This window comes from Flavobacteriales bacterium, from assembly GCA_016715895.1.
Taxonomy (GTDB): domain Bacteria; phylum Bacteroidota; class Bacteroidia; order Flavobacteriales_F; family PHOS-HE28; genus PHOS-HE28.
The window spans coordinates 570,360-684,094 of sequence record JADJXH010000003.1; the positions used below are offsets into that span (position 1 = coordinate 570,360).

Consider the following 113,735-nt stretch of genomic DNA (forward strand, 5'->3'; position numbering starts at 1 on the left):
CGCGCCAGTTCGAAATACTGGAGGTACACGGCGTTGTGCACATGCCTGGCCATGTCCACATCGGCGAACCGCACCTGGATGGGGGTGGTGACCACGCGCAGGGCCATCCTCAGGACATGGGGTTCAGGATCACCGAGAAGACCACGATGCTGTTGGGGTCGCGGTCGTAGTAGAGCTTGTCCAGCGCGTCCAGCACGTTCTTGGCCCGGAAGTACGAGGTCTGGAGCAGGTTCTCCCCACGCATCGTCCACTGGATGGTGTAGGAGCTTTCGCGTTCCTTGTAGACACGCACGTAGTCCAGCATGGCCCGGAGGGCATCGAGCCGGTCGCTTCCGTCGGTGCTGTGGAACAGAAAGCTCTGGTTGTGGCGCGGATTGATGGTGATGAGGTAGAGCTTCGTGCGTCCACCGGGCGCCGGCTCGAAGTTGAAGACCAGCCCGTCCGGCCCCACGCCGATGTGCTCGGCGATCTCCTTCTGCACCTTGGCGATGTCCAGGTTCTTGTCTCGGGTCATGGGCGGGTGGTGGATGAGGGCGGCAAAGGTACCCCGCCTAGTGCGGCCGGGCCTCATCGAGCGCCTCGAAGACCGAGTTCCGGCTGCGGTACTCGGGCACCAGGGCCTTCATGCGGGCCACGAGCACCTCGGGCGCGGCCATGTGCGCCATGACGGCGATGGACCGGATCTCCTCCAGGGTTCCGGGCGGCGGAGCGCCCTGATCACGGCCGATGAGGATGCGCGGGTGGTGCGTCGGCTGGGTGTCCTCCCTTGCCGCCAGCAGTTCCTCGTAGAGCTTCTCGCCCGGACGCAGGCCGGTGTGGCGGATGGCGATGTCGCGCCCGGGTTCCTTGCCGCTGAGGCGGATCATGCGCTCGGCCAGGTCCTGGATGCACACGGGCGCCCCCATGTCGAAGACGTACACCTCGCCACCCTGGCCCATGGTCCCGGCCTCCAACACCAGCCGGCAGGCCTCGGGGATGGTCATGAAGTAGCGCGTCACCTCGGGATGGGTCACCGTCACCGGTCCACCGGCGGCGATCTGCCTGCGGAACAGGGGGATCACCGATCCGCTGGAACCGAGCACGTTGCCGAAGCGCGTGGTGATGAACCGCGTGGACGTGCCTTGCGCGTGCAGGGCGCGGAGGCAGAGCTCGGCCACGCGTTTGGTGGCGCCCATCACGCTGGTGGGGTTCACGGCCTTGTCGGTGCTCACCAGCACGAGGTCGCGCACCCCGTGCCGAACACAGGCTTCGGCAACATTCAGCGTTCCGCCCACATTGGTGCGCACCGCCTCGGCGGGTTGCAGCTCCATCAGCGGAACGTGCTTGTAGGCCGCTGCATGGAAGACCACCGTGGGACGGTGCAGCGCGATGAGCCGGTCCACGGCTTCCGCCTCGCGCACATCACCCACCACCGCGGCGAGCTCGAGATCCGGCCCGGTGCGGTCCAGTTCCACGGAGAGATCGTGCAGCGGACTCTCCGCCTGGTCCAGCAGCACCAGTCGCGACACCCCGAGGGCCGCCAGCTGGCGGCACAGTTCACTGCCGATGCTGCCTGCGGCCCCGGTGACCAGGACGCGTTCGCCCGCGAACCGCGAGCGCACCACCGAATCGTCCAGCCGGATGATGGGGCGCCCCAGCAGGTCCTCGATGTGCACCTCACGGATCTGGCCGGCGCTGAGCTGCCCGTTGATCCAGGCGTTCACCGGAGGGATGCTGCGCACCTGCACCCTGGCGGCCATGCAGGCGTCCACCACCTTCCGCCGGTGCTCCGGATCGGGGTTCATGATGGCGATGATCACCTGTTGCACCTCGCCACCGGCGAGCAGGCCGGGCAGCCGGTCGGTGTGCCATACCTCCACGCCTTCGAGCCTCCGCCCGGTCTTGCGCGGATCATCGTCCACGAAGGCCGCCACGGCATAGCGCACCGAGCCTTCCCGCTCGAGGGTGCGCTTGGTGATCAACCCGGCCTCGCCCGCCCCATGGATCACCACGTTCACGCGTTCCTTTCCACTGCCGCGGGCCTTCAGGTAGAGCAGCTTCACGGCGATGCGCGAGGCGATCATGGCGATGAGGGCGCCCATCGTCTCGATGATGAGCACCGAGAAGGGGAGGAGGTAGCGGCCGTCCACCGCGGCTTCCCGGACCAGGTTGAGCAGGGCCAGCACCACCGATCCGGCCACCACGGTGAAGAAAATGCGGCGTGCGTCCTCCGTGCCCGTATGGCGCACCATGCCCCGCTGGATGCCGGCCAGCAGGAAGGAGCCCGACCGTACGGCCAGATAGATGGGGAGCACGGGGCCCAGCAGCCGCCACTCGAGCGGCGGCACCTGGAAGTTGAAGCGAAGCTGGTAGGCGGCCACCAGCGCCGTCAGGCAGAGGCCGAGGTCCAGCAACAGGACCGCCCAGCGGGGAAAGGCCTTCGCGCGTTCCATGCAGCGTGCCGGGCCAAGGTACGGGACGCCTGCGCGTCGCGGCCGTGGGTTTTCTTTGCGGTCCCCGATGCCCCGCATCCTGTTCATCGGCGCGCACCGACGCGACCGCTCCCCGAGCCAGCGCTACCGGTTCGACCAGTTCATCCCTTACTGGGAGGAGCACGGCTTCTCCGTCCACTACGCCTCGCTGATCGACGAGGCCGATGATGCGGTCTTCTACACCCCCGGCAACCTGGCGGCCAAGGCGCGCATCTTCCTCAAGAGCTACCGCCTGCGCCGGCAGCACGTGGCCATGGCCGCGCACTTCGACCTGGTCTTCATCCAGCGCGAGGCCTTCATGACCGGGAGCACGCGCTTCGAAAGGGCCCTCGCGCGGAGCGGACCGCCGGTGATCTACGACTTCGACGATGCCATCTGGCACATGGACGTCAGTGACGGCAACCGGCGGCTGCGCTGGTTGAAGGATCCCGGAAAGACGGCCACCCTGATCCGGCTCGCCCACCATGTGATCGCAGGAAATGCCTACCTGGCGGATTACGCCCTGAAGCACAATCCGCAGGTGGAGGTGATCCCCACGGTGATCGACACGGAGCGCTACCGGCCACGGGTGCATGGGCCATCCGCCGGGCCTGTCGTGATCGGCTGGACCGGCAGCCAGACCAGCATGGCCCACCTGCGGAAGGTGACGCCCATGCTGCAGGATCTTGGGCGGCGCTGGGGCGACCGCATCCACCTGCGGGTGGTGAGCGACCGCCCCTTCACGCTGCCGGGGCTGCACGTGGAGAACGTGCCCTGGCGAAGCAGCACCGAGCCGGAGGACCTGGCCCCGATGGACATCGGCATCATGCCCCTGCGCGACGACCCGTGGAGCCGGGGCAAATGCGGGCTCAAGGGCCTTCAGTACATGGCCATGGGCGTGCCCCCCGTGATGTCGCCCGTGGGCGTCAACACCGGCATCGTGCGCGACGGGGAGAACGGCTTCCTGGCCGCGGACCAGGCGGAATGGCTGGAGAAGCTCGGCCTGCTGATCCAGGATGCCGACCTTCGTGGCCGGCTGGGCCGCGCCGCGCGCCGGACCGTGGAGGAGGGCTTTTCCACCGTGGCCTGGCGCGACCATTACATCGACCTGTTCAACCACCTCATCAGAACCCATGGGAACCCACACCGAACTGAAGACCACCGCGCTGCGGCACGTGCATGAAGCCCTCGGCGCCAAGATGGTGCCCTTCGCCGGCTTCCTGATGCCCGTGCAGTACAGCGGCGTCACCGACGAGCACCTCGCCGTGCGCAACGGGGTGGGCCTGTTCGATGTGAGCCACATGGGCGAGTTCCTCGTCCGCGGCCCCGGTGCGCTCGACCTCATCCAGCGCGTCACCAGCAACGACGCCTCCAAGCTCACCGTGGGCAAGGTGCAGTACAGCTGCCTGCCCAACGACACCGGCGGCATCGTGGATGACCTGCTCGTGTACCGGATGCAGCACCAGGACGACCACCACTACGTGTTGGTGGTGAACGCCGGCAACATCGCCAAGGACTGGAACTGGATCAACGCGCACAACACGTTCGACGCCGCACTGGAGGACATCAGCGACCACATGGGCCTGCTCGCCGTGCAGGGTCCCAAGGCCACGGCCACCCTTCAGGGCCTCTTCGAGGTGGACCTGTCGGCGATGGCCTACTACACGGCCCAGTACGCCGAGATGAAGGGCGTGGGCCTGGTGCTCATCAGCGCCACGGGCTACACCGGTGCGGGCGGCTTCGAGGTGTACGTGCCCAACCCCCTGGCCGAAAAGGCCTGGAACGCGATCATGGCGGCGGGCGCGGCCCACGGGATCAAGCCGTGCGGACTGGCCGCGCGCGACACCCTGCGGCTGGAGATGGGCTTCTGCCTGTACGGCAACGACATCGATGACAGCACGTCGCCCATCGAGGCCGGCCTGGGCTGGATCACCAAGTTCACCAAGGACTTCATACATTCTGCGGCCTTGAAAGCACAGAAGGACAGCGGTACGGCGCGGCGGCTGGTGGGCTTCGAGCTCGTGGACCGCGGCATCCCGCGCCACGGACACAGCGTGGTGGACGCCGCCGGGGCCGTGATCGGCACGGTGACCAGCGGCACCCACAGCCCGTCCCTGCAGAAGGCCATCGGACTGGCGTACGTGCCCACGGCCCTGGCCGCACCAGGGTCGGAGCTGTTCATCGATGTGCGCGGCAAGGCCCTTCGCGCCAAGGTGGTGGCGCTGCCCTTCTACAAGGCCCCCGCATGAGCACACGCGAGATCAACCCCGACTACCGCTACCGGGTGGAGGTCTGCTTCCTGCCCGACCAGTACCCGCTGTACGCGCAGGACATGGACATCGTGGTGGTGATCGATGTGCTGCGCGCCACCAGTGCCATGGTGACGGCGTTCGCCCACGGGGTTGAGCGGATCATCCCGGTGAGCACCGTGGAGGAGGCCCGGCAGTATCTGGGGCGGGAGGGACACATCGTGGCCGCCGAGCGCAACGGCGAGGTGGTGGAGGGCTTCAGCTATGGCAACTCACCGCTGGCCTTCCGGGGCCCGGAGGTGGCGGGCAAGACGCTGGTGATGACCACCACCAACGGCACCCGCACGATCGCGCTGGCCCAGGGAGCGAAGCGGATGGTGATCGGCGCCTTTCTCAACCTCACCGCCCTCAGCGACTGGCTGGTGCGGCAGGACGGCAACGTGCTGCTGCTCTGCGCCGGCTGGAAGGGCAAGTTCAACCTGGAGGACAGCACCTTCGCCGGCGCCGTGATGGACCGCCTGCTGGAGAGCGGCCGGTTCGGTCTGGAGGAGGACAGCAGCATCGCGGCCCAGTACCTCTACCACGCGGCCCGCGACAACTTCATGAGCATCCTGAAGGCCGCGCCACGCCGCCGCCGGATCGAGCAGTTGCAGATGCTGCCCGATGTGAAGTTCTGCCTCACCGCCGACACCAGCACGGTGATCCCTATGCTTCAGGACGGTGCACTGGTGCCCATGAAGCCCGAACGCGTGGCCTGATCATGCCCGGCAGCCGTTCCATCCTCCCCTTGGTGCTGGTGGCCACGCTGCTGGCCTGGCCCGTGCTGCTCGCCGAGGAGGCCGGCTCCTGGGGCTTCTACGGCCACAAGCGCATCAACCGCATGGCCTGCTTCACCCTACCGCCGGCCATGTTCCCCTTCTTCAAACGCCACATCGACTTCATCAGCGACCACGCGGTGGACCCCGACCGTCGCCGCTACGCCGACCCCGAGGAGGCGCCCCGCCACTACATCGACATCGACCACTACGCCCACGGCGGGCAGGATCCCTTCGCCGTGATGCCCGAGCGCTGGAACGACGCGGTGGCCAAGTTCACCGAGGACACCCTGAAGGCGTACGGCATCGTGCCCTGGCATGTGAACGTGATGTACGGACGGCTGGTGAACGCCTTTCAGCGCGGGGATGTGGACCGCATCCTGCGCTACGCGGCGGACCTCGGCCACTACGTGGGCGATGCGCATGTGCCGCTGCACACCACCGAGAACTACAACGGCCAGCTCACCGGTCAACACGGCATCCACGCCTTCTGGGAAAGCCGCATCCCCGAGCTCAGCGCCGAAGGCTACGACCACCTCGTGGGTCGTGCGCAATACCTGGACGCACCCTTGCGCACCGCATGGGACGCCGTGCGCGACAGCCACGCCGCGGTGGACAGCGTGCTGGCCATCGAGCGCAGCGTGGATGAGGCGTGGTCGGACGACCGGCAGTACATGATGGAGGAGCGCGGACGCACCGGCATGCGCACCTACAGCCGCGAATACACGGCCGCCTACGAGGCCGCCATGGAAGGCATGGTGGAGCGAAGGATGAACGCCAGCATCATCGTTCTGGGCAGCTTCTGGTACTCCGCCTGGGTGGACGCCGGCCAGCCCGACCTCGATCGCCTGGAACAGAAGGACGTCAGCGACAGCCTCAAGCGCGTGATCGCCGCCGAGGAGGAGCAGTTCCGCATCGCCCGGCAGGCCTTCGGCCGGGACCATCCCGAATAGGCTCCTAGTACCGCGGTGCCTGGAAAAGCGCCGCCACGCGATCGTCGCTTAGGGACACCAGGGTGAACACACCCAGTATCAGGCCCAGCGGCACGTTCAGGAGGTCGAAGGCGGCCACCACCATGCACGCGGTGCGGTTGGTGCGCTTGGCCAGCCAGCTGCCGCACAGCAGGTTCAGGATGCCCACGATCTCCACCAGCGCGAAGAGCACCCAGCCCAACGCACTGAGGAAGGTGCCGACCCAGGCGGGCACATCGCTGTTCGCCTGCCCGGCCAGCCAGTCGCTGCCCATGAAGCTGCCGACGAACACGAGCGCGAGCAGCGCCAGACCGGAGAAACACACGAAGGCACCATAGGCGTAGTGCAGGGCGGAAAGGGTGCGGAGCCGGGCATGGGGGTCCATGGACGTGGAGGTTGTGGACGTGAAGGTGATCGTACGGTTCGGACCTGCTCGCGCACTTCGGATGAACGGGACGCGATCCGCATGAGCGGAGGTCGTGCGTGACGGATCAGCGGGTGACGACGAATCGTTCGGTGGCCACCACGCGCCCATCGATGACCAGGGAAGCGGTGTGCACCCCCGCCGCGCCGGCGTGATGGTAGTGCACATCGGTGCGCCCCGGCGCGAGCCGCAGCGGCCTGCGGCCCAGGGAGCGCCCGTCCGCGGTACGGAACAGCAGGTAGGCCTCCGCGCGCGGTGCAAGGCCGGGTGGCGCGTTCACGGTGAAGAGGGCCTCCTTCGTGAAGGGGTCCGGTGTGGGCGGGCTCAACCAGGTCCACGACGCGGCCGCATCGGCCTCCGGCACCCCGATGCCCCAGCAGGAAAGGCCGTAGGGCAGGTCGTCCACAGGCTGCGGTGGCGTGTCCGCATCGTTGCCCTTCACCTGTTCGCGGGAGAAGGGGCTCATCACCCCGCTGCTGTCCACCACGGCCGCACTGATGGCGTACCCCAGCCCCGCCGTCAGCCCCGGCACCAGGAAGCTGGTGTCGGCCGTGCGGTACACCGCGTCGAAGTCGGGACCACTGTTGGTGCGTCGCACGCCGACGCGGTAGGCCATGTGACCGGGGGCGGGCGTGAAGCTCACCCGGAGGCCGGTGGGCTCGTCGTGCACCACGAACTGCGGCTCGGCAGGACCGAGCGCCATCAGGGCGGCCGCCATGCCATTGATCAGCGTGTTGCGCTGCAGGTAGTTGAAGTCCACGAAGAAGCTGTCCACCGCCAGGTCGCCGTCGGTGTCCAGGCCCAGCACGTCATCGCTGGTGTGCTGGTGATCGGTGTACCACGCACTGTCCACCTCGGCGCTTCCGTGCTCGTTGGCGCTGGTGAAGCGCACGTTGCGGTAGCCCTGGGCCCGGAAGGGGATGTGGTCGCCGCCGCGGCCGTCGCGGTCCTCGCGGTCCATCACTTCCACCGCCATGGGCACGGCCATCTGGTCCTGCAGCTTTTCCTGGTACATCAGCCGCACGGTGCGGGCGAAGGTGCGGTGCGGGGCGGCCACGGTGCCGGCCGCGAAGAGCCGCACCCGCAGGCTGTCCACCGAGCCGGGTGGCGCACAGGACGGAGCGCTGGAGGTCTGCCCGCAGAGCACACCGCCCACGATGTCGTTGTTCTGTACGGCCTTGATGGCGATGCCTTCCTGCGCGCACCACTGGGCCATGGCCTCCGCGCCCACCAGGCCCTGCTCCTCGCCGGTGGTGAGCATGAACACGAGCGTGTGCCGGAAGGTATAGCGGCTCATCACGCGGGCCAGCTCAAGCACCAGGGCCGAGCCGCTGCCGTTGTCCTCCATCCCCGGCGCCGGACAGTCCACGTCACAGTCGCCCGCGCACCGGCTGTCCAGGTGGGCTTCGATCAGCACCAGCTGGTGGTCGCTCGTGTCGCTACCGGGAAGCACGGCCAGCACGTTGCGCCAGCCGAACGCATCGCCGCACGAGCCGTTGGGCCAGTCGAACTGGAGGTAGCCGGTCAGCAGCCGCCCCTCGTTCGCCTGGGCGGAGCGGGCGAAGTGAGACAGGGCCCAGCGCCGTGCGGCACCGATGCCGTGCACATCGCTGATCGTATCGCTGTACGAGTGCCGTGTGTGGAAGCTCTCCAGGACCTCCAGAGAGGCGCGCAAGGAGTCGGCCTCCAGCGCATGCCGCATCTCGCAGAGCATGGTGCCATGGTCCGTGATGGGCGAGGACGAGGCATACAGGGCCGGATCGTACTGGCCGCGGAGCACCTGCTCCACGAGGACATCGGTCACCTGGATGTTGGTCACCGGCTGGGCCGCGGCGGGCAGGACGGCGAGAAGGAGAGGGGCGAGGGAGGAACGCATGGGCGGGATGTGCCGAAAAGGTACACCCCGCCCGGTCATGCGTGCTCCTCAGCGCCCGCGTGAACGGCTGCCGCCACCACCGGAGGGCGCCCGACCGCCACCTCCTCCGCCGGACCGCGAGGGGCTTGGAGCGGAAGGCCGGGCCGATCCACCGGGGCGCGCCGGACTGTAGTTCCGCTGCGGCGCGCTGGGCCGGGTCGTGGGCGCGCTGCGCTGGGGCGGCGCCACATCACGCCGCGGGATCGAGGGCTGCGTGCGGTATTGCTGATAGGTGCGGTCCCGCTCCACCGCACGCTGGCGGTCCTGCTGGATCCGGTACGGGTCCTGCGCATCGGGCCGTGCCTGGGGCCTCGCCTCGGGTGCGGGTCGTGTGCCCGGCGCGGGCTGCGGGGCAGGCCGGGTCTCCGGCTGGGTGGCAGGTCGTGCACGATCGGCAGCGCCGGATGGAGCAGGACGCGGAGCGGGCACCTTCTCCCAGGTGTTGCCGGTGTATCGCTCGGCCGTGCCGTTGCTGCGGCGGTACACGTTGCCGGCCGCATCGGTGAAGTGGTCCGGCGCAGGTTGCTTGCTCACGTTCTGCGTCGGTGTCGCGCGGGTCACCTGGCTGGCCGTCACACCCGGTCGCTGCCGCGAGGCGTACAGGCTGTTCGCGGGCGCGGCCGTGCCGGGCGTGCTGCGCGAGGCGCTCAGCGTGCCGCGATGGCCGTAGTAGCTGTTCACCGTGCCGTGGCAGCAGGGCGGCACGTACTGGCAGGGACCCCACCAGCCCCAGCCACCGGTGCCCCAACCACCCCAGCCCCAGCCGCCCCAGCCCCAGTTCCAGCCACCCCAGCCCCAGCCCCAACCGGGGCCGTACCAGTTGTAGCCCCAGCCGCCGCCGAAGCCCCAGCCGCCCCACGGGTCGTAGAACATGCCGAAGCCCCAGGTGAAGGGACGCGGTCGCCAGAAGCGCGGCCATGGGGCGTAGTAGAACCCCGTGCCGTACACGACCACGCCGCCCTGCACGTACGCGCCCATGTAGCCCGGGGTGTAGCCCATGTACACCCAGTCCGGTGTGTGGTCGTAGATGTACACGTAGCGCAGGTTGTAGGCCTCGCTGCTGGGCGGGATGTCGTTCACCGCGTCAGGCACTGCGGTGCTCACCATCCACGGTCCGTCCGGCGTTGCGCTCTCGAACCAGATGCCGTTGTCGCAGGCGTGATAGCGTCCATTGATCCGCAGCACGCTGGTGCTGGCGTTGCGCGCAAGCTCGACCGATGTGCCCGGTATGAGCTCGAACTCCGGCGCACCGGCGTAGGTCACCGTGAGGCTCGCGCTGCGCCGGTCCACCTTGGCGGTCTGCGGGATGCGGGTATCGCGCACGGCCTCGCGGGCAGCAGGTGTGCCCGCCACATGCGCCAGCACCGCGTCCTTCTTGCTTCCTTCCGGGATCGCCTGGAAATCGCGGGGCAGGTCCGCGGAGGGGACGAAGCTCCACGCCCCGCTGCGCAGGTCGCTCGTGCGGTACCAACGGCCGCTCAACAGCGCGTAGTGCTGCTGTGTGGCGATCTCCAGGAACAGATTGCGGTCGGTGTTCATCACGGCCAGCAGGCCGGTGTTCTCCACGGGCTCGTACTGCGGCGGGCCATCCAGGTCCAGCAGCTCGGCCGGTGTGGTGCGCATCACGATCACCGGCACCTGGCCGTCGGCGCCGGCCGTGGAGGTGAGGGCCGCGCTGTCACCGGCCTTCGCCGCCAGTTCGCGCAGCACCTGCGGCACATCGCGCTGCACGCCCCAAGGGCCTTCCAGCGCCGTGCTGCGGTACCACAGGCCCGACCCGTACAGGTAGTGCTGGCCGTTGTGCCGCAGCACCAGGAAGGGCGTGTTGGACACGCGCTCCACCCGGGCGCTTTTGGCCGACCGGTACACCGGATCGTCGGTGTCGGGCACATCGTCCAGCGTTTCATAGCGCGGCGCCCCGTCGATGAAGAGCAGCGCGCTCGGCGATTCGGTGTAGATGATCTCGGGCGCATCGTTGTTCAGCCCGTCCTCGCGGGAGCGCTCATCCTCCAGGGCGGCCACCAGCAGGTCCATGCTCAGCTGGGGCGTGCGCTTGGGGATCTCGGCGCTCAGGGTGGTGCGCAGGCGCAGCAGCTCGCCCTCGTCGGTGATGCCGGGGAAGCGGGCGTCGGTGACGCTGAAGGCCATCAGACGGCCCATGCGGTTGCCGCGGTCCATCTCCAGCATGCCATCGCCCCACACCGCACCGAACACCGCCGCCTTGTCGGCGGGGCGCTTCACGGCCACGGCCATGCGCGCGGCGAAGTGGTTGCCCGAAAGGCGCTCGGGCTGCGGGGCGAACACCTGATATTCGGTGCCTTCCGCCGTGAAGCGGAGCGGCCATTCCTCCTGTGCGATCAGCGGGGCGGCGGCCATCAGGCCGGCGATCCCCAGGGAACGGAGCATGTTCATCACTAGCTGGACCATTGGACGGGTCCTCCGAAGGAATGTCAAATACCCTGCCGGAACGATGCGCCAGGTCATGGAACGAAGAACCCCGCGCCAACAGGAGGCGCAGGGTTCTTCGTTCAACGCTTGGCGTCGCTCAGTCGTTCTTGTCGTCGTCGCCGAAGTTCAGGCCCACCGTCAACCCGTAGGTGAGGTAGCGCGAGCCGATGTCCTTCACGCGGATGTTGTCGCTGAACACCCGGCTCAGGCCGAAGCTCACGCTGGGCTCCAGGGTGAAGAGCCCCATGTCGAAGCCCAGGCCCGCATCCACGTTGAAGGAACCGCTGTTGAAGTCGCCCTTGTTCCAGCCGATATCGTCGTCGCGGTCATCCACGCTCAGGAGCACATCGTAGGTGGGGCCGGCGAAGAAGCGCAGGTCGAACTGGTAGCTGTCCACGATGCGGTAGCCACCGAGCAGCTTGAAGCGCAGGTTGGTGCGGATGATGTCGCCCTCGGCCACCACCGAGTCGTTCAGGCTGGTCTTGACGGCCGTGACGTTGCGGCCGAAGAACACGCCGGGCTGCACGTAGGCGCGGTTGCCGATGCGGAAGTCGGTGCCGACCTGCCAGCCGACCGTGCCGCGGAACTCCACGTTCGGGTCGTCGTCGGTGAGGTGTTGATAGGTGAGGCCCAGCTGCGGGTTCACTTGGAACTGGGCGGTGGCCGCGCCGGCCAGGGGCACGAGGGCGGCGATGAGCAGGAGCTTTTTCATGGCGTTGGCTGTTGCCGCCGCCGCCTTTTCAAGCCGCGTGCCAAAGGCCGGTCATCCCTGGCCGTCAGCGCGTTCCACGGCGATGCCCACCTCGTTGCGGCGCCCCAGCAGCTGCCACGGCGGATCATAGCCCATCACCACCGGGCGCCCCACCATCCGCCAGGGCGAACCCGCCAATGCGCGATGCAGCCGCTCCAGCTCCGCCGCGATCTGTGCATCCGTGGCGCGTCCGCCGAAGCGCACGCAGGCCATCCGCACCGAAGGGCGCTCCACCACCAGCACCGTGGGGTCGTCCGGCACGGGCAGATCATGGTCCGTGCGACCGCCCGGCATGCCGAAGAACACCGTGTAGCCGCCATCGCCCTGCTCCAGGGTCACCGGGGCCGTCATGGCGATGCGCTCCTCCAGGTCGTTACCGCCGAAGATGTAGCGCGCCAGCCGTCGGAAGCCCATCGTGCCGGCCTCGCCGAGGCGGGCGTTCCGGGTGCTATGCCCCGCGGCCCAATGCGCCGGGTAGGAGCGTACCTCCGCATCGCGCAGGCGTTCCACGACCTGGTAGGGCACCTGCTCCACCCGGCGCACGGCCCACAGGCTCACGAGCTGCGCCACCAGGAAGAGCACGATCGTCGCGGCCGTGATGAACAGCGTCCACTTCATGGCAGGGGAACACCACAACGGTGCGCAACGTTCGCCCGGCCGAACTTCGCGGCATGGCCAGGGCGGAGGATCGGACCGTGGTGGTGATCGGCGGCGGCGCGGCCGGCCACATGGCCGCCATCGCCGCATCCTCCCAGGGGGCGCGCGTGCTGGTGCTCGAGGGCAGTGACAAGCTGCTGGCCAAGGTGCGCATCAGCGGAGGCGGTCGCTGCAACGTGACGCACGCCTGCGTGGAACCGGCGCGGTTGGCGCGGCATTACCCGCGCGGAGGACCGTTCGTGCGCAAGGTGTTCGAGGCCTTCGGCCAGCCGGACACGGTGGCCTGGTTCGCCGCCCATGGCGTGCGGCTGCATACCGAGGGCGACGGACGCATGTTCCCCAGCACCAATGATTCGCGCACCGTGATCGATGCCCTGACCGAGGCCGCCCGACGTGCCGGTGTGGTCACCCGCCTGCAGCATCCGGTGCGCGCCCTTGAGCCTGCGGGCGACGGATGGCGGGTCAGCGGTCCCTTCGGCAGCGTGGACGCTTCGGCCGTGGTGGTGGCCACCGGAGGAAGCCCCAAGGCCGAGGGCCTGGCCTGGCTTCAGCACCTGGGGCACCGCATCGTGCCGCCCGTGCCTTCGCTCTTCACCTTCAACATCCCCGACCCGGCTCTGCGCGCCTTGATGGGCGTCTCCGCCGACCCCGTGCGGGTCCGCCTCGCGGGCCTGGGCCTGGAGGCCACCGGGCCGGTGCTCATCACCCATTGGGGCCTCAGCGGTCCGGCGGTGCTTCGCCTCAGCGCGTTCGGTGCGCGGGTGCTGCACGAGCGCGGGTACCGCTACACGGTGCTCGTGGACTGGACGGGAGGCGTGGGGGAGGCCGCCGTGGTGAAGACCCTCGAGCACGCCATCGCCGACCATCCGCGCAAGCGCGTGGCCAACACGCCGTTGTTCGGGCTGGCCACCCGCCTGTGGACGTCCCTGTGCCTGGCCGCGGAACTGCCGGAGGCCAAGCCCTGGGACGAGCTGGGGCGCCGCGGCCGCGACAAGCTCATGGCCGTGCTCACCAACCAGATCTTTCCGGCCCAAGGCAAGACCACCTTCAAGGAGGAGTTCGTCACCGCCGGCGGCATCGACCTGGCCCAGGTGGACCCGCGCACCCTGGAAAGCCGCGTGGCGCCGGGGCTCTTCTTCGCCGGCGAAGTGCTCGACATCGACGGCATCACCGGCGGCTTTAACTTTCAATCGGCGTGGAGCACGGGGCACGTCGCCGGTGTGCATGCCGCGCACCGGGCCCGTTGAACCGATCCAGCACGCCACACGTTCACTCCATGATGAGGACGCACCGCACGGCAGCCATCGTGACCAGCATCGCCCTGGCCTTCACCACTGTGGTGAACGCGCAGAGCACCTACCGCATGGACGCCGCGCAGCTGCTGCAGCAGGGCGACATCGAGCTGCGCCTGGGCAACAGCGAGCGGGCGCTGCAGCACTACACCAACGCCATCCAGACCGACCCGGGCTATGGCGATGCGTACATGAAGCGGGCGAGCCTCTACCAGCGGCTGGGCATGTACACCGGGGCCTTGCAGGATATGGACAGGGCGCTGGAGCTGAACCCGTACTCGGAGCACATCCTGGACCGGCGGGCGCGGCTGAAGGTGCTGATGACGGACTACAAGGGAGCGGAGGAGGACCGCGACCGGGCGGTGTCCCTGGCGCCGTACGACTCGTTGATGTTGGAGCACCGGGCCGATGAACAGCTGCTGATGCAGGAACCGCTGAAGGCCATCCGCAGCCTGTCCGTGATGCTGGGGCGCACCCCGAACGACCCCTGGCTGCACCTCAAGAAAGCACTGGCCCACCTGCAGGCCGAACAACCGGTGCAGGCGCTGGATGAAGCGGCCGTGGCCCTCACGCTGGACAGCACGCTGGCCATCGCGCACGACCTGCGGGGGCTGGCCTATGAGCGTCTGGGCCGCACCGAGGAGGCCTTCGCGGCTTACGACCATGCGGTGCGCCTGGACCCGGGCTTCGCCATGGCCTGGTTCAACCGGGGCCGCGCCCACCGCGCCGCAGGTCGCGCCGAGGCCGCCAAGGCCGACCTGGACACCGCGCTCGTTTTGGCCTCGGATCTGCCCCAGCTGTGGTTCGAGCGCGCCCTCGCCCGCAAGGAACTGGGCGACATGGAAGGCGCCTTGCAGGACCAGAGCCGCGTGATCGGCCTGTCCCCCGGCACCATGGAGGCCCTGTTCAACCGCAGCTTCGCCCGCAAGCAGCTCGGCGACCACGTGGGTGCGTTGTATGACGCGGAGCGCGCCATCGCCCTGCGGCCCGACGACCCCGACGCGTGGGACCTCAAGGGCAGCATCCACCTGCTGCTGGGCGAGCACAGCGAGGCCATCGCCCACTACGACCGCGCCATCCAGCTCGACCCCGAAGCCGCGCAGCCGCATTACAACAAGGGCATCGCCCTGGTGATGGCCTACCAGATCTACGAGGGCTGTCGGGAACTGCAGCGCAGCCAGGAGCTCGGCGCGGCCAAGGCGGCCGAGGCCATCCGCTATTTCTGCAACTACTGAGCGGTCCGTCTATCTTGAGCGGCCAAACCCCGCTCATGCGCCTCACCGTACTCCTGTTCTCCGCCATCCTGCCGGCCGCGCTGGCCGCCCAGAACGAATGCGGCACCGGCCGCTACAGCGACCCGGCCCTGTTCGACAGCCTCATCGTCACCACCGCCGTTCCCTTCGGCGCCAACACCGGCGTGGGGGGCACGCTGCAGACGCTCTACATGGACGTCTACGAGCCCGCCGGCGACACCCTGGCTGAGCGGCCGGTGGTGCTGGTGGCCTTCGGCGGAAGCTTCGTGGCCGGTTCTCGGGCCGACGTGGCGGAGCTCTGCGAAGCCTTCGCGCACCGCGGCTACGTGGCCGTGGCGCCGGACTACCGCGTGGGCTTCTTCTTCCCCAACGCCACCACCACCCAGCAGGCCGTGATGCGCGGCGCCCACGACATGCGCGCCTGCGTGCGCCACCTGCGCAAGACCGTCGCCGAGGACGGCAACCCCTACGGCATCGATGTGGACCGCATCATCGTGGGCGGCGTCTCCGCCGGGGCCATCGCCGCCATCCACGCCACCTACCTGGACCAGCCGGCCGAACTGCCTGCGGTGCTGGTGCCCGACTCGGCCGCGCTCGGTGGCATCGAAGGCAACTCGGGCACGCCCAACTACTCCAGCGAGGTGCTGGCCTGCTACAGCTACAGCGGCGCCATCGGCGACACCAGCTGGATCGTGCCCGGCGACCAGCCCCTGGTCAGCGTGCATGAATCGGGCGATGCCATCGTGCCGTGCTACACCCAGGAGGTCAGCGTCTTTGGCATCCCCACGGGCCTCATCGCCAGCGGCAGCGCGCACATCCACCAGCACGCCGAGGCCATCGGCCTGGAGCATTGCTTCCTGTTGTACCCGGGCACCGGCCACGTGGGCTACTTCAACTCCGACCCCCAGGGGTCCGAGGCCATCGTGGTCGACTTCCTCTCCAACGTGGTGTGCGGCCTTCCGGCGGCGTGCGGCCTGCAGGCGGCCTCGGTGCCCGAAACAACGACCGCCGCACCGCTGGTCGTCTTCCCCAACCCGAGCACTGGCCGCATCACGGTCTCCCTCGCCCGTCCCACCACACTGGACCTGTTCGACGCCACCGGCCGCCTGGTGCTCAGCACCACCGAACCCGCTGGCGACCGCACGCTCGATCTCGACGTGAGGCCGGGCACCTACCTGCTGTGCGATCGCGAGCTGCCGGGCCGCTTCACCCGCATCCTGGTCCACGAACGCTGAGGGTGGCCGCAACGCCGAAGGCCTCCCGCTCGCGGCAGGAAGCTTACGGCTTGAAGCTTGAAGCTTGCGGCTTGAGGCTTGCGGCTTGCATCCTTACCGCGTCGCCGCGCTCGCCCCATCCACCATCGCGGCCCGGCTGGCCCAGCCGTGGGCTTCCAGCATGGCCTCCGGTTCGGTGACACCGTAGCAGCGCTCGGCCAGGGCCCGGCCCGTCGCGTCGAACCGCAGCCACACCCCATGCTTGCGGCCGTCCACGTAAGTCCCCGTGCTCTCCAGGCGACCGTTGGGGTGGTGGTACGCGAAGGCGCCGTGGGCCACACGAAGATCCGCGTCCCGGTAGGTGCCCGTCATGCGCAGGCTGCCCGCAGGGCCGGTGATGCGCACGCTGTATCCGCCATCGGCCGGGGTGACCACCCGCAGAAGCTCGCCGGTCGGGGAGGGGTGGAACGAGGCGTCCACACGCTCATAGCGTACCTGCGCCTCCACCTGGCTCGTGCGGCCGCTGGCGCGCAGCAGCGCCATCCGTTCCACATCGGCGGGCACCGTGCTCAGTTGGGCGTGGGCGAAGGAGGACAGCAGGAAGGCGAGGGGGAGGAGGCTGCGGGTCATGGGGGTCGTTGTTGGTGAGGCAAAACTGCCCCCCGCCACCCCCAGGCGGTTGCCGCCCTGAGCAGGTGGAGGACGTGATCGAGCAGGTGGCGGAAGTGCGGGCTGTTCCCCACGGTCGCCCTCGCTCGGCTCAGCCCGGGGGAAGGCCGTGCGCGCCGAGTGAGGGGATCCATAGGGCCTCCGACCCGCCTTCCACCCGGATGTTCTCGCTCGGCTCAGCTTGCGGGCAGGCGGTGCGTGCCGAGTGAGGGGATCCATAGGGCCTCCGGCCCGTCTTCCACCCGGTCGCCCTCGCTCGGCTCAGCCCGGGGGAAGGCCGTGCGTGCCGAGTGAGGGGATCCATAGGGCCTCCGGCCCTCCTTCCACCCGGTTGTTCTCGCTCGGCTCAGCCCGTGGGAAGGCTGTGCGTGCCGAGTGAGGGCCTTCGTAGGGCCTCCGGGCCCGCCTTCCGCCGAAATGCTCTCGCTCGGCTCAGCTTGAGGGCAGGCGGGGCGCCCGTCCCAGCCCCCCCGTCCCATCTTCGGCACGCCTGGGGTGCATGGATGAGTGGGATCGTGCGGGGCAGTGAAATGCCGCGAGATGGCCTTGCCGGCGACAGCGACGCGCATCGGCCCTCATGTCCCGCAGCAACGGGCTTCTCCTCGTCAGGCACGCCGCGCACTCGCCGGGCCAACGCGGGTGATCACTCACTTCCATCCTGCTCCTCGACCCAAAGGGGATGCTCAACCGTCATTTCCCCACGAACACCCCCCTGTCCCATCTTCGGCACGCCAGGGGTGCATGGATGAGTGGGATCGTGCGGGGCAGCCCGCCGTTCTGCTCGCTCACGCTGAAGTCGGCCGGGTCGTGGAGGGAGGAGCTGCGGGGGATGATGTGGGTGCTTCTTTGGCCGCCTGTCGGGCTCTCCGCTGTGGCCGTCTGGCTGCGGGCCGCGGCGCATCGCCCTGCGGGGGCTCCCGGTGGTCGCCTCCTCGTGGCGTGCGCCGCTGGCCCTGCGCTGCGCCGGGCCGCCGCTGCGATCCCGGGCGGGGTATCCGTCGCGGGGTGGACCACTGTCCCATCTTCGGCACGCCTGGGGTGCAGGGGGGAATGGGATTGTGCGGCGCACGAGCGAAGGACGCTCGCGCGAGTCAGGGGGAGAAGTCAATCAAACTCAGCAAGCACATCAGGGTGGTCCACCTTCCACCAGTCCTCAGTATCACTTGTTGGCTTCAGTTCATCATAAATGCCAACGAGTCCTAGAAGTTCAATCGGATTATCAGCACAGAAGACGAAGCCTGAGTACTCGGCATACCACAACTCCTTGTCTGCTTCATGTCGTATGTAAAAGCCACGCTTCCGAAGAATCACCAGACATGTGTTGTAGACATTTATGTAACTGCTGAGCATGTCTCTAAGTGATTATCAGTCCATCAATCGGTATGAATTCGGGGCAATGCTTCCATCAAACAAAACCTCCGATGCTTGCCCAACTTTCATTCCCTGTTTCGGCAGATGCTTGACAGCCTGCATGACGTTGCCGTGAGGAATGAATCTCGCCCCACCAGCTACGGCTTTGTTCACGTTGATTGCGACTACCCCGTTGCCACTATTGAATCTGGCAGTACCCGCAAGAGTTTCGGATGCCGAAATGTGACCAGTTGGCTTGCCTCTGACGTGATCTAGAACAGAGCCTCCGGTTCCTTTCGGAACAAGAGATTTTCCTGCATCAACTGCGGCGCGATCCGTGGTACTGAGAGCCCGATAGACAACTTGTTCAGTTGCAGAAACCGTTGAACCCTCAGTAGCTACGGAAAGCTTCGACCCTCCCGCTAGTTTGCCAAGGGCACCGCCAACCGCCAGGGACCCGGCTGCGTTGGTGTATGTATGCGGATTCGAGAAGGTCGTTGCAAGGTCTTCTCGCTTTTGCGCACCTGAAGTATTGACCGTCCAGTCATAAGCGCCAGTTGCAGCGGACGCGAACCCCTTGCCTACCTTCTCATACCCTGCTCCCTCGTTGAACGCATTGTAGGGCGGCAGGATATTGACCACGAGTTCGGACAGATCCACCAGTGTGTTCCAAGCAGCACCCGCCGTGTTGATCGCTGCCGTGGCGTGTATCCACTGCGGGTTAGTGTACTCCAAGGGAGCGACCTTCCCGGCTGAAAAATCAGCTTCCAACCCATCGAGATCGGTTGCTTGGATCGGAGTATTGCTAGCAAACTGATAGGGCGTGAGTTCTGGATACTGTGCTGCGATTGGGTCCACGCTGGGGAAGCGACCAATGCGCGGGTCGTACATTCTCATGCCATAGTCCTGGATCGCTCCTGGTTCATCGAAGAACTCGTTGTCGTTCTCCTTGCCATTGAACCCGAACCGGTACGCCAACGCATGCCGCTCATCGAGCAAGCTCCCGAAGGGATCATAATCCGCGTAGGACAGCACATCTGCCTTGAAGCTGGTGGGTACCAGGACCGGCGTGTTGATGTCGAGGCTGAAGTCGCTGAGCTTGCGGTCGCCCACCACGGCGCGCACGTTGCCCAGGTGGTCGGTGAGCTCGTAGCGGCGGCGGCCCAGGTGGCGGGTGCTGGTGCTGCGGTCCGGGCCGATGAGCACCGGTTGCAGGGCCAGGGCGGGCTGGATGCCGGGCAGGGCATGGGTGGTCTGCGTGGGGCTGGCATCGTCCGGCTGGGCGATGCGGCGCAGGCCGGTGGTGGTGGTGCACAGCATGTGGGTGCCGCCCTGCTGGGCGTTGCGCCGCACATCGGTCACGTGCCAGGCCATTGGGGCGATGGCGCCGCCGGCCAGGGGCAGGCGGTAGAGGCGCTGGGTGGTGGGGTAGCTCAACCCGCTCACGGTGAAGTAAAGGTAGTCCGCCGCCGGGCTGAAGTCCAAGCCGGTGATGCGGCCCGTGGGGCCGGTGACCGTGAGGGGCGCCCCGCTGAGGGCCAGGCGACCGGGGTCCAGCGACACCACGCGCAGCTCGTTGCCGCCCCACTGCAGCAGGCCCATGCCGGTGCCGGTGGTGCGGGCGTAGGCCAGGCGCTGTCCATCGGGGCTGGGCTGCAGGCGCCCCTTGAGGATGGCGGGGGTGGCCGTCACGGTCTCCAGGGTGTGCCAGTCGGGGGTGTTGTTGTCGGCATGGAAGGCGGCCACCGACAGGGCGCGCAGCTGGGCCTGGGTGCCGCTGTGGCCCAGCAAAAAGAGGGTGGTGGGGCCGTAGCCGCTGCGGTCGTCCACCACGGCCATGCCGCGCTGGTAGGTGAGGGGGCCGCCGCCGTCCAGGGGATGTTGGCTTTCACCACCTCGCCCTGCGAGCCGTGGCCCGTGCTGGAGAGGTCGATGAGGTGCGCGTAGGGCTTGCCGTCCTGGGCGATGGTGAACAGGTAGTGGAGGTGCGGTTCACCGGGCACCTGGGCGCTCAAGGTGGCCCCGTTCCACAGGGCGCCCACCAGCTGGCCGCCCGAGGGTCGTCGCCGACCGCGGCCGCAGCCCCTACCTTGTCCCCATGCTCGACCAACTCCTCTCCACCCTGCAGGGCCAGGTGGGCCCGCAGCTGGTGAACCAGCTCGGCCTCAACGAGGGCCAGGCGCAGGGCTCCATCGCCGCGGCCGGCGACAGCGTGAAACAGGTGCTCGGCGGCGCGGACGGCTTCGGGATGGACGACGTGCTGAACCTGTTCAGCAGCGCCCAGAACACCGCCGGCGCAAACGGCCTCCTGGACCAGATCGGCAGTGTCTTCAACCAGAAGCTCACCGGCCAGGTGGGGCTTAACGGCCAGCAGGCCGGCGGCGTGATGGCCTTGGTGCTGCCGCTGCTCACCCAATTGCTCAGCGACAAGATCGGCGGCAACGCCGGCAACCTGCAGGGGCTGCTGGGCGAACTGGGCAAGGGCGGCGACCTGGCCGGCATGGCCAAGGGCCTGCTGGGCGGCCTGTTCAAGTAAGGGGCGCAGCGCGCCTGTACTTTCGTCGCCATGCGAACGACCGAGGAGTTCACCCAGGCGATGCAGGCGGGCTACGCCGTGCAGGGCGGTTCCATCGTGCTGGGCGCCCCGCTGTACCAGGGCACCTGCGTGGCGGCCGCGCCGGTGCGCATCCCCCTGCGCACCCTCAACCGGCACGGCCTCATCGCCGGGGCCACGGGCACCGGCAAGACGAAAAGCCTGCAGACGCTGGCCGAGCAGCTGAGCCTGCACGGCGTTCCCAGCCTGCTGATGGACATCAAGGGCGACCTGAGCGGCATCGCGGCGCCGGGCACGCCGAACCCGAAGATCGACGAGCGCCACACCCGCCTGGGGCTGCCCTACGAGCCCGCCGCCCTGCCGGTGGAGCTGCTGAGCCTGAGCGATGAGAAGGGCGCGCGCCTCCGCGCCACGGTGAGCGAGTTCGGTCCCGTGCTGCTGGGCCGCATCCTGGAGCTCAACGACACCCAGCAGAGCGTGCTGGCCCTGGTGTTCAAGTATTGCGACGACAACGGCCTGCCGCTGCTGGACCTGAAGGACCTGCGGCGCGTGCTGCAGTTCACCACGCAGGAGGGCAAGGCCGAGGTGCAGAAGCAGTACGGCGCCGTGAGCCCGGCCACGGTGAACACCATCCTGCGCAAGCTGATCGAGATCGAGCAGCAGGGCGCCGAACGCTTCTTCGGGGAGCGCAGCTTCGACGTGAACGACCTGCTGACGCAGCGCGATGGCAAGGGCGTGGTGCACATCGTGCGCCTCACCGACATCCAGGACAAGCCGCGGCTCTTCAGCACCTTCATGCTGTGCCTGCTGGCGGAGGTGTACGCCACCTTCCCCGAGGTGGGCGACCCGGAGAAACCGAAGCTCTGCCTCTTCATCGACGAGGCCCACCTGATCTTCGACACGGCCACCCGGCCGCTGCTGGAGCAGATCGGCACCATCATCAAGCTGATCCGCTCCAAGGGGGTGGGGGTCTTCTTCTGCACGCAAACGCCCACCGATGTGCCGGACGAGGTGCTGGGCCAGCTGGGGCTGAAGGTGCAGCACGCGCTGCGCGCCTTCACCGCCAAGGACCGCACGGCGATAAAGCGCACGGCCGAGAACTACCCGCTCACCGACTTCTACGACACGGAGACGTTGCTGACCTCGCTCGGCATCGGCGAGGCGCTGGTGACGGCCCTGAGCGAGAAGGGCACGCCGACCCCGCTGGCGCACACGCTGATGCGCGCGCCGGCCACCCGCATGGATGTGCTGTCACCGGTGGAAGTGGACGGGCTGGTGGCGCGCAGCGCGCTGGCGGCCAGGTACAACGAGGTGATCGACCGCGACAGCGCTTTCGAGCTGCTGGAGAAACGGCTGAAGGCGGAGGACGACGGCGGGGGAGAGGCGCGCAAAAAGGCCGACCCCGCGCCGAAGCCCGCCAAGCCGGAGCGGTCCATCGTGGAGGACCTGAGCCGCAACACCATGGTGCGGCAGGTGGGCAATACGCTGGTGCGCGAGCTCACCCGCGGGCTGCTGGGGGTGCTGGGCGTGCGCTCGCGTCGCCGCTGAGCCGGAAAACGAAAGGCCACCGCCGAAGCAGTGGCCCTTCCCGCACGGGTGAGGGGGATCAGTTCCGGCGGTTCATGAAGATGGACACGTAGTAGAGCAGCGTGGCCAGCGAGCCGATGGCGGCCACCACGTAGGTGCGGGCGGCCCACTTCAGGGCGTCGGCGCTCATGGCGTACTCGCCGGCGGTGACGATGCCGTTGCGCTTGATCCAGGCCAGGGCCCGGTTGCTGGCGTCGTACTCCACCGGCAGGGTGATGAAGGCGAACAGGGTGGTCATGGCGAACAGGATGATGCCGATGAGCAGCAGCTGCGGGAAGCTGTTGATCAGCAGGATGCCGCCCAGGATCACCCACTGCATGAAGCTGCTGGCCACCTGCACCACGGGCACCAGCTTGCTGCGCATGGTGAGCCACTGGTAGGCGGTGGCGTGCTGCACGGCGTGCCCGCACTCGTGGGCGGCCACGGCCGCAGCGGCGGCGTTGCGGGCATGGTACACGGCCTCGCTGAGGTTCACCGTGCGGTTGGCCGGGTTGTAATGGTCGGTGAGCTGGCCGGGCACGCTCACCACCTTCACGTTGGTGATGCCGTGGTCGTGCAGCATTTGCTGGGCGATCTCCGCCCCGCTCATGCCATTGGCCAGCGGGGTGGCGCTGTACTTCTGGAATCGGCTCTTCAGCTGGTGGCTCACCAGCATGCTCACGAGCATCACCACGATGCCGATGAGGTAGGCTCCCATCATGGGTCGTTCAGGTTTTGGTGCGGACCCTGCAATTCCGGTTCCGTTCAAGGAACAGCGCGGAGTACGGGTCGGTTCGGCAGGTCGGTCGGCAAAGATGGCAGGTCACTCGCCCTCGGCTTCGGCCGCCTTGATCTGCTGATCGAGGATCTCGTCCATCACCTTCAGCTCCTGCTCGCTCACCTTGGCGTTGGTGCGGGCCTGCTTCTTCATGAAGCGCCACATGGCCGCCTTGCGGATCTCGTAGGCCACGTACACCGTGTAGTCCTGGGTCTCGGGGGTGTGGTAGGTCTCCTCACCGATCTTGCGCAGGTCGGCCAGTTCGGTGTTCATCACCTCGCGCACCAGGGTCTGGAACTTGTCGGCCACGTCCGCGGCGCCGGCGTTCTCGGTCTGGCCCAAGTACTGGTCGGTCACCGCCCGCATGTTGGTGCCCACCTGGGCCGCCAGCTGGTTCTTGGCGTCGAGGTCGGCCTTGCTGCGGGCGATGTTCTGCTTGGCGCTCACGCCCTGGCCCGTGCCGCGGAAGAAGCGGTTGTTGCTCTCGTAGGCGCTGCCGCTGAAGGGCTGCTTCACCTTGTTGCCCGCAGGCGAGGTGTTCTTGCTGCAGGCGGAGAGCAGGGCGACGGCGGCCAGGAGGAGGAAGGGGAGGCGGAACGCGTGGAGCATGGGATGGGGTGTGGGCCCGGCAAAGAAAAGAGCGTGCCAACCGTCCGACCCACGGCCAATGCCATTTCGGGGCAAGGCGCATCTTTGACCTCCCAAACCCAACGTGGCCATGAGAGCCCTCAAGACCATCCTCATCATCCTGCTGGCCCTGGCGGGCCTGTTCGTGATCCTGGGCCTCATGGGCCCCAAGACCTTCCGCGTGGAGCGCAGCGCGGTGATCGCCGCCCCGGCCGAGGTGGTCTTCAACCGGGTGGGCAAGCTCGCCGAGATGAAGAACTGGGGGCCCTGGCAGGAGATGGACAAGGACCAGGTGCAGACCATCGAAGGCACGGACGGTACGGTGGGCGCCGTGTGGAAGTGGGAAGGCGACACCGTGGGCAAGGGCATGCAGGAGATCGTGGCCATCGAGGCCAACAAGAGCGTGCGCACCAAGCTCACCTTCCTGGAGCCGATGGAGGCCGTGAACGAGGGCACCTACGACCTGGAGGCGATGGGCGACAGCACCCGCATCACCTGGGGCCTGCAGGGCGAGAACGGCTTCGTGGGCCGAGTGATGGGCGTGTTCATGGACATGGACAAGATGCTGGGGCCCGACTTCGAGAAAGGCCTGTCCAACCTCAAGGGCCTGGCCGAGGCGGACGCCAAGGCCATCGCCGAGCAGAAGGCCAGGATGGTCGACGGCTTCGAGGTGAACATCGTGGACCGTCCGGCGATGTGGTACGTCGGCGAGCGCAAGCGCGTGAAATGGAGCAACATGGAGGCCTTCTTCGGCAGCACCTTCGGCAAGGCCATGGGCATCATGCAGGGTGCGGGCGTGGAACCGGCCGGCGCGCCAAGCGGGTTGTTCTACGAGTGGAACGAGGCCAAGCAGGAGGCGGACATGCTGGCGGGCATCCCCGTTTCGGCCAGCACCAAGGACAAGCTGAAGGGCATGACCCTCGTGGAGGTCCCGGCCGGCAAGGCCTACACCATCGACCACTACGGGCCCTACGCCAACACGGAGAAGGCCCACATGGCCATCGACAGGAAGATCAAGGCCGACGGCGCCACGATGAGCGATGTGGTGCTCGAGGAGTACATCACCGACCCCGGCACGGAACCCGACACGGCCAAGTGGCTCACCCGGGTGGTGTATCCCATCAAGTAGGACCGCTCAAGCGGGTCCGACGCAAGCCCCGGGGTCCGGCTCCGGGGCTTGTTCGTTCCCGGCTGTTCGGAACTCGGGGGCCGCAGGACGCTGACCGGCGGGTGCCTCGAACGACCTTGGTGCCGTGAAGCTGGACATCCGGCCGTATCGCCTGCGGTTCAAGCGCCCCTTCGGCACAGCGCATGGACTGCGGGACGGCACCGACAGCGTGCTGATCCGCCTGAGCGACGGTGGCCCTTGCGGGTACGGCGAGGCCACCACGCCACCGTACGTCAGCGAGGACCAAGCCAGCATCATCGGACTCTTTCGAAGCGTTGATGTTCAGGTCATTGACGCATCCGACCTGAAGTCGCTTGCAAGGTCCATTGACCAGGTGCTGGACAGCCGAACGCATCCAGCCGCGCGCGCAGGCCTTCACATGGCCTTCATGGACCTGATCCTAAGGAGAAAAGGTATCCATGCTTCACCTCGTGGTCCGATCGGACCCCATGCGCCGGGCAAGGCGATCTATACGTTGGGGACCAGTGCCTTGGACGAGCTGGACGAGAAATTGAACGAAGCGAACGACGCACCTGTACTGAAGGTCAAGCTGAACGGAACGCCTGACGACCCCAAGGTGCTGCGCTGGCTCGCCCAACGGTCCAAGCGGCCCTTGTTGTTGGACGCGAACCAGGGATTGACCGCGGTGGAACAGGCCTTGGGTCTTGTGGAGGCGGCCGGCGGGCCGGACCGGGTGGTGGGCCTCGAACAACCGTTCCACAAGGATGACCTGGACCGGCATGCCGACCTGTGCCGACAGACCGCGGTACCGGTCATCGCGGACGAGTCTGTGCAGGGTCCGGAGGACCTGGAGGCGCGCGGATGGGCGTTCACCGGGGTGAACGTGAAGTTGATGAAGTGCGGCGGGCTCGACCATGCGGAACGCATGATCGCCTGCGCGCGTGAACGGAGCATGCTGGTGATGCTCGGGAGCATGAGCGAAAGCAGCCTGGGCTGTGCGGCGATGGCGTCGCTTGGCGGACTGGCCGACCTGTGCGACCTGGACGGTCCTTGGTTGATCGCCAACGACCCGTTCCGGGGCTTCGGCCTGGTGAGCGGTGCCTACAGAAGCCTGGGGCCGACCGGCTTGGGCGTGGAACCGATCGAAGGCCTGTTCGACACCCAGATTGGCACATAATTTATATTATGTTAAGTTGTAGATTTCTGATGCTCAGGCCCGTAGCCCGCTGATCGTGATCCCCGCCCACCCGACCGGCTGGACTACCTTCGCCGGCCATGTGGCGCGCTCCGCTCCGCTCCATCACCCGCCAGCTCACCCGGCTTCCCGTCCGGGGCCGTCATCGCCTGGCCGACCTGGTCGGCGAATGGACGAACACCGGTGATCCGGTCGAACTGCTCCTGAACGGCGTCCGGCTTTCGCTGGACCTCGGCATCCGGCAGCACCGCATGATGTACTTCGGCCTTTACGAGGTCAACATCATGAACTACCTCTCCCGCACCCTGCGTCCGGGCATGATCGTGTTCGACCCGGGTGCCAACATGGGCTATTTCGCGGCGCATTGCCTGGGCCTGGTGGGCGCTGCGGGCCATGTGCACTCCTTCGAGCCCTCGCGCACGGCCAATGCCCAGATCCGCCGCATGAACGACCTCGGCGCCTTCCGCACGTGGTCGTTGTGGGACCTGGCGCTCACCGACCACACCGGCACGCACACCTTTTACGACACCCCCCGGGTGATGGTGCGGGGCTTTGCCTGCCTGGAGGGCACCTTTGACCCCACGGACAAGATCCCGTATCCGGTGCAGGTGACCACGGTGGACGCGTTCTGCGGCGAGCAGGGCGTCGAACGCATCGACTTCCTGAAGCTGGACATCGAGGGTTCGGAGCTGCCGGCCCTGCGGGGCGCCCAACGGATGCTGGCCGAAGGGCGCATCACCCGTATCATGGTGGAGACCACCCTGCTGGACCGGTCGCGGGCCGAGGTGCAGGCGATCGACGACCTGCTGCGCGCGGCGGGCTTCCGCTCCTTCCGGGCGCGGATGGACGGGCGCACCGAAGCGGTGGACGTGATGGCCCACCGGGACCTGCGCGAGGACATCCTCTGGCTGCGCGAACGCTGACCGCCGGAAGCGCAGAGAGCCCCGGCCATGACCGGAGCTCTCACCCTTAACGCGCCAACGGCCTTATTGTCCGAGCTTCGCCTTCATGGCGGCATACTTGGCCTGGTCGTCGGTCTTGGCATACAGCTTCATCAGCTGTTGGATCGTCTGCACGTCGTCCGGACGGAGCTCGTGCGCCTTTTCGAAGTACGGTACGGCCTTCACGAAGACCCCATCGCAGGCGGTCTTGGCCTTCTCGTAGGCGGCGTTGTCCTTGATGCCGTTGGCCTTGCTGTAGCAGGTGGCCGCGCGGTTGTTGTACAGCACACCGATGTTGAAATAGGCGTCGAAGAACTTGGGGTCGCGCTCCAGGCTCTTTTTGTAGTTCTCCTCGGCCAGGTCCGTCCACTTGGCCACATCGGCCTCGGCAGGCGCGGGGCCTTCCTTGGGGTTGGCCTTGGCATCGTACAGGCTGCCCAGGATGCTGTAGAGCACGGCGTTCTCCGGGTCGGCGGCGATGGCCTCGTTCACGCTCTTCTCGGCCTCCTCGGTACGGCCGGCCTCCAGCTGGTAGCTCATCTCGTCCAGGATCAGGTCCTTGTTGCCCACATGCTTGGTGCGCCCCTGGCGCACGGTGGCGATCGCACCGTCCACATCGCCGGCCTTCTTCTGCAGGTTGGCCTTGTAGCGGTAGATCTCCGGCTTGTCGTAGCCCAGGCTGAGGCACTCCCCGTAGCGCTGGATGGCCATGGCGGCGTCACCCTTGGTCTCGTAAGCCAGGGCGCTGTTGAAGATGGCGTTGGTGTCCACCGCGCCGAAGGCCTTGGCGATGCGCTCGCTGTTGCCGTAGAGGGCGATGGCCTTGTCGTACTCCTTGGCGCTGAAGGCATCGTTGCCTTTGTTGAGCGACGCGGCCTGCAGGGCGAGCAGGTTCTGCTGGATCTCGTTCTTGTAGCTCCCCTTGGTGTCCAGCTCCTGCGCCTTGATGTAGCTGTCGATGGCGCGCTGCATGGCCTCGGGGAACTGGGCCTTGAGGGTCTCGTCCTGCCCCAGGGCGATCAGGCGGTAGATGTCGCCCCGGTAGCGCCAGGTCTTGTCCTTGCCCATGGTGGCCTCGTTGGTGACGGCGGGCTCGATGAACTCGGCCGCCTTGGCCAGATCGCCGTCCTGGAGGTAGTTGTAGGCGTTCACCACGTTGCTGTTCTGGGCGTGGAGGCCCAGGGTGCCGGCGGCGAACAGGAGGATGAGGGTACGCTTCATGAGGGGGTCGGTCGTGTCTTCGGTTCAGGCTTCGGGGGCCGGGGTATCAACTTCGGTGCCATTCGCAGCGCCGTCCGCACCCTCGCCGTTCAGGTCCTCGTCCTCGTGCAGGTCGCTGTCCACCTTGGCCACAGCGGCGATACGGTCGTTGGCGCGCAGTTCGATCAGGCGCACGCCCTGGGTGGCCCGGCCCAGCTGGCGCAGCTCGTTCACCCGGGTGCGGATGGTGATGCCGCTGCGGTTGATGATCATCAGATGATCCTCCTCGGTGACGTCCTTGATGGCCACCACTTTTCCGGTCTTCTCGGTCACCTGCAGGGTCTTCACCCCTTTGCCGCCGCGGTTGGTGATGCGGTACTCGTACTCCCCTTCCTTGTCCATCAGGGGGGTGCGTTTGCCGTAGCCGTTCTCGCTCACCACCAGCACCTGGCGGGTGCCGGTCTCGGCCTTGTCGATGGTGATCATGCCCACCACCTCGTCGCCGTCCTCCAGCAGCATGCCCCGCACCCCGCTGGCCCCGCGGCCCATGGGGCGCACCCGGTTCTCCTCGAAGTGGTTGGCCTTGCCCTCGCGGCTGGCCATGATGATGTGGCAGTTGCCGTTGGTGAGGCGGGCCTCCAGCAGCTCGTCGCCCTCGCGGATGCCCACGGCGATGATGCCGTTGGCGCGGGGACGGCTGTAGGCCTCCAGCGTGGTCTTCTTGATGACCCCGTTCTTGGTGCACAGCACCACGAAGTGGTTGTTCAGGTAGTCCTCGCTCTTGAGGTCCTTCACATTGATGTAGGCCAGCACCTTGTCATCGGCCTCGATCTGGATGAGGTTCTGGATGGCGCGGCCCTTGCTCTGGCGCGTGCCTTCGGGGATGTCGAACACCCGCATCCAGTAGCAGCGGCCCTTCTGGGTGAAGATGAGCAGGTAGTTGTGGTTGGTGGCCACGAACAGGTGCTCCAGGAAGTCCTCGTCGCGGGTGGTGCTGCCACGGCTGCCCACCCCACCCCGGCTCTGGGTGCGGAACTCGGCCAGGGGCGTGCGCTTGATGTAGCCCATGTGGCTGATGGTGACCACCACCGCATCGTCGGCGATGAGGTCCTCCATGTTGAGGTCGGCCCCGCTGGCCACGATCTCCGTGCGGCGCTTGTCGCCGTACTTCTCCTTCACCTCGCGCAGCTCGTCCTTGATGATGCCCATACGCAGCCCCTCGTCGGCCAGCACGGCCTTCAAGTGGGCGATGAGGGTCATGAGCTCGGCGTGTTCCTCGCGGATCTTGTCGCGCTCCAGTCCGGTGAGGCGCTGCAGGCGCATGTCGAGGATGGCGCGGGCCTGGATCTCGGTGAGGCCGAACTCCTTCATCAGGCCATCGCGGGCCTCGTCGGGTGTCTGGCTGGCGCGGATCAGGGCGATCACGGCATCCAGGTGGTCGAGGGCGATCAGCAGGCCCTCCAGGATGTGGGCGCGCTCCTCGGCCTTGCGCAGGTCGTACTTCGTGCGGCGCACCACCACGTCGTGGCGATGGTCCACGAAGCGCGCGATCATGTCCTTGAGGTTCAGGAGCATGGGCCGCCCGCCCACCAGCGCGATGTTGTTCACGCTGAAGCTGCTCTGCAGCGCGCTGTACTTGTACAGCTGGTTGAGCACCACGGTGCCCATGGCCTCGCGCTTCACCTCGTAGGCCAGGCGGATGCCGGTGCGGTCGCTGTAGTCGTTGACGTCGCTGAGGCCCTCGATCTTCTTGTCGTTCACCAGGTCGGCCACGCCCTTGTAGAGCTGCACGGCCTTGTTCGTCTGGTAGGGGATCTCCGTGCAGATGATGGTCTCGCGGCCGGTGCGCTGGTCCTCCTCGATGTGGCACTTGCCGCGGAGCACGATGCGGCCGCGACCGGTGTGGTAGGCCTCGCGGATGCCATCGGTGCCGTAGATCACCCCGCCGGTGGGGAAGTCCGGACCCTTGATGTGCTGCATCAGCCCATCGATGTCGATGTCGCGGTCGTCGATGTACGCGATGGTGGCATCGCAGACCTCGGTGAGGTTGTGCGGTGGCATGTTGGTGGCCATGCCCACGGCGATGCCGGCCGCCCCGTTCACGAGCAGCTGGGGGATGCGGGTGGGCATCACGCTGGGCTCCTCCAAGGTGTCGTCGAAGTTGGGCCGCATGTCCACCGTCTCCTTGTCCAGGTCGGCCAGCACCTCCTCGGCGATCTTCTTCAGGCGGGCCTCGGTGTAGCGCATGGCCGCCGGGCTGTCCCCATCGATGCTGCCGAAGTTGCCCTGACCATCGACCAGCGGGTAGCGCAGGCTCCAGTCCTGGGCCATGCGCACCATGGCGTCGTACACGCTGCCGTCGCCGTGCGGGTGGTACTTCCCGAGCACCTCCCCGACGATACGGGCGCTTTTCTTGTAGGGTCGGTTGCTGAGCACGCCCAGTTCCTGCATGCCGAAGAGCACGCGGCGGTGCACGGGCTTGAGGCCATCGCGCACATCAGGCAGTGCCCGGCTCACGATCACCGACATCGAGTAATCGATGTAGGCGGTCTTCATCTCGTTCTCGATGTTGATCGGGACGATCTTCTCTCCGTCGGTCATGGGCTGTCAATTCGTCATTGGCACGGTCCGTGATATCTGGGGTGCCGAAAAGGGAGCCCGAAAGTACTTCGTTGAGGGGTTCGAGGCCCCCGTATTTTTCCACAGACCGCACAGTTCCTTGTGGATAAAAGCACGATGGTCGGACCGGGAGGCACGAAGCCCGATTGGATAGCTTGCCCCCGGTGTTCGTAACCGTACCTTCATCCCACGGACGCACCACCGCCGAACCACCGCATGGACGCCAAATTCTCCCCCCGGGTCCGGGACGTCATCACCTTCAGCCGCGAGGAGGCCCTCCGGCTCGGGCACAACTACATCGGCATCGAGCACATCCTGCTCGGCCTCATCCGCGAGGGCGAGGGCAACGCCGTGAAGATCCTCCACCACCTGGACGTGGACCTGGAGGAGCTCCGCCGTTCGGTGGAGGGCAGCATGGAGCCCGCCAGCGCGATGCGCCCGCCGGACAAGGACAAGATCACCCTGATCAAGCAGGCCGAGAAGATGCTGAAGATCACCTTCCTGGAGGCCAAGCTGTTCAAGAGCCCGCACATCGACACCGAGCACCTGCTGCTCAGCATCCTGAAGGACGAGGACAACCTGGCCACCCGCACCCTGCACAAGTTCAACGTGGATTACGAGAGCGTGAAGAACGAAGTGGACGCCATCCTCGCCGGGGGTGGCCCCGCCCCCACGGCCGGCACCGCCAAAGGACCGAAGGCCCAGGGCCCGCAGAGCGCGGACGACGACGACGAGGAGAGCGGCGGCGGATACTCCGGCGGCCAGCGCAAGCCCTCCGACAGCAAGAGCAAGACGCCGGTGCTGGACAACTTCGGCCGCGACCTGACCAAGCTGGCCGAGGACGGCAAGCTGGACCCCATCGTGGGCCGCGAGAAGGAGATCGAGCGCGTGAGCCAGGTGCTGAGCCGACGCAAGAAGAACAACCCCGTGCTGATCGGCGAGCCCGGCGTGGGCAAAAGCGCCATCGCCGAAGGCCTGGCCCTGCGCATCATCCAGCGCAAGGTGAGCCGCGTGCTCTTCGGCAAACGCATCGTGGCCCTCGACATCGCCAGCCTGGTGGCCGGCACCAAGTACCGCGGCCAGTTCGAGGAGCGCATGAAGGCGGTGATGAACGAGCTGGAGAACAGCCCGGACGTGATCCTCTTCATCGACGAGATCCACACCATCGTGGGCGCCGGCGGTGCCAGCGGAAGCCTCGACGCCAGCAACATGTTCAAGCCCGCCCTGGCGCGCGGCGAGATCCAGTGCATCGGCGCCACCACCCTCGACGAGTACCGCCAGTACATCGAGAAGGACGGGGCCCTGGAGCGCCGCTTCCAAAAGGTGCTGGTGGAGCCCACGAGCGTGGACGAGACCATCCAGATCCTCAACAACATCAAGGAGAAGTACGAGGATCACCACAACGTGAACTACACGCCGGAGGCCATCGAGGCCTGCGTGAAGCTCACCAACCGGTACATCACCGACCGGCACCTGCCGGACAAGGCCATCGACGCGCTGGACGAGGCGGGCAGCCGGGTGCACATCAGCAACATCGTGGTGCCCAAGAACATCCTGGATGTGGAGGGCAAGATCGAGGAGGTGAAGGAGGAGAAGAACAAGGTGGTGCGCAGCCAGCGCTACGAGGAGGCCGCCAAGCTGCGGGACCGCGAGCGGCAGTTGCAGGAGGAGCTGGAGCGCGCCAAGAAGCAGTGGGAGGAGGAGAGCCGCACCCACCGCACCACCGTGAACGAGGAGAACGTGGCCGAGGTGGTGGCCATGATGAGCGGCATCCCCGTGACGCGGATCGCCGAGAAGGAGAGCGGCAAGCTGCGCCGCATGAAGGAGGAGATGCAGGGCAAGGTGATCGGCCAGGACGAGGCGGTGGGCAAGGTGGTGAAGGCCATCCAGCGCAACCGTGCCGGCCTGAAGGACCCCAACCGCCCCATCGGCTCGTTCATCTTCCTGGGCCCCACGGGCGTGGGCAAGACGCAGCTGGCCAAGGAGCTCGCCCGCTACCTCTTCGACACCGAGGAGGCGCTGGTGCGGATCGACATGAGCGAGTACATGGAGAAGTTCTCCGTGAGCCGCCTGATCGGCGCGCCGCCGGGCTATGTGGGCTACGAGGAGGGCGGCCAGCTCACCGAGAAGGTGCGCCGCCGGCCCTACGCCATCATCCTGCTCGACGAGATCGAGAAGGCGCACCCCGACGTGTTCAACCTGCTGCTGCAGGCGCTCGATGACGGCAAGATGACCGACAGCCTCGGCCGCCACATCGACTTCAAGAACACGATCATCATCATGACCTCAAACATCGGGGCGCGCGACCTGGCCGACTACGGCAAGGGCGTGGGCTTCGGCACCACGGCGCGCAGCGAGGCGCAGGAGGAGACCAACCGCGGCATCATCGAGAAGGCGCTCAAGAAGGCCTTCGCCCCGGAGTTCCTCAACCGCATCGACGACATCATCATGTTCAACTCGCTGAAGCGGGAGGACATCCACAAGATCATCGACATCGAGCTGGGGCACCTGTACAAGCGCATCGGCGAGCTGGGCTACGAACTGAAGCTCACCGACGAGGCCAAGGACTTCCTGGTGGAGAAGGGCTACGACGAGAAGTTCGGTGCCCGTCCGCTGAAGCGGGCCATCCAGAAGTTCATCGAGGACCCCATGGCCGAGGAGATCATCAACCAGGCCATCGAGGAGGGCGACAAGATCGTCGTGGGCCTCAACAAGGAGAAGACCGACGTGGCCATCAAGGTCACCAAGGGCAAGAAGAAGATCGGCAAGGCCGAAGGCGGCGAGCCCAAGGAGCTGCCCCCGGCGCCGGGCGAATAAGGGTTCTCATTCTTCATGCAGAACGGCCCGCGACGAGCGGGCCGTTCTACGTGGGGCGCTACCACTCCCCCCGGTCCGCGCTTTTCCTGAACCGCGTGCTGAAGCCCAGCCCCACCGTGAGGTAGCTGTACGGCGGGCCTTCCGCCTGCACCGTGCGACCGGGCGGGCATTCTCCTGCTCTCCGTCCTTCCGATGGTTCGTCCCTATGACCTATGTGGTGTGCAGGACCGACACCACCTGGCCGGTCGACGGACTGATCAGAACACAAGCACGCGCTCAGCCCGACCAACCGTGTAGATCACGTACACTCCCAATGGCAACGAGGCAACATTGAGCCGCACCATACGTCCTGTCTCGGCGGCTACCAAACGCCCGGTAGCGTCGAAAAGACCCACCGGGCCCGCATCGTTGGACCAAACGGTAATGACCCCCCCGGCACGGTCATACTGGATGGTACTACCTGTAGCAGCCCCATCTGGTAGCACGGTGGTGAAGTCACCAACGCAAGCGCAATTCACATCGATCGCATCGTTGAAAGTGAGCGCGTTGCCGTCGTCGCAGGGAGTTCCAATTGTGCCGAACACGGAGGGGCAGTCATCGTTCGCATTTGCTACGTGACCATATGGTTGCGCGCATGCCAAGCTGTCGACGCCACCGTCGCCGAGCCCATCGCCATCTCCATCGGCATACCAAAGAGCGAGGGCGCCAAGGGTGATATCGCCGCCGTTATCAATACCGATCACAACCGGGTCGCTGCTCACCACGCGAATACGATAACTCGAGCCAACGGGCACCCCTGGAGGTATCGAGCAGGCTATGCTGCCACTGCTCGTTCCGTTCAGACTTCCGATGTCGACCGGTGAACTAAAGCCCCCAGTATCATCGCTCAATTGAGCAGTGAACGTATTATTGATGCCGTAGGTCCCTGACGCCGTGAAGGAGACGGTCAGCGATCCACCCCCACAGAAAACGGAACCACAGACCAAGCTTGTGGTAACAGGGGCCGACTCAAACCGTTGAGCGAATAGATGGCCGCTCACATAGGCCACGATTGGCCTTCCTTGCGAATCCACCTTGAGAGCGTGACAGTTATCTCCAGTAATCGATACCGTGAAGCCTACCGGCCCGACCGTGCTCCAACTGGTGCCATCCCAGCGCACAACAGTGACCCTACTTTGGTCATCAACGTCCACATAAGCCACAATAGGGTTGTCATCACTATCTAAATCCAACATAGGGCGCCAATGCCATCCTGGTGATATCCCTGGGTTTCCCACGGAACTCCACGCATTACCGTCCCAACGCATAACGGTGGTACTTCCATTGGCGCCATCCGAGCATGCCACGATCGGATTACCGAGAGAATCGAGCGCCATGCTAACGTCCTGGGTAGATGCCGGTGAAAAGCCGGGAGGGCCGACCGTACTCCAGGTGTTGCCGTTCCAGCGTATCACCGTAGCCTTGTAAGCGTTGGCCCAATCACAGTAGGCCACGACCGGATGGCCGCTCGCGTCCAACTTGAGGCTTGGGGATAGGACTACGCCAGCAGAGATCCCTGCCGGGCCGACGGTGCTCCAGTTGTTGCCGTTCCAGCGCATCACCGTGATCTTGCCGCCAGTGGCATCATCACGGTAGGCCACGACCGGAGCACCGCTCGCCTCCAGGGCCAAGCTGAGTTGAGTGATAGCCCCCCCTGAGAATCCCGGAGGGCCAATGGTGCTCCATTGGCTCCCATTCCAGCGCATCACTGTGCACTTCTGGCCATTGGCAAAGTCCCGGTAGGCCACTACAGGAGATCCGCTGGAGTCCAGGGTCAAGCTCAGTTCAGTGGCCCCCCCCGCCGAGAACCCCGAGGGGCCGACCGTGTTCCAATGGCTGCCATCCCAGCGCACCACCGTACTCTTCCACCCGTTATTGATATCCATATAGGCCACGACAGGGTTGTCGCTGGTATCCAAGGCCAAACTGATGAAATCTGCGCCAATTTCGGAGACTCCAGGTATACCCACCGTGATCCAGCTACCACCGTCCCAGCGGCTAACACAGGCCTTGGGGGACCGAAAAGCCACAACAGGGTTTCCACTTGCGTCCAAGGCCAGGCTTTGACCAACGGCCGTCACCGAAACACCAGCCGGCTGGCCTATTGAATACCAAACACCACCGTCGCAGCGCATGACACTGGTCCTTCCTTGGATCCCATCATCGGAAAATGCCAATATCGGGTTATCGCTGGCATCTATGGCCAGACTTAGGTAGGCTGCCGTTCCCACCGAAATGGCGGTAGTGCCCACGGTGCTCCAACTGCTTCCGTTCCATCGTTTCACCTGGGCGCCACCACCGCCGTTGAAATCCCGATAGGCTACTACAGGGTTGCCGCCAGCGTCCAGGGCCAGGCTGTGGAAACTCGAGGTCCATGATATGTGCTGGGAACCCACCGTGCTCCAACTGTTCCCGTCCCACCGCATAACCGTGGTCTTGTTCGCGTCAGACCCATCAGGATAGGCTACGACTGGATAGCCGCTAGCGTCCAAGGCCAAGCTCAGGTAATTGGCACTTCCGGGAGATATCCCAGGCTGACCCACTGCATTCCATGAAACACCGTCCCAGCGCATCACAGTGACTTTACCGCCGATCGGCGTATCGGCGTAAGCGACCACGGGGTTTCCGTTGGCATCCACGGCCAGAGTCGGTTCACCGAGGGTTCCCGTGGAAAATCCAGGCGGGCCTACCGTGCTCCAACTGATGCCATCCCAGCGTGTGACGGTGGCCCTGTATCCATTGTTAGAGTCCCGAAAAGCGACCAGAATGTTACCACTGGGATCGATCGCCAGGCAAGGGAACGATCCAGAGGCGAAACCTGGCGTGCCCACCGTGTTCCAATCGCATCCATCCCAACGCACAACGGTGATACCACCGTTTGCCGCCGACTCGTAGACCATCACTGGGTTACCTGTGGCGTCCAGTTGCATCGAACGTTCGGTAGAATTGATTTCTTCGGAGGAAGGCCAGACGTGATCAACCGGCCCGATCGGGGTCCATAACTGAGATGCCAATGGAGTCCCTGTTATGGCGAAGAAGGCGAGTAGGAACAGAAAGGGTGTGCAGGACAGAGGCTTGTCCCTGGGACGAGGTTTCAATTGGTGCTCCAAATTAGAAACGCTTTGTGCAACATGAATGCTTGGGGTGTTGGCAAAGCGATGCCAACGCACATGTGGAACACGGTCGCTTTCGCGGCTTCACTAACCATCACGCCGAATGAGCTGGCGACAAGATCGTCGTGGGCCTCAACAAGGAGAAGACGGACGTGGCCATCAAGGTCACCAAGGGCAAGAAGAAGATCGGCAAGGCCGAAGGCGGCGAACCCAAGGAGCTGCCCCCGGCGCCGGGCGAATAAGGGTTCTCATCCTCCATGCAGAACGGCCCGCGACGAGCGGGCTGTTCTACGTGGGGCGCTACCACTCCCCCCGGTCCGCGCTTTTCCTGAACCGCGTGCTGAAGCCCAGCCCCACCGTGAGGAACCCGAAGGGCGGGCCTTCGGACTGCACCGTGCGGCCGGGGAAGCTCTCCAGACCGAACTTGTCGGGGCTCAAGGTCTGGGCATCCTGCTCATAGCCCACCTGCACGCCGAAGGCCAGGTTGTCCGTGGCGTGCAGGTAGAAGGTGAACTGGCCGCCCCAGTGCAGGCCCGAGGCCTTCACGGTGCGCCGCTCCCCCACCCCGCTGCTGGTGTAGTGGTAATCGGAGACCCCGGCCTTGCCCGCGAGTTCGATGAAGGTGCGCCCGCCGGTGTACTTCTCCCATTGCAGCTTGCCGAACCAGGTGGCCCGCACGATCTCGCCGCTGATGTTCTGCGGGGAGAAGGAGCGCTCCTCCAGACCGAACCAGGTGGCCCGGCCACCCACGCCCACGCCCAGCCCCTTCCAGAACGGGTATTGGGCGCAGAGGTCGAAGCCGCCCACGCTCTCGGTGAGGTCGTTGAAGAGCGGGATCCCGACGGGCACGGGCAGCACGAGGGTGCCTTTCAGCGTGAAGGACGGCTCGGGCAGGGGCTGGCGCTTCTGCGCGTCGACGCGGAGGGCCAGCAGGGCGGCCGCGGCCAGGGGCAGGAGGCGAAGCGTGCGGATCATGCCTGGGCGAGCCGGAACCGGCGGATGGTGCGTTGGCTGTCCGAGGCCATCTGCAGGTGGTAGATGCCGTCGGCGCGGGCATCGAGCGCCAGTTCCACCGCCTGCTCTCCGGCGTGGAGGGGCTGGTCCGGCCAGCGGTGCAGTTCACGGTGGGCCTCGTCGAGCAGGGTCCACGACAGCGAGCGGGCCTGGGGCATGCGCACCCGCACCAACAGCCGCGCGGGATGGTAGGCCACCTGCAGGCCGAGCAGCTCGGCATGCCCGGCCACGGGCAGATCGTGCCGCATCACCCGGTCGCGGAAACGCCGGAACAGCACCAGCACCAGCAGGATGCTGAGCGTGATGGTGAGGGCGATCCGCAGGTTCTCCATGGCCCCGGTTCAGAGCACGATGAGGCCGTCGATGGCGGACGCGCGGTCGTACCGGTCCACCACATCCTCGGCGCTCATCATCACCTCGGTGACGGTGAGGCTGAGGTAGCGGCCGCCGGTGGAGTACTTGCGGAGCATCTCGGCCTCGGGCGGGAAGAGCGCGGTGACGGCGGCCAGCCGCTGGTCGTCGGGCTCGAAGATGAACTTGTACATGTACACCGAGGGCCACTCGTACACCTGGTCCAGCCGTTGCCGGAGCCGCTCTTTCACCTCTTCGCTCAGCATGCGCGTACCTTGCAAAGGTAGCCCCGGCCCGGCGATCGAACCGATCGGCACGTGGCGTGTACAGGGCTTCGGAACCCATGCGTGCCCTTCTCCTTCTCGCGCTGCTGGCCGTGTGCGGTCGGTCCTTCGGCCAGGCCGCGCCCAGCCTGCCCGCCCCGGCCAACAACCTGCAGGGGCCCTGGAACGAGCGCGACCTGCTGCGCAACAGCAACGCGTGGAACACTGCGGTGAACGCCCATCCGGACGACGCCGCGGCCCGCTACCAGTGGTACAGCAACGAACGCCAGGCCGCGCTGGCCCGTGGCAACGGCCGCATCACCTCCGCCGACGCCGCGCGCCTGGAGGAGGCGGCGCACGACCTGGAGCGCATCGCGCCGGGCAGCGTGAACGCCCACCTGGCCACCTACTACCAGCACTTCCCGGAAGCCACGGCCTTTTCATCGCTGGACGCCGCGCTGGCACTGGACCGCAATGCGGCGGACCTGGTGGTGCCGCGGATGACGCTGGCGCTCCGGCAGGGTGATCAGGCAGGCTTGAAGCAGGCCGCCATGGAACTGCACGACCGCGGGCTGGTGGCCAGGGGCCTTCAACTGATGGCGGAGGACCTGCTGGCCTCGGTGGACCGGGGAGGCGTGCTGCTGCTGGGCGGTGAACTAGACACCTACCCCGCCATCGCCGCCCAGCAGCGCGATGGCCGGCGCACCGATGTGCTGGTGGTGGACGCACGCCTGCTGGCGGACGCCGCGTACCGCGAGCGCGTCTGGCGCGAGGCAGGCGCGACGGGTACACCACCGGGTACCGCACAGGGCGTGGTGACCGCCCTGCCGCAGGCCACCGCAAGGCCGGTCCATCTGGGGCTGAGCCTGCCGGGCGAATTGCTGGCCCCGTGGCACGACCGGTCGGCGCTCACCGGCCTCACCCTGCGGGCCGGGGGCAACGGCGAACCCATCGCCGAGCTGGCCACCCGCTGGCAGCGCATGCACCGCACCGCCGAGGCGGGCCCGCTCTCCTGGAACTACCTGGTGGCCGGCAGCGTGCTGCTGCGCCACTACCGCGCCGTGAACGACGAAGCGGGCATGGCCCGCACCGAGCAGGAACTGCGCCGGCTGGCCGACCGCATCGGCGCCACCAACGAACTGTACCGCCTCGGCGTGCTGCCGCATTGACCATGGGATCCCTGTTCGGCACCGACCGGCGGAACGCCAGCGACGAGCGCCTCATGGAGCTCGTGGTGCGCGGGGACGAACGCGCGTTCGCCGAGCTGTACGACCGCTACCACGGGCGCGTGCTGAACTACTTCCACCGCATGCTGTGGAGCGATCGGGAACGGGCGCAGGACATGCTGCAGGACCTGTTCGCCAAGCTGGCGCAGCGGCCGGACCAGTACGATCCGTCGAGGCCCTTCCGCACCTGGCTCTTCAGCGTGGCCAACAACATGTGCAAGAACGAGTACCGCCGTGAGGAGGTGCGGCGCGCCGCCGTGCCCGAGCTGCGGCACAACGGCCGCGCGGTGCAGGAACCACAGGCCGGCGAGGCGGTGGACCGGGCGAGCTTCCGCCGGCGGCTGGACCAGGAGCTCGACAAACTGGACCCCGACCAGAAGGCCACCTTCGTGATGCGGTACGAGGAGGACCTGGCCATCAAGGAGATCGCGCTGGCCTTCGGCATTTCGGAAGGCACCGTGAAAAGCCGCCTGTTCTACACCCTGAAGAAACTGGCCGAGCGCCTCAAGGAGTTCGGCCCGATGCCCCTACCCCACCATGGACGCGCGTGAGCGATACGACCCCGAGGACCTGGAGGCGCTGTTGAGCGAACGCGCCTTCGATGAGCTGCTGGCCGAGGAGCGGGCCTTCGTGCTGCGGCATGTGGCCGACCGCGCCGAGTACGAAGCGCTGCGGGCCACCCTGGCGCAGGTGCGGGCGCACGGCCGCCCAGGGCCCCTGGTGACGGCCGATCCGGAGGTGCGCGACCGGGTGCTGGCCGCCTTCCGCGAAGCCCGTCGCCCCGCATGGCGCATCTGGCTCAACACCGTGGGCACCTGGTTGGCCCCGCCCAGCCCGGCGCAATACTGGCGGCCGGCGCTGGCCTTCGGCACCCTGGCCCTGCTGATCGCCGTGGGCGTGGCCCTGTGGATGCCCGGACCCGGGCTGGAGCAGGAAGGCCTCGCCGAACTGAAGCCGGTGGTCCTGCAGGACAAGACCACCGCTGCAGCCAAAGAGGAGAGCGCGACCGAAGCCCCACGGCCGACCGTTGGTGATCAGGCGGAGGCGGATCGGGAGACCACGGCGAACGTCGAGGTCACCGAACCTTCGCTCGCCGCGCCCCCCGCGGCCGGCCTCAGCAGTGCGGCCCTGGCCGAAGTGCCGGCCTCGGCGGATGACGCCGTCGCCCTGGAAGCGGAAATGAAAGACGCAGAGCCCAGGGAGGACCTGGCCTCCACCCGGGAAGCTGCTGCGGCACCCGCATCCACAACCCTCACCCAGCACTACGAGACCCTGAGTGACGAACAGGTCAGCGTGGCCGAGGTGACCGCCACTGGCCGATCGCGGCGGAAAGCATCCGCCTCGGATGGGGAGGCGTCAGCCTCGCTGGGAGGCAGCAACGCCGACCTGCGCAGCTTGATGCGGGCCGCCTGGTGAGCGGGCCTACTCGATGGTGAAGTGCTGCGTCAGGTCCAGGTCGCGCGCCTTAACGGTGAGCACCATGTCGCCTTTCGGGAACAGGCCCTTGTCCAGGACGCGCACGAGCTCATCGCGCAGGGCACGGCCCTCCTCCCGATAGAGCAGCCGTCCGTTGGCATCGGCGATCTGGAGCACCACGCGGCCGATGCGCCGCTCGGCGTCGAGGTGGAGCCGGATGAGGCCGGAGGCCCGGCTGCATTCCACGCGGGCCGAACCCGTGTGATCACCACCGCCGACGTGGGCGGTGAAGGAGGTCCCCAGCACCAGCGAAGCGAAGAGGATCGGACGCATGCGGCAAAGGTAGGCGGAAGGGGTGCGGGATCCAAATCCCGACCCTCAGGGTTCCCAGCGCCGCGCGAAGCCCGACTCCAGCAGGCGATGGCCGGAGGCATCGCTCACCGCGTAGGTGAAGCCGTTGTAGATGCTGAAGGCCCCGAAGGCGCCATCGGCCCGCAGGGCCAGGAAGCCGACCTGGTGGCCGTCGATGTTCCACGAACGGCGCACGATGCGGTCCACGGCCTGGCGGCAGGCCTCGGTGGGATCCACCCCCTGGCGCATGAGCTCCACCACGGTATGGCTGCCGGCGATGCGGATGACGAGCTCACCGGTGCCGGTGGCGCAGGCCGCGCCCACCTCGCCGTCCACGAAGAGGCCCGCGCCGATGATGGGGCTGTCGCCCACGCGGCCGTGCACCTTGTAGGCCACGCCGCTGGTGGTGCAGCTTCCGGCCAGCCGACCCTGGGCGTCAACGGCCAGCTGACCGATGGTATCGTGGTTCTCGATGTTCACCACGGGCTTGTAGTCGCTCTTCACGGCCCACTCCTTCCATTCGGCCTGCACGCCCGGCAGGGTGATGCGGCGTTCGGCGAAGCCGTTCTCCCGGGCCCATTGTTCCGCGCCCTCGCCCACCAGCATCACGTGCGGCGTCCGCTCCATCACCGCACGGGCAATGCGCACGGGATTGGGGAAGTGCTCCACGAAGGCGACGCTTCCCGCGCGGCCGTCGTGGTCCTGCACGCAGGCATCGAGCGTCACATGCCCATCGCGATCGGGCCGTCCGCCCTGGCCCACGCTGCGGTTGCCAAGGTCGTTCTCCACCGCGGCCACCCCTTCCACGACCGCATCCAGTGTGGAGCCCCCGTCCTCGAGCACCTGCCACGCCTTGGTGTTGGCATCGAGGCCGTGGTCCCAGGTGCTGATGATGACGGGCGAGGCGGGTGGCGCCAGCAGGTCAGCCGCTCGTGCCCATGGCACCGCGGACGCCAGGGCACCGGTGGAGCTGAGGCGCAGGAAGCGGCGGCGGTCCAAAGGCATCGGGGACAAGGTTAATGACAAAGAGGAGGTTCGAAGAACGGGTCGCGGACCAAGCATGCATGTTCAACTGCCGCGGTACGGGTCGCCCCGTCCGCCCCGGCTGAATTCCCCGACCCCTTGTTCATCAATGCTGATCCCTTGGGGGAGGTGGATCGGGAAAGACCGTTAAGTTTGAAGCGCTTAAACCACACGAACATGAAGCACCTGTACACCATCATCAACAACCTCCCGAAGCTGGCCATGGCGGCTCTGCTGGCTGCTCCGACGATGAGCAACGCCCAATGCCTCACCTGGGTGAACCCGACCGATTCCAGCGGATGGAGCGATTTCGTGACCACCTTCAACGGTGCGCCCTGCGCGACCAGCGGCGTGTGCCCCGTGAACGAGATCACCGCCTTCCAGGTGTGGGCCGATGAGGCCTATGCCATGACGAACGTGCAAGCTGGTGGCAGCTATACGTTCAGCGCGTGCAATGGCGTTGGCGGAAGCGCGTGGCCCCTGTCGTTCACGATCATCAATCCTTCGGGCACGCCCGATGCGTTCGGCCTCGACGCAGGTTCGAACTGCGCGCTGACCTGGACCGCGACCGAGACCGGGACCTACCTGATCGTGGTCTCTGAGCAAGGCGCATGCGGCACGTCCTCGAACCAGGCCGTCGACAATGGCTTTCCTTCCATCACCTGCACCGCCAGTGCAGCCACCGACTGTGCCACGATCGGCATCGAGGAGGTCGCCGCCCAAGGTCCGGTGCTGATCAGCCCGAACCCGACCACGGGTCTCTTCACCGTCACGGTGAGCGCTGAAGCTCGCCGCATCGAGGTGCTCGACCTGAACGGCCGCCTGCTCCAAGGCGTGACCACCACCCGCACCCTGGGCGGTACCTACCACATGGACCTCTCCGGCCTTGCCGCAGGGACCTACATGGTGCGTACGGACCTGGGTAACACCGTGAACACCCAGCGCATCACGCTGGTCGACTGATCGCAGGCACTTCGCGAAGGCCCGCTGTGCGCTGCACAGCGGGCCTTCTGCATTCAGGGTCCTACCTTTCCCGCCACCCTTCGCCCATGCGCGCTCCGATCCGCCCCATGGTGGTGCTCACCACCCTGTTCTTCATGTGGGGCTTCATGACGGTGATGAACGATGTGCTGGTGCCGCACCTGAAGGCGGTGTTCACCCTCACCTACGCGCAGAGCCTGCTGGTGCAGTTCAGCTTCTTCGGGGCCTACTTCCTGGGCTCGCTGGCGTACTACGCCGTTTCGCGCAGCAGCGGCGACCCCATCGCGCGGCTGGGCTACAAGCGCGCCGTGGTGGCCGGCCTGGTGGTGAGCGCCGCGGGCAGCCTGCTGTTCGTGCCGGCCACCTACCTGGACACCTACGGCATGTACCTGCTGGCCTTGTTCGTGCTGGGCCTGGGCTTCACCCTGCTGCAGATCGCCGCCAACCCCTTCGTGGCCATCATCGGCGCGCCCGAAGGGGCCAGCAGCCGGTTGAACCTGGCGCAGGCCTTCAACTCGCTCGGCACCACCCTGGCGCCGCTGATCGGTGGCACGCTCATCTTCGAGCTGTTCCGGGGCGATGCCGCCGTGCGGTGGCCCTACGCCGCGTTCGGCGCGCTGTTGCTGCTGCAAGCCCTGTGGGTGCGGCTGACGCCCCTGCCGGAACCCGGCGGGGAGGCGAGCTTCTCCGGCGATGCCCTTCAGCACCGGCCGCTGCGCTGGGGCATGCTGGCCATCTTCTGTTACGTGGGCGCCGAGGTGGCCGTGGGCAGCCTCATCATCAACCTGCTGAAGCTGGACAGCGTGCTCGGGCTTCCGGAGACCGACGGCAAGAACTTCCTGGGCCTCTATTGGGGCGGCGCCATGGTGGGCCGCTTCCTGGGCGCGGTGGCGCTGTCCGGCCGCATGAGCGTGCGGCGCCGCCAGCTCCTGCTTCCGGCCCTGGCGCTGGTGATGTTCGCGTTGCTGTGGGGCATCAACCGGCTCTCCGGCGCCCTTGCGGTGGAGCACCTGTGGCCCATGCTGGTGCTGATCCTGGCCAACATGGTCGTGTTCATGGTCGCCGGCCGGCGGCCCGGGCAGGTGCTGGGCTTCTTCGCCGCCGCCGCCCTGGCGCTGTGCCTGGCGGTGATGGCCACGGGCGGAGCATGGACCTTGTGGGCCGTGGTGGCCATCGGCCTGTTCAACTCCATCCAGTGGAGCAACATCTTCACCCTGGCCATCGACGGACTGGGGCCGGCCACCGGGCAGGGCAGCAGCCTGCTGGTGATGATGATCGTGGGCGGAGCTCTGGTGCCCCCGCTCCAGGGCCTCTTCATCGACCTGTTCCAAGGCAGCGATGACGCCGACGTGGGCTTCCACCTGAGCTTCCTGCTGCCAGCACTGTGCTACGGGTTCCTGGTCTGGTACGGCTTCCGAGGCTCGCAGCGGGCATGATCGCGGGCATCGACATCGGGGGTACGAGCACCAAGCTGGGCCTGGTGGCGGGCGACCGCATCGTGGCGCGCACGCGCATTCCCACGGAGGGCCATGCCGATCCCGATGCCTTCGCCGATGCGCTGGCTGAGGCGGTTCGGCGCCTGGCCGGAGCGACCGCGCTCACCGGCGTGGGCATCGGTGCCCCCAACGGGAACCAGCACAGCGGCACCATCGTGCAGGCGCCCAACCTGCCCTGGCGCACGGATGTGCCGCTGGCGGCGATGCTGCAGGAACGGCTGGGCGTACCGTGCACCCTGGGCAACGACGCCAACGCGGCCGCCCTGGGCGAATGGCGCTGCGGCGCCGGGCGGGGCATCGACGACCTGCTGGTGGTGACCCTCGGCACCGGCCTGGGCAGCGGGCTGATCGTGGACGGACGCCTGTTGCTGGGCCCGCACGGCAACGCCGGCGAGCTGGGCCACACCATCGTGGTGATCGACGGTCGCGCCTGCACCTGCGGGCGCAGCGGCTGCCTGGAGGCGTACGTGAGCATCCGTGGGATGCGCGAGACCTTCCGTGAGCTCGGCGGCGATGCGGCCGTGCTGCGGAACGAGGGCGTGCTGCCCATCGCCGAGGCGGCGCGGGCCGGGGTGGACGAGGCGGTGCAGACCTTCCGCAGCACGGCCCGCTGGTTGTCCGTGGGCCTCAGCAATGCCGTGGCGCTGACCACGCCCCGGCGCATCGTGCTCTTCGGCGGCATCGCCCGCAACGGTGACCTGCTCCTGGGCCCGCTGCGCGAACGGTTCGCGCACGACCTGCTCTCCATCCACCACGGCCAGGTGGACCTGGTGCTCAGCGCGCTGCCCGAGGATGATGCGGGGATCCTGGGGGCGGCGGCGTTGGTTTCCTTTTGACCATGACCATGACCGGTACGCTTCATCGCATCCAGCACGGTCGACCCGGTGGGTCGACGCTACAGGGCCTTTGCCTGGTGCTCGCCGCCGCTGTTGGAATGACGGCCTATGCCCAGAACCCCGCGCGCGACCTTGTGAACCCCTTCGTCGGCACCGGGGGCCATGGGCACACCTTCCCCGGCGCCTGCGTGCCGCACGGACTGGTGCAGCTGAGCCCGGACACCCGGCCTGATGGGGTCAACGACTGGGACGGATGCGGGGGCTACCACCACAGCGACAGCGTGATCTACGGCTTCAGCCACACGCACCTGAGCGGCACCGGTGTGGCGGACCTCTGCGATGTGCTGGTGATGCCGATGAGCGGCCGATGGTCCCTGGACCCCAAGGAATACCGGTCGTCGTTCAACCATGCGAACGAGGCGGCCCATGCGGGCTATTACCGCGTGCACCTGAACGACGAGGGCGTTGATGCCGAGCTGACGGCCACGGCGCGCGTGGGGGTGCATCGCTACACGTTCCCAAAGGATCGGGGGGCTTACCTCCTGCTTGATCTTGAACACAGAGATAAGATCCTAGTTTCCTCGATGAACCAGACTGGTCCGCTTGAGCTAGTCGGTGAACGACGAAGCTCATCTTGGGCTAACGACCAGCGTTTGTTCTTCTGTGCGCAATTCAGCCAAGAGATCTTGGCTTGCAGTATTTCGCCAGGCTTTATCGCAGGTGATCGAGAAAAGGTGAACCAAGAAAAAGCTCTTTTGTCCTTTGAAGCCTCCGACAAGCCCCTCATCGTCAAGGTCGGCATCAGCGCCGTGAGCATCGAAGGTGCGCGGAGGAACCTGGAGGCCGAAGTGCCGCATTGGGACTTCGACCGGGTGCGGGCGGAGGCCGAGGCCGCCTGGAACGCCGAGCTGAACAAGGTGCAGGTGAAGGGCGGCACGCCCGAGCAGCAGCGCATCTTCGCCACCGCGCTCTACCACAGCCTCATCGCGCCCTGCGTGTTCAACGATGTGGACGGGCAGTACCGCGGCATGGACGGCGAGGTGCACCGGGCGGACCACAACGTCTACACCATCTTCAGCCTGTGGGACACCTTCCGCGCCACGCACCCGCTGTTCACGCTGCTGGAGCCCGACCGGGTGAACGACTACATCCGCACCTTCCTGTTGCACTACCAGCAGGGCGGCCGGCTGCCGGTGTGGGAGCTCTGGGGCAACGAGACCGACTGCATGATCGGCTACCACAGCGCGAGCGTGATCGCCGATGCGCACAGCAAGGGGATCCGGGGCTACGACGCCCGGCTGGCGTTGGAGGCGCTGGTGGCCGGGGCCATGCGCGACGAGCCGGGCCTCAACGCCTACCGCACCCGCGGCTACATCAGCAGCGAGGACCAGGCCGAGAGCGTGAGCCGCACGCTGGAATATGCCTACGACGACTGGTGCATCGCGCAGTTGGCGGAAGCCCTGGGCGAGGACAGCCTGACGCAGGTGTTCACCCAGCGCGCATACGCCTGGCAGCACCTGTTGGACCCGGACACCCGCTTCTTTCGCGCCCGGCGCAACGGCGGCATGATCGAGCCCTTCGACCCCTACGAGGTGAACTACCACTTCACGGAGGCCAACGCCTGGCAGTACGGGCTCTTCGTGCCGCACCACCTTGACGAGCTGCTGCGCGACGCGGGCGGCAGCAGCGCCTTGCGGGCCCGGCTGGATGAGCTCTTCGATGCCGACACGCGCACGACGGGACGCGAGCAGGCGGACATTTCGGGACTGATCGGGCAGTACGCGCATGGCAACGAACCCAGCCACCACATGGCCTACCTGTATGCCCGTACGGATGCGCCGGCCTGGATGGACGGACTGGTGGGCCGCATCCGCGATGAGTTCTATCGCGATGCGCCGGACGGCCTGATCGGCAACGAGGACTGCGGCCAGATGAGCAGCTGGTACGTGCTGAGCGCCCTGGGGATCTATCCCATCTGCCCCGGCTCGCCGCAGTACACGCTGGGGGTGCCGCTCTTCGACGAGGCCACTGTGCAGCTGGCCCATGGACGCAGCCTGCGCATCACGGCCGAGCGCACGCATGCCGACGCGCGCTACGTGGAGGAGGTCACCTGGAACGGGCGCGAACCGGAGGTCTTCCGGCAGCTGAGCCACGACCGGCTGATGGACGGCGGCACCCTGGCCTTCCGCCTCGGCCCCCGTCCGGGGAGCGCCCCCTCCTACCCAGACCTGGGAGAGCCGGAACTGTCGCTCGAACGGCCACTGCCCGCGCCCTGGGTGAACGCCCCCTCACGGACCTTCACGGACACCCTGGCCGTGCATTTCGTGCGCCCCATCCCCTACGGCCAGGTGGAGTACCGGATGAAGGAGGGCGGCGTGAAGCAATGGCGTGCAGCGCCGGAGCTGCTGACGCTGCGGCAGACGGGCACGGTGCAGGCGCGCCTCGCCCTGGGCGGGCGTACGGGTCCGGTGGTGGAGGCGCGGTTCGAGCGGCTGGACGTGCGGCATACGGTGAGCCTCCAGAGCACCTACGCCAACCAATATGCGGCCGGTGGTGATCAGGCCTTGGTGGACGGGCTGCGCGGCAGCACCGAGTTCCGGTCGGGCGAATGGCAGGGCTTCCAGGGACAGGATGTGCTGGCCACGATCGACCTGGGCGGCGAACGCCGGCTGGATGCCGTGAGCGTCGGCATGCTGCAGGACCAGCGCTCGTGGATCTGGTACCCGGAATACGTGGATGTGGCGTGGAGCATCAATGGACGGCAGTGGAGCAGCACGGTGCTGACGCACACCGTGGCCCGCGATGCGGACGGCACCCAGCGGATGGAGCTGCGCACCGGTCCCATCGGCAAGCGGGCCCGCTACGTGAAGGTGATGGCGAAGAACGCGGGGCCCTGCCCGGACTGGCATCCGAGCAAAGGCGGATCGAGCTGGATCTTCCTGGACGAGATCGGCATCGAGGCCGGACCGGCCCGCTGAGCACCCGCCGGAAACGCAGAAGCCCGGCTCACGGCCGGGCTTCCGGAAGAACATCGTCGGTCAGCGCGCCACCTGCACGGCCTTCGTGCGCACGAACTCGTCCGCGTGCACCTGCAGCAGGTAGTTGCCGTTCTGCAGGCCGGACAGGTCCACCAGCACGGAACGGTCGTTCACCGTGCGCACCGGCAGATCGAGCACCTGCCGGCCCGTGAGGTCGAACACCCGCACCACCGCGTTGGTCAGCTGGTCGAGGCCGAGCTGGATCGTCACCGCACCCGTGGTGGGGTTCGGGTAGAGCACGAAGCCCGTCGCATCGGTCTCATCAATGCCGACCAAGCCACAGCCCACGTCCCACACCAGCGGGATCGTCGCCTGCCCATCGTCGCAGGAGCCCGTCGCGTTCGACTGCACGCGCAGGGTCAGCAGGTTGTCCGGGTTCTGCGAGCTGATGGAGAGTCCGGAGAGGTTTCCGCCCAAGTTCCCGTTGAAGAGCACGCCGGAGAGGTCATAGGCCCCATTGTAGATCACCACCTTGTCGTCCACCAGCAGTTCGCCCTGCAGGAAGGTCATCGTGATGGGCAGGTTGGGGTCACTGGACTGGTAGACGAACCAGGCGTCGTCCGTGTTCTCGTAGCAGTAGGACGTGTTCACGTTGAGGCAGGCCGGGATGACGCAGCTGTCCTCGTAGGCCACCACCGGGCCGCTGAAGATCCGGCACAGGCTGTTGTCGCCATTGAACACGGCCATGTTCACCACGGTGTCCATGCCGATGGGGCCGAAGTTCTGGATGCCTGTGCCGATGCCGAAGAGGGTGTCCCCGGGGATCACCAGGTCCACCGTGGCCGCGTCACCCGTGGAGGTCACGTTCACCTCGATGCTATACTCGCGGTGGATGCAATCGGGCACCACGGTGAAGGTGGCGGCGGGCACATCGCAGTCCAGGCAGCCCACGGTCCAGTTCCACTCCCAGCTGGGGTTGGTGGAGCACTGCACCGAGCCGTCGGAGGTCAGGGCCATGAAGAGGTTGGGGCCGGTGGATACGATCGGGGGCAGCGTGCTCAGGTCGAGCGTGGGGCCGTTGTGCTGCCAGAGGATGGGACTTCCGTTGTTCGGCCCGTCGTAAATGGTGAGCACATCCCAGGTGGACGACTCGATCGTACCCGTGGAGAAGAGCAGCGCCAAGGGGTCGTTGGTGGAGCTCTGATACCACCAGGTCTTGGTGTCGTTCGGCTGATAACAGTACGTGTCATTGAACTCCACCCCGCCACAGGTCAGGATGATGGGGCAGTTCCCGGTGCTCTGCACGTTGAAGAAGCTCACGCTGCAGGCCGCTTCGAACTCGTGGCCCACCACGATGTCCACCAAGGCACCGACCGTGAACGGCCCGAGGGTGATGACCCCGACGCCCTGCCCGGGGATCTGCGCCTGCGGCGTGCCGTTGACGCTGTGGTCGATGTTCACGAAGGAACCGTCCCCGGTGCTCGCCACGTTCACGTCGATGGTGAAACTGTTGTTGTTGCAATCATCCAGCACGCTGTAGCTGGCCACCACGGGGGTGCAGTTCAGGAACAGCTGCACGGTGGTGACGACGCAGTTGGACTGCTGATTGCAGAGGTCGTCCACGTTCCAGTGGGGGTACAGGTCACCACCCGTGACCGCCGTGACGGTGACGGGGCTGTAGCCCTGACCGATCACAGTGCCCCCGGGGAAGTCCTCACGGACCGTGATATATCCCCCAGAGCTCAGGGTGAACTGATAGGTGGCTCCAGCGATGATGCCCGTGACGACGGAGTATTCGGACTCAAAGCTGCAGGTGCTGATGGTGGTCACCGCACCGAAGGGATCGGGCGTGGCCTGTCCGAACTGACTAGCGTTCTGGCAGTTCCCTTGTGCCAGCAGGGATGCGCCGGGCATCAAGGCGAGGGCTGCGACAAGAACGTGGGTGATGGGTCGAGATGCGCTCATGCGTGGGGTCGTGTTGACCGGTTGGATGGTTGCCGAAGGTAGGGGTTGTCCTGCGGAACGGCCAAGCCGGATGCAGGACGTTCGCACAGGGTCTGTTGAAAACCCGTGCGCGGATCACCAAGGCCAGGTCTCGATCGACGGACGGTCCGTCCCTCCCACCTGGATCCATCGGTCGGCTCCAGGCAGGAGCGGAAGATCATTGTCGCTCAGGCTGGCATTGCCCGCCCGCAGATGCACCGCAGGCACGGGTTTGTCCGTGCTCAACCGGTAACGTCCGGCCCGTGCCGGGTCGGCCATCAGTTCGACCCGGGGTCGTTGCCACTCCATCCGGCCCCAGGGGGCCATGGAGAGCAGGCGATCGGCCAGCAGCCCGCCCTGGTGGTCCAGGACACGAACATGCACGAGGGTCCGCTCCGGAGGGGATCCGGCCAGCACTCGGGGCACCGACAGCCGCATCAGCTCATTCACGCCAACAGTGGGCTGGATCCATAGACTGTCGTAACGGATCAGGTGTCCCTCGGTGTTCAGCACGTGGGTGACGGCCAGCAGCATCTGCCGGTCGGTGTCCTCGTTCCAAAGGCGCGCCACCACCTCGCCTCCCTCCTGCCGCAGGTCCAGCACCACGGACCGGTAGCTCCGTGCCACCTCGTACATCGCCGCCTTCCAGGTGCCCGTGTGATCCACGGTGCTCCAGCTGGGGCCGGCCCACACGTCGTTGAGCTGCCAGAACAGGGTGCCCATGCAGTGCGGCTGCGCGGTGATGTGGGCCCAGATGGCCTGCCGGTAGGCCTCGGCCTGCGCCAGCTGACTGAAGCGGATGAGCTCACCGAGCGTTCGCGGCTGAACGCCGAACTCCCGATCAATGGCGTCCAGGATGGGCCGGTCGGTCTTGTAGCTGCGCTGCCGCGCGGCGAGGACCGGGTCCCCGAGATGCAGGTGCTCCGCGTCGAGTTGGGTGGCGAGCGTAACGCTGTCCGGATAGCTCTGGAAACCGTATTCGCTCACGAATCGGCCCACGTTGCGGCCGAACGAAGCGAAGGTGCTGTCGCCGTGCCACACCCCCCAATAGTGCAGGTCGCCGTTCCGCAGGCCTGTGGCGTTGCCCCAATTGCTCAGGGGCGAGGTGGACGTGTAGCGCTGGCGCTGATCGTCCGGAAGGGCCTCTACGAGGGTCTGACTGAAGAACCGGTGCATGGCGTCCCGAACGCGCACGGAATCCGGTCCGTGGATGCGATAGCGGTCCTGCCAGCCCCAATTGTGCCAGGCCACCTCCAATTCGTTGTTGCCGCACCACAGCGCCAGCCCGGGCCATCGGCCCAGGCGCCCGGCCTGGTCGGCGACCTCGGCGCGCACGTTGTCCACGAAGGCGCCTTCGGCGGGTGGGATGGTCGCGAACATGAGGTCCTGCCACACCAGGATGCCGGCCGTGTCGCAGGCGGCGTAGAACGCGTCAGGCGGATACACACCGCCGGCCCACACACGCACCATGTTCATGCCCACCCGCTGCATGTCGCGCACCCGCGCCACCCACAGGCTGTCCGCGCCCGGGAACATGGACGGCGGCACCAGGTTGCAGCCTTTCATGAAGAGCAGGCGGCCGTTGCGCAGGAACCGGAACGCACGGCCGATGCTGTCCGCGGGCTGATCCAGGAGCACCGACGGCTGCGCGGGTGGCACCGGCTCCGCCGGCAGTTCCAACGCCACCTCCTTCCAGATGCCCATGGTGACCAGACGTGGGGCGAAGTCCCAGCCGAACTGGTAGGCGGCCTTGCGCACATAGGGGCTCGTGCCGCCCGGATCGCTGTCGTGCGGAAGCTGCACCCCGTATTCGGCGCGGAGCTGGGCCCCTTCGCGGACAGGGCTTCGGAGCACCACCCGCAGGTCGTTGGTCCCTTCACGCAACACGCCATGCACGGGCCAGCTCCAAGTGCGGAACATGTTGTCCGCACCGCCGAGCCGCACGCCGTTGAGGCGGACGTCGGCGAAGGTGTCGATGCCTTTGAACACCAGATGAGCGTTCGGGTGATCGACCCAGGCGGCATCGGCCTCGAAGCGCACCGTGTACTCCCAATCCCGGAGCTCGATCCAGCGCACACTGTCGCTGTTCGCGTTGCGGAGCGGGTCGGGGATGCGGCCGTTGCGCAGGAGGTCCTGTTGGACGGTCCCCGGTACCTGGGCGGGCCACCCCTGTTCAGTGCCGAGTTCGCGGAACCGCCAGCCTTCGCGGATGGCCTGTCGAAGCGGCTGGGCGACGGTCGACAAGGCACAGAGGCCCGCCATGGGCAGCAGGGCCAGCCTCATCGCAAGTGGGCTTTCGCCAGCGCGTTGAGCACCCCGTCGATCTTGGCCTCATCGGGCACGCTGTCGAAGCTCAAGCCGCGATGGGCGGAGCTCATGCTCACCTCGTGGGGTTCGGGCGGCAGCTTGCGTTGAGCGGCGAAGTGCACCTCCGTAACGCCCGTGCGCTCCACCAGTTCCACCACGTTCTGCGGGGAGATGCCTCCGGCGGCGGCCACGAGCAAGCGGCCCTGTGCGCCCTCCACCATGGCCTTGATGGTGAGGGCACCGTCGATCGCCAGGGTGCGGCCACCGCTGGTGAGCACGCGCTGGACCCCTTCGGCGAGGCAGGTGGCGAAGGCCATGCCGGGGTCGGGACTGCGGTCGATGGCCCGATGGAAGGTGATCTCCGCCTCCGGAGCGGCCATGCGCACGGCCCGGATGAAGGGGATATCGGGTGCGCCCGCCTCATCCAGGGCTCCGATCACCAGGCCCGGGGTGCTCATGCCGATGAGCAGGGCGTCGCGAAGCATGGCCTGTCGCTCGCTCATGGTGTACGAGAAGCCGCCCGGGGTGGCCCGGATGAGCACGCGCAGCGGGACCCCGAGCTCCTCCTTCACCGCGTTCACCAACCCGTAGCTCGGGGTCACCCCGCCGCAGTCCAGCCAGGTGCACAGTTCCACGCTGTCCGCTCCGGCCCGTGCGGCCGCATGAGCCTCGGCGATACCGGTCACACAGACCTCCACCCGCACCTTCATGGGCCAAACGTAGCACGGGCGTGGTGCAACCGCCCCACCCGCGGCGGCGTACAAGGGCCGATGCGTACCGCGCTGGTCATCCTCCTGCTCCTCTCCGGGCCCTGGTCCCCGGTGTCCGCTTCGCGCCTTGAGCATGGTCGCGCCGAACGCGCCACCGGGATGTCCGGCGCGCGCGACCGCGCCCGTGTGCTGTTGGAGCTGGCGAGGACGCTGGATCCCGAACGGCCCGTGGAAGCCCTGGCGCACCGCCGCACCGCCCTTCATTTCGCCGAGCAATCGAAGGACCTCGAACTGGTGCATCGGGTGCTGGTGGAACTGCGCCAGAACGAGTTGAACGCCGGTGGCCTGGACGGCCTCCTCAAGGCCTCATTGCGCGCGCTGGAAGTGTCTCAAGCGCTGGAACGCCCGGCCGTGGTGGCGAACGACCTGGCCTGGTTGAGCCGGACGTACGCCGAGATGGGGCAGCCCATCCGGGCGATGGAGGAGAGCCAGCGGGCCCTGCTGGCGGTGCGCGACCTGGGTGACAGCCTGCGGCTGGCCCACGCGCACCTGGACGTCATGGAGCGCATGATCGCGGCCGGACGTTATCGCGAAGCACAGGAGCAGGGCCACCTGGCCGATGCCGTCCTCGTGCGCCGTGCGGATGTGCAGGAACAAGCCCGTCGGTGGGTGCTGAGCGCCACCGCGCTCCTCGATCAATGGAAGCCGGCGGACGCCCTGCCCTGCCTGGGCAAGGCCGCCTCCCTCCTGGGGCGTTCCGGTCCACCGGTGCTGTGGACCGCACTGTGGAAGGAACAGGCCCGTGCCGCGCTCGCCCTGGGTGACATGCGCGGCGCCGACCGGCATCTTGACTCGTTGGAGGTGCTGCTCACCCGCACAGGCGACCGGTCCGAACGCCTTCACTATCTCGACCTGCGCCAGCAACAGGCGCGCGCGCTCGGCTCGGAACGCGAGGCCCTCGCCTTCCTCGACCAGCAGATGAAGCTGAAGGACTCCCTGCTGAACGCGCAGATGGCCCGCCAGCTGGCAGGACTGGAGGCGCTCTATCAGGTGTCCAACAAGGACCGTGACAACGCGATGCTCCGCGAACGGAGCGCCATGAACGAAGCGATCGCCGGATCGGCGCAACGGCGCAGCCGACTGCTGCTCATCCTGTTGGGCCTGGTGTCCGCCGTGGTGGTCCTGTTCGGCACCACCCTGTTCCACGTCCGTCGCGTGATCGGCCGGGTGCGGCACAAGAACCAGTTGATCCGCGAGCAGGGCGACCAACTTCAGGCACAGAACCTGGAACTGCAGCGACAGAACGCCCGGCTGGCCCGTTCGTTGATGGCCGAGAGCGAGAAGGACCTGATGCTGCGCGAGATCCACCACCGGGTGAAGAACGATCTGCAGGTGGTGAGCACACTGGTGCGCCTGCGCGCCCTGCACGAGTCCTCCGATGGGTCGCGGGAGGCCCTGGAGGACCTGGAGCGCCGCGTGCAGGCCATGGCCCTGGTGCACGACCGCCTTTACCGCTCGAACGACCTGCGCCACATCGGCCTGGGCGAGCACCTGCAGGAACTGGTCACCGGCGTGGTGCGCAGTTTCGCCGCGGAGCAGCGGGTCGCCGTCACCGTAACCTGCTCGGTGGAAGCGGTCCCCACGACGATGCTGATCCCCTTGGGGCTGCTGGTGAACGAGCTTGTGATGAACTCGCTGAAACACGGGTTCCCGGAAGGGCGCACCGGATCGATCCGCCTGGAGCTTGAGGCATGGAACGGCCACGGTCTGCGCCTCTCCTACCAGGATGATGGAGTGGGCCTGGACACGGCGAGCGGGCTTTGCGCCGGCAGCTTCGGCCATGATCTGGTCCACGCGCTGAGCGAGCAGCTGGAAGGTGAACTGCGCGTGTGTGACGGCCAAGGTCACCGGGTGGAACTGCTGGCCTGCTGGGGCGAGGCTCCCCTGCGCGCCGTTGGATGAAGGGCTCCCCCCCCGTGGACCTATCTTCGCGCCGCTTCGCGCACCGACCGACCGGTGCACGGGCACAGCACCTGAACATGGGGTTCGATGAACTGGGGCTCAGCCCCGACCTGCTCGAGGGCATTTCCGCCATGGGCATCCGCACGCCCACGCCCATCCAGCAGCAGGCCATCCCGGCCGCGCTCGACGGCCGTGACCTGATCGCCTGCGCACAGACCGGGACGGGCAAGACCGCGGCCTTCCTGCTGCCCATCATGGACGTGGTGCACAGCTACCGGCCAAAGGTGGAGGGCAGCATCCGGGCCCTGGTGGTCGTGCCCACACGCGAGCTCGCTCTGCAGATCGACCAGCAGCTGCAGGCCATCGCATACTTCACCCCCATCACCTCGATCCCGGTGTACGGCGGCAGCGATGCCGCGTCGTTCGACCAGCAGAAATCGGCCCTGACCGGTGGCACCGAAGTGATCATCGCGACCCCGGGCAAACTGTTGAGCCACCTCAACCTGGGCTATGTACCGGTGAAGGGCCTGGAGTTCCTGGTGCTCGACGAGGCCGACCGCATGATGGACATGGGCTTCATCGACGACATCATGCGCATCATCAGCTTCCTGCCCGAGGAGCGGCAGACCCTGCTGTTCAGCGCGACGATGCCCCCGGCGATCCGTGAGCTCACCAAACGCATCCTGAAGGACCCGGTGGAGATCACCATCGCGCTGAGCAAACCGGCCGAGGGCGTTGATCAACAGGCCTTCGTGGTGCACGAGATGCAGAAGGCGCCCGTGCTCGAGCACCTGTTGCGCACCACCGAGGCCAGCTGCATCGTGCTGTTCGCCGGCCGGAAGAGCGAGGTGCGCAACCTGGCCCGCCACCTCAAGCGCAAGGGCTTCGACGCCGAAGCGATGCACAGCGACCTGGAGCAGAGCGAGCGCGAGGAGGTGCTGCTGCGCTTCCGGAACCGCCGCTTGCGGATCCTGGTGGCCACCAACGTGGTGAGCCGGGGGATCGACATCGACGACATCGACATGGTGATCAACTACGACGTGCCGCAGGACCCCGAGGACTACGTGCATCGCGTGGGCCGCACGGCGCGCGCCGCCCGCAAGGGGCAGGCGGTCACCTTCATCAACGACAAGGAGATGCGCGAGTTCGGGCGCATCGAGAAGCTCATCGGTTACGCCGTGCGCAAAGTGCCCCTGCCCGCGGAGTTCGGTCCCGGACCGGAATACCGGCCCGATGCGCCGAAACGCAGGGACGGAGGCGGCGGTGCACGCAGCGGCGCACGCAGCGGCAGTGCCGGACGCAGCGGCGGTGGCCGAAGCGGAGGAGGTCGAAGCGGAGGAGGTCGCGGCCGGCGTTAGATCAGCGCGCCTTGAACATGCCGGCATTGGCGGCCAGCACCTGGGTAGCGTCAAAGGCCTTGGCCTTCTCCCCCACCCGCTCGATGCGCACGCTTTCGATGCGGTCGCCTTGGGCGATGGCGTTCACCACGTCCTGACCGGAGGTCACATAGCCGAACACGGCATGGCGGCCGTCCAGCCACGGGGTCTCCTTGTGCGTGATGAAGAACTGGCTGCCGTTGGTGGCCGGACCGGCATTGGCCATGCTCAGCGTGCCCGCGCGGTCGTGCTTCAGGCTGGGATGGATCTCGTCCTGGAAGGCATAGCCCGGACCGCCGGACCCCGTCCCGGTGGGGTCGCCCCCCTGGATCATGAAGTCCGCGATCACACGGTGGAACGTGAGCCCATCGTAGTACGGTTGCCCCTGGGCACGGGCGGTGTTCTTCACGGAGCCTTCAGCCAGTCCGACGAAGTTGGCCACGGTCACCGGGGCCTTCTCATGTTCCAGGCGGATGGTGATGACGCCCTTGTTGGTGGTGATCCTGGCGAATACGCCCTCGTTCGGGTCGGTGCTCATGGGTGCTTGTTCAGTGGTGGTGGTAAGGGGGTCGGTGGCCGGCGCGGAAGGCTGCCCACCACTGTCGCCGGACGGGGCGCAGGAGGCCAGGAGCAGGGTCCAGAACGCGGAGAGGGGGAGTGCGCTGCGCATGGGTTGACAGGAAGTGGGCGCGAAAATACGCGGCGGCTCACTCCATGAGCCGTTCCTCGATGGCATCCAGCTTCTCCAGGGAGAACGCGCCCTCGGTCCGGTGGACCACACGGCCCTCGCGGTCGAGCACGAAGAAGTACGGGATGTCCTTGCTGTGCAGGCCAAGCGCCTGCTCGAAGACCTCGATCTCGCCCTGATAGAACAGGACGTGATCGGCCACCTCGGGATCGGCGCTCTTGCGGAAGCGCTTCATGCTCGGCTCGTAGGCCGCCTTGTTGCCCCCGATGAACATGGGGATGAACCACACGTCGGCCTCGTAGGTGCCGGCGAAGAGGCCATGCTTGGCCACCAGCCGGAGGAACGCCGGTTCGGCCCACTCCTCCAGCATCGGTGAAGCCTTCTGGCTGTAGGCGAGCCCGACCACGGTGAAGCCCTTGGCCGCCGGGACGGGCAACCGCACACGGCTTCCGTCGGCCTTCTCTCCGTCCAGTGGTGGAAAGGTGGCCGTTTGGGCGATGGCAGGCGCAGCGAGATGGGCGGCCAGAAGCACGACAACGAGGCGGAGAGTGCGCATGGTGGTGGTGTGTTGCAGGAATGATGCCATCAGTGCACGCCCTGTTCGGGGTTGCGTCCGCGCACGGGGCGGAAATGGGCCTTCATGGCCTCCACATCAGCGTCCACATCGCCGGTGGGCCAGAAGGGCGCGGAGAACGAGACGCACTTGCGGCCGTAGTCCATCGCCGCCAGGATGATGGGCACCTTCGCCTTCACGGCGATGTGGTAGAAGCCGGTCTTCCAGGTGTCCACGCGCCTGCGGGTGCCCTCCGGCGTGATGGCGATCTTGAAGCCCGGTTCGGTGCGGAAGAGGTCGGCCACCTGGTCCACGAGCTGGTTCTTCTGGCCGCGGTCCACCGGATAGCCGCCCAACCAGCGGAACACCGCGCCGAAAGGCGGGCGGAACAGTTCGCGCTTGGCGAGGTACCGCACATCGCCCATGCGGGCGATGCTGCGGGTGAAGAGCCCGATGAGGAAGTCCCAATTGCTGGTGTGCGGCGCCACCACCACGATGTAGCGGTCAAGGTCCCGGGGACGATGGTCCTCGATCCGCCAGCCCAGCAGGCGGAACATCAGGAGGGAGAACAGCCTGAACATGCGGTCAAGTCTGGTGCAGCAACCACTCCACCGCACTCTCCTCCGAGCCGTGCACACTGGTGGGGTACGGATGGTGGATGTAGCGGTAGTACATGGAGGCGACCTTGTTGTTGAGGGTGGTGGTGGCCACGGTGGCCTCGGCCACGGTGCGGTCGGCCACCTGCGGTGCGTTGTCCGTGGTGGTCACCTCCAGCTCGAAGTCCACATCCTCGGCCAGCACGACCATCACCCGTCGGGGTGCGCCTTCGCAGAGCCGGCGACGCCCCTCCACCACCTCCTGTACTCCAGCGGCATCGGTGAGCAGACCGGGCTTGAAGCGGATCTCCAGGATGCCGTCCGCACGCACGCAGAGCACGGCCAGTCGCAGGTCCATCACGTCCATGGGCGGGCAAGGTATCAAAGGCCATGCTCGCAGGAACCCGGGCGCCCCGCCCGCCGTATGAGCGCCCCATGGAGCAGATGGGCTACGCCGTGGTGGATGTGGAGACGACCCTGGGCGACCCGCTGCGGGGCCGGATCATGGAGCTGGCCCTGGTGCTGCCGGATGCCGACGGGCACGTCGCCTGGAGCGCCTTGGTGGACCCGGGCGTGCCCGTGCCGGCCTTCGCGCGGATGTTGACGGGCATCGCACCGGACGAGCTGCGCCACGCACCGCGGTTCCATCGGATCGTTCCCCGCCTGCTGCTGCTCACCGACACCCGGGTGATCGTGGCGCACAATGCGCGCTACGATATGGCGGCCTTGACGGCGGAATGCGGTCGGGCGGGCGTGGCGTTCGACCGGTCGACCTTGTGCACGGAGCGGCTCAGCCGCCAGCTGGTGCCGCGGCTCAGCCATCACAACCTGGGCAGCCTGTGCCGCCACTTCGGCATCCCCTTCACCGGTCGCCACCGCGCCTTGAACGATGCCCGCGCCACCGCCGCGTTGCTGGGGCGCTTTATCGATGGGTTCGGTTCGGAACGGGTGGCACGGGCCATCCACCATCCGGCCCGGGAGGCCAGGGCCTGATCCGGGGCTTCTACGGAAGCACCGCGGCGGCGTACAACGCCCACAGCACCAACGACAGCGCAGCACCCAGGACCGCCAGGCGGACGGTGATGCGTGCATGGCGCTCGCCGGCCGGACCGAACCGGTGTGGCAGGCTCGCGGCCCGCGCACGCCCGCGAAGGGCCAGCACCAGCGCACACACGGCCATCAACAGGGCGGGCACCACCAATTGCGCAAGCAGGGCCGCCGGCAGACTGAGCACCGCCAGCGACCGCGCCGTCCTTGACCAGGGCACTCGTTCCAGGTCGCTCATGCGACAGACCGTTGCATCAGGCCGCAATGCACATCGAGCACCTGCGGGATCACCAGATGGTGATCATCGTTGAGGATCACAAACCCTGCGGCCGCCCTCATGTCCTCCTCGGTGTCCTGCGCGGCCATGCGATCGCGTACCGCCTGTTCGTCAGCACCGTCCCGCAGCATGGTGCGGAGCATCCGAAGGTCCGCGGGGGCGGTCACCAGCACCAGGCCGTCCAGCGCACGGGCGCCACCGCTGCCCACCAGGATCGCCGACTCCATCAACACGTAAGGGGCATCCTGCTCGCCCGCCCACTGGGCGAAGGTGGCACGGACCGCAGGGTGCACGATGCCGTTCAACCGGCTGCGCGCGTTGACGTCGGAGAAGATCGCCCTTGCCAGGAACCCGCGATCCAAGGCTCCGGCCGGATAAGCGTCCGTACCGAACGCTTCGATCACCGCCTTCCTCACCGTGGGATCCTCCACGAGAAGGCGCTTGCCTGCGGCATCCGCATCGAACACAGGAACACCCAGCACCGCGAACACGCGGCACACGGTGGATTTCCCACTTCCGATGCCGCCGGTGATGCCGATCCTCCGCATGGGCTCAACGGTCGTTGCGCGAACGCCACATCCTCATGGGTGCCCCTGCGCCCATGTGGTCATGCGCCCATGCGCACAGGTGCCCACATGTCCGAGCCTGGTTCCGTTCGGGTGGCAGGTTCGCATCCGGCGGGGTCGCATGGATGGATCAGCTGGCCTTCACGGCCTCTTCGTTCAGCTGCTGCGAGCTGTCCAGGGCGAGGGCGCTCTTCTCGAAGCGGATCTTCACGTTGGCGTCCACCTCCAGCAGCACGGTCTTGTCGTTCACTTCGGCCACCTTGCCGTGCACACCGCCGATGGTGACCACCTTCATGCCCTTCTGGATGGACTCGCGGAACTTGCGGGCATCCTTGGCCTTCTTCTGCTGCGGGCGGATCATGAAGAAGTAGAAGACGACCATGAGCAGGCCCATCATGATCCAGAAACTGTACGGGCTTTGCTGGCCGGCGGCCTGCAGGGGGAAGGAGAGCGGGAACATCATGCGGTTGGTCGGGTTCAGGGGTTGGAGAGCGGAGTGAGCACTTCGCCCTTGATGGTGAGGATGGTGGTGGGCGGACGCGTGTTGGCGACGACCGAGACGGTCTTCTCCTGGATGCCTTCCCGCCCTTCACTGTCGAAGGAAACGGTGATGGCGCCGGTGCCGCCGGGTGAGATGGGCTGCCGGGGCCAGTCCTTGCCCACGGTGCACCCACAGCTGCCGCGCACATCGGCGATCACCAGATCGCCCTCGCCGGTGTTGCGGAACCGGAAGCGGCGTTCCACCACGGTGCCCTGCGAAATGCGGCCCATGTGGATCAGGGTGCTGTCGAAGGTCATCACCGGCAGCTCACCGGAGGCGTCGGTGTAGCCGGAGGCCCGGCCGTCGAGGGCCGTGGGGTCCACATCGTCCGAAGCGTGCTCGCTGTGATCGGTGATCCGGCAAGCGCCGAGGAGAAGAACGAGAAGGACAAGGGCTGCGGAACGCACCGGCCGCAAGGGGTTCGTGCAGAATCGGAAGGTGGCGGTCGGATGCACCATCATGGTCACGTTCAGCCCTCCAGCAACCCGCGGCCCACCTTGCGGATGGCGCCCTGCTCCTTGAGCTCCTGGAACAGTTTGTCGAGGATGCCGTTGATGAAGTTCTTGCTCTTGGGGGTGCTGTAGGCCTTGGCCACCTCGATGTACTCATTGAGGGTCACCTTCACGGGGATGTCCTCGAAGGTGCGGGCCTCGGTGAGGGCCATGCGCATGAGGATCATGTCACTGAGGGCGATGCGGTCAGCCTCCCAGTTGGCGGCCTTCTCGGCGATGAGGCGACCGTGCTCATCGCCCTGCTCGATGCTCTTCCGGAAGAGGGTGCTGACGAAATGCTGTTCAGCGGACGGAGCGGCCAGCACGTCCACCACGGCCGGGTCGAACGCGGCCGGAGCGCGAAGGCCTTCGAGCACGCGCTTCACCAGCGCGCAGGCCAGGTCGAGGTCCTCGAGCCAGTAGATGCTGCGCGCCTCGAAATGGTCGTGCAGTTCCTCCGCGTTGGCGACAAGCTCGACGAACAGATGGAGCAGGAACTGCTGCTCGCTGCGCAGGTCGTCGGCCGGGGTGGCGACGAAGGCCTTGTAGCGCTCATCCTGATCCATCTGTTTGAGGATCCGCTGGAACAGGTCGCCCTGCCCCATCCACCCCACCTTTCGTTTGCCGGCCTCGGCCTCCAGCACGGACGAGCCGGCGATGGCGTTCAGCAGGGTACCGTCCACGAAACGCCGGTTGGGGTTGAGGTCCTCGGCGGTGGGCAGGCGCTTCAACCGTCGTTCCTCGATGCGGAGCTCGCTGGTGCGGCGCAGCTCGCCGAAGGTGAGCAACAGCGACACGAACAGGTCGAAGGTGCGTTCGATGCTCAGGAACAGCTCCTTCTCGATGCGCGCGGCGCTGGAGGAATCGCTCTGCCAGTAGGCATAGAGCGACTGGTAGACCTTGATGCGCAGGTAGCGCCGGTTGAGCATGCGGGCGGGTGGGCTGTTGCGGGCGACGGACGTTCAGAAGCGCAGTCCGGCCTGCCGGATGCTGCGGACGCGCTGTTCGGCGGCCTGGTTGGCGGCCAGATAGGTGGGGATGCCTTCGTCGGCGCTGCGCTTGAAGATGGCCAGGGCGGTGCTGTAGATGGCTTCGGTCTGCATCAATGCCGCCTTGCGGTCATAGCCCTTCCGCTCCCAGGCGCAGTTGATGATGCCTCCCGCATTGATCAGGAAATCCGGCGCGTACAGGATGCCGCGCTTCATCACCTCCGGGCCGTGCACGCTCTCGTTCGCGAGCTGGTTGTTGGCGGCCCCGGCGATGACACTGCACTTGAGCCTGGGCAGCGTGTCATCGTTCACCGTGGCGCCCAGCGCACAGGGTGAATAGATGTCCATGTCCAGGTCGTAGATCTCCGTGGGTTTCACCAGGGTGATGGCGGGCAGTTCGGCCTTGATGGCCGCCAGTTTCTCCTCATGGATGTCCGTGAGGAACACCTGCGCCCCGGCCTTCACCAGGTGGGTGGCCAGGTGGCGGCCCACGTTGCCCGCGCCCTGGATGGCCACCTTGCGGCCGCTGAGGTTCTCGCTGCCGTAGGCGGTCTTCGCCGCGGCCTTCATGCCGCAGAACACGCCGTAGGCGGTGACCGGGCTGGGATCTCCACTGCCACCGATCTCCTCGGGCAGGCCGGCCACATGCGGGGTCTCCTTGCGGATGTTCACCATCTCGGCGGTGCTCATGCCCACATCCTCGGCGGTGATGTAGCGGCCGTTGAGGCTGTGCACGAAGCGGCCGAAGCGGCGGAACATGGCCTCGGTCTTGTCCACGCGGGCGTCGCCGATGATGACGGCCTTGCCGCCGCCCAGGTCGAGCCCGGCGAGGGCGCTCTTGTACGTCATGCCCCGGCTCAGGCGCAGCACATCGCTGACGGCCTCGGCCTCGCTGGTGTAGGGCCACATGCGGGTGCCGCCCAGCGCAGGCCCCAGGGTGGTGTCGTGGATGGCGATGATGGCCCGCAGACCGGTGGGGCGATCGAAGCAGAACAGCACTTCCTCGTGATCGTGCTGCTCCATGCGGCCGATGATGGCGGCGGCCTCGGTGGCCTTGGCGGTGGTGGTGGCCATGGATGTGCGTGCTTGCGGGTGAGGGACCACCGGAGGCATGCGGTGCGGCTACCTTTGACGGGCCGGTCCTCTGGGGCGGCGCAAAACTAGCACGTTCGCCGGTCACCCATGCGCCCGCTCCTCGCGCTGAACCCCTACTTCCGACGCTATCGGGGCCGGTTGCTGCTCGGCTTCCTGTTCATCGTGCTCAGCAACCTGTTCGCGGTGTACAGCCCGCAGGTGGTGCGCGAGGCGGTGGACCTCATCGCTGCCGGGATCGCCCAGGCCGACCGGCCTGCCGGGGAACGGGCCCTCAGCGTGCCGGCCACCCTGCAGCTCTGGGTGGGCTGGACCGGCCTCGACCTGCCCGGCATGCTGGACGACCTCGCCGACCGCGACATGATCGCCGCCACCGTGACCCGGTGCGCCCTCCTGCTCGCCGCGCTCTACCTGGTGTTCGCCCTGCTGAAAGGCCTGTTCATGTTCTTCATGCGGCAGACCATCATCGTGATGAGCCGCCTGATCGAGTACGACCTGAAGAACGTGATCTTCGATCACTACCAGTCGCTTGACCGCGCGTTCTACAAACGCCACAGCACCGGCGACCTCATGAACCGCATCAGCGAGGACGTGGGCAAGGTGCGCATGTACCTGGGCCCGGCGGTGATGTACACGGTGAACCTGGTGGTGCTCTTCATCATGTGCATCGGATTCATGCTTTCGGTGAACCCCACCTTGACGTTGTGGACCCTGCTGCCCCTGCCGCTGATGAGCCTGGTGATCTACCGCGTCAGCGACCTCATCAACCGCCGCAGCCTCGATGTGCAACGACAGCAGAGCGTGCTGAGCACCCTGGCCCAGGAGTCCTTCAGCGGCATCCGGGTGCTCAAGGCCTATTCCCGCGAGGACCATGCGGCGGACAGGTTCCGGGCGAGCAGCGCCCGCTACCGCACCCTCAGCCTGGCCCAGGCCCGCGTGGATGCCCTGTTCATGCCGGCCATCGGACTGCTCATCGGCATCAGCTCCGTCCTCACGGTCTTCATCGGCGGCCGCATGCTCATCGCCGGCGATCCCACGGTGACCGTGGGGAACATCGCGGAGTTCATCATCTACGTGAACATGCTCACCTGGCCTTTCGCCTCGGTGGGGTGGGTGGTGTCGTTGGTGCAGCAGGCGTCGGCCAGCATGGAGCGCATCAACGAGTTCCTGGACGCGCGCCCCAACGTGCGGCCCGGTCATCGGGTGCCGGCCGACCTGAAGGGCGACCTGCGGTTCGAGCGCGTGAGCTTCACCTACCCCGACACGGGCATCGAGGCGCTGCGCGAGGTGAGCTTCCATGTGCCTCCCGGCGGCACGCTGGCCATCGTGGGCCACACCGGATCGGGCAAGAGCACCGTGGCCGACCTGCTGGTGCGGCACTACGACCCCACGGCGGGCGCCGTGATGATCGACGATGTACCGCTGCCGGAGTACGACCTCGCCGGGCTGCGCCGCCACATCGGGCATGTGCCGCAGGACGTGTTCCTGTTCAGCGAGCGCATCGCGGACAACATCGCCTTCGGGGCCGACGGCGCGGATGAGGCGCTCATCACCACGGCCGCGCGGCAGGCCCAGGTGCACGAGAACATCACGGGCTTCCCGAAGGGGTACGACACCTTGCTGGGCGAGCGCGGCGTGACGCTGAGCGGTGGCCAGAAGCAGCGGGTGAGCATCGCCAGGGCCCTGGCCACGCGGCCCCGCATCCTGATCCTGGACGACCCGTTGAGCGCCGTGGACACCGCCACGGAGGCGGCCTTCCTGCGCGACCTCCGCGCGCAACGCGACGCCGGTCGCACCACGGTCCTGATCAGCCACCGCATCAGCGCCGTGCAGGATGCGGACCACATCCTGGTGCTCGACCACGGCCGGGTGACCGAGGAGGGCGACCACGCGACCCTGCTGGCGAAGGGCGGCATCTATGCCCGCCTGCATCAGGAGCAGCTGCTGGAGGAGGCGCGCGAGGCGTGAGGCGCCCCCTTGCCCGGTACGGATGTCCTTCTATCTTTGGTTGACCGAAACCGGACCCAGCGATGGCGGACGACCGTGAGGATGTGTACTCCAAGGCCGTGAGGGCCGGCAAGCGCACGTATTTCTTCGATGTGAAGAGCACCCGCGGCCGCGATCTCTTCCTCACCATCACCGAGAGCAAGAAGCACAGCAACCCGGACGGCACGGCGACCTACGAGAAGCACAAGATCTTCCTGTACAAGGAGGACTTCGACAAGTTCCTCGATGGCCTGCACGACGCCTTCGACGAGATCGACCGGCTGCGGGCCACGGGCCAGTACCAGGCCGACCAACCGCCGCGTGACCCCGAGGCCACGCCGCCGGCGGAAGGCGGCGACCGGTTCACGGACGTGGACTTCGACGACCTGGAGCGGAAGGACGGCTGAAGGGCACGCCCCGCCACGCCGACAGCAGGTTGTTCAAAAATCGCCTTGTTATCAACACCGACGGGGGCCCTCCCCTGCCCTTCTTTGCGCCGGCCATAACCGTTGACCCAACGCTTTCTTGAAGGGCACTGAACCAGGCCGACCGACAGCCATGTCCAAGATCATCGCCATCGTGAACCAGAAAGGCGGCGTGGGCAAGACCACCACCGCCATCAACCTGGCCGCCTGCTTCGGGGTGCTGGAGCGCCGCACCCTGCTGGTGGACGCCGACCCGCAGGCCAACGCCACCAGCGGCGTGGGCTTCGACCCGCGCAACGTGAAGGCCAGCATCTACGAGTGCATCATCAACGGCACGCCCGCCAGCGAGGTGGTGCTGGGCACCGACAACCCGAACCTCGACCTGCTGCCGGGCCACATCGACCTGGTGGGCGCCGAGATCGAAATGATCGACATGAGCGAGCGGGAGCGCCAGATGAAGAAGGTGCTCGACCCGCTGCGCGACCAGTACGACCTGATCATCATCGACTGCAGCCCCAGCCTGGGCCTGGTGACCGTGAACGCGCTGACCGCGGCGGACAGCGTGATCGTGCCGGTACAGTGCGAGTATTTCGCGCTGGAAGGCCTTGGCAAGCTGCTGAACACCATCAAGATCGTGCAGCAGCGCCTGAACCCGGAGCTCGTGATCGAAGGCATGCTGCTGACCATGTACGACAGCCGCCTGCGGCTGGCCAACCAGGTGGTGGAGGAAGTGAAGACACACTTCCAGCAGCTGGTGTTCGACACGGTGGTGCACCGCAACGTGGCCCTGGGTGAAGCGCCCAGCCATGGACAGACCATCATCATGCACGACGCGAGCAGCAAGGGCGCGGTGAACTACCTGAACCTGGCGCGCGAGATCCTGCAGAAGAACGACATGACACGCATCCCCGGTTCGGAGCGCGTGATCGCCATCCCCGAGGAGCAATGACCAAGAAACGCGGCCTGGGGCGCGGCCTGAGCGCCCTTCTGGAGGACAGCGGCGCGGACCTCACCGAGCGGCCCACGGGCGGCGACATCGGTGTGGCGGCGGGTGCACCGGTGCGCACCACGGGCCATGTGGCCACGATCCCTGTGGCGCACATCGAGCCCAACCCCTTCCAACCCCGCACGCACTTCAGCCCCGAGGCGCTCACCGAGCTCAGCCTCAGCATCCGCCAGCTGGGCGTCATCCAGCCGGTGACCGTGCGCAAGGTGGGCTACGACAAATACCAGCTCATCAGCGGCGAACGCCGCTTCCGCGCCAGCCAGGCCGCCGGCCTCACGGAGATCCCCGCCTACATCCGCATCGCCAACGACGAGGCCATGCTGGAGATGGCCTTGGTGGAGAACATCCAGCGCGAGGACCTGGACGCCATCGAGGTGGCCATCAGCTTCGAGCGGCTCATCGACGAGGTGAAGCTCACCCAGGAGCAGCTCAGCGAAAAGGTGGGCAAGGACCGCACGACGGTGACCAACTACCTGCGGCTGCTGAAGCTGCCGCCCGAGGTGCAGCTGGGCATCCGCCAGCGGCAGATCGGCATGGGCCACGCCCGCGCCCTGCTGGCCCTCAGCGACCCGGACCAGCAGGTGGACCTGTACCGCCGCATCGTGGAGAGCCAGTTGAGCGTGCGCGAGGTGGAGGACCTGGCCCGCACCGCCAAGCGGGGGCCCGTGCCCAGCGGCGCCTCCAAGTTGAGCGGTGCCCTGCACAAGCAGACCGCGAAGCAGCTGAGCCAGCGGTTCGGCACCAAGGTTGCCGTGAAGCAGAACGCCCAGGGCAAGGGCCGCATCGAGATCGTCTTCCGCAACGGCGACGAACTGGCGGCCCTGCTGGCCAAGCTGGGCAGTTGAGCCCCGCCATGCGCCGCTGCCTGCTGCTGCTGCTCCTGCTCCCCCTCGCTGCGGCGCTGCACGCGCAGCGCAATGACGCACCATCCAACAGCGTGCCCTCCTGGCGCCTGCGCCACAAGCCCGGCCGTGCGGCCCTCTACAGCGCGCTGCTGCCCGGGGCCGGTCAGGTGTACAACCGCAAGTACTGGAAGGTGCCCATCGTGGCCGCGGGGCTTGGCGTGTCGACCTACTTCATCGTCAACAACACCCGCGAGTATGACCGCTACAAGGAGGCCTACATCGCCCTGGTGGACGGGGACCCGGGCACGGTGGACGAGTTCAACGGGGAGTTCTCCGCCGGGGCCGTACGCGACGTGGCCGACACGTACCGCCGCTGGATGGACCTGAGCTACGTGGGCCTCACCCTGGTGTACGTGCTCACCATCGTGGACGCCACGGTGGACGCGCACTTCGTGCGGTTCGACGTGGGCGACGACCTGAGCCTGCAGCTGCGGCCCGGGCTCGACCTGGCGGCCCAGCGGGCCGTGGGGCTGACGGTGAGCGTGGGGTGGTGAAGCGCTACCGGTCCACGACCACCAATGGGGAGTGCATCAGCACGCTCCCCTGAGCGTTGACCGCGGCCACGGTGTAGAGCCCAGGAGCCTGCGCGCCAAGGTCCAAATGCCGCATCCCGGGTGCGCCCCAGGCCACCACACGCCCCAAGGCATCGATCAGGCGCAGGCTGCTGCTGCCATCGAAGCCGGCGCAAGCGATCCGGACCCGGTCCGTGGCCGGGTTGGGCCAGACCAGGAACGCGTTGGTGGCGGACCCGGGCCCGCTCAGGCCGGTGTTCTGGGCGTACTTCAGCAACAGGATCTCCGATAAGACCACCGTATCGCGCATGACACCATGCACCAGGATGTCACCGACGGGATCGAGCACCACATCGTTCGCACCGTTCATCCAGGTGTTCGGCACTGCGTAAAGGTCGGACCAAAGCGGCTGCCCGGCGGCATCGAGGCGCTGGGTGAAGACCGCGGACCGCCCCCCTTGCAACGGATCCGCGCGGGTGCCGACAAGCACACAGGATCCACCTGCCTCACTCACGATGCCGCTGCCCAGCACGTGGAGCGGGCCATCGTCCAGGATGTACGACCAGGTGGGCAAACCCGTGGGATCGAAGGAAAAGGCGCCCAGGTCCCTGGAGCCGTCCGGCGCGGTACCCGTGCCGATGCAATACACCGAACCATCCGGACCGATGGAAAGATCCATAGAAACATCCACGCCACCGATGGACACTTGTTGGTTCCACATCAAGGTTCCAGTCGTGTCGTACACGAGCACCGCCAAATCCGTTTCTCCGATCAGCTGTGCGGCCTTCATGCCCAGGACCACAATGCGACCGTCCTCTGTCGGTAGAATATCCGTTCCATACGCAACAATGCTGGGGAAGGCCCTGGCTTCCCATCGTACGGATCCGTCCGTATCCAAGGCAAGGGTGACCCAACTGCCGGCAAGCGTGTCGAAACTGTAGCCCGTGACGTAAGGCCTTCCTGAGCTGTCGACACATAGTCCTCCCATGAACTCGTTCGAAAGGAATGCACTCCACGGGACCCTGATCTCCCAAATGGGAACCCCAGCGTCCGTAAGGCCATGGACCAGGAATTCCCTACCCAGGCTATCTCCCATGCATGTGGTGGCGACGAACACGTAACCCTCCCCTTCATCGATGAAGAGAGGCAGGTCTTGCAACCCGGTGTGCGGGATATCTGAGGTCCAGAGGACGGCGCCGTTGGGCTCGTACTTCCGCACCCGGATCGAACCCGGCCCCATTGCGCAGGCATAGACCCGGTTATTCTCATCGATCACCAGATCGGCATGGGGCATGCCAAGGTGATCCAGAAGTGTATCGGACCAAACCTCTTGGCCCTGCGGGTCCACCGAAGTGATCAACACGCTCCATCCACTTGGGGATGCGCCGAGGACAAGTACATCGAGGAACACGGAACACCCCTGACCATCGACCTCCACCGTCCGCGGAATGGAACCATTGAATGGTGCAACCTCTTTGTGGTACACCCAGATCGGATCCGTCATTTGGGCCATGGCCTCAGGCGTCGGAAGGAGCGCGGGTAGAGCGAAGAGAACCAACAGCGCTTCGCATCTCATGGGTCTGCAATTGGTGCGATAACGGTTCAGTGGAGCGATCCGTGCATCGTGTCCGGGATACCGGTGAAGATAGCCGGATGCCGTATCGATCCCGACCTTCACCGCATGAAGATCGCACTCTACGGCACCGGCCGCATGGGCCGCGCCATCGAAGAGGCCGCCCTGCGCCGCGGCCACGGCATCGCCCTGAAGGTGGGCTCGGCCAACGCGGGCACCCCGCCCACCGCCTGCGATGTGGCCATCGAATTCAGCCGGCCGGCGCACGCCGTGGACAACATCCGGCTGTGCGTGGAGGCCGGTGTGCCGGTGGTGGTGGGCACCACGGGCTGGTACGACCGCCTGTCGGAGGTGCGGGAACTGGTGGCCACCAAAGGCGGCGCAGTGCTGTGGGCGAGCAACTTCAGCATCGGGGTCAACCTCTTCTTCCGCATCAACCGCCTGCTGGCCGGGCTGATGGACGGCCGCGACGACTACCGGGTGCGGCTGGACGAGGTGCACCACGTGCACAAGCTGGACGCGCCGAGCGGCACGGCCATCACCCTGGCCCGCGACATCGACCTGCAGCACGCCGGCTACACGGGCTGGTCCCTCGCCCCTGCGCCTGCCTCTGCCCCTGCTCCTGCTCCTGCTGCTTCTCCTGACCCTGCCACCGTCCCCATCCACAGCGAACGCACCGGCGAGGTGCCCGGCAAGCACAGCGTGCAATGGACCAGCGCGGACGACCGGATCATCATCACGCATGAGGCCTTTGGACGCGGCGGCTTCGCAAGTGGTGCGGTGCTCGCTGCGGAATGGCTGGCGGACCCGGTCCAGGCCCGGCGGGGCCTGTTCACCATGGACGACGTCCTGGGCCGGCCCTGAGCCTCCGTCCGTCCCCTTCCCCACCCCGCTCATCCGCCGCTGCATGGCCGCTGGCCGTTCGTTGCGCACCTTCGCAGCCTGATGATCCCCTACCTCGTCCTCCTCGCCTACTTCGCCGTCCTGTTCGGCTGCCTGTGGAAGTACTTCCTGAAAGCCGGCCGCAAGGCTTGGGAAGGCTTCGTACCCGGCTACAACATCCTCATCTGGCTGAAGCTGAGCGGCAAGCCCTGGTGGTGGATCTTCCTCTTCCTGGTACCTGGGGTGAACCTGCTGATGTTCATGATCCTGAACGTGAACCTGAGCATCACGCTGGGCGAGCGCAACTTCAAGGACCATGTGGTGATGACCCTGCTGCCGTGGGTGAAGATCCCGCAACTGGCCTTCTCGCCCAAGCACGCCTACGTGGGCCCCATCCCGGTGGCGCAGCGCAAACGCGGGCTGCTGGGCCAGTGGGGCGATGCCATCCTGTTCGCCGTCATCGTGGCCACGGTCTTCCGCACCTTCACCTTTGAGGCCTTCACCATTCCCACGCCCAGCATGGAGAAGAGCCTGCTGGTGGGCGACTACCTGTTCGTGAGCAAGCTGAGCTACGGCCCGCGCATGCCGATGACCCCGCTCACCTTCCCCTTCACGCACCACACCATGCCGCTCACGGCCAGCACACCCAGCTTCGTCACCTGGTTCAGCCAGCCCTACCGCCGGCTGCCCGGCTTCGGCAGGCCCGAACGGGGTGATGCGGTGGTGTTCAACTTCCCGGAGGGCGACACGGTGGTGGCGAACTTCCAGAACCAGAGCTACTACCAGCTGGTGCGCGACCACGGCCGCGAGAAGATCCACGACCCCAACTACCGCATGCTGAACATGGTGGACGGCCAGGTGCGGCAGATGCCCACCGGTGGCATCCTGGTGCGGCCGCTGGACAAGAAGGAGAACTACATCAAGCGCTGCGTGGCCGTGGCCGGGGACACCGTGGAGGTGCGCGGCGGCCTGGTATACATCGATGGCGTGAAGCAGCACGTGCCGGAGATGGCGCAGTACGCCTACGAGTTCGTGCTGAAGGACCGCTTCAACGAGCGCATGCTGAAGGAGCAGTACGACATCAGCCCGGACGACCTGTCGCCCGGCGAGAACGGCGGGGTGAGCATCCCGCTCACCGAGGCCAACGCGGCCAAGCTGGGCGGCTTCAGCAACGTGGCCAGCATGACCCGGCAGGACCATCCGAAGGGCTACAGCTCGCCCTACCACAAGCTGCCCTACTTCCCCAACCACCCGGCGTACGACTGGACGGAGGACAACTTCGGCCCGCTGTGGATCCCGAAGGCCGGGGCCACCATCGCGCTCACCACCGCGAACCTGCCGTTGTACGAGCGGGCCATCCGCGTGTACGAGCACAACGACCTGCGCGTGGAGGGCGACCGGATCCTGATCAACGGTGCACCGGCCACCAGCTACACCTTTCAGCAGGACTACTACTGGCTGATGGGCGACAACCGCCACCGCTCGCAGGACGCGCGGTTCTGGGGCTTCGTGCCGCATGACCACGTGGTGGGCAAGGCGGTGCTGGTGTGGTTCACCAAGGACCCGTACACCGGCATCCGGTGGAAGCGCCTCTTCACGGTGGTGCGCAACGGGCTGGAGTGAGCCGCGACCGATCGCCGAGCTTTGGGCGATGCGCGCACTGTGGAACCGCTGGACGGGCCTGAGCCCCTGGACGCGGGCCTTCGTGCAGGCCCTGCTGCTGCTGGCCGTGGTGCATGTGTTCGTGCTGCGCTGGGTGATCGTGCAGAGCACGAGCATGTTCGCCACCCTGCTTCCCGGCGATGTGCTCGTGGTGCAACGCTGGCCGGTGTGGACCGGCGTGGACCGCGGGGATGTGCTGGTGTTCCGCGACCCCACCCAGGACGATCGACCGGTTCGCCGGCGGCAGCTGCTGGTGAAGCGCGTGGTGGGCCTGCCCGGCGACACCGTGGAGATCCGTGCCGGCTTGGTGCTGGTGAACGGCCGGCCGCTGCCGCCCTGGCCCGGTGAGACCCGCCGCTATCTGGTGCGCATCGCACCGGAGACCTCGCTGGACAGCATCGCGGCGGCCATCGGCCTGCCCCGCACCTTCATCGCCGCCGGCGAGCGGCACCTCGAGCTTCCGCTGAATCCGGCCCTTGCGGCGCGGCTGGAGCGCGTGCGCGGCGTCCGTGACGTCGGGCCGATGGGCCTCAGCCAGCGCCCCGCACGCCACCTCTTCCCCTTCAGCCCCTTCCACCCGTGGAGCAGCGATGCCTACGGGCCCTTGCGCGTGCCCGCCGCCGGTGACAGCGTGCCCTTGGAGCCTGCCCAGCTGCCGCTCTATGACCGCATCCTCACCCGGCATGAAGGGCACGTGCTGGAGGTGGGCCGGGACGGACTCCTGCTCGATGGCACCCCGGCGGCGAAAGCGGTGATCGCCCGCGACCACTACTTCGTGCTGGGCGACAGCCGGCACAACAGCGCCGATTCGCGGCACTGGGGCTTCGTACCGGCCGACCACCTGGTGGGCCGGGCGGTACGCGTGCTGCTGTCGTGGGATGCGCAGCCGCGCCGGCTGCGCGGGGACCGGTGGTGGAGGACCCTGGGCCGGTAGGGCCAGGCCTGCCCGGCGAGGTACCTTCGCGCCATGCGTTCCCTCGCCCTGCCGCTGCTGCTGCTGCTGGCGGGCTGCACCGGACCCGAGGACCTGTGCACCCGCCACTACGAGCCCTTCCCCGACCTGATCGGCGGACGGGCGCGCACCGACGCCAACGCCGCGCTGCTCGACGCCATGGCGCGCTACAACGCGGGTGACCATGCGGCGGCCATTCCCGTGCTGGAGGCCGAACTGCGGGACACCCCCAACGAGGAGCAGATCCGCATGCTGCTGGCCAGCGCGCTGCTGGGCGCGGGAAAGCCCTACGACGCGGAGCTGCAACTGGACTTCATCGAGACCTCGGCGCGCAACGACTACGATGAGGCGGCGGCGTGGTACACGGTGCTGTGCTGGCTCTGCAGCGGGCAGCACGACCGGGCATTGGAGGGCGCGCGTGCCATCGCCGCCCGACCCCGCCACAGCTACAAGCGGCAGGCGGATGCGCTGGTGAAGGACCTGATGCGATGACGCTGGAGGTGGTGCACGAGCGCCTGGCCGCGGCCCTTCATGGACCGCTTCCGGGGCATGCGACCTTCCTGTCGCGCAGCGGATACTCCCGCGCGGACCTGGACCATGCGCAACGTGCGGACGCCGCACCACGGGAGAGCGCCGTGCTGGCCCTGCTCTATCCCGCCTTGGGTGCGCCGCATCTGCTGCTGATGCGCAGGCCCGAATATGCCGGGGTGCACAGCGGGCAGGTGAGCTTCCCGGGCGGACGCCGCGAAGCGGAGGACATCGATCTGCAGGCCACGGCGCTGCGCGAGTTCCATGAGGAGACCGGGGCCACGCCACGGGAACTGCGGGTCCTGGGTACACTGTCGCAGGTGTACATCCCGCCGAGCCGGTCGCTGGTGACGCCCTTCGTCGGCCTGGCCGAGGAGTTGGGGCCCACCCGCCCCGATCCGCGCGAAGTGCAGGCGCTGCTGGAGGTACCGTTGGCCGAACTGCTGCGGCCTGACGTGATCCGGGAACGGCGCCAGCACATCCAGGTGCTCGGCCGCGAGGCCATCGTGCCCTACTTCGACCTGGGCGGCCAGGTGGTGTGGGGGGCCACGGCGATGATGCTGGCCGAACTACGCGAGCTGCTCCACGGCTGAGGCCACGCCGAGCTCCTTCAGGAAACGCTCGTTGGGGCGGGTGCCGTCCTTGTCCGCACTGTGCTCGGCCTTGATGCGCCGCACGAAGTACATGTCGATGGCGCCCTTGTTCTTGGCCTCGACCTGCCCGCGGTGCACGCACTCGAAGCGGTCCTTGATCAGCGCGTACGTGGAGCCGCTGACGTTCACCTCGCCCGGTTCGCCGCTGCTCTCCATGCGGCTGGCGGTGTTCACCGTGTCGCCCCAGATGTCGTAGGCGAACTTGCGCTTGCCCACCACGCCGGCCACCACGGGGCCTGTATGCACACCGATGCGGAGGATCCAGGGCACCTTGCCCCTGGCCTCGCGCTGGCGGCGCCATTCGTCCATCAGGTCGCGCACCTCCAGGGCGGCCAGCACGCATTTCACCGCGTGGTGCGGGTCGGCCACGGGCACGCCGGAGGCGCACATGTAGCTGTCGCCGATGGTCTTGATCTTCTCGATGCCGTAGCGGCCCACGATCTCGTCGAAGTGGATGAAGCACTCGTCCAGCTCGGTGACGAGCTCCTCGGGGCTCATCTTCTCGGCCGCCTTGGTGAAGCCCTTCATGTCGGTGAAGAGCACGGTGACGGCGTCGTGTCGACGGGCGGTGGCCTTGCCCTTGTCCTTGAGCTCCTCGCTGATCTCCTTGGGCAGGATGTTGAGCAGCAGGTCCTCGATGCGGCCCTTCTGGTGTTCGATCTCACGGCTTTGGGCGCGCACCTCCTCGGTGCGTTCCTCCACGCGGCGCTCCAGGATCTGGTTGCGCATGCGCAGCTGCCGTTCGCGCACCTTCACCCAGCTGAACAGCACCAGGGCGATGAAGGCGGTGAGCGCGGTGTAGAACCACCAGGAGCGGTACCATGGGGGCAGCACGGTGAAGGTGAGGCTGGCGGGGGCGCTCCACAGGCCCGCGCGGTTGATGCTCTTCACCCGGAAGGTGTAGTTGCCCGGAGGCAGGGCCGGGAAGAAGGCCTCGGTGGCCACCGTCAGGGGCTGCCAATCCCGGTCCAGGCCTTCCAGCAGGGTGCTGTAGCGCACGGCGCCGGGGTCGCTGAGGCTCACCGTTCCATAGTGGATGCGGATGGAGCGCTCGCTGTGGCCGAGGCTGAGGTCCTGCTCCAAGGGGCGGTCCTCCAGGTTGACGCTGAGGCCGCGCAGGGCCACGATGGGCGGTGTCGGTGCTCCATCGCCCTGATCGGGCACCACACGGGTGGCCCCGCGCGCCGTACCGAACCACAGGTCGCCGGCGCGTGTGAGGCAGGCCGCGCCGGGTTTGGCCTCCACGCCGATGAAGCCGGAGCGTTCGGTGTAGGAGAGGAAGCCTTCCTGGTCCGGGCGCCAGCTGTTGAGCCCGCCCACCGTGCCGATCCACAGGTGGCCCTTGGCATCGCGCAGCAGGGAGCGCACCGTGTTGTCCAGCAAGCCGTCCACCTGGGTGTAGGCCCGCTCCTCCTTGCCGTTGGACAACAGCATGAGGCCCTGGCTTCTTGTACCGACCCAAAGGCGGCCGGTGGCGTCCTGTACGAAGGCGGTGGGCGAGAATGCCCTCCCCAGGTCGACGCGCTGCGCGCGACCGTTGTCGATGCGGGTGATCCCCTTGTCCTTGCTGCCCACCCAGATGCTGCCCTTGTCATCGCGGTACAACGCGGTGACGGGGGTGGTGGGCACGCCATCCTCCTCGGTGTACACCATGGGCGGCGCCCCGGCGGCATAGCGGCGCAGGCCGGTGATGGTGCCGATGTAGAGCTCGCCCGGCTGGCCCACGGCGAGGGCCGTCACCTTGCCACGCGGGATCAGCACGTCCAGGTCGGGGTGCGGCACGGGCTGGAAGGCCACGGGGTCCAGTTCCACCAGGCCGTTGGTCTCGGATCCGACCCACACGTTGCCGCTGGCGTCCTCGGCCAGCACCCGCACGCGGGAGGTGCGCACCGTCTGGAGGTTCTTGATCATGCCCGTGCCCTGCACCCGCGGATCGAGGATGCTCACCCCGCCATCGGTGCCGAACCAGATGCGGCCGCTGCGGTCCTCCAGCACGGCCCACACCTGCTGGTCCAGCAGGCCGTCCTGCTCCAGCAGGTTGAGGAAGCGCTCGCCCTTGAAGATGTTGAGGCCGTAGTCGTTCGTGGCCAGCAGCATGTTGCCTTCGCGGTCGCGGGTGATGCGGCGGATCAGCAGGCTCTCCAGTCCGTTGCCGGGATGGTAGTGGCGACGCACGCCGTTGAGGCCGATCACGGCGGCACCGCCGCCCCAGGTGCCCACCCACACCTGTCCGGTGGCATCCTCCCCGAAGCACATCACGAAGTCGCTGGGCAGGCCATTGGCCGTGCTGTAGTTCACCACCTGTCCGGTGCGGGGATCGAGCACGAAGGCCCCGCTGCCCTGCGTGCCCAGCCAGCGCCTGCCGTCGGAATCCTCATACAGGGCACTGATGCCGAGCACGTCCTCCAGGCCGTTCCACTCCAGCGAAGCGAACCGCTTGGTGGCGGGGTCCCAGCGCTTCAACGTTCCACCGTCCTCCAGGAAGGCCAGGGTGCCATCGCGGAAGTGCACCGCATCCACGACATGGTCCAGCAGGCCTTGATCGCTGCCGAAGCGGTCCACCGTGGGCGCACCCTCCGCGCTGATGGCGCTGATGCGCAGGGCCCCCTGCCCCATCGTGGTGACCCACACGGCACCATCGCCGTCCTGCACCAGGGCGGTGACATCGGAAGTGAGGGCCTCGCCGGGCAGGGTCAAGGTGGAGAACGTGCGGCCGGAACGAACGGTGAGGCCGCCGCCGGTGTGGCCGGCCCAGAAGCGGCCGTCGCGGTCGATCAACAGGCAGCGCACGCCTTTGGGGGCCGTGCCATCCTCGGTGCCGTAGGCGCGGATGCCCACGCGGTCGCGACCATCGAAGCTCACCAGCCCGTCCTCAGTGCCGAGCCACACCAGCCCCGAGCTGTCCTGCACCACGCAGTACACGTTGCTGGAGGGCAGGCCGTTCTGCACGTCGAGGCGCTCGAAGTAGAAGCGCTGCGCCACCAGGGGCGCGGTGAGCAGGAGCAGCGGGGCGATCAGGAACCGGCGCATCGGCTATCGGGTGAGGTCGTAGAAACTGGCCTCCGAACCAGCGGCATCGCTCACCACCAGGGTGTTGGTCACCGACTCGCTGTAGTTCTGGATCAGGTTCTTCAGCGGGCCGTAGTTGTAGAAGGTGTAGATGTCATCCTTCTTGGCGTCCACCGGGATCCAGTAGCTCTTGCCACCCACGGTGCGGCCGTGCCCGGCGTACCACACCAGCACGGTGTTCACCTTGTTGCTGCGCACCAGGTCGCGCAGTTCGGTGCTGAAGAAGCGTTCGAGCTGCTGCTTGGAGAGGTTCTTCTTGGTGATGGTCCTCTGCACGTTGTACTTGGCGAAGGCCTTCTGCATCTTGGCCGCATCGCCGCCCTGGCCTTGGAGCGCGGGGAAGCTGCGGTACTCGCTGTTCTCGATGTACACCACCCAGGTGGTGCCGGAGGACACCGCGGTGCCGCCGGCAGGCTTGTCGGCCGGGCGTTCGGCAGGCTTGTCGGCGGGCCGGTCGGCCACCACCGCAGGCTCCACGGGGCGCGGTGCCGGTGCGGCCTTGCGCTGCAGTTGCACCAGCACCTCGCTGGCGTTGCCGAAGCGGTCCTCGGCCCGCACGGTGAACCGGTCCTTGCCGGCGATCACCAGCTTGATGCTGAACTCCGTGCGGTTGGTGTCCGGCACATAGCTGGCCACGATGCCGTCCACCGTCACGCTGCGGATGATGCTCGCATCGCTGGCCACGCCCTCGATGAAGAGGTCCTCGCGGTCGGCGGGCACGGTGATGATGCGGTCCGGACCCGGGTCCGGTGAGGTCACGGCGAGGTCGGGGGCCACGCCTTCGGTGCGCTCCACCTTCAAGGTGACCGTGGCCAGGTTGCCGTACACGTCCTCGGCCTCCACGGTGAGGCGCTCCTCGGTGACGGCCAACGGGATGCTGGTGAAGAACTCCGGATCCTTCTCGTCCCTGGCGAAGTCGGCCTCCGTGCCGTTGACGCGGATGGCCTTCAACAGGTTGCGGTCGCGCACGTGGCCGGTCACCTTCACCTGCCGCAGGGCGTTGCTCACCTGCACCACCTCGCCGGTCCGGCTGGGCTCCACCAGGGTGATCACCGGCGGATCCTCCTCGCGGTTGAGCTCGAAGAGCGCATCGGCCACCCGCTTGCGCCGCTCCTGGATGTCCAGTGCTGTAACACCTTCGGCGTTGATGCTTTCGGGAAGGGCCTTGGCGGCCAGGTCCAGGTCGCGTTGCGCACCCTCCAGGTCCACGTTGGCCTCCTTGCACTCGGCGCGCAGCAGCAGGGCCTGCACGTCCTTGGGCTGTTCCTGCAGCACCCGGTTGAGGTCGTTCACGGCGTTCTGCTGCTGGCCGTAGCCCTTGTAGTAGCGGGCGCGCTGGCGGTACACCTCGGCATCGGTGCGGCCGTTGGCGATCACCTTGCTGATGTCGTCGATGGCCTTGGCGTACTCCTTCTGCAGGGCGAAGGCCTTGCTGCGGGTGAACAGGGCGGCGGTGCTGCGCGGGTTCAGCTCCAACGCGGTGGTGGTGCGCTCCACGGCCTTGTCCAGGGTGCGCAGCTGCATGGTGGGCCCGGTGTACTGCTCGTAGAGCTTCAGCTGCACCTCGGCCAGGGCCACGTAGGCGTCCTCGTACAGGTAGTTCCACTCGATCACGCGCTCCAGATCGGTCTCGGCGGTGCGGTAGTCGCGCTGGGCCATGCGCACCAGGCCGTGCAGGTAGTAGGTGTCCGTGGTGCCCTTCTGCGCCAGGGCGGCATCGCTGGCGGCGGCGGCGCCGTCCAGGTCGTTCAGTGCCAGGCACACGCGCACCTTGGCCTGCAGGGCCTCCATGCTCTTTGGGTCGATGGCCAGGGCCTTGTTGCACAGCTCCAGGGCCTCCTGCGAGCGGCCCAGGTCCAGGTAGGCCTTGGCGGCGCGGGCGGCATGGCCGGCATCACCGGGTTGCAGCTCGTGCACCTTCCGCAGGTCGGCAGCGGCTTCCTCGGGCTTGTCCAGCAGGACGTACACCTCGGCCCGGGCCTGGTAGGCCTTGATCATGCCGGGATCCACCTGGATGGCCAGCCCGTATTTCTCCACGGCCTCGCTGAGCTGCTGGGCCTCGCGCAAGGCCTCGGCCTCCTTGAAGAAGGCCTTGCCGCTTTGGGCGGAGGCGGTTACGGAGAGAACCAGGAAGGCGCCCGGGAGCAGGAACAACAGGATGCGGCGAAGCATGGCGCACGAAAATAGGCGGTGGCGCCCCGCCGTCGATCCCCGTGAGGTTCTTTGTGGCGTCCGTCAGATGCGGAAGCGCAGGATGCCCATGGCCAGGGAGACCGTGGGCGTGTCCTGGCTGAAGAAGGAGAGCATGTCGCGGCTGGCGAAGCCGCCCTCCCACTGGCCCGAGGGCAGGCGGAAGAGCAGGCCCATGGGCAGGCGGGTGTCGTAGTTACCACCCGTGACCACCCCGGCCTGCAGGGTGAGGAATTTCACCGGGCTGTACTCCCCGCCCACGCTGAACTGCGGCCTGGCGATGTTGCCGGGCACGTCGTTCAGCGGCAGCACCACGTCGATGCCCACCTCGGCCTTGTCGGGCACCACGTAGCTGGCGCCCACACGCAGCATGCCCGGGGTGGCCACCCGCTTCTGGGCCAGACCCTCCCAGTTGAGGATGCCCAGCTCGGAGGTGATCACCTCGGCCTGGTCGAAGAAGTTGTAGCTGGTGAAGCCGGGGCTGTCGAGCGTGTAGAGCGTGTCGTCCTTGGCGCTGTACGCGTTGCCATCCCACGTCATGGAGCCCAGGCCCGTGGCGGCCACGCCCACCTTCAGGCGGTCCTTGTACACCGCGCTGATGCCGACATCGCCGCTGAAGCCGCGCCCCACGCTGCGCAGCCCGCTGCCGCCCACCGTGCTGGGGTTGCTGGCGGCGGCCGTGCCGTAGTCCACGTCGAACACGGGGCTCAGGGCGCTGAAGGCCTGCCAGCGGCCGTCCTTCTCACCGATGTCGATGTGCGCGAAGCCCTGCAGGTAGCGGAAGCCGATGCCACCGTGCCACTCCACCGTGCCGGTGGTGAACAGGCGGCGGCCCCACGAGAAGGCGTACTCGCGCGTCCAGCTCAACGTCATGCGGGTGTCGTCCATCAGCTGGCTGATGCGCCGGCCCTCACCGGGCTCCACGAAGCCGCGGCGCACCAGCGCCAGCGTGTCCGCGCCCAGGTCGGGGCGGTTGGCGATCACCGTGCCGTCGGCCAGCTCCAGGTGCGTGAAGTAGGGCGCGCGGCGGCCCAGGAAGAGGAGGTCGCTGGTGGTGCCATTGTAGTAGCTGTCCCACTGGAACCGGTCACCGATGCTGATGGCGAAGCCGCCGGCGTCGTCGTTCAGGAAGCTGAAGCCCAGCAGGCGCATGTCGGCGTTCAGCGCCAGGTCGGCCCCGCCGAAGTTGTCCGCGGCGGCGGCCTGCTCGTTGCCGGTGAAGGTGCGGTCGAAGTCGCGGAGCATGTCCTTCCGCAGCACCTTGCGCGAAACGCCCGTGGTGTGGATGGAATAGGCGCCCTCCAGCAGGCCGAAGACGAAGCGCGGGTCCTCGTACTTCAGGTCCCAGCCCAGGTTGGCCGGGTTGATGCCGATGCTCTGGTAGTCGGCGGCCAGCGTGGTGGCGATGCCGGTGCCGGTGACGGTGAAGGAGGGCCCTTCGGTCTGGGCCGTGGCGGCCAGGGCCAGCGAAAGGCCGGCCAGCGCGGAAAGGAGGCGGACGGGAAGGCGCATGGGGTGTTGGTTGGGTGACCCCGCGAGGCGCACGGGCGCTACTCGCCGGTGAACTTGGCCATCACCTCGGGGGTGACGCCGGTGGTGCTGAACCCGCCGTCGTGGTAGAGGTTCTGCATGGTGACGTAGCGGGTGAGGTCGCTGAAGAGGGTGAGGCAGAAGCGGGCGCAGTCCTCGGCCGGGGCGTTGCCCAGCGGGCTCATGGCCTGGGCGAAGCCGAAGAAGCCGTCGAAGCCCTTGATGCCGCTGCCGGCGGTGGTCATGGTGGGGCTCTGGCTCACGGTGTTCACGCGGATGCGCTTCTCGCGGCCCAGGCGGTAGCCCCAGCTGCGCGTGATGCTCTCCAGCAGGGCCTTGGCATCGGCCATGTCGCCGTAGTCGGGGAACACGCGCTGGGCGGCGATGTAGGTGAGGGCCACCACGCTGCCTCCATCGGCCAGGGCCCCGGCCTTCTCGGCGGCGGCCAGCATGCGGTGCAGGCTCATGGCGCTCACGTCCAGGGTCTGCTTGTACCAGTCGTAGTTGAGGTCGTTGTAGGGCCGGCCCTTGCGCACGTTGGGGCTCATGCCGATGCTGTGGAGCACGAAGTCGGCCGGGCCGCCGAGCTGCTGGGCGCTCTCGGTGAAGAGCTTCTCCAGGTCGGCGTCGTTGGTGGCATCGGCGGGGATCACCGGGGCACCGGTGGCGTCGGCCAGCTTCTTGATCTCGCCCATGCGCATGGCCACGGGCGCGTTGGTGAGCACGAAGCGCGCGCCTTCGGCGTGGGCCAGCTCGGCCACCTTCCACGCGATGCTCTGGTCGTTGAGGGCGCCGGTGATGATGCCGCGCTTGCCGCTGAGGAGTCCGTAGGCCATGAGTGCAGGTTGAGGGGTCGAAAATAGCCGTTCGGGCGGGAGTGGGTGGATGGCGGGCCGGGCAGGAGCGTGTGCGGACCGAGCGCATCCACCGGGAATGGTGGGACCGCCCACCTGCGCCCGGATCCTGGTGTGACTATCTTCAACTCCCAGAACGGTCAACATGGCTTGTGCACATCTTCCTGGGCGGAACCCGTACGACCGCACCGATGCCGAACTGGACAGCGCGGAGGTGCCCCCCAGGGTATACATCGTGGAACTCCTGAGCACTTCGGGTTCCCTTGTGCGTGATCGTTTCGTCGTGCAACCATGAGGATCCCACAGGCCTTTGTGTCGGCTTGCATTGCGCTGTTCTGTAGCGCGCAGCAGCCGTTCGACCTGGACACCTCGTTCCGCACCCCGATCATTCAACGCAATGTCAACTCCATCCTGCCCCAACAGGACGGTAAGCTGGTCCTTTCAGGCCGTATGCTCTTCCCGGGTGCATTGAACGAGCACCTCCTTGTCCGTATCGATCAAGATGGTCTTCTGGACCCCACCTTTTACGCCAGCAGTTTGGGAGGTGGCAAACTGACCTCCTGGAGCGGACAGTTCTATGTGGCGGCCAACAGTACGGTCCGCCGGATCCTACCTGATGGTCATCAGGACCCCTCCTTCATCGGAATGAACACGGGACCTTATTTCACTTCCGGCCAAGGCGGCGACTACCACGTGTACCCCGACGGCCGGGTGCTGATGACCGGGGTGCATGTGCTCAGCGACAGCATCCGCGGCTTCGAGGGCTTCTACAGCCTGGTGTGGTTCTCCAACACCGGATACCTGGATACCACGGCCATCCACCGCAAGTGCGACAATACGATCGACCTGATCCATCCGTTGCCCAACGGTGAATTCCTGCTGAGCGGCTGGCTCAACACCTACGAGGGCCAGCCCGTCGGTCGCATTTTTCGCGTACATCCCGATGGAGCCTTGGACAGTTCTTTCCACACGAGCATCTACTGGGGCATGGCCACCGATCTGCTTGTGCAACCGGATAACAAGATCGTCGCGACAGGCCGATTTCTCATGAACGGCGACCCGGATACGCTGCATTTGATCCGGTTGTTCCCCGATGGCGCCTTGGACTCCACTTTCAACAACCACCTTCGTTCAAGCTATCATCAATTCGGAGGCTTCTTCTCTTGGAGCGGGATCACATCCGTATCGCCCCTTGGTCACATCGTGTACGGCGCATTCACCAGCATTGACGAACAACCGCGTAGGGGTATCGCCTTGGTGGATACCTCCGGGGTTCTGTTGAATACATACTTCTCAGGGACAGGTTGCGGCGTGTACGAGTACATGGGCTTCCCGTACAGCTCGGTGGAGTCCCTGATACCGGATCCGGTCGGCGGTGGTTATTACATCTGCGGTGCTTATACAGGCTACGACGACGGCACGGTGGACGACACCACACAGCGCTTCGTGAGCCGGTTGTACGGGTTGGATGTGGGGGTGCGGGAGGAGCCGGTCAAGGAGCCTGGTGCTTCGCTGCTGATCCATCCCAACCCGGCCAGCACATGGGTTGCTGTTAGTTATGGTCTGGATCCGCAACCTGCGAACGCGTCCATCTCGATCCGTGATCTGATGGGCCGGGAAGTGCATCGAGCCCCGATCAGCGCAGCGACTGGCCAACTCCTTTGGGACACCCGACAGGTCCCGGCCGGTAGCTACGCCGTGGTGCTGCTGGGCGCAGCCAACGGACCTGTCACGCAACAGCTCATTGTGCAGCCATGAAGTACAGCCGCATTTTGCGGCTGTACTTCATGCTGATGGCCACTTCGACCATCCTTGGAGCACAGGCGCAACAACCCTTCGATCTTGATAGCACGTTCCGCACCTCGTTGGGATCGCGGAATGTCAATTCCATGGCCATCATGCCAGATGGAAGACTATTGATATCTGGTCGCCTGAAGTTCAATGGGGTGGTCGATGAATGGCCCTTAGCCCGATTGTTGTCGAATGGTTCCCTTGATCCAAGTTGGAACTTTGGTGCACCCGGTGGCAGCAAGATCACACCCTGGTCGTCGGGCTACTATGTTGGTACGACCTCTCTCGTTCGCAGATTGGATGCGGCTGGTCAGCTCGACCCCAGCTTCATACTGATGACGAACAGCCCCTATTTCAGTCCTGGCCAAGGCGGCGACTACCACGTGTACCCCGACGGCCGGGTGCTGATGACCGGGGTGCATGTGCTCAGCGACAGCATCCGCGGCTTCGAGGGCTTCTACAGCCTGGTGTGGTTCTCCAACACCGGATACCTGGACACCACGGCCACGCACCGCAAATGCGATGGCAGCATCGACTTCATCCATCCCCTGCCCGATGGCAAGTTCCTGCTCAGCGGCATCTTTACCACTTACGAAGGCCAGCCTGCCGGTCGCATTTTTCGCGTCCATCCCGATGGCGGCTTGGACACAAGTTTCAGTACCACCATTTTTTGGGGTCAAGCGTATGGATGTCACCTACTGGATGATGGCCGGATCTTGGCTGCAGGTCGATTTCAGATCAGCGGAGATCCCGATACGCTCCATTTGATCCGGTTGATGCCCAACGGCACCCTCGATCCCACCTTCAACAATCACCTCTCCTTCGAGATCGACACCCTCGACGGAGTGAGCGCCACGGTAACGGCGGTGCACCCCTTGGGCGATGGGCGAATAGCGCTGCTCGGCGGTTTCGATCGCGTGGGTGGCTTGGTCCGGCGGGGCTTCGTGCTCACCGATACTACGGGGCAGCTCCTGTCCACTGCGCTCGGAGGCAACGGTGGTGGCCCCTACACGTACATGAACTTCACCTACGGGAGCATTCGCGATATGGTGCCTGCACCGGATGGGGGCTACTACATCCACGGCTCGTTCGTAGGCTACGACGACGGCACGGTCAACGATACCACACAGCGCTTCGTGAGCCGGTTGTACGGCTTGGATGTGGGGGTGCGGGAGGTGGAGCAGCCGCTGGCGGTACAGGTGGTGCCCAACCCCAGCACCGGTCCGGTGCGGGTGGAGCTGCCGGAGGCGATCGGTCCGGCCACGTTGCAGGTGGTGGATGCGCAGGGCCGGGTGGTGCGGGTGCAGCGGGTTGCCAGTGGCCCCGCCGTGCTGGACCTCACCGGCCAGGCCGCCGGGGTCTATGCCGTACGGGTGCGCAATGAGGCCGGCCGCAGCGGACATGCGCGGATCGTGCTGCACCCGTGAGGTCGATGAAGGACATGGTCATGACCGTGTTCCCCCAAGTGTACAAGGAGAACGCGCTGGTGAGTGATGCGTAGCTCGGCCGCCGCCGACCCATCACTGAGCCCCCTCACCTCCCCTTCAGCAGTTCCCGCGCGTTCTCCAGGGCGGCCTTAGTGGTCTTGCGGCCGCTGAGCATGCGGGCAAGCACCTCCACGCGTTCGTCGGCGAGCACGGGGCGGATGTGGGTGGTGACGGCCTCGGCCTCGTGGTCCTTGTGCACCAGCAGATGCACATCGGCCTTGCTGGCGATCTGGGGCAGGTGGGTGATGGCGATCACCTGGCGGCGGCGGGCCATGGCGGCCATCAGCTCGCCCACGCGGTCGGCCACCTCGCCGCTCACGCCCGTGTCGATCTCGTCGAAGACCAGGCAGTCCAGGCCGAGCCCTTCGGCGCTGCGCTCCAGCAGGGCCAGCATCACGCGGCCCAGTTCGCCGCCGCTGGCCACCTTCTCCAGCGGCTCGGGCGCGCGGTCCTTGTTGGCGCTGAAGCGGGCGTGCACGGCGTCCATGCCGTCGGGGCCGGGATCCGTCAGGTGGTGCTCGAAGGCGAAGCGGGCGTGGGGCATGCCGAGCTTCTTCAGGGCGGCCACCACCTCCACGGCGAGCTGCGGCATGGCCTTGCGACGGGCGGCGCTGAGGCGTTCGGCGGTCTCCCGCACGTGCTGCCGCATGGCGGCCGCCTGGCGTTCCAGCGCGGCGATGCGCTCCCCCAGGGTGCCGATGCGGCCGTGGCGGTCGCGCAGGTCCTCGCGCACGGCGATCAGCTCTTCGGTGCCTTTCACCCGGTGCTTCACCTGCAGGCGCAGCAGCAGGTCCAGCCGTTCGCGCAGGCGCGTGGCGTGGGCGGGGTCCAGCACCACGGCGGTGGCCATGCGCTCGGCCTCGCCGGCGATGTCATCCAGTTCGATGCCCACGCTGTGCAGTCGGTCCACCAGGGTGGCCAGCCCCGCGTCGTGGCGGGCGGCCTTGGCCAGGTGCTGGCGAAGCGCGGCCAGGGCGGGCACCACGCCGCCCTCGCCGGAGAGCGCGCGTTCGGCGTGCTGCAGTGCACCGAGGAGCTCGCCCGCATGCTCGGCGCGGTCCAGTTCGGCCTCCAGGGCCTCCTGCTCGTCCACCTTCAGCTGCGCCTGGTCCAGTTCGTCCAGCTGAAAGGCCAGGTAGTCCAGCTCGGCGCGCGAGCGCTCCTCCTCGGCGCGGGCGCGGGCCAGCTCCTCCTCCACCGCTCGCCAGGCCCGGTGGTCGGCGCGGTAGGCGGTGACGGCCTTGGCGTGGCCGGCCACCTGGTCCACCAGACCGAGCTGGAAACGCGGGTCGTTGAGCAGCAGCGTGTGGTGCTGGCTGTGCACATGGATGAGGCGTTCGCCCAGCTCGCGCAGCTGTTCGAGCCGCACGGGCGTGTCGTTCACGAAGGCGCGGCTGCGGCCACCCGGCTCCAGCTGGCGGCGGATGATCAGCGGCGTCTCCACGGGCACACCGGCCTGCTGGCACCAGGCGGAGAGCCAGGCCGCGGCGCTGTCCACCTCCAGTTCGATCACGCAGCGCTGCCGGGGGTCCCGCGCCAGGCCGGCATCCGCGCGTTCGCCCATGGCCAGGCCCAGCGCACCGATCAGGATGCTCTTGCCGCTGCCCGTTTCACCCGTGATGATGGTGAGCCCCGGCGATAGCTCCAGCTCCAGCCGGTCGATCAGCAGGTAGTTGGTGATGCGCAGGCGGTGCAGCATGACGGGAACTTCAGCGATCCGAGGCCGGCCAAGATAGCCGTGGCCACCAACCGGTCCATCGGCACATGCGCACATGGCCACATGGCCACGACCTGTCCCGCCTCAGCGGGATGAACACATGGGCACATGCGCACATGGCCACATGGAACGCCCGCTCTAACTCCCCTTCATCATGTTCTGGTACCGGCTGATGTTCCCGGGGTCCACGATCTGCAGGGTGGTGAAGAGCTTGGTCTTCTCCTGGGCGGGCACGGGCTTGAAGAGCTCCACGAGCTCGTTGCCCTTGGCGTTGAAGAACACCTGCAGGTTGTAGCTGGCGGGCTTGGCCTGGTGCACGGTGCGCAGGCTCTCGATGGAGGAGGCCACCACCTTGCGCGCGGCATCCATCTCGGTGCTCATGCGATCGAAGCCTTCGCGGTGGTAGTCGTAGAGGCACTGGCGGAAGGGCCGGAACACGGCCTGTTGCTGATTGTCCAGCAGCCAGTAGCGGTTCTTGGTGCCCTCGAAGGCCTTCCAGCCGGGTTCGGACACGTTCTGTGCGTTGTTCACGATCACCTGCGCCACGTTGTAGTACTCGCTGCCGCCCATGGGGCTGAAGGTGTCGGCGTCCACCCCGAGGATGAAGTAGGCATAGAAGCCCAGGATGCTGGCCAGGTTGTTCGTGTACCGATCGGGGCTGAAGTCGATCTGGGTGTTCTCCAGGAAGTTGAAGGCCACGTCGTTGTCCAGCAGGTCGATCACCGGGCTGTTGTAGTCGGTGCCGTAGACCGGCCGGGCGTAGATCACCTGCAGGGTGCCTTGAAAGCGGTCCAGGCCCTCCTGCTGGTTGATGGTGAGCAGCATGTTCACCTCGATGCGCTCCTGCTGGGTGAAGTTGCGGTTGGTCCAGCGCCGCGTGTTCATCAGCTCGCGGATGGCGGTCTCCATGCTCTGCCAGATGCGCTTGGGCGTGCTCTGGATCTGCGGGGCGATGACGCTCACCGAGCAGTTGAACTCCTGGGCGGCGGAGGCCCGGGGCAGGAGCAGCAGCAAGGGCAGGAGCAGGAGGCAGGCGGTCCTTCGCATGGTCAGAGGAGGGCTTCGAGGCGGTCGAACAAGGCGCGGGCCACGTCGGACTTGCTCATCAACGGCAGGGCTTCCGGATCGGTATCCGGGGCGATGAAGGTAACGCGGTTGGTGGGGTGGCCGAAACCGGCGCCGGCATCCTCCAGGGTGTTCATCACCACCAGATCGAGGCCCTTGCGCTGGAGCTTGCCGCGGGCGTGCTCCACCCCATCGTTGGTCTCCAGGGCGAAGCCGACGATGAGCTGCCCGGGCCTGCGGTGCGCACCGATCCAGGCCAGGATGTCCTCGGTGGGCTCGAGCGCGAGCGTGTCCAGCGGCTCGCCCTTCTTCACCTTGCGGGCTGCGGGGGCGGCCGGGCGGAAGTCGGCCACGGCGGCGCTCATCACCACCACATCGGCCTGCGCGGCGATGGCCTTGCAGGCCTCGGCCATCTCGGCGGCGGTGCCCACATCGGTGCGGGTGATGCCGGCCGCGGTGGTGGTGAGCTGCACGGGTCCGGTCACCAGGCGCACCCGGGCCCCACGGCGCGCGGCCTCCTCGGCGATGGCGAAGCCCATGCGGCCGCTGCTGCGGTTGCCGATGTAGCGCACCGGGTCGATGGGCTCCTGGGTGGGCCCGGCGGTGACGAGCACGGTGCGTCCGGCCCAGGGCGACACGCCGATCAGGGCCTCCTGCAGGGCCTGCACCAGCTCATCCGGCTCGGTCATGCGCCCCTCGCCCACCAGCCCGCTGGCCAGTTCGCCGTGCTCCGGACCGATGGCGCGCACGCCGCGTTCCTTCAGCAGGGCCAGGTTGTGGGCGGTGGCCGGGTCGCGCCACATCTCCAGGTCCATGGCGGGGGCCACGAACACCGGGCAGGTGGCGCTCAGGAAACAGGCCAGCAGCAGGTTGTCGCACTGCCCGTGGGCCATTTTGGCCAGGGTGTTGGCGCTGGCGGGGGCCACCAGCAGGGCGTCGGCCCAGCGGGCCAGGTGCACGTGGTCGTTCCAGCGGCCGCTGCCATCGCGCACGAACAGGTCGGTGAGCACCGGCCGGCCGCTGAGGGTGCTGAGCGTGAGCGGGGTCACGAAGTCGTGCGCCGCAGGCGTCATCACCACCTGCACCTCGGCGCCGGCCTTCACCATGGCGCGGACGAGCAGGGCGGATTTGTAGGCGGCGATGCCACCGGTGACGCCCAGCAGGATGCGACGGGGCAGCGCGGCGGACATGGCGGGCCGGCGGGGCCGGACGGCTTAGGCGTTGGCGGGTGCCGGCGCCACATCACCATCCTCGGGACGGCGGATGTGAAGGCGGCCTTCGACCAGTTCCTGCACGGCGATGGCCGAGGGCTTCGGCATCTTCTCGTAGTGCTTGCTCACCTCGATCTGCTCGCGGTTCTCATACACCTCCTCGAGGTTCTCGCCGTTGCTGGCGAACTCCTCCAGCTTGGCGCCCAGCTCCTCCTTGATGCCGAGGGCCACCTGGTTGGCACGCTTGCCCAGGATCACCACCGTCTGGTAGACATTGCCGATCTCCTTGTCGAGCTGGTCCATGTCGCGGGTCACGGTGGTCTTGGCGGCGTTCTGGTGCTTGGGGGTCATGGGGTCGGTGCGGATTGCGGAGGAACGTTCAGCTTCGAGCGGCAGGTGTCGGCCATCCGTTTCACCAGGGCGGTGCGGCTGGCCTCGGGAAAAGCGTCCGCGAAGGTATCACAACTCTTGATCGCTGCGCGCAACCGCTCCTCCCGCTTGCTCTCGATGCTGTTCTCGGCCAGGAGCACGGCGCTCTCGGCCGCCAGGTAAAGGGCCTCCTCGCGGAAGCGGCTGTTGGGCCACGCGCGCAGGAACTGTTCGGCGACCACCCCGGCGGCCTGGTAGTTGCGCAGCTTGTGGTACTGCTTCAGGCCCTCGAAGTCCTTCACCTCCAGCTTGTTCCTCAGCACATCGATCAGCGTGTTGCAGCTGTCCTTCAAGCCCGATGCGGGATAGCGGATCAGGAACAGCTGCAGCGCATCGATCGCCGAGCGGGTATCGGTCTGGTCCAGCTCGTAGCTGGGCGAGTTCTTGTAGTAGCAGTAGGCCGTCAGGAAGGCGCACTCCTCCGCGTATTGGCTGGTGGGGAACGTGCGGGTGAAGTTGTTCAGGTAATAGCCGGACATGGTGTAGTCCTTCAGCCCGAAGTAGCTCTTGGCGTGCAGATAGTTCACGCGCTCGCTCATGGACGAGCCGCGCGTGAGCGACACCAGTTCCTCCAGCAGCGGGAGCGCCTTCTCGAACTGTCCCTTGTCGTGGAACTCCTGCGCGGTGCGCAGCTTCAGGTCCAGGTCGGTGCTCTTGAGGGCCTTGTTGAACTTGCCACAGCCCGCCAGCACGGCCACCACCGCCAGGGCGGCGCACAGGGGGGTGAGAACGGACCGTGGGCTGGACAAAGCGTACGGAAAAGGCGGCAAAGATAGTCGGCCGCGCACCGGCCTGGCCCGAACCCCTTCCGCCCACGCCCGGCGGGGCATCCCCAGGCATGCAGGGGGCATTGATACTTTTGGCCCGGCGAACAGCCGCCCACCCATGAACGACATCTTCGACAAGATCCGCAAGGACCTCGGCCCCATCGGCCGCCATGCCAAGGACAGCCACGGTTACTTCAGCTTTCCGAAGCTGGAAGGCGACCTGGGCGCGCACATGACCTTCCGGGGCAAGCCCGTGCTCGTGTGGAGCCTGAACAACTACCTGGGCCTGGCCAACCACCCGGACGTGCGCAAGGTGGACGCGGAGGCGGCCGCGCAATGGGGCATGGCCTACCCGATGGGCGCCCGCATGATGAGCGGACAGACCCGGTACCATGAGCAGCTGGAGGATGAGCTGAGCGCCTTCATGGACAAGGAGGACACCTTCCTGCTCAACTACGGCTACCAGGGTTGCATGAGCGCCATCGAGGCCCTCCTCTCCCGCCACGATGTGCTGGTGTACGACAGCGAGTGCCACGCCTGCATGATCGACGGCGCCCGCCTGCACATGGGCAAGCGCTTCGTGTTCCAGCACAACGACATGGCCAGCCTGGACAACATGCTGGAGAAGGCCGCCAAGGTGACCCGCGAGACCGGCGGCGGCATCCTGGTGATGACCGAGGGCGTGTTCGGCATGGCCGGCGACCAGGGCAAGCTGAAGGAGATCGTGGCGCGCAAGGCGAAATACAACTTCCGCCTCTTCGTGGACGACGCCCATGGCTTCGGCATGATGGGCCGCGACGGGCGCGGCACGGCCGATGCCCAGGGGGTGCAGGACGGCGTGGACGTGTACTTCGGCACCTTCGCCAAGGCCATGGCCACCATCGGCGCCTTCGTGAGCGGGCCCGAGGACGTGATCATGTACCTGCGCTACAACATGCGCAGCCAGACCTTTGCCAAGAGCCTGCCCATGCCCATCGTCATCGGGGCACTGAAGCGGCTGGAGATGATCCGCACGCGGCCCGAGTTCGCCGAGAAGCTCTGGACCATCACCAGGGCCCTGCAGAGCGGCCTCAAGGAGGCCGGCCTGGACATCGGCGTCACCAACAGCTGCGTGACCCCCGTGATGATGAAGGGCAGCATCCCCGAGGCCACCAACGTGGTGCTCGACCTGCGCGAGAACCACGGCATCTTCTGCAGCATCGTGGTGTACCCCGTGGTGCCGAAGGATGTGATCCTGCTGCGCCTGATCCCCACCGCCGTGCACAGCATGGAGGACGTGGAGCGCACCATCAACAGCTTCCGCGAGGTGAAGAAGAAGCTGGAAGTGGGCGCGTACCGCAGCGAGAAGGTGGCCGACATGAAGGCCTGAGCGAAGGCGATCCCCGAGACCAGCTTGCATGCATGGGAACGGCTGACGGCGGGTTGAGGAACTGGCCCGTGTGGGCCGTGGCGCTCTTGCTCCTGCTGGCGTGGGGCGCGCCGGTGCTCATCCCCCTCCTCTATGCCCTGCTGCTGGCCCTGGTGCTGCACCCGATGGTGGCCGGCCTGGAGCGGAAAGGCTGGCCCCGGAGCCTCGCCATCGGCACCGCGCTGCTGCTCGTGCTGGCGCTGGTGGGCGCTCTCCTCGGCCTGCTCGCCTGGCAGGTGGGGCTGTTCCTCGACCAGTTGCCGGCCTCGGAAGGCAGCCTCTGGGAGCGGCTGGACCGCTGGGTGCACGACGTGATGGACCGTCACCACGAGGCGTGGTGGTATTCGTTCACCACCGCGCTGCCGGGCCGCATCCCGGCCGTCCTCGGCAGCCTCCTCAACGGCCTGTTCGGCATGGCCTTCAACGCGTTCATCATCCCGGTGTACACCGCCCTGCTGCTCTACAACCGCCGTCATTTCGTGGCCGCGCTGGCCGCCTCCGTGCCCGCCGACCTGGCGCCCCGCGTACCGGCCATCCTGGCCAAGGCGGTCACCACCTATGCCCGCTTCATCGGCGGCATGGTGCGGGTCTACCTCATCGTGGGGTTGCTCAATAGCGTCGGCTTCCTGGCGCTCGGCGTGCCTTACGCCGTTCTCTTCGGGCTGCTCACCGCCATCATGACCATGATCCCCTACGTGGGCATCCTGTTCAGCTCGCTGCTGCCCATCGCGCTGGCCTACACGTCCAGCGGGTCGATGTGGATGCCGCTGGGTGTCATCGCGGTGCTGGGCGCGGTGCAATACCTGGAGGCCAACCTCATCTTCCCCAAGGTGGTGGGCGAACGCCTGGGCCTGAGCACGCTGGCGAGCCTGGTGGTGATCTTCGCCGGTGGGGCGCTCTGGGGCGTGGCCGGCATGATCCTGCTGCTGCCCTTGGTATCGCTGGGGGTGCTTGTGGCCGAGGATGTCCCCGCCCTGCTCCCTTTGCGCCGGTGGTTCGGGGGCGTGCCGAACGGACGTGCCGCGGCTGCCGACCGCGCTACTGGAACTTGATGCGGTCGATGCTGAAGCGCCCGCTGCCGGTGAACAGGAGGGTGGCGAACGACAGGAGGTAGAAGAGCGCCAGCTCGCGCTCCTTCAGCGGTTCGCCGGCGTCGATCATGAACACCACCACCCCCATGGCGATCAGCAGGGGGATCAGGGCGGCGCGGGTCCAAAGGCCCAGCACCACCAGGACCGAGCACAGCGCCTCGGCGAACACGATGAGCACCAGGGAAGCGGCCGAACCGATCCCGAAGGGGTCGGCGAAGCTGTCCATGCGCTCGCTGAAGTGCATCAGCTTGGGCCAGCCGTGCAACCAGAACATGCCGCCGCCAGCGGTGACGCGCAACAGAAGCACGCCGAAGTCCTCTCCCAGGGGTTCACTGTTCAGCAGCATGGAGGTGAATGTGGGGGCGAACATAGCGGCACGACCACCAGCGGGGACCGGCCTTGGGTCCGATCTATCCACGGCCCTGCGTGAACGGCATGAACCCCGGCCCTGCGGATCCCGTTCAAGGGGGCCATGCGCACCACCCTGTTCGCCATCGCCGTCGTGGTCTCCACGACCATCACCGGCCAGGACGCCGCGGACCCGTTCATGGAGGGGCTCGCCGCCGTGCGGCACCAGGAGCACCGCGCCGCCGTGGACATCTTCACCGGGGTGATCGCCCAGCGGCCGGAGCATGCCCGCGCGTGGTACTACCGCGGGCTGAGCCGCGAGGCCCTGGGCGACCGGACGGGCGCCCTGCACGACCTGGACCGGGCGCTGCTGTTGGAACCGAACGACCTGAACATCCGCTTGCGACGCGCCGAAGCCTATGTGCAGGCCGAACGCTTCGACCTGGCCGAAGCCGACCTGCGCGCCATTCTCGAGGCCGCTCCGGACCATGCCATCGGCCTGCACGCGCGCTACACGTGGGGGCAGGTGCTGGTGGCCCGGGGCGAACGTGAGGCGGCCCTGGTCCACTATGACGAACTGGTCCGACTGGCCCCGACCGACGCCAAGGCCTGGTGCAATCGCGGGCTGGTGCGCAACAACCTGGGCGAGCACGAGGCGGCCGTGGCCGACCTCGCCCACGCCCTGTCGCTCGACCCCACGCTCGTGAAGGCTTATGGCGGCCGGGCCCATGCGCTGATCGCCTTGGGGCGCAACGAGGAGGCCTGCATGGACATCGTCAAGGCCCGTGAACTGGGCGACGCCTCGCTGGACGAGCTGCTGATCATCCATTGCCTGTGAGCGCGTCGGCGGCGCGTGCGCGTCCGTTATCTTCGCGCCCCTTTCGCGACCACCGCTCGTAGGGTGGCCGGAACGCCGCCATGAGCATCAACGTCACCCTTCCGGACGGTTCGGTCCGGAGCTACGACCACGGCGTCAGCGCCATGGACGTGGCCAAGAGCATCAGTGAAGGCCTCGCGCGCAATGTGCTGGCCGCGAAAGTGAACGGCGAGGTGCGCGACGCGAACCGGCCGCTGCCGGGAGACTGCACCCTGCAGCTGCTCACCTGGAACGACCCCGATGGCAAGGCCACGATGTGGCACAGCAGCGCCCACCTGATGGCCGAAGCCATCGAGGCGTTGTACCCCGGCACCAAGTTCGGCATCGGCCCGCCCATCGAGCAGGGCTTCTACTACGACATCGACCTGGGCGAGCGCGTCATCGGCGAGGGCGACTTCGCGGCCATCGAGGCCAGGATGAAGGAGCTCGCCGCGAAGAAGAGCGTGTACCAACGCAAGGAAGTGGGCAAGGCCGACGCCATCGCCTACTTCAAGGAGAAGGACGACGAATACAAGCTGGAGCTGCTCGAGGGCCTCAACGACGGCGAGATCACCTTTTACACACAGGGCGGCTTCACCGACCTGTGCCGCGGGCCGCACATCCCGGACACCTCGTTCATCAAGGCGGCCAAGGTGATGAGCGTGGCGGGCGCCTACTGGCGCGGCGACGAGAAGCGCAAGCAGCTCACCCGCGTGTATGCCATCACCTTCCCCAAGCAGAAGGAGCTCGACGAGCACCTGGCGCTGCTGGAGGAGGCGAAGAAGCGCGACCACCGCAAGCTCGGCAAGGAGCTGGACCTCTTCACCTTCAGCGAGAAGGTGGGGCCCGGCCTGCCCCTGTGGCTGCCCAAGGGCGCCGCCCTGCGCGAGCGGCTGGTCAACTTCATGAAGGCGGCCCAGGAGAAGAGCGGTTACGAGCAGGTGGCCACCCCGCACATCGCGCACAAGGACCTCTACGTCACCAGCGGCCACTACGAGAAGTACGGCAAGGACAGCTTCAAGCCGATCCAGACCCCGCACGAGGGCGAGGAGTTCTTCCTGAAGCCGATGAACTGCCCGCACCACTGCGAGATCTACAAGAGCCGCCCACGCAGCTACAAGGACCTGCCGATCCGCTACGCCGAGTTCGGCACGGTGTACCGCTACGAGCAGAGCGGCGAACTGCACGGCCTCACGCGCGTGCGCGGCTTCACGCAGGACGACGCCCACCTCTTCTGTCGGCCGGACCAGGTGAAGGAGGAGTTCATGAAGGTGATCGACCTGGTGCTGAAGGTGTTCAAAGCGTTGGACCTGACGGACTACGAGGCACAGGTCAGTCTGCGCGACAAGGAGGACCGCAGCAAGTACATCGGTTCGGACGAGAACTGGACCAAGGCCGAGCAGGCCATCATCGATGCGGCCGCCGAGCGGGGGCTGAGGACGGTGGTGGAGTACGGCGAGGCGGCCTTCTACGGCCCCAAGCTGGACTTCATGGTGAAGGACGCCCTGGGCCGCAAATGGCAGCTGGGCACCATCCAGGTGGACTACAACCTGCCGGAGCGCTTCGAGCTGGAATACGTGGGGGCCGACAACCAGCGCCACCGGCCGGTGATGATCCACCGGGCGCCCTTCGGCAGCCTGGAGCGCTTTGTGGCCGTGGTGATCGAGCACACCGCCGGCCGCTTCCCGCTCTGGCTCACCCCCGAACAGGCCATCGTGCTGCCCATCAGCGACAAGTACCTCGACCTGGCGCGGCAAGTCGCTGGGGATCTGAAAGATTCCGATATTCGCGCCGCCGTTGACGAGCGCAGCGAGAAGATCGGCCGCAAGATCCGCGATGCGGAACTGGCCAAATTCCCGTTCATGCTCATCCTCGGTGAAAAGGAAGCCGCCGAAGGCACCGTGTCCGTAAGGGAACAAGGCCGGGGCGACCTGGGCGCCATGAGCGCCGGGTCCTTCGCCGACCTGGTGAACGAACGGGTGCGGGAGCAGCTCGGCGGCTTGTGAACGCAACAGGAACCAACATCCCCTTCGTGGCAGGACCACCCTTCAATCGTCCCAGCGGACCGCGCCCCGGAGGCGGGTCGCGTCGTCCCTTCCGTGGCCGTGTGGTCAAGGAGGATCCCCATCGCATCAACTCGCGCATCTACGGGGTGAGCGAAGTGCGTGTGGTGGGCGAGAACATCGAGCAGGGGGTGTACCCGTTCAACGTGGCGCTGCGCATGGCCGAGGACCTGGGCCTGGACCTGGTGGAGATCAGCCCCACGGCCGTGCCTCCGGTGTGCCGCATCACGGACTACAAGAAGTTCCTGTACGACCTCAAGAAGAAGCAGAAGGAGATCAAGGCCAAGCAGGCCACCGTCGAGATGAAGGAGATCCGGTTCGGACCCAACACCGACGACCATGACCTGAACTTCAAGACCAACCACGCCCGGAAGTTCCTGCAGGAAGGCCACAAGGTGAAGGCTTTCGTGTTCTTCCGCGGCCGCACCATCGTGTTCAAGGAGCGCGGCGAGATCCTGCTGCTCAAGTTCGCTCAGGAACTGGAGGACGTGGGCCTGGTGGAGAGCATGCCCAAGCTGGAGGGCAAGCGCATGATCATGTTCCTCATTCCCAAGAAGAAGAAATAAGGCGAGGTCGACATCGCCATCCCGTTCCATCCATCAACCCCGATCACCCGACCGTCGATCATCAACGCAGAGAGGCCATGCCCAAGATGAAGACCAAGTCCGGCGCCAAGAAGCGGTTCAAGCTCACCGGCACCGGCAAGGTGAAACGCAAGCACGCGTTCCACAACCACATCCTTACCAAGAAGCACAAGAAGCGCAAGCGCAACCTCGCCAAGATGGCCGTGGTGCACAAGCGTGACGAGAAGAACATCCTCGAACTGCTCAAGTAAGGGACCCTCCCGCACCGGGTCGAACAGGTAGCGTTAACCAGGACGTGGAGCCCCCAAGCGAGCGCCGACAGCGCGTTCCGCCCACGCCCGAAAACCCAAGGCAACATGCCCCGCAGTAAGAACAAGGTCGCCAGCCGCACCAAGCGCAAGAAGATCCTCAAGCTGGCCAAAGGCAGCTTCGGCCGCCGCAAGAACGTCTATACCGTCGCCAAGAACAGCGTGGAGAAGGGCCTCACCCACGCCTACTCCGGCCGGCGCATCAAGAAGCGCGACTTCCGCGCCCTCTGGATCCAGCGCATCAATGCCGCGTGCCGCCTCCATGGCACCAGCTACAGCGTCTTCATGGCGGGCCTCAAGAAGGCCAGCATCGACCTGGACCGCAAGGCCCTGGCCGAGATCGCCTACAGCGACGCCGAGGCCTTCAAGGCCATCGTGCAGAAGGTGAAGTGAACCGACGGCCCGCCCGTTCCGGGCGCCGTTCGCAAGGGGGACCGCGTGTCCCCCTTGTCGTTGTTGGAGAGCCCGGTGGTATGAAAAAGCCGTGTAGCTTTTCGCCAGCAAGACCCCACCATGCGCATCCCATCCCCCCTTCCGATCCTCGCCGGCGCACTGCTGCTGGCCGCCTGCCAACGCGAACCCGCCGCCGGCCCCCAGGACCTGCAACAGGGCCCCGTGCTCGTTGAGCGCGCACAGCCACAAACCCCACCGCAAGGCCCCCCGCTCGACCAGGAGGCGCTCGACCGCACCATCATCGGCATCCTGGAATCCCGCAACGACTTCCGGTGGGACATGGTGGACCTGCGCACGTTGTGGAGCGCCACACAGTACAACGACCACAGCGTGAGCATCGGGTACCAGCCCGCCAACGCCACGGGCGTGGAGGAGCAGCTCCATCGCATCGACATCCGCTCCTCCGAGTGGCGCGCCGTGCATGACGCCCTGCTGGTGCGCGTCCTGGGCATGCTCAACGAAGGCCGCCGCGACCCGCTCGACCTGCGGGACATCCTGGTGGAGGACGACCCGGTGCTGCCCATCCTCACCCTGCGCATCACCGATGCCCGGGTGCTGACGATGCTGGCCAACCTGCGCAACGTGCGCTATGTGGAGCCGCTCGACTACTGGCCGGCGATCGCCGACCGCAGCACCAGCGGCTGCAGCCCGAGCACCACCGCGCTCAACGCCGCCGACGTCACCACCATCACGCCCAACGCGCGGTTGCCGTGGAACTTCAACAACCACACCATCCCTGCGGCCTGGAACACGGCGCAGGGCCTGGGCATCACCGTGGGCGTGATCGATGCGGGCCTCAGTTCGGCGCAGAGCTACGTGGGCGGCGCGTTCAACGACGGCGAGAGCAACGTGGGCCGCACCTTCACGGCTTCCGCCACGCTGGGCAGCTCGGCCTACACCAGCTGCTCGCACGGCACCAGCATGGCCGGCCAGGCCGTGGGGCCGCGCAACGCCGGTGGCGCCACCACGGGCGTGGCCTACAAGAGCAACCTGCGCTTCGTGCGCGCCAGCGAGGATGTGGTGCTGAACAAGAGCAGCGAGCGCACCGCGGTGAAGAACGCCTTGGTGGCCCTCGGTGGTGACCCCGCCGTGCGGGTGATCAGCATGAGCATCGGCACACCGTTCAGCTACAGCGTCCTTCGGGATGGCGTCAACTACGCCCACGGCCAGGGCAAACTGCTCTTCGCCGCAGGCGGCACCAGCTTCAGCTGGACCAGCTGGTGGGGCGTGATCTACCCGGCGGCCTACAGCAATTGCGTGGCGGTGACCGGCGTGAAGGAGAACGGCAGCAAGTGCGCCAGCTGCCACGACGGCTCGCAGATCGACCTCACCATCTGCATGGAGCGGAACAGCAGCAGCAGCCGCAACTCGCTCTCCCTGCCGCCCTCGGGCAGCACGCCCACCTACATCGGTGGCAGCAGCAGCGCCACGGCGACGGCCGCAGGGATCGCCGCCCTGGTGTGGAGCGCCCGGCCCACCGCCACGCGCGACCAGGTGCTCACCTGCCTGAAGGCCACGGCCCAGTTCGCCAACAGCCCCAGCAGCAGCAAGGGCTACGGCAACATCAACGCGGCCGCCGCGGTGAACTGCGCGCTCGCGCTCTGATCCCTGCCCCATCGCGGCCCCGCTTCCCGTCCGGGAGGCGGGGCCGTTGCGTATCCTTGCCGGCCCACGCTCCATGCGCAACGCCCTCATCCGGCTCCACATCCACGCCAAGGGCCTCCTGCTGCTCCTGCGGCCGCATGCCTGGCTGGGCTGGTCGGTGCATCCCTTCCGCTTCGCGGCCAACACCCTGGCGCTCTCCGCCTGGATCGCACGCCAGCGCAAGGGCCCAGAGGTGATGAACGACTTCCACACCTTCCGCCGCGTGCATGCCAAACGCGAGCAGCTTCATGCCCATGTCATCCGGCGGTTGGGCCTCCATGAAGCTCCCATCGACTACCTGGAGTTCGGGGTCTTCGACGGGCGCTCGTTCCGCTGGTGGCTCGCCCATGCACCGCATGCCGACAGCCGCTTCCACGGCTTCGACACCTTCGAGGGCCTGCCCGAGCAATGGGGCGCGTTCGCCATGGGCGACATGGCCACCACGGTGCCCGTGTTGGAGGACCCGCGCGGGCGGTTCCACAAGGGGCTGTTCCAGGAGACCCTCCTGCCCTTCCTGCGTTCGGCCCCGTTCGCGGACGGCCGCCGCAGGGTGATCCATCTGGACGCCGACCTCTACTCCTCCACCCTCTTCGTGCTCACCGCCCTGGGGCCGCACCTGCGCGCGGGCGATGTCCTGCTCTTCGACGAGTTCAATGTGCCGAACCACGAGTTCGCGGCCCTTCAGGCCTTTCAGGCCTCGTGGTACGTGCGCACCGAACTGCTCGGAGCCGTGAACAACTACTACCAGGTGGCCCTGCTCGTGGTGTGATCGCGCACCGTTACCTTCGACCGACCAGCGACCACCATGGAATTCATCGACATGGAGCGCCTGCGGGCCCGCACCGACGAGATCCGCACTGCGTTCCGCTCCCAACGCCCCTTCCACTGGACCATGTTCGAGGGCTTCTTCAAGCCCGACAAGGCCGAGGAGGTCCACAACAGCTACCCCGCGATCGGCGAGGGCACCTGGGATGGCACCACTTACATCGACCAGAAGAACAAGTTCAGCAAGACCGTCTTCGAGCCGGGCAGCGTGATGGACCGGGCCTTCCAGGAGCTCAACAGCCCGGAGCTGCTGGGCTGGCTGGAGGAGATCAGCGGCATCGAGGGGCTGGAGGGCGACCCCAAGCTCTTCGGGGGCGGCCTGCACCAGAGCATCACCGGGGCCTTCCTCAACGTGCACGTGGACTACAACTTCCACCCCGACACCAAGCACCACCGCCGGCTGAACGTGCTGGTGTACATGAACAAGGACTGGAAGGACGAGTACGAAGGCCACCTCGAGCTCTGGGACCTCACCGGCAGTGAAAAGCGGTTGCTGGGCAAGGTGGCGCCGCTCTTCAACCGCTGCGCCATGTTCGAGACCAACGAGATCAGCTTCCACGGACACCCCAAGCCGCTGCGGACGCCGCCCGGCGTGAACCGCAAGAGCCTCGCCACCTACTACTACACGGCCACCCGGCCGGAGGGGGAGGTCGCCGCCGAGCACAACACCGTGTACGTGAACACCGAAGGCGTGGGCGGGCAGGTGAAGCGCTTCAGCAGCGGGGTCAAGGCCTTCCTGGAACGCATCAACAAGCAGTGAGGGCGTACGGACCTTTCCCGGCACCTTCGCCTTCACTCCCATGAGCCTGAAGCTGAAGGCCGCGTACTGGCTGCGATCGGCGCTGAACGTGGGCCAGCCGCGGCGTTGCCCCTGTTGCGGCGGCACGGACCTGCAGGTGGTGGACCACAAGTACATCGTCACCTGGTTGCTGGAATGCCGGCAGTGTCACCTGCGACACCGCCATCCCAAGGATGACCCGGCCTGGTTGGAGCGCTTCTACCAGAAGGAGTACACGGTGGACACCCACATGATCACCAAGCTGCCCGATGCGGCGGCCATGGAGAAGCTCAAGACCGAGGGCTTCCCCGACCTGCGCGACATCTCCCCCTACATCAAGGCACTTCGTCCGGCCGGTGGGCGCGTGCTGGACTATGGCTGCAGCTGGGGCTACCACGTGTTCAAGATGCGCCGTGCCGGGCTCGATGCCGAGGGCTTCGAACTGAGCAGGCCACGCGCCGCCTTCGGCCAGCGCACCCTCGGCGTCACCATCCACAGCGACCCTGCCGCCGTGAACGGCCGCTACGACGTCATCAGCAGTTCGCACGTCATCGAGCACCTGGCCTCCATCCCCGATCTGGTCGCGTTCAGCAGGGACCACCTGGTGCCCGGGGGGCTGTTCATGGCGTTCTGCCCCAACGGAAGCGACGCCTACCGGCGCCGGGAACCGGGCCTCTTCCACGTGAACTGGGGTCCCTGCACCCCAACTACCTGGACATCCCGTTCGCGCGCCACCTCTTGCGCGACGTGCCCCATCTGATCCTCACCGGCGACTGGACCTACAGCACTGAAGAGCTCGCCGCCTGGGACCAGCGCTCACAGCGGGTGGGCGCACGGGAGGACGGCAAGGAACTGCTGTTGATCGCGGTGCTGTAGCGCGCACTCGCTCACCGCACCTCCGCCCCCGCCCCCATCCCCTCCTTCGGCTGCACGAACACCAGCTTGCCGGCGGCATCCTCGGCCATCAGCACCATGCCCTGGCTTTCCACGCCGCGCATCTTCCGCGGCTCCAGGTTGGCCACCAGCACCACCTGCTGACCGGGCAGCTGCTCCGGTGCGTAGTGCATGGCGATGCCGCTGACCACGGTGCGCGGTTGTGGCTCACCGATGTCGATGCTCAGCTTCAGCAGCTTGTCGGCCTTGGGCACGCGCTCGGCCGTCAGGATGGTGCCCACGCGCAGGTCGAGCTTGGCGAAGTCGTCGAACGCGATGTGGGGCTTTGAACGTGCAACAGGCGTCCCGCCTGTTGACGGTGTTGGCCCAACAGGCGGGACGCCTGTTGCACCCTCGGTCGCATGCAGCCGCTCGACCTCCGGCTGGATCTCCGCATCGGTGATGGGCTTGAAGAGGTGCTCAGGCTTGCCCAGCTCCTGTCCTTCGCCGATCAGGTCACTGCGGAAGGCCTCGCTCCACGGCAGCGCACCGATGCCCAGCATGCGGCGCAGCCTGGCGGTGGTGTGCGGCAGGAAAGGCTCCAGCACGATGCTGAGCACCGCTGCCACGTTGAGGCTGTTCGCCAGGATCGTGCGCGTGCGCTCCGGATCGGTCTTCTCCAGCTTCCAGGGCTCGCTGTCGCTGAGGTATTTGTTGCCGGCGCGGGCCACGTTCATGGCACTGCTCAGGGCATCGCGCAACCGGAAACCGTCGATGTGGCGGGCGACCTCTTCCACGCTGCCGTGCACCGCGCTCCACAAGGCCACATCCTGGTCGAGCTTCTCCCCCGCCGCGGGCGCCTTGCCTTCGTAGTACTTGTGGCAGAGCACGAACACACGCTGCACGAAGTTGCCGATGATGGCCACGAGCTCGTTGTTGTTCTTGTCCTGGAAGTCCTTCCAGGTGAACTCGCTGTCCTTCTGCTCGGGGATGATGGTGGCCAGGCAGTAGCGCAGCTCGTCCTGACGGCCCGGCCAGCGCTCCAGGTACTCGTGCAGCCACACGGCCCAGTTGCGGCTGGTGCTGATCTTCCTTCCCTCCAGGTTGAGGAACTCGTTGGCCGGCACGTTCTGCGGCAGCACGTAGCCGCCGTGCAGCTTCAGCAGGATCGGGAAGATGATGGCGTGGAAGACGATGTTGTCCTTGCCGATGAAGTGGATCAAGCGCGTGTCATCCGCCTTCCACCATTTCTCCCAGTCCTGGCCGTGCTCCAAGGCCCAGCGCTTGGTGGCGCTGATGTAGCCGATGGGCGCATCGAGCCACACGTAGAGCACCTTGCCCTCGGCGCCGGGCAGCGGCACGGGCACGCCCCAGTCCAGGTCGCGCGTCATGGCGCGGGGACGCAGGCCGTCCTTCAGCCAGCTGTTGCACTGGCCCAGCACGCTCGCCTTCCACTCCCTGGGGTCGTGGTGTTGCGCGCCATCGAGCATGCCCGTGTTGATCCAGGTGTCCACCCAGTGCTGGGCCTCGTCCATCTTCAGGTACCAGTGCTGCGTGGGCTTCAGCACGGGCTTGGCGCCGCTGAGGGTGCTGCGCGGATCGATCAGGTCCTTGGGGCTGAGGGCGCTGCCGCACTTCTCGCACTGGTCGCCGTAGGCATCGGGGTTGCCGCAGGTGGGGCAGGTGCCCATGATGTAGCGGTCGGCCAGGAACTGTCTCGCCTCGGCGTCGTAGTACTGCTGCTCCTCCTGCACGCTGAAGGCACCGTTCCCCAGCAGTTTCAGGAAGAAGCCCTGCGAGGTCTCGCGGTGCAGGTCGCTGCTGGTGCGGTCGTAGATGTCGAAGTGGATGCCGAAGTCCTGGAAGGCCTGGCCCATCAGCGCGTGGTAGGTGTCCACGATGGCGCGGGGCGTGGTGCCCTCCTTCATGGCGCGGATGGTGATGGCCGCACCGTGCTCGTCGCTGCCGCAGATGAAGAGCACCTCCTTGCCGCGCTGCCGCAGGTTGCGCACGTGGATATCGGCGGGCAGGTAGGCCCCGGCGATGTGGCCGATGTGCAGCGGCCCGTTGGCGTAGGGCAAGGCGGCGGTGATGGTGTGGCGGGCGGGGGTCTTCACGGGGTCTTGCGCTTCGGACCGCGAAAGTACCGTGGGGCGGAGGATGGGGAAGAACCGAAGTCGGTACCCCACGGCCTGCTGCCAATGGGCTCTACCTTTCCGCTCCAGTCATGCCCACAAGAACAGTACACACCGATACCCTCGCCTACCACGCCGCACAGACCGACACCGACCGCGCGATCTGCGAAACCCTGGCGAAAGAGATCAGTAAGCACCTGCCCGATGCCGAGAACAAGGTGTGGCACCGCCACCCCGTTTGGTTCCTTGACGGCAACCCGGTGGTGGGCTACAGCAAGCTAAAAGACTGCGTGCGGCTGTTGTTCTGGAGCGGCCAGTCTTTCGAGGAGACCGGACTGAAGCCGGAAGGCTCGTTCAAGGCCGCGGAGAAACGCTACACCACTGCCGAGGAGGTCGACGTAAAAGAACTGGCTCGCTGGCTGAGGCAGGCCCACGAGATCCAGTGGGACTACAAGAACATCGTGAAGCGAAGGGGCGTGTTGGAGCGACTGAAGTGAGCACCGGAGACTGTTCAGTAAAGTGTGTCAGGCCGGATTGCGAACTTCAACACCTGACCCATGGAGGACAAGACGGACAAGTTCGATTACGAAGCCTTCGAGAAGGAGGCCATGAAGCAATTGCTACTGGGCAAGCCCTTGAGCGGCAGCGATGGGGTGCTGACCCCGCTGGTGAAGCGACTGATGGAGGCCTCGCTACGGGGCGAGCTGAGCGCTCACCTGGCCGAGGAGCCGCCTGGAGGTAACCGGCGCAACGGACATGGGCGCAAGCGGGTGAAGACCGCCCACGGAGAGGTGGAGATCGCCACGCCGCGCGACCGTGAGGGAACCTTCGACCCGGTGCTGCTGCCCAAGCGCGAGCGCGTGCTGAACGCCGAGCTGGACATGAAGATCATCAAGCTCTACGGGCTTGGGATGAGCCAGCGCGACATAAGCGACCATGTGCGGGACCTGTACGGCATCGAGGTGAGCGAGGCCACGATCAGCGCGGTGACCGACCAGGTGATCGCCGATGTACAGACCTGGCGGCAGCGGCCCTTGGAGGCGCGCTACGCGATCGTGTGGCTCGATGCCATCCACTTCAAGGTGAAGCAGGAAGGGCGCGTGGTGAACAAGGCCGTATACACCGCCTTGGGCGTTGGCCCCGATGGCCACAAGGACCTGCTGGGCCTGTACGTGGGGCAGAGCGAAGGGGCCAAGTTCTGGCTGGGCGTGCTGGGCGACCTGCGCCAACGCGGCGTGGAGGACATGCTGATCGCATGCATCGACAACCTGAGCGGCTTCTCCGACGCGATCTCCTTGGTGTACCCACAGAGCGATATCCAGCTCTGCATCGTGCACCAGGTGCGCAATACCCTGAAGTACATCAGCTACAAGCACTACAAGGAGGTGGTCAAGGACATGCGGGCCATCTACCGGGCCCCTGGTGAGCAGCAAGCGCTGCATGCCCTGGAGGTCTTCAGCGACAAATGGGGGGAACGCTACCCGCAGGCGGTGAGCTCCTGGCACACCAACTGGCCGCTGCTGGCCAGCCAGTACCGCTACAGCGAGCGCATCCGGCGGCTCATCTACACCACCAATCCCATCGAGGGCTTCCACGCTCAGCTGCGCAAGTACACCAAGACCAAGCGCGTCTTCGACAACGACATGGCCCTGCTCAAGCTGCTCTATCTGGCCCAGCAGCGCATCGTGGAGAAAATGGCCGCCAAGCCCATCTTCGCTTGGAGGGAGATAGCCGCCGAGCTACGCCTGCTCTTCGGCCCACGCTTCGATCCACAGGCGATCAACACCGATCAACAGGTTCTGAGTCTCCCCCGGACCCCCTCGTTCAAAACCCAACAACATCAACATCATCAGCAATAACGATGATGACACACTTTATCTAACAGACCCGAGCACCGCGGTTCACCGCATCGTGCTGACCTTCGCCCCATGCCCATCCTCGTTCCCGCACCGCTGAAGCCCGGCGACACCATCGCCATCCTGCGGGTGGTCGCTTGCGCCGATCGACCGCGCACCATCGTAGCTTTGAGGTCGACCACGGACCGATGGGACCGAACGAATTGAGGAGCGACCTGCTGGACCGCATCCGGCAGCTGACCGACCCGGCCATCCTGCACCAGGTGAAAGCCCTGCTCGACCTGCATGCCGGCGGCCGCTGGGAAGGGCTGCCCGCATCGGTGCGCGCGGCCATCCTGGAGGGGTATGGCCAGAGTGAGCGCGGCGAAGGCACAACGCACTCCGAGGTGATGGAGAAGGCGCGGGCATGGCGCGGGAAGTGATCTGGACACCGCGGGCGCAAGCGGACCTGATGGCCATTTGCGGATACCTTGACCGGGAGTGGGGCCAGCGGGTGAAAGAGGCGTTCCTGGCGGACGTGGATGAGGTGATCGCCTGCATCCAACTGTTCCCGAACATCTTTCGCGCTTCCGGTCACCTGGATATCCGTGAAGCGCTGGTGACCAAACACAACCTGCTGTTCTACCGGGTCACCGAAGAACGCATTTACTTGCTATCCCTTTGGGACACGCGCCAAGACCCAGGCGGCAGACCCTACCCGAACGCGTAAGCTGACGGTTCTCGATGCCCCCCATGTCCATCCTCGTTCCCGCACCGCTGAAGCCCGGCGACACCATCGCCATCGTCCCCACGGCCCGCGCCATCACCGTGGAGGAGCTGCGGTCCGCTGTCCGGGGCTGGATCACCAGCGTGGGCCAGGGGTTATCTTTGTGGGGATGCCGGTCATCTCCATGTTCTATGGCCTCATCGTGGCCATGTATTACCTGGATACGAAGCAGCACCACTTCCCACACATCCATGTGAAGTATGGGGAAGCTGAGGCCGTTTTCAGTCTGCCGGACGGGCTGTTGATCGGCGGAGAGCTGCCGAAAGGCAAGATCAAGCTCGTCGAGGCCTGGGTCGAACTGCATCAGGACGAGTTGATGGCCAACTGGCAGCTTGCCGTGACCGGCCAGCGCGTCTTCCCGATCGAACCCTTGAAGTGAACTCCATGAACCCGCGTGTGGACAAGGTGAAACCCCTCGCCAAGCATCGGCTGGAACTGCATTTCACCGACGGGCAGGTGCGGTTGTTCGATATGACGCCCTACCTCGGCACCGGTATCTTCGCTGAGCTGCAGGATCCCGCCATTTTCAACACGGCCGTCGCTTCCTTGGGCACCGTCACCTGGGCCAACGGCGCAGACCTGTGCCCCGATACGCTCTATCTGGGGTCGATCGAGCAGCAGCTCAAGGCTGGATGATCGTACCGCCCGCCCTCCGCCCCGGCGACACCATCGCCATCATTCCCACCGCACGCGCCATCACCGTGGAGGAGCTGCGCGAGGGCATCGCGCTGGCCGAGAGTTGGGGCCTGAGGGTGAAGCTGGGCGTGGGCATCGGCCGCAAGCACTTCCAGCAGGCCGGCACCGCCGAGGAGCGCGCCGCCGACCTCCAGGCCGCGCTCGATGACCCCGCCGTCCGCGCCATCTGGTGCGCCCGCGGCGGCTACGGCACCGTGCACCTGCTCGATCACCTCGACCTGAGCGCCCTGCGCCGCGACCCGAAATGGATCGTGGGCTTCAGCGACATCACGGTGCTGCACAACGCGCTGCACAACATCGGCGTCGCCAGCCTGCACGCGCAGATGCCGTTCAACATCGGGGGGAAGACGGAGGAATGCAGAGAGAGCTTGCGGGCCGCGCTGTTCGGGGAGGAGTGGCGAGTAGTGAGTCACGAGTGTCGAGTAGCGAGTGATCAGCGACTTTCACTCGCTACTCGCCACTCGCCACTCGCCACTCCGCACGTTGGCCAGTGCGAAGGCGTGTTGGTGGGAGGAAATCTGTCGTTGCTCTACGCCCTGCGCGGCACCCCCTACGACATCGACCCGCGCGGAAAGATCCTGTTCATCGAGGACCTCGACGAGCTGCTGTACCACGTGGACCGCATGGTGCAGAACCTGCGGCTGGCGGGCTGGTTCAAAGACCTCGCAGGCATGATCGTGGGGGGCCTGAGCGACATGCGCGACAAGAACCCGGAAGACCCCTTCGGCAAGGCCGCGGAACGGATCATCGTCGATGCAATGGGCGACACCCCCTACCCCGTGTGCTTCGGCTTCCCGGCCGGCCACATCGACGACAACCGGGCGCTGGTGTTCGGCCAGAACGCGAAGCTCAGCGTCACCGCGAACGGTACCACGCTGAGCTTCGAAAGTGGGTCCTCGGTCTAACGCAGGGTTCTCTGCGCCTCCGCGCGCTTCGCCTTCGCGAAGCCTTCGGGCGCCTGCGCCAAAGCGCTTCGGCGACGGCGCGCGAAGCGAGGTCTGCGGCTCTTAGTTCCGCTCGAACTTGTTGAACCCGGGCGGGATCTCGAACAGGCCGGGTTTCTGCACGCCCTTGGTCACCTTGGTCACCTCCAGGCGGCTCACCTCGGCGCCATCCATCTTGTTCTCCACGGCCAGCATGGGGAAAAGCCCTTTGTTGCCCGGAACGTCCAGGAAGAAGAGGGCGGATTCCTCCTTGCGGTTGAGGGTCTCCAGCATCGGCACGAAGAAGTTGAACTCATCGGCGGCCACCCAGTAGGTGATGACGCGGTCCTCCTTGGGGCCCTTCACCACCCACTTCTCACACTTGTAGCCGGCCAGGTCCTTCATCTCGCCGGACTTCTCCACGCTGGTCTCCACATCCTTGGGCAGCCGCATGTTGGGCACGTCCATGTACAGCTTGCGGTCCAGGCTGAGGGCCACCACGGTCTTGTCGCGGTTGTCCACCAGCATGATGCCCTGCACCTCGCCCCGGGCATTGATCTCCTCGATGCGGACATGATCGCCCTTGACGAAGTACTTGTAGGAGGTGACCACCGGTCCGGTGGTCTTGGTGAACTCCACCACCCCTTCAAAGGCTTGGGCCGCAGCGAAGAGCGGAGCAGCGGCCAGGGCCAGCAGGGCAAGGGGACGTACGCAGGTTTTCATGGGGATCGGTTGTCCAAGTGAGGCTCCGGGAGGAGCGAAGATCTCCGAATTTCAACCCCTTCAACGAGGGGGCCCGGGGTAGGTTACGCACAACGAACGGTTACTGATGGCGACACACCTGCGCACGGGGGCCGAGGGCGAGCAAGCCGCGTGCCAGTGGCTGCTGGAGCGCGGCTACCGCATCGAGGCCCGCAACTGGCGGCATGGCCGGCTGGAGGTCGATATCGTGGCCCGCACCGGTGCCACGCTGGTGATCGTGGAGGTGAAGACCCGCCGCAGCGACCGGTACGACGGACCGGCGGATGCGGTGGGTCCGGCGAAGCAGCACAAGCTGTACCGCGCGGCGGAAGCCTATCTTGACGCCCTCGGCGAGGACATCGCGGTGCGCTTCGACATCATCACGGTGTGGATGGACGGCGCCGCCCCCCGCATCGAACACCTGGAGGACGCCTTCTACCCCACCCCCGATGAAGAGACCGACGAAGGGCCCGCGCCGTGGCCGGCCCGATGATGCGCGCCCCGGGCGCCGCGACGACCGCAGCGATAAGGGTCCGGGACCACGCCGGAGCACGCGTTCCGACGACCGCCCCCCGCGCGGCACTGGACGTGACAGCTCTTCGGAGCGCCGCGGCGGTGGCGACCGACCCCGGGGTGACCGGGAGGACCGGGACCAGCGTCCGTGGCGTGGGGACGAACGCTCGGCCGGCCCCCGCCGGGGCCCAGCATCCGACCGGGGGGGCCGGGACCAGCGGAGCGATGGCCCCGCACGGGGTGCCTCACGACCCCGGTCCGCAGGCGGGCGACCGGCCTGGCGGGAGGACGAGCGTGGACCGCGGCGCGGCGGCGGCGAACGCCCGCCCAACGACCGGCCCGATCGCCGTTCCACGCGGTCCGGCGGGCCACGGTCGGAACGCCCCACGGGCGAAGGCCGCAGCGAGCGCTCATCCCGCTTCGACCGGGAGGATCGCCCATCCCGTCCCTCGCGCGGTGCAGCGCCGCGCCCGGAGCGCGATCGCGACGACCGCCGGTCAGCCCCGCGCGGAGGAAGGCCGTCCAGGGACGGCGGCCGCGGCAGGGGGTGGAACGAGCGCCCCGGAGACGACCGCCGCCCACCCGTGAGCCGCGTGTCCGCCCACGATCCGGAGGCCCGCAAGCCGTTCCGCAAGGGCGAGCGCAGCAACCGCTTCGCCCTGCCCAACCCGGCCAATGAGGGCCTGGTGCGGTTGAACCGCTATCTGGCCCAGGCCGGGGTGGGCAGCCGCCGGGAGGCCGATGCGCTCATCACCTCCGGCGCCGTGACGGTGAACGGAAAGGTGGTGACCGAACTGGGCACCAAGGTGAGGCCGGAGGACAAGGTGCACTTCGGTGGGCAGCGGCTCAGCATGGAGCAGAAGCGCTATGTGCTGCTGAACAAGCCGAAGGACTTCATCACCACCACGGACGACCCACAGGAGCGGCGCACCGTGATGAACCTGGTGGCGGCGGCATGTCCCGAGCGCCTGTACCCCGTGGGGCGGCTGGACCGCAACACCACCGGGGTGCTGCTGCTCACCAACGACGGCGACCTGGCCAAGCGGCTGACGCATCCGAGCCACGGCGCGGAGAAGATCTACCATGCCACGTTGGACAAGGCGATGACCAAGGCCCATCTGGAACAGCTGGTGTCCGGGGTGCACCTGGACGATGGTCCGGCCCATGCCGTGGAGGCCAGCTTCGTGGAGGACAGCGGCAAACGGGAGGTGGGCCTCAAGCTGCACATGGGCCGCAACCGTGTGGTCCGCCGCATGTTCGAGGCGCTCGGCTATGAGGTGGTGAAGCTGGACCGCGTGATGTTCGCCGGCCTCACCAAGAAGGAACTGCCCCGTGGGCACTGGCGCCACCTCTCCGAGAAGGAGGTCACGCTCCTGGCCCGGCAGCATGCCACCGCGAAGCCGCGACCCGGCGGACCGTCACCGCGCAAGGCTCGGCCATCCGACGCGCCGCGCCCTCGTCGTCCCCGGAAGGCCTGATCGCGGCCTAGGGCATCAGGCGCCGCACCTGTCGGCCACGCGGCGAACGCACCTCGAGGATCAGCGGACCGGCCGGCGGCACCGCCAGGTCCAGTTCGGTGGTGGACCACGACCGTTCGACCAGGGTGCGACCCGCCGGATCCAGCAGCCGGACCTGCCAGACCTCCATGGACCTTCGCTTCAACTGAAGCCACACGATCGACTGGACCACAGAGAGATCCAGCTCAGGGTCGGATGCCGTGACCGAGGCCACGGGCCCCCAGAGGCTCGAGACCCAGACCGGGTTGTCGATGAAGGGGTTGCGGTTCCCCTGCAGGGCGTAGATCGCGTTGTTCCGGTCCACCTCCTTCGTGCTCACCGGGTCGGCGGCGTGCCAGGCCAGCAGGAGGCTCTCGGCCCAGGGGCTGAGGTCGCCGCCCTGGAGCATGGGGGAGCTCCATCCGCCCACCTGGGACGCATACCGGGTCATCATGTAGAAGTACATGCGGGCCACATCCCCCTTGTAGGCGTCGATGGGTTCGCAGACCGTTCCGGTGTAGCCCGGCCAGCTGCTTTCCCCGACCCGGGTACCGTTCTGGCCGGTCCAGTCGGTGGCGCCCACCTCCCCGTACGGCAGGTTGCCGCGCTGCTGGTTCACCCAGCCGTCCGTGGGCATGATGTGGTGCAGATCGGTGTCCATGGGCGCTCCGCTCCCGAACCAGCTCTGCGGCATGGTGTGCTCCCGGTTGTAGCAATCGCCCTCGCTGTTGTAGGTGCCGCACTGGTCGCTGCCGAAGGTGTAGAGGTACGGTGGTGTGCCGCCCGGCACGTCGCTGTAGATGTCCCACACGAACCCGTCAGGCCGGTCGTCGGTCGTCTCAAAGGCGTTCCACAGGTCGGCGTTGGAGAGCACCGTATGACCGTCGATGATGCCGGCCAGGGCCGTGCGGAGCGCGGGCCCCGAAAGGCCCTGGGCCGGGTCGTAATAGCCCGGAGGCGGTTGGGCGATGGCGACGGCCCACGGGCCGATGAGGGCGAGAAGGACGGCGGCACGACGCATGGCGCAAAGGTACCGGTGCGGGGAACGAAAGATCTGCGAAATTCGCGGCCCCCGGGGCTGTAGCTCAGCTGGCCAGAGCGCGTCGTTCGCAATGACGAGGTCGAGGGTTCGACTCCCTTCAGCTCCACCGGTGAACAGGTCCGCCTCCGAGCGGGCCTGTTCCATTTGCGCTCACAGCGCCAGCAGGAAGGCCATGGTGTCCACGCCATCGGCGTAGTCGGCCGGGCCGGGCCGTTGGGCGTGACCGAAGGGCACCGCGCCATGGCCCACGACGCACTGCACTTGGTCCGCCAGGTCGCGCAGCCGTCCGTCCAGCGCGCTGCGGTCCACATACCGCTCCAGGTGCAGCACCGCCACCGGGCTGGCCAGCGCAGCGGTCTCGCGCAGCAACAGGAATCCGTTCTCCAGGAAGGGCTCGCGGTCCAGCAACCACAGGGCCCGGTGGTAGTCCAGGTTGTTGGCGTACTTGGCGTGGTGGGCGATGTCGCGCCAGCGGTAAAAGGCCTTGAACAGGCGGTCCGTGTCAAAGTCCGAAGGCACGAAGACCTTGCTGACGTTGCGGCAGCCCAGGCCGAAGTAGCGGAAGACATCCTCGCCCAGCGCGTCGAGCTCCGCCTCGGTTTCGCTGCCGTCGAGCACCGCGACGCTTACGCGGCCCTTGCGCACGATGCGCGGCAGATGGCCGAAGTAGTGATCGAAGTAGCGGGCCGTATTGGTGCTTCCCGTGGCGATCACCGCATCCACGGGTCCCAGGCGTTCCTCGGAGAAGGCCACGGCCGTGGCGAGCTCGGGGCACAGGGTGATCAGCGCGTTGCTGGTGGCCCGCGTGAGGCCCGCGTCCTGGCCGCTCACCTTCACCCGGGCCCGGTGCCCGGCGAGCGTGACGCAGAGCAGGTCGTGCAGGCCGACGAAGGGCACGTTGCCGGCCATGATCAGCCCCACGGTGCGTGGGGAGCGAGCCCGGAGCAGCGCCGGGTAGCCGGCCAGCCAGCGGTCCAGCGCGGTCCGTTCGAG

At 66.8% G+C, this 113,735-nt stretch carries 101 protein-coding genes, 1 tRNA gene and 3 pseudogenes (2 of these 105 cut by a window edge); 56 read left to right on the top strand and 49 right to left on the bottom strand.

What is annotated here, in order from left to right; translation table 11 throughout:
• The 3 genes in view from IPM49_02605 to IPM49_02615 are tightly spaced (at most 37 nt apart) and all read right to left on the bottom strand, a layout consistent with a single transcriptional unit that may run on beyond the window.
• Positions 1–107, bottom strand: partial view of an acyl-CoA thioesterase gene (locus tag IPM49_02605; GenBank protein ID MBK9273416.1) — the start only. 313 nt of this gene lie to the left of the window's left edge; the window shows 107 of its 420 coding nt (coding positions 1–107); the start codon lies at positions 105–107; its stop codon lies off the left edge, out of view.
• 2 nt (positions 108–109) lie between these two features.
• Positions 110–514: a hypothetical protein gene (locus IPM49_02610; GenBank protein ID MBK9273417.1), complete on the bottom strand. Its 405-nt coding sequence runs from the start codon at positions 512–514 to the stop codon at positions 110–112.
• A 37-nt stretch (positions 515–551) separates the two neighbouring features.
• The gene (locus IPM49_02615; GenBank protein MBK9273418.1) at positions 552–2,432 is read right to left on the bottom strand and encodes a polysaccharide biosynthesis protein; all 1,881 of its coding nucleotides are present in this window, start codon (positions 2,430–2,432) and stop codon (positions 552–554) included.
• 67 nt (positions 2,433–2,499) lie between these two features.
• On the opposite strand from IPM49_02615, the gene IPM49_02620 reads away from it, so the two are divergent.
• From IPM49_02620 to IPM49_02635, 4 genes are read left to right on the top strand one after another with little or no spacing between them, the layout of a single operon-like run.
• On the top strand, positions 2,500–3,633 hold the full coding sequence (locus tag IPM49_02620) for a glycosyltransferase family 4 protein (protein MBK9273419.1): 1,134 nt from the start codon (positions 2,500–2,502) through the stop codon (positions 3,631–3,633).
• Complete coding sequence (gcvT, locus tag IPM49_02625; GenBank protein MBK9273420.1) at positions 3,602–4,699, top strand: glycine cleavage system aminomethyltransferase GcvT; 1,098 nt, start codon at positions 3,602–3,604, stop codon at positions 4,697–4,699. The genes IPM49_02620 and gcvT overlap by 32 nt, the downstream gene beginning before the upstream one ends.
• Complete coding sequence (locus IPM49_02630; protein MBK9273421.1) at positions 4,696–5,457, top strand: 2-phosphosulfolactate phosphatase; 762 nt, start codon at positions 4,696–4,698, stop codon at positions 5,455–5,457. Before gcvT ends, IPM49_02630 begins: the two co-directional genes overlap by 4 nt.
• Positions 5,458–5,459: 2 nt before the next feature.
• Positions 5,460–6,467: a S1/P1 Nuclease gene (locus tag IPM49_02635; GenBank protein MBK9273422.1), complete on the top strand. Its 1,008-nt coding sequence runs from the start codon at positions 5,460–5,462 to the stop codon at positions 6,465–6,467.
• Between the two features lie 4 nt (positions 6,468–6,471).
• Here the strand turns inward: IPM49_02635 and IPM49_02640 are convergent, their stop codons facing one another.
• From IPM49_02640 to IPM49_02660, 5 genes are all read right to left on the bottom strand, one after another.
• Positions 6,472–6,870 (bottom strand): hypothetical protein, encoded by a 399-nt coding sequence (locus IPM49_02640; GenBank protein ID MBK9273423.1) that lies wholly within the window; start codon positions 6,868–6,870, stop codon positions 6,472–6,474.
• A 106-nt stretch (positions 6,871–6,976) separates the two neighbouring features.
• Entirely contained in the window at positions 6,977–8,785 is a 1,809-nt protein-coding gene (locus tag IPM49_02645) for a M28 family peptidase (protein MBK9273424.1), read from the bottom strand.
• Between the two features lie 48 nt (positions 8,786–8,833).
• Entirely contained in the window at positions 8,834–11,230 is a 2,397-nt protein-coding gene (locus tag IPM49_02650; protein ID MBK9273425.1) for a hypothetical protein, read from the bottom strand.
• Positions 11,231–11,369: 139 nt separating this feature from the next.
• Positions 11,370–11,984, bottom strand: a complete 615-nt coding sequence (locus IPM49_02655; protein MBK9273426.1) for an autotransporter outer membrane beta-barrel domain-containing protein — start codon at positions 11,982–11,984, stop codon at positions 11,370–11,372.
• 51 nt (positions 11,985–12,035) lie between these two features.
• Positions 12,036–12,641 (bottom strand): heme-binding protein, encoded by a 606-nt coding sequence (locus tag IPM49_02660; GenBank protein MBK9273427.1) that lies wholly within the window; start codon positions 12,639–12,641, stop codon positions 12,036–12,038.
• 53 nt (positions 12,642–12,694) lie between these two features.
• Here IPM49_02660 and IPM49_02665 point away from each other — a divergent pair, with 53 nt between their 5' ends.
• The 3 genes from IPM49_02665 to IPM49_02675 are packed head-to-tail and all read left to right on the top strand — an operon-like array spanning position 12,695 to position 16,460.
• Positions 12,695–13,927, top strand: a complete 1,233-nt coding sequence (locus tag IPM49_02665; GenBank protein ID MBK9273428.1) for an NAD(P)/FAD-dependent oxidoreductase — start codon at positions 12,695–12,697, stop codon at positions 13,925–13,927.
• A 29-nt stretch (positions 13,928–13,956) separates the two neighbouring features.
• Positions 13,957–15,207 (top strand): tetratricopeptide repeat protein, encoded by a 1,251-nt coding sequence (locus IPM49_02670; GenBank protein ID MBK9273429.1) that lies wholly within the window; start codon positions 13,957–13,959, stop codon positions 15,205–15,207.
• Positions 15,208–15,242: 35 nt separating this feature from the next.
• Positions 15,243–16,460: a carboxylesterase family protein gene (locus IPM49_02675; GenBank protein ID MBK9273430.1), complete on the top strand. Its 1,218-nt coding sequence runs from the start codon at positions 15,243–15,245 to the stop codon at positions 16,458–16,460.
• A 93-nt stretch (positions 16,461–16,553) separates the two neighbouring features.
• Here the strand turns inward: IPM49_02675 and IPM49_02680 are convergent, their stop codons facing one another.
• The 3 genes from IPM49_02680 to IPM49_02690 form a co-directional block, all read right to left on the bottom strand.
• Positions 16,554–17,069, bottom strand: coding sequence for a hypothetical protein (locus tag IPM49_02680; GenBank protein MBK9273431.1), 516 nt, complete (start codon positions 17,067–17,069; stop codon positions 16,554–16,556).
• Between the two features lie 1,143 nt (positions 17,070–18,212).
• Positions 18,213–18,458, bottom strand: coding sequence for a hypothetical protein (locus IPM49_02685; GenBank protein MBK9273432.1), 246 nt, complete (start codon positions 18,456–18,458; stop codon positions 18,213–18,215).
• Positions 18,459–18,473: 15 nt separating this feature from the next.
• Entirely contained in the window at positions 18,474–20,297 is a 1,824-nt protein-coding gene (locus IPM49_02690; GenBank protein MBK9273433.1) for an RHS repeat-associated core domain-containing protein, read from the bottom strand.
• A gap of 259 nt (positions 20,298–20,556) precedes the next feature.
• On the opposite strand from IPM49_02690, the gene IPM49_02695 reads away from it, so the two are divergent.
• Both IPM49_02695 and IPM49_02700 read left to right on the top strand, forming a co-directional pair.
• Positions 20,557–20,994, top strand: coding sequence for a hypothetical protein (locus tag IPM49_02695; protein MBK9273434.1), 438 nt, complete (start codon positions 20,557–20,559; stop codon positions 20,992–20,994).
• Between the two features lie 30 nt (positions 20,995–21,024).
• On the top strand, positions 21,025–22,560 hold the full coding sequence (locus tag IPM49_02700) for a DUF853 family protein (GenBank protein MBK9273435.1): 1,536 nt from the start codon (positions 21,025–21,027) through the stop codon (positions 22,558–22,560).
• A 58-nt stretch (positions 22,561–22,618) separates the two neighbouring features.
• On the opposite strand, the gene IPM49_02705 is transcribed toward IPM49_02700, so the two are convergent.
• Both IPM49_02705 and IPM49_02710 read right to left on the bottom strand, forming a co-directional pair.
• On the bottom strand, positions 22,619–23,296 hold the full coding sequence (locus IPM49_02705; GenBank protein ID MBK9273436.1) for a zinc metallopeptidase: 678 nt from the start codon (positions 23,294–23,296) through the stop codon (positions 22,619–22,621).
• A gap of 105 nt (positions 23,297–23,401) precedes the next feature.
• Positions 23,402–23,965, bottom strand: coding sequence for a hypothetical protein (locus IPM49_02710; GenBank protein ID MBK9273437.1), 564 nt, complete (start codon positions 23,963–23,965; stop codon positions 23,402–23,404).
• 109 nt (positions 23,966–24,074) lie between these two features.
• Between IPM49_02710 and IPM49_02715 the strand changes: the two genes are divergently transcribed.
• From IPM49_02715 to IPM49_02725, 3 genes are all read left to right on the top strand, one after another.
• Complete coding sequence (locus tag IPM49_02715) at positions 24,075–25,112, top strand: SRPBCC family protein (protein ID MBK9273438.1); 1,038 nt, start codon at positions 24,075–24,077, stop codon at positions 25,110–25,112.
• Between the two features lie 124 nt (positions 25,113–25,236).
• Positions 25,237–26,289: a hypothetical protein gene (locus tag IPM49_02720; protein MBK9273439.1), complete on the top strand. Its 1,053-nt coding sequence runs from the start codon at positions 25,237–25,239 to the stop codon at positions 26,287–26,289.
• A 98-nt stretch (positions 26,290–26,387) separates the two neighbouring features.
• Positions 26,388–27,230, top strand: a complete 843-nt coding sequence (locus IPM49_02725) for an FkbM family methyltransferase (protein ID MBK9273440.1) — start codon at positions 26,388–26,390, stop codon at positions 27,228–27,230.
• Between the two features lie 63 nt (positions 27,231–27,293).
• On the opposite strand, the gene IPM49_02730 is transcribed toward IPM49_02725, so the two are convergent.
• A complete protein-coding gene (locus IPM49_02730; protein ID MBK9273441.1) occupies positions 27,294–28,469 on the bottom strand; it encodes a tetratricopeptide repeat protein in 1,176 nt (391 codons plus the stop codon).
• Positions 28,470–28,493: 24 nt separating this feature from the next.
• Entirely contained in the window at positions 28,494–31,049 is a 2,556-nt protein-coding gene (gene gyrA / locus IPM49_02735; GenBank protein ID MBK9273442.1) for a DNA gyrase subunit A, read from the bottom strand.
• A 234-nt stretch (positions 31,050–31,283) separates the two neighbouring features.
• On the opposite strand from gyrA, the gene IPM49_02740 reads away from it, so the two are divergent.
• On the top strand, positions 31,284–33,884 hold the full coding sequence (locus IPM49_02740) for an ATP-dependent Clp protease ATP-binding subunit (protein ID MBK9273443.1): 2,601 nt from the start codon (positions 31,284–31,286) through the stop codon (positions 33,882–33,884).
• A gap of 257 nt (positions 33,885–34,141) precedes the next feature.
• Here IPM49_02740 and IPM49_02745 read toward each other — a convergent pair whose 3' ends face one another.
• The 4 genes from IPM49_02745 to IPM49_02760 form a co-directional block, all read right to left on the bottom strand.
• Positions 34,142–36,853, bottom strand: coding sequence for a hypothetical protein (locus IPM49_02745; protein MBK9273444.1), 2,712 nt, complete (start codon positions 36,851–36,853; stop codon positions 34,142–34,144).
• A gap of 483 nt (positions 36,854–37,336) precedes the next feature.
• Positions 37,337–38,011 (bottom strand): hypothetical protein, encoded by a 675-nt coding sequence (locus IPM49_02750; protein MBK9273445.1) that lies wholly within the window; start codon positions 38,009–38,011, stop codon positions 37,337–37,339.
• Positions 38,008–38,382 (bottom strand): hypothetical protein, encoded by a 375-nt coding sequence (locus IPM49_02755; protein ID MBK9273446.1) that lies wholly within the window; start codon positions 38,380–38,382, stop codon positions 38,008–38,010. The genes IPM49_02750 and IPM49_02755 overlap by 4 nt, the downstream gene beginning before the upstream one ends.
• Before the next feature lie 9 nt (positions 38,383–38,391).
• Entirely contained in the window at positions 38,392–38,667 is a 276-nt protein-coding gene (locus IPM49_02760; GenBank protein MBK9273447.1) for a DUF493 family protein, read from the bottom strand.
• A gap of 77 nt (positions 38,668–38,744) precedes the next feature.
• On the opposite strand from IPM49_02760, the gene IPM49_02765 reads away from it, so the two are divergent.
• From IPM49_02765 to IPM49_02775, 3 genes are read left to right on the top strand one after another with little or no spacing between them, the layout of a single operon-like run.
• On the top strand, positions 38,745–39,833 hold the full coding sequence (locus IPM49_02765; GenBank protein MBK9273448.1) for a hypothetical protein: 1,089 nt from the start codon (positions 38,745–38,747) through the stop codon (positions 39,831–39,833).
• Positions 39,834–39,835: 2 nt separating this feature from the next.
• Entirely contained in the window at positions 39,836–40,441 is a 606-nt protein-coding gene (locus IPM49_02770) for an RNA polymerase sigma factor (GenBank protein ID MBK9273449.1), read from the top strand.
• Positions 40,428–41,306 (top strand): hypothetical protein, encoded by an 879-nt coding sequence (locus IPM49_02775; GenBank protein ID MBK9273450.1) that lies wholly within the window; start codon positions 40,428–40,430, stop codon positions 41,304–41,306. The genes IPM49_02770 and IPM49_02775 overlap by 14 nt, the downstream gene beginning before the upstream one ends.
• A 6-nt stretch (positions 41,307–41,312) precedes the next feature.
• On the opposite strand, the gene IPM49_02780 is transcribed toward IPM49_02775, so the two are convergent.
• Entirely contained in the window at positions 41,313–41,639 is a 327-nt protein-coding gene (locus IPM49_02780; protein ID MBK9273451.1) for a hypothetical protein, read from the bottom strand.
• 45 nt (positions 41,640–41,684) lie between these two features.
• Positions 41,685–42,662, bottom strand: a complete 978-nt coding sequence (locus tag IPM49_02785) for a N(4)-(beta-N-acetylglucosaminyl)-L-asparaginase (GenBank protein MBK9273452.1) — start codon at positions 42,660–42,662, stop codon at positions 41,685–41,687.
• A gap of 195 nt (positions 42,663–42,857) precedes the next feature.
• Here IPM49_02785 and IPM49_02790 point away from each other — a divergent pair, with 195 nt between their 5' ends.
• From IPM49_02790 to IPM49_02805, 4 genes are all read left to right on the top strand, one after another.
• On the top strand, positions 42,858–43,643 hold the full coding sequence (locus tag IPM49_02790) for a T9SS type A sorting domain-containing protein (GenBank protein ID MBK9273453.1): 786 nt from the start codon (positions 42,858–42,860) through the stop codon (positions 43,641–43,643).
• 86 nt (positions 43,644–43,729) lie between these two features.
• Positions 43,730–45,097 (top strand): sugar MFS transporter, encoded by a 1,368-nt coding sequence (locus tag IPM49_02795; GenBank protein ID MBK9273454.1) that lies wholly within the window; start codon positions 43,730–43,732, stop codon positions 45,095–45,097.
• Positions 45,094–45,993, top strand: a complete 900-nt coding sequence (locus IPM49_02800; protein ID MBK9273455.1) for an ROK family protein — start codon at positions 45,094–45,096, stop codon at positions 45,991–45,993. The genes IPM49_02795 and IPM49_02800 overlap by 4 nt, the downstream gene beginning before the upstream one ends.
• A gap of 2 nt (positions 45,994–45,995) precedes the next feature.
• Positions 45,996–48,971, top strand: a complete 2,976-nt coding sequence (locus tag IPM49_02805) for a GH92 family glycosyl hydrolase (protein MBK9273456.1) — start codon at positions 45,996–45,998, stop codon at positions 48,969–48,971.
• 60 nt (positions 48,972–49,031) lie between these two features.
• Here IPM49_02805 and IPM49_02810 read toward each other — a convergent pair whose 3' ends face one another.
• The 3 genes from IPM49_02810 to IPM49_02820 all read right to left on the bottom strand — a co-directional run bounded on the left by IPM49_02810 (position 49,032) and on the right by IPM49_02820 (position 53,971).
• Entirely contained in the window at positions 49,032–50,885 is a 1,854-nt protein-coding gene (locus IPM49_02810; GenBank protein ID MBK9273457.1) for a T9SS type A sorting domain-containing protein, read from the bottom strand.
• A gap of 165 nt (positions 50,886–51,050) precedes the next feature.
• Positions 51,051–53,237 (bottom strand): hypothetical protein, encoded by a 2,187-nt coding sequence (locus tag IPM49_02815; GenBank protein ID MBK9273458.1) that lies wholly within the window; start codon positions 53,235–53,237, stop codon positions 51,051–51,053.
• A complete protein-coding gene (locus tag IPM49_02820; GenBank protein MBK9273459.1) occupies positions 53,234–53,971 on the bottom strand; it encodes a copper homeostasis protein CutC in 738 nt (245 codons plus the stop codon). The genes IPM49_02815 and IPM49_02820 overlap by 4 nt, the downstream gene beginning before the upstream one ends.
• Before the next feature lie 60 nt (positions 53,972–54,031).
• On the opposite strand from IPM49_02820, the gene IPM49_02825 reads away from it, so the two are divergent.
• Both IPM49_02825 and IPM49_02830 read left to right on the top strand, forming a co-directional pair.
• Positions 54,032–55,933, top strand: a complete 1,902-nt coding sequence (locus IPM49_02825; protein MBK9273460.1) for a sensor histidine kinase — start codon at positions 54,032–54,034, stop codon at positions 55,931–55,933.
• 131 nt (positions 55,934–56,064) lie between these two features.
• Positions 56,065–57,492, top strand: a pseudogene (locus IPM49_02830) (DEAD/DEAH box helicase).
• On the opposite strand, the pseudogene IPM49_02835 reads toward IPM49_02830, so the two are convergent.
• From IPM49_02835 to IPM49_02850, 4 genes and pseudogenes are all read right to left on the bottom strand, one after another.
• Positions 57,422–58,045 (bottom strand): annotated as a pseudogene (locus IPM49_02835) (peptidylprolyl isomerase). The pseudogenes IPM49_02830 and IPM49_02835 sit on opposite strands and share 71 nt — an antisense overlap.
• Positions 58,017–58,553 carry a hypothetical protein gene (locus IPM49_02840; protein ID MBK9273461.1) on the bottom strand — a complete coding sequence of 179 codons (537 nt, stop codon included), beginning with the start codon at positions 58,551–58,553 and terminating at the stop codon, positions 58,017–58,019. The pseudogene IPM49_02835 and the gene IPM49_02840 overlap by 29 nt, the downstream one beginning before the upstream one ends.
• 29 nt (positions 58,554–58,582) lie before the next feature.
• Positions 58,583–59,131, bottom strand: a complete 549-nt coding sequence (locus tag IPM49_02845; protein ID MBK9273462.1) for a 1-acyl-sn-glycerol-3-phosphate acyltransferase — start codon at positions 59,129–59,131, stop codon at positions 58,583–58,585.
• A 4-nt stretch (positions 59,132–59,135) separates the two neighbouring features.
• Positions 59,136–59,513 carry a hypothetical protein gene (locus tag IPM49_02850; GenBank protein ID MBK9273463.1) on the bottom strand — a complete coding sequence of 126 codons (378 nt, stop codon included), beginning with the start codon at positions 59,511–59,513 and terminating at the stop codon, positions 59,136–59,138.
• A gap of 23 nt (positions 59,514–59,536) precedes the next feature.
• Here IPM49_02850 and IPM49_02855 point away from each other — a divergent pair, with 23 nt between their 5' ends.
• The gene (locus tag IPM49_02855) at positions 59,537–60,139 is read left to right on the top strand and encodes a 3'-5' exonuclease (protein MBK9273464.1); all 603 of its coding nucleotides are present in this window, start codon (positions 59,537–59,539) and stop codon (positions 60,137–60,139) included.
• A gap of 10 nt (positions 60,140–60,149) precedes the next feature.
• On the opposite strand, the gene IPM49_02860 is transcribed toward IPM49_02855, so the two are convergent.
• The 6 genes from IPM49_02860 to IPM49_02885 all read right to left on the bottom strand — a co-directional run bounded on the left by IPM49_02860 (position 60,150) and on the right by IPM49_02885 (position 64,080).
• The gene (locus IPM49_02860) at positions 60,150–60,431 is read right to left on the bottom strand and encodes a hypothetical protein (protein ID MBK9273465.1); all 282 of its coding nucleotides are present in this window, start codon (positions 60,429–60,431) and stop codon (positions 60,150–60,152) included.
• Positions 60,428–61,018, bottom strand: a complete 591-nt coding sequence (gene coaE / locus IPM49_02865; protein ID MBK9273466.1) for a dephospho-CoA kinase — start codon at positions 61,016–61,018, stop codon at positions 60,428–60,430. Before coaE ends, IPM49_02860 begins: the two co-directional genes overlap by 4 nt.
• A gap of 148 nt (positions 61,019–61,166) precedes the next feature.
• Entirely contained in the window at positions 61,167–61,496 is a 330-nt protein-coding gene (gene yajC / locus IPM49_02870; GenBank protein MBK9273467.1) for a preprotein translocase subunit YajC, read from the bottom strand.
• Positions 61,497–61,513: 17 nt separating this feature from the next.
• Complete coding sequence (locus IPM49_02875; GenBank protein ID MBK9273468.1) at positions 61,514–62,035, bottom strand: DUF1573 domain-containing protein; 522 nt, start codon at positions 62,033–62,035, stop codon at positions 61,514–61,516.
• An 11-nt stretch (positions 62,036–62,046) separates the two neighbouring features.
• The gene (locus IPM49_02880) at positions 62,047–62,997 is read right to left on the bottom strand and encodes a transcription antitermination protein NusB (GenBank protein MBK9273469.1); all 951 of its coding nucleotides are present in this window, start codon (positions 62,995–62,997) and stop codon (positions 62,047–62,049) included.
• A 33-nt stretch (positions 62,998–63,030) separates the two neighbouring features.
• Positions 63,031–64,080 carry a Glu/Leu/Phe/Val dehydrogenase gene (locus tag IPM49_02885; GenBank protein MBK9273470.1) on the bottom strand — a complete coding sequence of 350 codons (1,050 nt, stop codon included), beginning with the start codon at positions 64,078–64,080 and terminating at the stop codon, positions 63,031–63,033.
• 159 nt (positions 64,081–64,239) lie between these two features.
• On the opposite strand from IPM49_02885, the gene IPM49_02890 reads away from it, so the two are divergent.
• The 5 genes from IPM49_02890 to IPM49_02910 all read left to right on the top strand — a co-directional run bounded on the left by IPM49_02890 (position 64,240) and on the right by IPM49_02910 (position 68,965).
• Complete coding sequence (locus tag IPM49_02890; protein ID MBK9273471.1) at positions 64,240–66,117, top strand: ABC transporter ATP-binding protein; 1,878 nt, start codon at positions 64,240–64,242, stop codon at positions 66,115–66,117.
• A 62-nt stretch (positions 66,118–66,179) separates the two neighbouring features.
• Positions 66,180–66,542 (top strand): PUR family DNA/RNA-binding protein, encoded by a 363-nt coding sequence (locus IPM49_02895; GenBank protein ID MBK9273472.1) that lies wholly within the window; start codon positions 66,180–66,182, stop codon positions 66,540–66,542.
• A 151-nt stretch (positions 66,543–66,693) separates the two neighbouring features.
• Positions 66,694–67,509, top strand: a complete 816-nt coding sequence (locus IPM49_02900) for a ParA family protein (GenBank protein ID MBK9273473.1) — start codon at positions 66,694–66,696, stop codon at positions 67,507–67,509.
• Positions 67,506–68,411, top strand: a complete 906-nt coding sequence (locus IPM49_02905; GenBank protein ID MBK9273474.1) for a ParB/RepB/Spo0J family partition protein — start codon at positions 67,506–67,508, stop codon at positions 68,409–68,411. Before IPM49_02900 ends, IPM49_02905 begins: the two co-directional genes overlap by 4 nt.
• Positions 68,412–68,419: 8 nt before the next feature.
• The gene (locus IPM49_02910; protein MBK9273475.1) at positions 68,420–68,965 is read left to right on the top strand and encodes a hypothetical protein; all 546 of its coding nucleotides are present in this window, start codon (positions 68,420–68,422) and stop codon (positions 68,963–68,965) included.
• Between the two features lie 4 nt (positions 68,966–68,969).
• Here the strand turns inward: IPM49_02910 and IPM49_02915 are convergent, their stop codons facing one another.
• Entirely contained in the window at positions 68,970–70,661 is a 1,692-nt protein-coding gene (locus IPM49_02915; GenBank protein MBK9273476.1) for a T9SS type A sorting domain-containing protein, read from the bottom strand.
• A gap of 3 nt (positions 70,662–70,664) precedes the next feature.
• Between IPM49_02915 and dapB the strand changes: the two genes are divergently transcribed.
• From dapB to IPM49_02940, 5 genes are all read left to right on the top strand, one after another.
• On the top strand, positions 70,665–71,420 hold the full coding sequence (dapB, locus tag IPM49_02920; GenBank protein ID MBK9273477.1) for a 4-hydroxy-tetrahydrodipicolinate reductase: 756 nt from the start codon (positions 70,665–70,667) through the stop codon (positions 71,418–71,420).
• 81 nt (positions 71,421–71,501) lie between these two features.
• Complete coding sequence (locus IPM49_02925) at positions 71,502–73,061, top strand: signal peptidase I (GenBank protein ID MBK9273478.1); 1,560 nt, start codon at positions 71,502–71,504, stop codon at positions 73,059–73,061.
• A gap of 28 nt (positions 73,062–73,089) precedes the next feature.
• A complete protein-coding gene (gene lepB / locus IPM49_02930; GenBank protein MBK9273479.1) occupies positions 73,090–74,034 on the top strand; it encodes a signal peptidase I in 945 nt (314 codons plus the stop codon).
• 33 nt (positions 74,035–74,067) lie between these two features.
• Positions 74,068–74,544 carry a hypothetical protein gene (locus tag IPM49_02935; GenBank protein MBK9273480.1) on the top strand — a complete coding sequence of 159 codons (477 nt, stop codon included), beginning with the start codon at positions 74,068–74,070 and terminating at the stop codon, positions 74,542–74,544.
• Positions 74,541–75,173 (top strand): CoA pyrophosphatase, encoded by a 633-nt coding sequence (locus tag IPM49_02940; protein MBK9273481.1) that lies wholly within the window; start codon positions 74,541–74,543, stop codon positions 75,171–75,173. The genes IPM49_02935 and IPM49_02940 overlap by 4 nt, the downstream gene beginning before the upstream one ends.
• Here IPM49_02940 and IPM49_02945 read toward each other — a convergent pair.
• From IPM49_02945 to IPM49_02960, 4 genes are all read right to left on the bottom strand, one after another.
• On the bottom strand, positions 75,150–78,263 hold the full coding sequence (locus IPM49_02945) for a hypothetical protein (GenBank protein MBK9273482.1): 3,114 nt from the start codon (positions 78,261–78,263) through the stop codon (positions 75,150–75,152). The two genes, IPM49_02940 and IPM49_02945, sit on opposite strands and share 24 nt — an antisense overlap.
• Before the next feature lie 3 nt (positions 78,264–78,266).
• The gene (locus tag IPM49_02950) at positions 78,267–80,474 is read right to left on the bottom strand and encodes a tetratricopeptide repeat protein (protein ID MBK9273483.1); all 2,208 of its coding nucleotides are present in this window, start codon (positions 80,472–80,474) and stop codon (positions 78,267–78,269) included.
• 63 nt (positions 80,475–80,537) lie between these two features.
• On the bottom strand, positions 80,538–82,004 hold the full coding sequence (locus tag IPM49_02955) for a hypothetical protein (protein MBK9273484.1): 1,467 nt from the start codon (positions 82,002–82,004) through the stop codon (positions 80,538–80,540).
• 38 nt (positions 82,005–82,042) lie between these two features.
• On the bottom strand, positions 82,043–82,858 hold the full coding sequence (locus IPM49_02960) for an SDR family oxidoreductase (protein ID MBK9273485.1): 816 nt from the start codon (positions 82,856–82,858) through the stop codon (positions 82,043–82,045).
• 309 nt (positions 82,859–83,167) lie between these two features.
• Between IPM49_02960 and IPM49_02965 the strand changes: the two genes are divergently transcribed.
• Both IPM49_02965 and IPM49_02970 read left to right on the top strand, forming a co-directional pair.
• Positions 83,168–84,634 carry a hypothetical protein gene (locus IPM49_02965; GenBank protein MBK9273486.1) on the top strand — a complete coding sequence of 489 codons (1,467 nt, stop codon included), beginning with the start codon at positions 83,168–83,170 and terminating at the stop codon, positions 84,632–84,634.
• Positions 84,631–86,094: a T9SS type A sorting domain-containing protein gene (locus IPM49_02970; GenBank protein MBK9273487.1), complete on the top strand. Its 1,464-nt coding sequence runs from the start codon at positions 84,631–84,633 to the stop codon at positions 86,092–86,094. Before IPM49_02965 ends, IPM49_02970 begins: the two co-directional genes overlap by 4 nt.
• Before the next feature lie 106 nt (positions 86,095–86,200).
• Here IPM49_02970 and recN read toward each other — a convergent pair whose 3' ends face one another.
• The 5 genes from recN to bamD all read right to left on the bottom strand — a co-directional run bounded on the left by recN (position 86,201) and on the right by bamD (position 91,325).
• The gene (gene recN, locus IPM49_02975; GenBank protein ID MBK9273488.1) at positions 86,201–87,853 is read right to left on the bottom strand and encodes a DNA repair protein RecN; all 1,653 of its coding nucleotides are present in this window, start codon (positions 87,851–87,853) and stop codon (positions 86,201–86,203) included.
• A 156-nt stretch (positions 87,854–88,009) separates the two neighbouring features.
• Positions 88,010–88,918: a DUF4835 family protein gene (locus tag IPM49_02980; GenBank protein ID MBK9273489.1), complete on the bottom strand. Its 909-nt coding sequence runs from the start codon at positions 88,916–88,918 to the stop codon at positions 88,010–88,012.
• Positions 88,919–88,920: 2 nt separating this feature from the next.
• Entirely contained in the window at positions 88,921–90,126 is a 1,206-nt protein-coding gene (gene coaBC / locus IPM49_02985) for a bifunctional phosphopantothenoylcysteine decarboxylase/phosphopantothenate--cysteine ligase CoaBC (GenBank protein ID MBK9273490.1), read from the bottom strand.
• A 24-nt stretch (positions 90,127–90,150) separates the two neighbouring features.
• Positions 90,151–90,498 carry a DNA-directed RNA polymerase subunit omega gene (locus tag IPM49_02990; GenBank protein ID MBK9273491.1) on the bottom strand — a complete coding sequence of 116 codons (348 nt, stop codon included), beginning with the start codon at positions 90,496–90,498 and terminating at the stop codon, positions 90,151–90,153.
• Complete coding sequence (bamD, locus tag IPM49_02995; GenBank protein MBK9273492.1) at positions 90,495–91,325, bottom strand: outer membrane protein assembly factor BamD; 831 nt, start codon at positions 91,323–91,325, stop codon at positions 90,495–90,497. Before bamD ends, IPM49_02990 begins: the two co-directional genes overlap by 4 nt.
• A 136-nt stretch (positions 91,326–91,461) precedes the next feature.
• Between bamD and IPM49_03000 the strand changes: the two genes are divergently transcribed.
• On the top strand, positions 91,462–92,712 hold the full coding sequence (locus IPM49_03000; GenBank protein ID MBK9273493.1) for an aminotransferase class I/II-fold pyridoxal phosphate-dependent enzyme: 1,251 nt from the start codon (positions 91,462–91,464) through the stop codon (positions 92,710–92,712).
• A 32-nt stretch (positions 92,713–92,744) separates the two neighbouring features.
• Complete coding sequence (locus IPM49_03005) at positions 92,745–93,803, top strand: AI-2E family transporter (GenBank protein ID MBK9273494.1); 1,059 nt, start codon at positions 92,745–92,747, stop codon at positions 93,801–93,803.
• On the opposite strand, the gene IPM49_03010 is transcribed toward IPM49_03005, so the two are convergent.
• The gene (locus IPM49_03010; GenBank protein MBK9273495.1) at positions 93,790–94,212 is read right to left on the bottom strand and encodes a DoxX family protein; all 423 of its coding nucleotides are present in this window, start codon (positions 94,210–94,212) and stop codon (positions 93,790–93,792) included. The two genes, IPM49_03005 and IPM49_03010, sit on opposite strands and share 14 nt — an antisense overlap.
• 102 nt (positions 94,213–94,314) lie before the next feature.
• Between IPM49_03010 and IPM49_03015 the strand changes: the two genes are divergently transcribed.
• From IPM49_03015 to IPM49_03055, 9 genes are all read left to right on the top strand, one after another.
• Positions 94,315–95,028, top strand: a complete 714-nt coding sequence (locus IPM49_03015) for a tetratricopeptide repeat protein (protein ID MBK9273496.1) — start codon at positions 94,315–94,317, stop codon at positions 95,026–95,028.
• 80 nt (positions 95,029–95,108) lie between these two features.
• Complete coding sequence (gene thrS / locus IPM49_03020; GenBank protein ID MBK9273497.1) at positions 95,109–97,052, top strand: threonine--tRNA ligase; 1,944 nt, start codon at positions 95,109–95,111, stop codon at positions 97,050–97,052.
• A 101-nt stretch (positions 97,053–97,153) separates the two neighbouring features.
• Entirely contained in the window at positions 97,154–97,675 is a 522-nt protein-coding gene (locus IPM49_03025) for a translation initiation factor IF-3 (protein ID MBK9273498.1), read from the top strand.
• A gap of 77 nt (positions 97,676–97,752) precedes the next feature.
• Positions 97,753–97,944 carry a 50S ribosomal protein L35 gene (gene rpmI / locus IPM49_03030; protein MBK9273499.1) on the top strand — a complete coding sequence of 64 codons (192 nt, stop codon included), beginning with the start codon at positions 97,753–97,755 and terminating at the stop codon, positions 97,942–97,944.
• Between the two features lie 105 nt (positions 97,945–98,049).
• Positions 98,050–98,394 carry a 50S ribosomal protein L20 gene (rplT, locus tag IPM49_03035; protein MBK9273500.1) on the top strand — a complete coding sequence of 115 codons (345 nt, stop codon included), beginning with the start codon at positions 98,050–98,052 and terminating at the stop codon, positions 98,392–98,394.
• A gap of 120 nt (positions 98,395–98,514) precedes the next feature.
• On the top strand, positions 98,515–100,059 hold the full coding sequence (locus IPM49_03040; protein MBK9273501.1) for a S8 family serine peptidase: 1,545 nt from the start codon (positions 98,515–98,517) through the stop codon (positions 100,057–100,059).
• A gap of 73 nt (positions 100,060–100,132) precedes the next feature.
• Positions 100,133–100,867, top strand: coding sequence for a class I SAM-dependent methyltransferase (locus IPM49_03045; protein ID MBK9273502.1), 735 nt, complete (start codon positions 100,133–100,135; stop codon positions 100,865–100,867).
• Between the two features lie 36 nt (positions 100,868–100,903).
• Positions 100,904–101,683 (top strand): 2OG-Fe(II) oxygenase, encoded by a 780-nt coding sequence (locus IPM49_03050; GenBank protein ID MBK9273503.1) that lies wholly within the window; start codon positions 100,904–100,906, stop codon positions 101,681–101,683.
• 40 nt (positions 101,684–101,723) lie between these two features.
• On the top strand, positions 101,724–102,461 hold the full coding sequence (locus IPM49_03055; protein ID MBK9273504.1) for a class I SAM-dependent methyltransferase: 738 nt from the start codon (positions 101,724–101,726) through the stop codon (positions 102,459–102,461).
• 127 nt (positions 102,462–102,588) lie between these two features.
• On the opposite strand, the gene metG is transcribed toward IPM49_03055, so the two are convergent.
• Positions 102,589–104,691, bottom strand: coding sequence for a methionine--tRNA ligase (metG, locus tag IPM49_03060; protein ID MBK9273505.1), 2,103 nt, complete (start codon positions 104,689–104,691; stop codon positions 102,589–102,591).
• Between the two features lie 110 nt (positions 104,692–104,801).
• Here metG and IPM49_03065 point away from each other — a divergent pair, with 110 nt between their 5' ends.
• From IPM49_03065 to IPM49_03095, 7 genes and pseudogenes are all read left to right on the top strand, one after another.
• On the top strand, positions 104,802–105,206 hold the full coding sequence (locus IPM49_03065; protein MBK9273506.1) for a DUF1801 domain-containing protein: 405 nt from the start codon (positions 104,802–104,804) through the stop codon (positions 105,204–105,206).
• A gap of 60 nt (positions 105,207–105,266) precedes the next feature.
• Positions 105,267–106,490: pseudogene (locus IPM49_03070) on the top strand (IS256 family transposase).
• A gap of 263 nt (positions 106,491–106,753) precedes the next feature.
• A complete protein-coding gene (locus tag IPM49_03075; protein MBK9273507.1) occupies positions 106,754–106,987 on the top strand; it encodes a hypothetical protein in 234 nt (77 codons plus the stop codon).
• On the top strand, positions 106,972–107,274 hold the full coding sequence (locus IPM49_03080) for a type II toxin-antitoxin system RelE/ParE family toxin (GenBank protein MBK9273508.1): 303 nt from the start codon (positions 106,972–106,974) through the stop codon (positions 107,272–107,274). The genes IPM49_03075 and IPM49_03080 overlap by 16 nt, the downstream gene beginning before the upstream one ends.
• Before the next feature lie 166 nt (positions 107,275–107,440).
• Positions 107,441–107,710, top strand: coding sequence for a DUF4160 domain-containing protein (locus IPM49_03085; GenBank protein ID MBK9273509.1), 270 nt, complete (start codon positions 107,441–107,443; stop codon positions 107,708–107,710).
• A gap of 5 nt (positions 107,711–107,715) precedes the next feature.
• Positions 107,716–107,967, top strand: coding sequence for a DUF2442 domain-containing protein (locus IPM49_03090; protein MBK9273510.1), 252 nt, complete (start codon positions 107,716–107,718; stop codon positions 107,965–107,967).
• Positions 107,964–108,932 carry an LD-carboxypeptidase gene (locus IPM49_03095; GenBank protein ID MBK9273511.1) on the top strand — a complete coding sequence of 323 codons (969 nt, stop codon included), beginning with the start codon at positions 107,964–107,966 and terminating at the stop codon, positions 108,930–108,932. Before IPM49_03090 ends, IPM49_03095 begins: the two co-directional genes overlap by 4 nt.
• Before the next feature lie 102 nt (positions 108,933–109,034).
• On the opposite strand, the gene IPM49_03100 is transcribed toward IPM49_03095, so the two are convergent.
• Positions 109,035–109,673, bottom strand: a complete 639-nt coding sequence (locus tag IPM49_03100; GenBank protein ID MBK9273512.1) for a DUF4412 domain-containing protein — start codon at positions 109,671–109,673, stop codon at positions 109,035–109,037.
• Positions 109,674–109,779: 106 nt separating this feature from the next.
• Between IPM49_03100 and IPM49_03105 the strand changes: the two genes are divergently transcribed.
• Both IPM49_03105 and IPM49_03110 read left to right on the top strand, forming a co-directional pair.
• Positions 109,780–110,184 carry a YraN family protein gene (locus tag IPM49_03105; GenBank protein MBK9273513.1) on the top strand — a complete coding sequence of 135 codons (405 nt, stop codon included), beginning with the start codon at positions 109,780–109,782 and terminating at the stop codon, positions 110,182–110,184.
• Entirely contained in the window at positions 110,141–111,682 is a 1,542-nt protein-coding gene (locus tag IPM49_03110) for an RNA-binding S4 domain-containing protein (protein MBK9273514.1), read from the top strand. The genes IPM49_03105 and IPM49_03110 overlap by 44 nt, the downstream gene beginning before the upstream one ends.
• Before the next feature lie 7 nt (positions 111,683–111,689).
• Here the strand turns inward: IPM49_03110 and IPM49_03115 are convergent, their stop codons facing one another.
• Entirely contained in the window at positions 111,690–112,721 is a 1,032-nt protein-coding gene (locus tag IPM49_03115) for an endonuclease (GenBank protein MBK9273515.1), read from the bottom strand.
• Between the two features lie 53 nt (positions 112,722–112,774).
• Here IPM49_03115 and IPM49_03120 point away from each other — a divergent pair.
• Positions 112,775–112,848: transfer RNA gene (locus IPM49_03120), tRNA-Ala, on the top strand.
• Between the two features lie 44 nt (positions 112,849–112,892).
• Here the strand turns inward: IPM49_03120 and IPM49_03125 are convergent.
• A protein-coding gene (locus tag IPM49_03125; GenBank protein MBK9273516.1) for an acyl-CoA reductase crosses the window boundary here: on the bottom strand, positions 112,893–113,735 show its 3' portion. 249 nt of this gene lie beyond the right edge of the window; only the last 843 of its 1,092 coding nucleotides appear in the window; its start codon lies off the right edge, out of view; its stop codon occupies positions 112,893–112,895.

Bases quoted from the DNA above. Each gene is read 5' to 3' on its own strand.
- IPM49_02680 (MBK9273431.1), bottom strand. From the start codon at position 17,069: ATGACCCGCAGCCTCCTCCCCCTCGCCTTCCTGCTGTCCTCCTTCGCC.
- IPM49_02800 (MBK9273455.1), top strand. From the start codon at position 45,094: ATGATCGCGGGCATCGACATCGGGGGTACGAGCACCAAGCTGGGCCTG.
- IPM49_03040 (MBK9273501.1), top strand. From the start codon at position 98,515: ATGCGCATCCCATCCCCCCTTCCGATCCTCGCCGGCGCACTGCTGCTG.
- IPM49_02630 (MBK9273421.1), top strand. From the start codon at position 4,696: ATGAGCACACGCGAGATCAACCCCGACTACCGCTACCGGGTGGAGGTC.
- IPM49_02900 (MBK9273473.1), top strand. From the start codon at position 66,694: ATGTCCAAGATCATCGCCATCGTGAACCAGAAAGGCGGCGTGGGCAAG.
- IPM49_02885 (MBK9273470.1), bottom strand. From the start codon at position 64,080: ATGGAGCAGCACGATCACGAGGAAGTGCTGTTCTGCTTCGATCGCCCC.
- coaBC (MBK9273490.1), bottom strand. From the start codon at position 90,126: ATGTCCGCCGCGCTGCCCCGTCGCATCCTGCTGGGCGTCACCGGTGGC.
- IPM49_02795 (MBK9273454.1), top strand. From the start codon at position 43,730: ATGCGCGCTCCGATCCGCCCCATGGTGGTGCTCACCACCCTGTTCTTC.
- IPM49_02845 (MBK9273462.1), bottom strand. From the start codon at position 59,131: ATGTTCAGGCTGTTCTCCCTCCTGATGTTCCGCCTGCTGGGCTGGCGG.
- IPM49_03105 (MBK9273513.1), top strand. From the start codon at position 109,780: ATGGCGACACACCTGCGCACGGGGGCCGAGGGCGAGCAAGCCGCGTGC.
- IPM49_02875 (MBK9273468.1), bottom strand. From the start codon at position 62,035: ATGGTGCATCCGACCGCCACCTTCCGATTCTGCACGAACCCCTTGCGG.
- IPM49_02825 (MBK9273460.1), top strand. From the start codon at position 54,032: ATGCGTACCGCGCTGGTCATCCTCCTGCTCCTCTCCGGGCCCTGGTCC.
- IPM49_02645 (MBK9273424.1), bottom strand. From the start codon at position 8,785: ATGCGTTCCTCCCTCGCCCCTCTCCTTCTCGCCGTCCTGCCCGCCGCG.
- rpmI (MBK9273499.1), top strand. From the start codon at position 97,753: ATGCCCAAGATGAAGACCAAGTCCGGCGCCAAGAAGCGGTTCAAGCTC.
- IPM49_02935 (MBK9273480.1), top strand. From the start codon at position 74,068: ATGCGTTCCCTCGCCCTGCCGCTGCTGCTGCTGCTGGCGGGCTGCACC.
- IPM49_02955 (MBK9273484.1), bottom strand. From the start codon at position 82,004: ATGCGCCTTCCCGTCCGCCTCCTTTCCGCGCTGGCCGGCCTTTCGCTG.
- IPM49_02895 (MBK9273472.1), top strand. From the start codon at position 66,180: ATGGCGGACGACCGTGAGGATGTGTACTCCAAGGCCGTGAGGGCCGGC.
- IPM49_02675 (MBK9273430.1), top strand. From the start codon at position 15,243: ATGCGCCTCACCGTACTCCTGTTCTCCGCCATCCTGCCGGCCGCGCTG.
- thrS (MBK9273497.1), top strand. From the start codon at position 95,109: ATGAGCATCAACGTCACCCTTCCGGACGGTTCGGTCCGGAGCTACGAC.
- yajC (MBK9273467.1), bottom strand. From the start codon at position 61,496: ATGTTCCCGCTCTCCTTCCCCCTGCAGGCCGCCGGCCAGCAAAGCCCG.
- IPM49_02950 (MBK9273483.1), bottom strand. From the start codon at position 80,474: ATGCTTCGCCGCATCCTGTTGTTCCTGCTCCCGGGCGCCTTCCTGGTT.
- gyrA (MBK9273442.1), bottom strand. From the start codon at position 31,049: ATGACCGACGGAGAGAAGATCGTCCCGATCAACATCGAGAACGAGATG.
- IPM49_02940 (MBK9273481.1), top strand. From the start codon at position 74,541: ATGACGCTGGAGGTGGTGCACGAGCGCCTGGCCGCGGCCCTTCATGGA.
- rplT (MBK9273500.1), top strand. From the start codon at position 98,050: ATGCCCCGCAGTAAGAACAAGGTCGCCAGCCGCACCAAGCGCAAGAAG.
- IPM49_03000 (MBK9273493.1), top strand. From the start codon at position 91,462: ATGAACGACATCTTCGACAAGATCCGCAAGGACCTCGGCCCCATCGGC.
- IPM49_02655 (MBK9273426.1), bottom strand. From the start codon at position 11,984: ATGAAAAAGCTCCTGCTCATCGCCGCCCTCGTGCCCCTGGCCGGCGCG.
- IPM49_03090 (MBK9273510.1), top strand. From the start codon at position 107,716: ATGAACCCGCGTGTGGACAAGGTGAAACCCCTCGCCAAGCATCGGCTG.
- IPM49_02685 (MBK9273432.1), bottom strand. From the start codon at position 18,458: ATGCTCAGCAGTTACATAAATGTCTACAACACATGTCTGGTGATTCTT.
- IPM49_02660 (MBK9273427.1), bottom strand. From the start codon at position 12,641: ATGAAGTGGACGCTGTTCATCACGGCCGCGACGATCGTGCTCTTCCTG.
- IPM49_02750 (MBK9273445.1), bottom strand. From the start codon at position 38,011: ATGATCCGCACGCTTCGCCTCCTGCCCCTGGCCGCGGCCGCCCTGCTG.
- IPM49_02820 (MBK9273459.1), bottom strand. From the start codon at position 53,971: ATGAAGGTGCGGGTGGAGGTCTGTGTGACCGGTATCGCCGAGGCTCAT.
- IPM49_02860 (MBK9273465.1), bottom strand. From the start codon at position 60,431: ATGAGCGACCTGGAACGAGTGCCCTGGTCAAGGACGGCGCGGTCGCTG.
- IPM49_03110 (MBK9273514.1), top strand. From the start codon at position 110,141: ATGAAGAGACCGACGAAGGGCCCGCGCCGTGGCCGGCCCGATGATGCG.
- IPM49_02775 (MBK9273450.1), top strand. From the start codon at position 40,428: ATGGACGCGCGTGAGCGATACGACCCCGAGGACCTGGAGGCGCTGTTG.
- IPM49_02960 (MBK9273485.1), bottom strand. From the start codon at position 82,858: ATGGCCTACGGACTCCTCAGCGGCAAGCGCGGCATCATCACCGGCGCC.
- IPM49_02770 (MBK9273449.1), top strand. From the start codon at position 39,836: ATGGGATCCCTGTTCGGCACCGACCGGCGGAACGCCAGCGACGAGCGC.
- IPM49_03100 (MBK9273512.1), bottom strand. From the start codon at position 109,673: ATGAAAACCTGCGTACGTCCCCTTGCCCTGCTGGCCCTGGCCGCTGCT.
- IPM49_02715 (MBK9273438.1), top strand. From the start codon at position 24,075: ATGAGAGCCCTCAAGACCATCCTCATCATCCTGCTGGCCCTGGCGGGC.
- IPM49_03065 (MBK9273506.1), top strand. From the start codon at position 104,802: ATGCCCACAAGAACAGTACACACCGATACCCTCGCCTACCACGCCGCA.
- IPM49_02945 (MBK9273482.1), bottom strand. From the start codon at position 78,263: ATGCGCCGGTTCCTGATCGCCCCGCTGCTCCTGCTCACCGCGCCCCTG.
- IPM49_03095 (MBK9273511.1), top strand. From the start codon at position 107,964: ATGATCGTACCGCCCGCCCTCCGCCCCGGCGACACCATCGCCATCATT.
- IPM49_02705 (MBK9273436.1), bottom strand. From the start codon at position 23,296: ATGGGAGCCTACCTCATCGGCATCGTGGTGATGCTCGTGAGCATGCTG.
- IPM49_03085 (MBK9273509.1), top strand. From the start codon at position 107,441: ATGCCGGTCATCTCCATGTTCTATGGCCTCATCGTGGCCATGTATTAC.
- IPM49_02815 (MBK9273458.1), bottom strand. From the start codon at position 53,237: ATGAGGCTGGCCCTGCTGCCCATGGCGGGCCTCTGTGCCTTGTCGACC.
- lepB (MBK9273479.1), top strand. From the start codon at position 73,090: ATGCGCGCACTGTGGAACCGCTGGACGGGCCTGAGCCCCTGGACGCGG.
- IPM49_02850 (MBK9273463.1), bottom strand. From the start codon at position 59,513: ATGGACGTGATGGACCTGCGACTGGCCGTGCTCTGCGTGCGTGCGGAC.
- IPM49_02710 (MBK9273437.1), bottom strand. From the start codon at position 23,965: ATGCTCCACGCGTTCCGCCTCCCCTTCCTCCTCCTGGCCGCCGTCGCC.
- IPM49_02615 (MBK9273418.1), bottom strand. From the start codon at position 2,432: ATGGAACGCGCGAAGGCCTTTCCCCGCTGGGCGGTCCTGTTGCTGGAC.
- IPM49_02880 (MBK9273469.1), bottom strand. From the start codon at position 62,997: ATGCTCAACCGGCGCTACCTGCGCATCAAGGTCTACCAGTCGCTCTAT.
- IPM49_02980 (MBK9273489.1), bottom strand. From the start codon at position 88,918: ATGCGAAGGACCGCCTGCCTCCTGCTCCTGCCCTTGCTGCTGCTCCTG.
- recN (MBK9273488.1), bottom strand. From the start codon at position 87,853: ATGCTGCACCGCCTGCGCATCACCAACTACCTGCTGATCGACCGGCTG.
- IPM49_02690 (MBK9273433.1), bottom strand. From the start codon at position 20,297: ATGGCCGTGGTGGACGACCGCAGCGGCTACGGCCCCACCACCCTCTTT.
- IPM49_02670 (MBK9273429.1), top strand. From the start codon at position 13,957: ATGATGAGGACGCACCGCACGGCAGCCATCGTGACCAGCATCGCCCTG.
- IPM49_02965 (MBK9273486.1), top strand. From the start codon at position 83,168: ATGAGGATCCCACAGGCCTTTGTGTCGGCTTGCATTGCGCTGTTCTGT.
- IPM49_02990 (MBK9273491.1), bottom strand. From the start codon at position 90,498: ATGACCCCCAAGCACCAGAACGCCGCCAAGACCACCGTGACCCGCGAC.
- IPM49_02905 (MBK9273474.1), top strand. From the start codon at position 67,506: ATGACCAAGAAACGCGGCCTGGGGCGCGGCCTGAGCGCCCTTCTGGAG.
- IPM49_03015 (MBK9273496.1), top strand. From the start codon at position 94,315: ATGCGCACCACCCTGTTCGCCATCGCCGTCGTGGTCTCCACGACCATC.
- IPM49_03075 (MBK9273507.1), top strand. From the start codon at position 106,754: ATGGGACCGAACGAATTGAGGAGCGACCTGCTGGACCGCATCCGGCAG.
- IPM49_02745 (MBK9273444.1), bottom strand. From the start codon at position 36,853: ATGCAACTGGACGCCACAGGTAACCCAGTGATGGTCTACGAGTCGGCG.
- IPM49_02650 (MBK9273425.1), bottom strand. From the start codon at position 11,230: ATGCTCCGTTCCCTGGGGATCGCCGGCCTGATGGCCGCCGCCCCGCTG.
- IPM49_02730 (MBK9273441.1), bottom strand. From the start codon at position 28,469: ATGAAGCGTACCCTCATCCTCCTGTTCGCCGCCGGCACCCTGGGCCTC.
- IPM49_03115 (MBK9273515.1), bottom strand. From the start codon at position 112,721: ATGCGTCGTGCCGCCGTCCTTCTCGCCCTCATCGGCCCGTGGGCCGTC.
- IPM49_02725 (MBK9273440.1), top strand. From the start codon at position 26,388: ATGTGGCGCGCTCCGCTCCGCTCCATCACCCGCCAGCTCACCCGGCTT.
- IPM49_03050 (MBK9273503.1), top strand. From the start codon at position 100,904: ATGGAATTCATCGACATGGAGCGCCTGCGGGCCCGCACCGACGAGATC.
- IPM49_02760 (MBK9273447.1), bottom strand. From the start codon at position 38,667: ATGCTGAGCGAAGAGGTGAAAGAGCGGCTCCGGCAACGGCTGGACCAG.
- IPM49_03005 (MBK9273494.1), top strand. From the start codon at position 92,745: ATGGGAACGGCTGACGGCGGGTTGAGGAACTGGCCCGTGTGGGCCGTG.
- IPM49_02790 (MBK9273453.1), top strand. From the start codon at position 42,858: ATGAAGCACCTGTACACCATCATCAACAACCTCCCGAAGCTGGCCATG.
- IPM49_02620 (MBK9273419.1), top strand. From the start codon at position 2,500: ATGCCCCGCATCCTGTTCATCGGCGCGCACCGACGCGACCGCTCCCCG.
- IPM49_02785 (MBK9273452.1), bottom strand. From the start codon at position 42,662: ATGCCTTTGGACCGCCGCCGCTTCCTGCGCCTCAGCTCCACCGGTGCC.
- IPM49_02840 (MBK9273461.1), bottom strand. From the start codon at position 58,553: ATGCGCACTCTCCGCCTCGTTGTCGTGCTTCTGGCCGCCCATCTCGCT.
- IPM49_02810 (MBK9273457.1), bottom strand. From the start codon at position 50,885: ATGCCCGGCGCATCCCTGCTGGCACAAGGGAACTGCCAGAACGCTAGT.
- IPM49_02610 (MBK9273417.1), bottom strand. From the start codon at position 514: ATGACCCGAGACAAGAACCTGGACATCGCCAAGGTGCAGAAGGAGATC.
- IPM49_03045 (MBK9273502.1), top strand. From the start codon at position 100,133: ATGCGCAACGCCCTCATCCGGCTCCACATCCACGCCAAGGGCCTCCTG.
- IPM49_02700 (MBK9273435.1), top strand. From the start codon at position 21,025: ATGCGAACGACCGAGGAGTTCACCCAGGCGATGCAGGCGGGCTACGCC.
- IPM49_02635 (MBK9273422.1), top strand. From the start codon at position 5,460: ATGCCCGGCAGCCGTTCCATCCTCCCCTTGGTGCTGGTGGCCACGCTG.
- IPM49_02765 (MBK9273448.1), top strand. From the start codon at position 38,745: ATGCGTGCCCTTCTCCTTCTCGCGCTGCTGGCCGTGTGCGGTCGGTCC.
- IPM49_02805 (MBK9273456.1), top strand. From the start codon at position 45,996: ATGACCATGACCGGTACGCTTCATCGCATCCAGCACGGTCGACCCGGT.
- IPM49_02890 (MBK9273471.1), top strand. From the start codon at position 64,240: ATGCGCCCGCTCCTCGCGCTGAACCCCTACTTCCGACGCTATCGGGGC.
- IPM49_02910 (MBK9273475.1), top strand. From the start codon at position 68,420: ATGCGCCGCTGCCTGCTGCTGCTGCTCCTGCTCCCCCTCGCTGCGGCG.
- IPM49_02740 (MBK9273443.1), top strand. From the start codon at position 31,284: ATGGACGCCAAATTCTCCCCCCGGGTCCGGGACGTCATCACCTTCAGC.
- IPM49_02755 (MBK9273446.1), bottom strand. From the start codon at position 38,382: ATGGAGAACCTGCGGATCGCCCTCACCATCACGCTCAGCATCCTGCTG.
- dapB (MBK9273477.1), top strand. From the start codon at position 70,665: ATGAAGATCGCACTCTACGGCACCGGCCGCATGGGCCGCGCCATCGAA.
- IPM49_02695 (MBK9273434.1), top strand. From the start codon at position 20,557: ATGCTCGACCAACTCCTCTCCACCCTGCAGGGCCAGGTGGGCCCGCAG.
- IPM49_02640 (MBK9273423.1), bottom strand. From the start codon at position 6,870: ATGGACCCCCATGCCCGGCTCCGCACCCTTTCCGCCCTGCACTACGCC.
- IPM49_02855 (MBK9273464.1), top strand. From the start codon at position 59,537: ATGCTCGCAGGAACCCGGGCGCCCCGCCCGCCGTATGAGCGCCCCATG.
- coaE (MBK9273466.1), bottom strand. From the start codon at position 61,018: ATGCGGAGGATCGGCATCACCGGCGGCATCGGAAGTGGGAAATCCACC.
- IPM49_02925 (MBK9273478.1), top strand. From the start codon at position 71,502: ATGATCCCCTACCTCGTCCTCCTCGCCTACTTCGCCGTCCTGTTCGGC.
- IPM49_03055 (MBK9273504.1), top strand. From the start codon at position 101,724: ATGAGCCTGAAGCTGAAGGCCGCGTACTGGCTGCGATCGGCGCTGAAC.
- IPM49_03080 (MBK9273508.1), top strand. From the start codon at position 106,972: ATGGCGCGGGAAGTGATCTGGACACCGCGGGCGCAAGCGGACCTGATG.
- IPM49_03010 (MBK9273495.1), bottom strand. From the start codon at position 94,212: ATGTTCGCCCCCACATTCACCTCCATGCTGCTGAACAGTGAACCCCTG.
- IPM49_02665 (MBK9273428.1), top strand. From the start codon at position 12,695: ATGGCCAGGGCGGAGGATCGGACCGTGGTGGTGATCGGCGGCGGCGCG.
- IPM49_02780 (MBK9273451.1), bottom strand. From the start codon at position 41,639: ATGCGTCCGATCCTCTTCGCTTCGCTGGTGCTGGGGACCTCCTTCACC.
- IPM49_02970 (MBK9273487.1), top strand. From the start codon at position 84,631: ATGAAGTACAGCCGCATTTTGCGGCTGTACTTCATGCTGATGGCCACT.